The organism is Leptospira meyeri (genome assembly GCF_004368965.1).
Taxonomy (GTDB): domain Bacteria; phylum Spirochaetota; class Leptospiria; order Leptospirales; family Leptospiraceae; genus Leptospira_A; species Leptospira_A meyeri.
Genome location: NZ_SORO01000002.1, coordinates 57,672 through 173,014, shown reverse-complemented (window position 1 = coordinate 173,014; position 115,343 = coordinate 57,672). Strand labels below are relative to the sequence as shown.

Below are 115,343 nucleotides of genomic sequence, written 5' to 3'. Positions count from 1 at the left end.
ATTAAATCATCTGGGAAAAAGGCTTCCGATTTATAAACAATTGCAACATCAGATACTACGATCCCCTTCCCTTCCACATTAATTTCTGTCCATCCATGTGAGTGGAAAAACCGAGCTCGGCATTCATGGGTTAAGGTCAAAATGGCATCATGGGCAAGATGTCCTGCAAAGTTGATATCAGAAATCCGAACGCTGAGGTCTGTAGAATATATTTGTTTTTCCGGAATATCAATTGAGATTCGAGCCATTAGTCAACAAACCATTTGTATCTTTCATCAACTAACTTCTCTTCTTCTTTCAATCTCTCTGCATTCCAACCAAGAATTTTCGCAATCTTTTTGTTCAATCGAGTTTTATCTATTGGATCGAGAATTCCCACTGTACCGACTCCTGAACGCCGAAAATAAAAATCCGTTAGGTGGAAGATATCTTCATGGGTTATCATATATTCAACTTCTTCTTCATAATAGATCTCACCATTCGGAATCCGATAAGTTTCTTTTCCTTCTAAAGATAAAATCTTCCAAGTAACACTACCATAGCGTTTGGCCAAGGTTTCTAACTTAGCACCTTCTATTTTTGGAAATTTAAATTGTAATTCGTTTATTAGTTCCTTGAGGCTTTGGTATCTTCCCCCTAGTAGTGGTGTAAATTTTGTGGCACAGGGAAATTCTTTCCCTTTTGTATAAGTGTCAATGGCATTGACTAGGTTTTCAGCAACTGCCCGACTGGTCGTATATTTCCCACCTAATGCCGAAAAGAATCCTGGGAATCCTTCGTTTTCATAATGAAAGATTTCCGATTTCCTAGAAGCAGAATAAGTTCCCTCTGTACTTCCCGGATCTTCTACCAAAGGACGAAGGCCACCGTAATAATAGTCTACATCTTTTAAGGTTAACTTCGCAAATCCAAAACTATAATTCACTTCATCTAACAAATCGACAAGCTCAGATTGTTTGACTTTAAATGCATCAGGATCATCTTCATAAGCAGTATCAGTGGTTCCTATGATGGTTTTCCCACGCCAAGGTATGACAAAAAGATGAGAACCATCTCTTTTAGATAATACAGCACATTCATTTCCACAAATATTACGAACCACCGCATGAATTCCCTTCGAACGAACAAGTTTTTTCTCAGCGGTGACTCCTGTCATGGATTCAATTACATCTGCCCAAGGACCGGCTGAATTCACAACTACCTTACTGGAAACAAGGACCTTTTTGCCGGAAAGGGTATCAGTGAGACCTACCGTATAACCCCCGCTATTTTGTTTTCTTAAAGTGGTGACTGCAAGATAGTTGAAGGCATGAGCTCCTTTTTCTTTCGCAGATAAGATAAATTCGGTTGTATGTTTTTCAGGATTGGGGTTCGCATAATCATAATATTGAAAACTCCCTTTTAAAGACTTTCGATCCAGTCCTAATACCTTATAAATGGTTTCTCCTAACGAATTCCATCGATATCTAGGAAGTTGGACATCGGCATCAATCTCCTGGTTACGATCAAAAGAAAGAGCATTGTATAGCTCCATTCCAAAGAACAAAAGAACTCTTTGAAATATGGATCGAATGGGGATGATAAATCCCATTGGCCGAACGGCATGAGGAGAAATTTTGGCAAGATATCTTCTTTCCGAAAGTGACTCACGCACAAGTCCAAACTCAAGATTTTTTAAATACCTAAGTCCACCATGAATGAGTTTAGAAGTGGCTTGGCTTGTGCCGGAAGCATAATCATTTTTTTCTACTAAAAGGCAATTATATCCGCGAAGGGTTGCATCCCAGAGAACATTCGCACCGGTAATCCCCCCACCAATAATGATGATGTCGTATTCAGATTTTATGTGACCAAGTCTGGAATTTTCTTTTTTTGTATTTTGTTTCATGGGTTTAACATTTGATAGGAAGTACGTTTGGCAAAACTTTGAAATGAGCGGGAAGTTGCCCCATATTTTCGCCATCTACATCAATAAAAACATCTTCGTCCGATTCTGCAGTTAGTTCTGTGATCTGTTTTGAAATGACTTTCGAATCTTCAGATAATTTTCCACGGTATAAATAACCAAACTTTCGAAGAGTTTCCGTTACTGTTACGTCTTGGATGGCAAGTAAATCCATTTTACCATCATCCAATTTCGCTTTTGGAGCAAACCACATCCCACCACCCGCATACTCTCCATTAGCACAAACGATCAACCTACATTTGTTCGTAATTTTTTCAAATTTGGATAGTGTGAGAGTTATTTTTTTGTTGGTATAAGTGAATAAACCTAGTATCGAATATAATAAAAATACTCCCTTCCCTCCAATGATATGAGCCAATTTTGACCGATTGACTTTATAAACAACTTCACCGCCCATTCCAAAATCAGCCAAATTCAAACATAGGTAATTCCCTTTGGTTTTGTCTGCTTTTGTGTAAGTGACTGCAATCAAATCAATGATCCTTTCTTTTCCATTTAGGATTTGTTCCAAAGCCTTGATGGGATTTTTTGGGACTTTGACTGTCTTGATAAAATCGTTTCCACGACCAGCTGGGATAGGACTAAAAATAACATTTTTATGAATTAACTTTCCATTTTCAAATAGACCATTAATTACGTTCGAAAAAGTTCCATCCCCACCAATGCCTACAATCCAATGAAATCCTTGTTTGACTGCGTCTTTTGCAATATCACGTGCTGCACGTTCCTTGGTGGTTGCTTCAAACTCATAAGGGATCCCTTTTTTGATTAACTCTGGCTCAACTTTTTTCCAGACTTTTGCAGAAAGACCTCCACCCGATACCGGATTAATAATCACTTTCATCTTTCTCATCAAGTCTCTCCTTTATTCCCAGAAAATAGCCCATAGAATAATACATGTTCAATTGTTTCTAAATAAGTTTTTTCGCTTTTAATCTCATTTTGAAAATGACCATCCAAAATCACTTCTACTGCACCACGAATCATCCCCCATGCAACAGCCACATTGGGATAAGTTCCTCTTGTATTAATTAGGTTTTCTTGTTTTGCTTGTTTATAGATTTTTTCTAATAGTGTCAAACGATTGGTTCTTTCTTCAGTTAATAACTGGCTCATATCTCCGGAAACGTTGTTAATATTTAAATTAACACCACATTGTCTGGCAACAAGATACATATGCCGATCCCCCAAGCAGTGATCAATGTATGCCCTAATTGCCTTTCTAGACATTTCAATGGCAGAGTGTTCTTCTAAAGCCTTTTCTAAACGTTTGCGCAAACGAACATAATCTTCATATTGAATTCGTGCCATCAAATCATCTTTACTTTTAAAATGGAGATAAATGGTTCCACGGCCTATCTCCAATTGTTTCGCAATGTCATCCATTTTGACTAAAGATGGATGTTTGGTTCTAAAGAGCTCAATTGCACAGTTGAGAATGTCTGTTTCTCTTTGAGCGAATTCGCGTTTTTTCCTTTCAGAAACACCCATTATTTCAATCCTAACAATCCACCCGGGTTCATGATTCCTTTTGGATCAAAAGTTTTTTTAATAGAAGATAAAATACGAAGTCCCTCTTTACCAACTTCCCCTTCCATCCAAGGAGATAACATCCTTCCAATTCCATGATGATGGGAAAGCGATCCTCCATGTTTATGAATACTGTCGATGATTCCTTTATGAAATTTTACAAAATCTGTAATTTCGTTTTTCCCTTTTATAGGACTTAAAAATATAAAATACAGGTTAGCTCCATTTTCATAGGCATGAGAAATATGAACCATACAAGATGTGTTTTCGTGGCTTTTTATATATGCTCTCGTTTTCTCCCATAACTCATGTAAGTTTGACCAACTAACCGCAGTCTCTAAAGTATCAATTCGAATCCCTTCATCCATCAAATAATCTCTGAGATATGCACTAGAATATCTTTGGTGTAACCATTTGTTTACGGGAGATTCTCCGGTTGAAAATCCACCATTCCTTTTTGCTATTTTTTTGATCTTTTTTAATACTTCCTTTGCATACGATGGATCACCATCAACAATGATATGCATAAGAGACCGTTCCATCGGTTTGTATCCAATGAACCGCAAAAATAAATCCTCTTTTCCACCATGAAGTCCGCTCATATGAAATGAGATGTCCGTTTCTTCTGGATCTTGGATACGAAAGAAATGAGGTTTTCCAAATCCGGCTTGCATCACATCCCGCATTGTTTCTACGGCTTTTTCAAAGTTTTTAAAAATGAAGGAACCTTTTGCAGAATTTTCTGGATGGAATTTGCGAATTTTTAATGTTGCTTTTGTGATGACACCGAAACTTCCTTCCGTTCCAAGAAACAGTCGAAATAAATCTGGGCCGATAGATGCTGCGGGATATGCCTTTGATTCAAACTTACCAGAAGGAGTAATCGCCGTTAGACTAAGAAGTATATCTTCAATTTTCCCGTAACCAGTGGATGCTTGCCCTGCACCTTTGGCTGCGATCCAACCGCCGACTGTTGAGAATTCGAATGATTGTGGAAAATGGCCACAAGTATAACCGCGTTCATTTAAATGTTTTTCTAGAACAGGTCCATAAACTCCCGCTTCTACAGTTACTGTCGAATCAATTGCATTAAACTCGATGATACGATTCAAACGAGATAAATCTAAAGAAATTCCACCTTTAGGAGCCTGTAATGCTTTTGTAACTGTAGAGCCTGCCCCGTAAGGAATCACAGGAATTTTGCCTGCGTTGGCGAGAGCAATGACCTCAATAACTTCCGCTTCATTTTTAGGAGAAACTACCACATCGACTACATCCGAAACTTCACCGAATCTTGCTCTATAAATTTCTGTATAGAACTTTCCGATAGAATGTCTAGCACGAGATGAATTATCTAACAAAACATAGTCTTTCCCAACAATTTGTTTTAGTTTTGTGATAGTCGCTTGCGAAAGTTTAGATTTTTTTAAGGAGTTAAGTGGAAGTTCTCCTTTTGGCAGAGAAGCTTTGAACTCTTTATCAACAGGGAACTGCTCTTCCAAAAATTTCAAAGTATGTTCGGGCAGTTTTTCTTCTACTTCAGGAGAGCCCCATTTATAAATATTACGAGTTTGCATATTGGTAACCAAAGTCCTTATTTGTCCAAAATTTGAACTAAGTTCAATGTTTGACAACCAAAATAACCCTTCTTTAAAAAAACTTTAACCTCTAAGTTCTTTGATGTATTCCGCTCTTACTTGGTCAACAAATACATTGTTTAATTGTGTTCCGAATAATGCAGATAAGGTTTCCACCAATACATCATCCAAATCAAATCCTGTGAGAATCCATTCTATCAGCTCAAAGGTGATATCAAGTGCAGGTGAAGGATATACTTTGGATTTACCTTTCGCAATTGTTAACAACAGTTCTGTTATTTGAGAAGGATTTTTCTGATCAATAAAGTTACGAATCTCAGTTGGGAAAGAGACCATTAACTTTTGTTTAATGGCATTAGGAGTAAAAACAATCTGATCTTCTGTAAGATCCAGTGCTTTCAACAAATGTTCTTTTAAATTTTTTTCCGAATGATGACTTTCTTGCCAAACAAGAAGAATTTTCTCTCCTACGAGAGAATCTTCGAAAGGCAAAAAAGGATAAGGTTTTTTATCCATATAATACCCAGGAGGTTTTCCACCTGGGTTCACAAACTAATTTATTTTTTAGGAGGCACAACTGCGTCTTTACAAGTCTTAGATAATGTGAATTTAACAACAGTTTTAGCAGGGATCACAATTGCTTCACCAGTTGCAGGGTTTCTACCTTTACGTTTAGGACGATTGCGTTTAACAAGTTTTCCTAAACCAGGGATCACAAATGCGCCGTTTTTCTTAGTTTCTTTATAAGCAAGTTCAACAAAGGAGTCTAGGAACGCTGCTACGTTCTTTTTGGTCATACCAGTTGTTTCAGCGAGTTCGCTGAGCATTTCGGACTTCTTCATTGGGGTAGGAGTTGTTGCCATACTTTGATTTTCCTCTAAACCATTTAACGGTTACACATTATTTACAAAACTACATGATTTGGTACAAGACTAAATTGATTTTGGATACAATTTTTCTGCAAATTTCCTAAGAAAAACGAAGTTTTTTTAAAAAAACCTTTATTTCCCTAAGGAAAATGAGAATTTCTTCCAAAACTCATGACTTCCACCAAGTATAGAAAGGTCGTAGTGGTCTTCAAACGGACCAAATACGAATTAGATTTGGAAACTTATGGCTCCATTCAGGCCTATAAGGAAGTCGCACGTCAAAATCCAGAAGTCTTTCAAAGAACTTTTGAATCGCATGAAAGGCAATTAGAATCTCGTAACTTTCTTAAAACACATGTTTTTCCCGATGCAGACTTTGTGTTTCGAGAAAACTTTGATCCGGAAGATGGATCCAAGTTCGACCTGATCGTTGCCCATGGTGGCGATAATCATTTCACGTATGTTGCACATTTGGCTGGAAATACTCATTTAATCGGATGTAACTCCGATCCTCAATCTTCCGTGGGAGCACTACTTGGTTTTACTGCTGAAGAATTAAAGACTGCTGTCAAAAATAACTTCCAACACACGCAAGTTGAGTCATGGTCTCTTTTAGATACGGAAATATTGTATCCAAATGGAACCAAACTGAAAACTGTACCGGCTATCTGTGAACTTTCCATCCGAAACAATAGTCCAGATCTCACTTCCCGGTTTTGGATTTCCTACCAAGGACAAAAAGAGGAGCAAAAATGTTCGGGTTTACTTGTCTACACGGGAGCAGGATCCACAGGTTGGATTAGCTCTTGTTTTCCAAAGAAATTCTCTCCATTTTCAAAACATGAGACTTTTTTCCATGTTTATTCCCGAGAAATCCGAGTGAAGTCTCGAGAAACAGAGTTTTCCTTGGCAGATTTTAGGGCCTTGGATCAAGTGGAAGTTATTTCTGAAATGAATGGTGGTTTGGCAGTTGATTCTCTCACGGAGAGACACTATCCATTTCTACCTTATGCAAAGGCGACAATTCGATTATCGCCAGAGAAATTATCTGTAATTGTTCCGCTAAAGAGAGGGGAATCCATGCAAGACTTGCCATACGAAATAGAACAAAAACGAATCAATGGGACTGTCATCGTCCAGATCAAAGGTCGTATGGAGTCGGGACCACTTGACCGCATCACACAAACAATCCTGGATGAAATGGTTGGGAGCGACAGGAAGCATTTGATTTTGGATTTTTCAGAACTCCGATACATCTCTAGCTTAGGTATTCGAATGATTCTAGACGTAAAAATGAACTTACAAAAAAGAAATAAGGAAATGGCCTTGGTAGGTGTCACAAGTTCCATCTTACAAGTGTTTCATTTACTTGGTCTTTCAAATGCTTTCCAATTTTATGCTGACCGGGAAGAAGCGTTAAAGTCCTTTGAGGAGCCATCTAAGTCCTAGATGTCTCCTCGAATATCCGTTTGGATCTCCAACTCGGTTTTCGTATCTTTTGCAGTTATTTCCTTATTTTATTCTCTTGTTTATCTCGAAAACTCTCAGTTACAATCAGCAACAAAAACCTTAAACGAAGAAAGAAACAGAAGTTTTGCGATTGTCCAGGAACTTTCTCGAGTCAAAAACCAATTTCCGATTGCTTATCAGTGCCATTACAGTTTTGGACTTAGTAATGGATCTTTATATGAAATCACGGAACGGATCCCCTACTCCATTTACAAAAGACTGCGGTTAGGTGATACAATCGAGGTTTATAAGAAAGAAATCAGAATTTTTGGGAAACAAACGGCTATTTCGCGAATTAAGGGGAATGAAGAATCACTCCCCCTCTTGGAAAACTTAGAAAGATACTTTCAATATGGGTTTGTCTATTTACTTGTATTAGTTGGTGTTACTTCGCTGACTAGGGTTTTGGGATTACTATCTCAAACTTATCCTTCGCAGCAAAAACCAGATGCGACTGACGAGATTGTTGTAAATAAGTCTCAGGATTAACATCAAAACTAACAAAACACATATATTTATCATGTTTTACAATGTACATGAACTCTGAATAATTCAAATGAGTGTTTTGCGTCATAAAACCACGAAGCCACTTACTTTCTCTATATACTCTTTCATATTGAATATTGGTTGCATCGATTTTTTTAATCGCTTCAGCAGATTCTTTGGAATAATCTCGGCTCATTATTTCTTTTTTTAGGGTCTTGATTAAGTTATATTCCAATTTCGCTTTATTAGGTGGCAAATTTTCTGGGCGAGTTTTATAATAGTATTCGAACAACTCTTTATCTTGTCCCTCTTTTGCATCGTGATTTTCTTGGCTCACATCAGTGGGTGTAGATTGCGGTTTCGTGTCCTGAGCTGGGATAGACACAGTTGCTACAAATAACACAAGGACAATAGGAAGGGATTTTTTTAAGAGTTCCATAGTCTTCATTATCGGAATCCTAACTCAAATTTCAAAATAAAATTTTCGGTTTTCAAAAAGAGAAACAAGGTTCAAAACAGGTTTATCATGTCGATTCCCCCACTCATTACCTTTCAGGAGGACTTTCTTTCCGGAAAACTAATTTCCAAAGAATATGTCCACTTTTCGGAAATCGACTGCCCTGAGTTGGATGTTTGGATTGGCAGAGTTGTCCGTAGCATTTCCTTAGAATTCCTACATGAAATTCTTTTTACAATCCTAAGTGAACTACTAGTAAACGGATGTAAGGCTAATGGAAAACGTGTTTTTTTCCAAGAGCAGGGTTTGAATCTCTGGGATGAAAAAGATTATGCCAGAGGCATTCCTATGTACAAGGACGAATTTGGACATAATCGAAAAAGAGTATTTTTAGCATTAGATCACTCCCAATACAAAATTACTTTAAGTACTATTTTCAAAGAAGATTATATAGAATTCAAAGTTAAAAATAACGCCAAAATTCTTCCTGAAGAAAAAAACAGAATTTTAAAAAGAGTACAAGCATCAGCAAAATACAAAAACATAAATGACGCTTATCGCGAATCCGTTGACAACGAAGAAAGTTCAGGACTTGGTATTGTCCTAATTCATATCCTTCTTAGAAACTCGGGTATTTCTAGCCAGTTCTTTCAATTGGTAACCACTGATGATTCTACGGAAGTGATTATACGAATACCGAAACAACTCATACCAAAAGAGAACCAAACCAATATAAAAAATCTTTTGGTCCGCGAGGTCAATAGCCTTCCCCCGCTACCTCCACAAATTCAAAAATTGATTTTTATCGCAAAGAAAAAAGACGTCGATTGGCATGAAATCTCAGGACAAGTAGAAAAAGACCCTGCCATCACTGCAGAAATTTTGAAAATCGCCAACTCTCCGTTATTTGGGTCCCACACACCAATTATTTCAGTTCTGGAAGGAGTCAAAAGAATTGGCCTTCGAAACCTAGAATCAATTTTTTTAACATTAGGTGCCAAAAAAGTGCTTAACTCTCGTTATGCGAAACAAGTATTAGTGTGGACACATTCCTTTAAAACCTCCATGTATGCTCGTTTCCTAATTGAAGACCGGAAAAAACATTTAAAACTATTAGAACCAGCAGTCATATCCGCTCTCTTACATGACTTAGGAAGGATGGTTTTACTTTCTTTGGACCTTAGCCAAGTGAACCAAATTCGAGTATTAAGAAGTGATGACAACAATGAAATTTCTGAATGGGTAGAAGAATACACACTGGGGACAACGCATTCAGAAATTGGTTATTTGATGTCAGAAAAGTGGAACTTCCCTGAAGAAATTTTAGATGTCATTCGTTTTCATCACAAACCATGGCAATGCAAAAGTAGGAACAATATCCTATGCCAGATCATCTACTTGGCAGATATTTTGGCAAATATTGGTCGCGGTAAAGGGAATTATTTCACGGTAGAACCAGAAGTTTTGGAGTATTTTGAGATCACTTCAGAAAAAGAATTTCGCGATATGCAAGAAAGGTTTAAAATCCAATTCGAGGAGCATAGAGAAGAATATCAAAATCTCTTGATTTAATTATGAACTGGAAAGACTTACTAAACTTAGAAGACGAACAATTATTAGACCAGAAACTTGCATCAGAATTTAACTTGGTGGGACATCCTGAATATCCAAGCATTTCAACTCTTCCTCCGGAAGAAACCTTAGAAATTTTATCCGAGTTTCTTTTGGCAGAAGGCCAAATGGTTAACATTAAGAACTTGTTGAGTTATGCTCCCATTCTTGAAATTACATTAATCAAAAAGAATTTGCCGACTATCTACGGATAATCACTCCACATCCTGAACATCGCTAATTCCAATTTGGTGTTCTTTCCCAACGTCATTGCTAAATTCAATTTTCTTAGCCACAGATTTTTCCATACTACTGATCAGTAGTTCGTTGGTGCGAGCAAGCCTATCTGCCATAATCGAAACCATTTTTGCAGCAAACTTCGGATTTTTAACAAGAAAGTTTTCAAGTTGTTGTTTACTCTCAATCACTGCAACTTCACAATTCGTGATTGTTCTTGCAGTTGCACTTCTAGGATTAGAACTAAACAATGCCATTTCACCAAAAAAATCTCCTGGTTTCATGAGTGCTAATCGAGTTTGACTATTATTGACAGTAAAAAAAATCTCAACGTTTCCTTGAAGGATGATGTACATCGCATTATTCAGTTCCCCTTCTTTGAAGATTCTCTGATTTGGCGGAATGTTGAGTTTGCTCATTGATTCGTAGCTCCTGTATCTATTTTTGGCTATTTTGCCTAAAATCTGAATTCATTTTCCTTTCCCCCTGGAAATCTGAAAAGAAAATGCCGTAAGGGAGAAAAGATTTATGGAATGGGAATTACTAGGGATCATACTAACGGGACTTGCTGCTTTGTACCTCTGGGCATTCAAAATCCCCTATTCTCTTCCGCATCCTCGCGCTACTAAGGAAGGAAGAGAAAGTCGCTTTGATCTCCTCCGTGGCTTTGCCATGGTAGGAATTGTTTTAATTCATATACATTCCTACTTTCAGTTTTTTCATCCAAATGATGCAAATGTTATCAGGACCACTTTGTTTTTTTCCAATTTCTCTCGTTTTTCGGTACCATTGTTTATTTTAACATCTGCTATTTTTTTAAGAAAAAAGAGCGGTTACTGGAATTCAAAAGCAAAGAACCTCCTCCTTCCCTATACATTGGCATCGGTTGCAGGTTATTTAGTTAAATATCAAAATTACAATCTCATTGAATTTTTACAATTTTACTTTTTGGGGAAAGTATTTGCCCCTTACTACTTTGTCCCACTTTTACTTCAATTTTATCTTCTCTTCTATGTTTTCGAAAAAACTTTGACTAACCGATCCATCTCCAAATTTATATTGTTCATTTCTTTTTTATTGAATTTGTTATCTAACTTAGGTTTCTTTGATACCGTCTTACCAAAAGAATACCATTCGATATCCATATTGAACTACCTTTTCTTTTTTGTTTTAGGAATTCAAATTGGGTTCTCATATGAAGATAAAAATAATTCAAAGAAAGAATTAACGCTTCTTTTTGGAACACTCACTTTGATGTTTCTATTTTTTTTAATTCTATTTAGTTATGTTTATTTTTTAGATTTTAAAAATCACCACTTGGCTTACCCAATCATTTTCTTTCTCTTCATTTGGGAACTAATCCCTAAATTTAGTAAAACTTTGTTCAACTGGATTAGTTACATAGGCAATCAAAGTTTATTTATCTTTTTATTACACCCTTTCGTAATTCATACAATGCATAGTATAGACCCTTATTCACTGGGAGGGCCTTTTTTGGGATATGTGATAACTTTAATTTTAAATGTCGGAATTCCGATTTTAATCGCTATTATAATCCAAAAGGGTAAGTTTTTAAGTCGATCACACCACTCTGGCGTACCTGATTAAGAGCTTTTGCATATTCAACGAGTACACTTAACACATAACTCAATCTTGACCTGATATATTCATCATCCTTACCCTCTGGAGTTTCTGAATTTAATACAGACTCAACATGACGAACGATGACATGATCAGGAAGATAAACAATGCGAGTGTTTTTATAGCTAGACATTCTAAGTTCTGCATTTGGATAACTTCCGCCCATTCCGCTTGAAACAGTAATAATTAATCCAGGTTTGTGTGAGAGATCACCACTGGATAAGTAGAGGAAGAAGTTTTTTAATGCAGGACTGGCCATACCTGCATATTCAGGTGAAAGAAAAACATAGGCATCTGCGCTTCCAAATCCTTCACTATAATCTAACCAAAACTTTTTAATATCTGATTCTTTTTCCCACATAGCTGGTTCCCAAAGAGGAAGTGGGTTCACTCCTAAATCAAAAAGTAACGTATCAATCCCTTTTGTTTCCAATGACTTAGCTAAAAATTTTCCAACTTTTAGAGATTGGGAATTCTTACGATGACTCCCCACAACTAAACAAATTTTCATCGAGCGCCACCTTGATTTTTATTCCCTTTGTGATGAGACTTTTTTTTGTTTTTCCATTTTCGATTATTATGACCATTTGGTTTTGAATCACGGTCATCTTTTTTCTTCTGAGGTTGATGGTGTTTTTTCTCAGAGAATGCTTTTTCTTTTCTTTGTTCCCTGTCTTTTGCGAATCTTAATTTTTCGTCTCCGAATAACTGGATGTAACCAAACAAAAAAATAGCGAGGATTCCATGAACACGTTCCCACTGTTTTTTATCTAGCTCCCCGAAAACGGAATGTTCAGCAAATGGGCCCGAATGTAATTTAAAGGCAGTCAGGGATGTTTTTAATCTTAGTAAGGCTGAGTCTGCATCCCCTAAATCTTTTGGTGGGAAACCTGGAATTTGATTGGCTTTGGTGTAATTACCTTTTGAAATGAGTTTAGCAAACTTGTATTTACCCAATAATTTATTGATCGTATTTCTTTTGTTCGATGAGCCTATCCTTTGAATTGATAACTCTATCGATTCTGCTAAAAAATCATAGATTTGGCTTAAGCTGATGTCAGCCTTCTGTTTTTTTTCACAAGCAACTATAATTGATAACTCTCTTTCGATATCATCTATCGTTTTAAGCTTTAAAATTGATTTCATTTTTCCTCTATTCGTTAATTCCGTATTTTTTTTTGAGTAAACTCAATTCTTTTAAAAAGTTATCTCTTACCTTACCGGTAAGTTTACCCACATTAATACTAATACGACCCGAACTTGTTCCTGCCCGGGGTGAAATGATTTCACCCCCTCTGTTCTCTTTACGTTTTAGCAGTTCTTCCAAATTCTTTACTGAAAGTGGCTTACCACTAATCATAAGTTCCATCACAGATTTTTGATCCAATCGCGCAATACTGCTAAGTTGTTTTACATACCGTCCGCTGTAACCCAACAATTCAGATACTTCTTCTGCCGTTTTCCTTTTTTCTTTACGTAAGTACTGTATTGCTTTTCCCACTTCCCAAGGGTTTAAATTTTTTCTCTTTTCATTTTCAGCAAGTGACATCTCATAACATACATCTTCATTCGCATCGGTGATGATGGCTGGAATCTCCTTCCAGCCTAGTTTAATCGCTGCTCGGTATCTACGTTCACCTGCAACAATCAGGTATTTCCCTTTTTCTTTCCTTACAAGAATTGGTTCAATTAAGCCCAATCTTTCCATCGAAGGCAACAGATCCGTTGTATCTTCTCGTCCAATCAACCTAGGTTGGGTTGGATTCGGGAAAATTTGACTTAATTCCAAATGAGAAGGATTCTTCTTTTTTTCGGAATATGCAGAGATTAAATCTAAAGCTTGGAACTCAGTTTTTTTGGACATCGATTTTGTTTTTAACCTCTATTGCAAGTTCTCTAAAATTTTTCATTGTAGCTAAATCAATTTTAGCCAAAAGAGACATCTTTGCTTGAGCTTGTGGGATTGCCTCTCTCCTTTGAACAACTGTTTCAAAGACAGGGAAGTATTTTTTCACTCCTTCTGCCAATCCAGCAAGTGCTTTCTGTCCTTCGTATTGATTTAATACTGCTCCCAGTAACTTTAACCTCTGGTTTGCCTTTCTTTGAATCTTTTGAATTGTTTCATACAAATCTCTAATCCCTTGCAGACTAAATGCCCGCGTTTGTATAGGAACAAGAATATAGTCGGCACAGATCAGAGCATTTTCCAAAATCAGACCTAAAGATGGCGGACAATCAATAATGATATATTCATAGCGAGAACGCAGCGGCAGAATTGCCTCGTTCAATAACTCAAAATCATCCCTCTCATATGGCGTTGTTAAATTCGCAAGCTCCAATGTAGACGGGAGCAAATCAAAATTCTCACCAATCGTTCTTATTGCTGGCTCAATATTCTTAGCCTTTTTCCCGCGATAACCGAGATAATCCATAACGGACGGAACATCATCTTTTAAAAAAAGTTGCGTCGCATTTGCTTGGGGATCCCAATCGACCAAGAGCACTTTATGATTTTCGGCAAGGGCTTCAGCTAAATATAAACTGATCGTAGTTTTCCCCTCCCCGCCTTTCTGATTTGATATAGCGATCACGTGACTATCGAAACCATCAGAATGGGTGGGTTCAAAATATTTTAGCAGAACCGATTCTTTAAATTCTCCCGATTTCCACCCAGGAATTTTTAGTGCAGATGCCTTGGCAGAGAACTCTTCGGTGCTCAACCCAACAAACTTTGCTGCTCCTTCTTCAGTTAATATTGAATCTGATTTACCCATAACCTGCATAAATGATGTTAGGTCTACTTAGAGTGTCAATTTAATTATGTCTCTTAGGGGTGAAATCATTTCACCCCTAAGAAAGACGACATTTTCTGAGGACACATAAAAAGAGCTACCAAGCCATCCCCTTCCAAACTTATAAATTAGGAATTTACAACTTATAGGTGAAATAGAACTTACGTTGGTGCCTAAATTTTCCAATTTACCTTTATTATTTTGCCTTACATTCACTTCTATTTCCGCAGAAGTCATCTGGGGTCCATCGCTAGAAAAATCCGGTGGGGAATATATTTTCGAAACTGGAAATAAGTATCCCAATCTATCAGGAATCCGTGGTGGCTCCAGAATCACATTCCCAAGGACATTCCCCCTATTCGGCATCCAGGGAATCTTTACCCAAGATAGATGGGAAATCAACGGTTCACTTAAAACTTCTGGATGGTACCAAAAATCAGGACAAGCCAGGGATGAAGACTTTGTCCTTGGATCTGTATCAACGGAAAATGGAACTAAAATCGCAACCCGCGAATGGAGTTACAGAGATTCTGCGACAATTTATTCTGGCAGCCGAAACTTTGCAGACGGCAAAGGAAAATCTACCGTCTACGAAAATAGAGCAGAAGTTTACGGTAGGTATTATTTCCAAAATGCGAATCCAAATTATTGGGCAAATGGATCTGGTTTTTTCCTCTCGACTGGCGCAAGATACTCATACTTCAAATATCTATTTTATGACGTGAACCAGTTTATAGACTCAAACCCAGCTTTTTATGGCCCAATCGGGAATGGACTTAGTTTTTCAAATGATCTATGGGAGTTCTTTTTCGGGGGTGGTTATCGATATTCTTCAGGAGATTTTTATTTAGATCTCAGTTTTATGCCATCTTTTGGAAGGATCAAAACCAGAGATTTCCATGTCCAACGATCCATCAATTTCTTCTCAGAAAACTACGGCCTTGGTTGGGCATCCAAAGCAGAAGTTGGATATAAAATAAATTCTACCTGGCTGAGTTACCTCCGAATCAATCACCGTAGATTTTTTTCCGAAGGCCGATTTACTTCACAAGGAGGTCTAACGATGGAGGATATCGCATCCAATTTGGTTAGCGGATTTAAGTCGCACATCAATATCAAAGATTTTAGTATAGAGATTGGGGCCTTAAATAAGATTGATTGGCCTCAAACAAAAGATAAAATAGACTCCAAAATCGAATAATAAATTTAATCTAACAAAGAATGGAAGACTTCATAATAGAGCGAAAACCTAGCAAAGGCAGAAATATTTCGTTAATCGTTTATCAAAATGGCAAAGTTGTTTTAAAACACCCTGTAAGAGTCCCCAAACAACAGTTGGATGAATTCCTTTCGGAAAAAAGGGGATGGATACTATCAAAACTAAAGCAACTGCCCAAAGATATCCCCCAAAAACTGAAATTTGCGAATAAAGAGATAACTCATATTTTCGGAAATTTGACAACGATCCAAATTATACCAAAGGGAAAATTTAACTTTTCAGGTGAAACAATTCAAATACCGAAAACAAACAGCGAAAAGTCACAAATTCAAAAAGGAAAACTGATTTTTCGTGATTTGCTACTAAAAAAAATTGAACCTATGGTTCAATCCACCTCGTATGCCCTTAATACGAAAGTGTCAAAAATCTCAATCAAACCCATGAGATCACTTTGGGGAAGTTGCAATTCAAAAAATCAAATTTCGTTGAACCTAAGTTTGATACATTGCCCAGATCAAATCATTGAATATATAGTCTTACATGAAATTGCACATACTATCGAACACAATCATTCCTCAAAATTCTGGAAGATTGTTGAATCACAGAACCCAAATTACAAGATTGCAGAGAAGTGGTTAAAAGAAATAGGGAGAAAATATATCTATTATCTCAATTAAATGGAACAGAAAATCAAAGTCCTCTTTATTTGTTTAGGAAATATTTGTCGTTCTCCTGCAGCGGAAGGTGCATTTAATAATTTAATAAAAACAAAACACCTAAACGATCTTTTTGAAATAGATTCTTGCGGAACTTCCGGATACCATGATGGTGAATTAGCCGATCCACGCACACGAAAAGTAGCCGAGAAAAGAGGGATCCATTTAACCCATAGATCCAGAAAATTGACCCGGACAGACCTAACACATTTCGATTATTTACTGGTTATGGATGAGAACAATTTCCAAGATGTAATCAGTCTAACAAATGATGTTAAAATCCAAGAGAAAATATTTCTCTTTGGTCAATTCAGAAGTGATAAAGGAAAACCTATCGTTCCTGACCCGTATTATAAAAACGAAACCGCTTTTGAAATGGTACAGGATCTTGTAGAGGACTGTTCCGTAGGATTTTTAAATTTTTTAGGAATAGAAAAATGTCTCAAATAAAGAAAAAAATTCTTATCATTGGAGCAGGATTTGGTGGATTGCAAGTGATCAAATCTCTTGCGAACAATCGCTCCTTTGAAATCACGGTTGTTGATAAAAAAAATCATCATCTCTTTCAACCACTTTTATACCAAGTGGCAACGGCAGTTTTGTCTCCCGCCGATATCGCCATTCCTTCTAGATCCATTACAACTAAATTTAAGAATGTAAAAATACTACTAGGGGATGTAACTGAAGTCGATTTCAAAAATAGAACAGTCAAATTCCAGAACAATTCGGAAACTTATGATTACTTAGTATTAGCAACGGGAGCAAGGACCAGTTATTTCGGGAACAACAACTGGAAAGAAAAAACCTTAGGTCTAAAAAATCTCAAAGATGCTTTAGCAATTCGAAGAAGGATTCTACTCTCTTTCGAACAAGCAGAGCTAATCGGGAACTATGAAAAAGCAAAAAGTTTTATGCACTATGTAATTATCGGAGGTGGACCCACTGGAGTTGAACTAGCTGGCTCAATTGCCGAATTATCTCATAATATCATCCGTAAAGACTTTAGAAATATTGATTCTGGGATGACAAAAGTAACTTTAATTGAAGCTGGGCCTAGACTTCTTACTGCATTCAATGAAAAATCTAGCCAGTTTACTAAAGAGAAGTTAGAAAGTAGGGGAGTTGAAGTTCTAACGAATTCCCCGGTTTTGGAAATTACAGATACAGGAGTTGTTCTCAAAGACAGAACCATCGAATCAAAAACAGTCATTTGGGCAGCAGGTGTAGAAGGTTCAGAACTAGCAAAAAATCTGCCAATTAACAAAGATAAAGCGAATAGAATTATCGTAGACGAATACTGTAGAACATTCGAGTTTCCTGAAGTTTTCGTAATTGGAGACGCCGCAAACTATAGCTCCGGGCTCTCAAGGCCATTGCCAGGTGTTTCGCCAGTTGCCATGCAACAAGGGAGATACGTTGCAAAAGTCATCGACTCAGTTGAAAAAAAGAAATCAATTACTCCATTCCATTATTTTGACAAAGGGAACATGGCAACCATAGGAAGAACCGATGCAGTTGCAGAATTTGGTAAAATTCGCTTAAAAGGAATTCTTGGCTGGCTTGGTTGGCTTTTTGTCCATCTTGTTTATCAAGTTGGATTCAAAAATAAAGTAAGTACTTTACTCAGTTGGGTCTGGAGTTATTTGACATTTCGAGCAGGTTCGAGATTAATCCAAGAAGAAATGGATGAACTCTCAATTCGATCGTAGGTTAAATTTATTTTTTTCTGCTTTAGAAATACATTTTTTATAGGAGAGTTCTGTATTCCCAATCCAAACTAAACTGTTTTGCTCGGTATTCCCGCCTGTTGTATGTCTTTCTAAAATAGGCAGCATAAATACATAACTTCTTTTCCGTGTTTTTTTCACACTCAGCTTGAAATTGTTCTTCTCGAGAAAGTTGAGCACAGGAAAAAAATGAAAATAATAAAACAAATGTAATTCTGCGCATTTATTTTGAATCACCTAACAAAACTTTCAATTTTTCTAACTCGTCAAACTCTTCTTTAGATAAAGATTTTTGATTGGACTCAAGAAATAGAACATCATCCTCAGCTTTGTTTAATTGTGCTATTTTATATTCAGGTTTGTGGGTTACTTTTAAAACAATTTCCCCTTTATAACCAGTCTCTCCGTTCGCCTCTAAAATGGTAGACTTCAATCGTTTTAAATATAAAGGAACCAAGTCGCGAGAAGATGCAGTACTTGCATATTCAGAAATACCAAAAGTCAAAAATGTAATTTTTTTTCGATGGATCTCGGTGGAATCTGCCTGTTTTTCACAGTCCACTAAACTTAGGCAAATGGACTTTTGTTTGGTTTCTGCAAAGATCGACACCCAAAAAAATAAAATAAAGAGGATGAAAAGTAAACGGCTCATGATTAAATTCAATTAAAAAGTGAAAAAGAATCAAGCGCAAATCTGAAAGATAAATGTTTACAATCGAATGGAATCAAAAAGCCTTAGGTATATGTTGCCGATTTCAATTCGCACAAAATTTCATACCATTGAGGGAGTTGAGTGGGGAAACCCACAAGGGGTACCAATTCTTGCGTTCCATGGTTGGTTAGACAATGCAAATAGTTTTGCACCACTTGCAAAGTTTTTCCCCGACTATCGGTTTATCTCTTTAGATTTTCCAGGTCATGGCAAATCCAGTCACAAACCTGAAAACACAATATATTATTTTGCAGAATACACTCTAGAAGTTGTCTCTATTGCACAAACATTAGGATTAGAAAATTTTATTCTTATGGCACATTCGATGGGAGCCGCCGTTTCTACGTTAGTCGCCGGCACAAATCTTTTACAAATCAGCAAATTGGTATTAATCGAATCACTTGGACCATTGACAAATCTTTCTGAATCTGCGCCGGATATTCTCACAGAAGCAATTAAACAAATTCTCCATCCGAGAGGAAAAAAAGAAACTTATTTCCCTGACATGGAATCAGCAGTAGGAGTAAGATTAAAAGCAGGGGATATGAAAAAAGAATCAGCTGAAATTCTTATGGAAAGAGGAATCGAAAAAACACCAAAAGGTTTTAAACCAAGAAGAGATTTAAGACTCCATTATAATTCCTTTTTTCGTTATACCGAAGAACAAATTGAATCGTTCTGCAAAAGAATTGAATGCCCAACCTTACTCATACTAGGTGATCAATCCGGATTTCCAATCGCAGAAAAATACAAAAATAGAAAAAATGCTGTCAAAAATTTAAAAGAAGTAATTTTACCTGGTGGGCACCATTTACATATGGACTCTCCCGAAGAAGTTTCTTCCGCTATCATCGATTTTTTAAAATAAAAACCAAGGACAATGAATGAACCAACCGATAGAAAATCCTTCCAAACATGGTTATGAAATCCATCATGACACTTGTTTCGGATGCGGGAAAGAAAACCCACTAGGACTCGTCGCAGATTTCACGTTTCACGATGAAACAGGAGAAGTAAATTTTACTTATAGTTTTAAAAGAATGTATAATGGCGCCCCAGGCTTTGTTCATGGCGGGATCTTATCAACCGTTCTGGATGAGGCAATGGGAGGTCTCTGTTTTCATTTAGGTTACATCGTTATGACCGACACTATGAGTTTCAAATTTCATAAGGCAACACCAGTAGAAAAAGAATTGCTGGTTCGTGCGTGGCCGATTAAAAAAGCGAAACGCAAAGTTCTTCTGGAATGTGAGCTCACTTCACTTGACGGAGAAACGTTATATGTAAAAGGGGAGGGTGCCTTTCACATTCTCCCTCCACGTTTTTTTTCTGATAAGTTGACCGGAGGAAAAATTGCGATTGCGAATGAATTACTGTCGGTAAATAAATTGAAACGCGCACATCTCTTTGACAGGATAGAAACATGAAATTTAAACTTCTCTACTTAACCATCGCAGCACTCCTCATCCAATGTTCTGGTGCCTCCGTAAAAGACGGATCAGGCGACCAAGAATTTGAATTAAAACTAACAAAGGGTAAGTGGATACGAACAGAACGTTTCAAAAACTCTGGTGGAATTCGTGCCATCGGAGAAGTCAAAGCAGAATGCGGGGGAACAAAGTGTACGGACGACCAAGTCGCAAAGTTTGCTCCTGCTAAAATCAAATCCCTCCCAAAACATGGGCCCTGGGAAGAATACATTCAATTCGAACAGCCTGGCTCTACAGCAGAAAACCCAAAATACAAATCAACTCTTGATCAAGTAGGAGAATATATAGACGGCAAAAAAACAGGAATCTGGAAAAAGCCAGATCCAGATAGCCCGCAAAGATTTTTGGCTGAAACACCATGGGTAGATGGAAAAAAAGAAGGTATTGCAAAAACTTTCGACAAACAAGGAAATGTGACCTCCGAGACAACCTATATAGATGATAAAAAAAATGGATCCTACTATAGAAAAAACAATAAAGGCGAATGGGTCGAAAAGGGAACTTTCAAAGATAACGAAGAAGATGGTGAGTGGACTTACTATTTCGTAGGTTCCGATGGAAACGGAATCAAAACGAAGGTTTCTTTTATCAACGGCTTAAAAAATGGTTTAGAAATCAATTACTACAAAGATGGTGCTGTAGAATCACAAGGTTCTTATTCTGCAGATATCAGAAGTGGTTTATGGAAAATGTTTGGAACAAAAGGGAATATTCTTGCAGAAGGAAACTATTCTAAAAAAGAAAATTCAGAAAACCTAGATATCAAATATGAAAGAACTGGAATCTGGAAAGAATACTACGCAGACGGAAAAATATTTGGAACAGGCCCAAGAAAACATACTAGAACAGGTGAATGGAAGTTCTATTATAAAAATGGTCAAATCGGTTACCAAGGGACTATGGCAAACGAAAGTATGTTAGAGTCCGCTAAAGTATATGATAATACTGGCAAAATTCTCGGAGAAGGAAAATTATTCTTTTCCCTCGTTAAAATTGATGAAGAAACGCAAGATTTAAAATTAAACTATAAACCAAGCATTCCCTATACTTACTTTTATCCATCTGGGAAAAAACGTATGGTCATTCGTTCTACCGATGATGCAACAGAGTATTCAGAAGATGGAAAAGAATTGGGGAAGGGCCCTGTGGAACCTCAAGGTAGAAAAATGGGATGTTGGACCATTGGAGGCAAAACAGAATATTATATGATCGATAAACCAATGCCAAAAATGACTCCATCGCAATGCAAATAAACAAAGAACAAATTACAGAAATATCTGACCAGGTAAAATTACTTAGGTCGGAACTATCCGAATCTATCTCAGGGATGGACAATGTCATCCAATCCCTTTTTGTTGGACTTGTAGCAAATGGCCATGTACTTCTAGAGGGAATGCCAGGGCTTGCAAAAACACTTGTTGCCAAAAATTTAGCATCAATCATTGATGCTAAATTTTCTAGAGTCCAATTCACTCCGGATTTACTTCCAGCAGATCTTACTGGAACAAATATCTTTAACCCAAAAACTTCATCATTCGAAATTCGGAAAGGCCCTATATTCACCAACGTACTGTTAGCTGACGAAATCAATAGAGCACCTGCAAAAGTTCAATCCGCATTACTCCAATGTATGGAAGAAAGACAAGTATCGATTGCAGATGAAACTTTCGATCTTGAGCCCCCATTCTTTGTGATCGCTACACAAAACCCAATTGATCAGGAAGGAACTTATCCACTTCCAGAAGCACAATTAGATCGTTTTTTGTTCAAAGTAATCGTTACATATCCCTCTTTGGAAGACGAAGTAGCAATCTTAAACCAACATGGAAACTTGGATTTTTCTAAGAAAAAAGCAAAAAAAGTTATGAAACCAAAAGAAATCCAAAAGATTTCAGAAATTTCAAATCGAGTATACGTTGAACCAAAATTACAAACATATATTGTCAATTTAACACGTAATACACGACCACAAACGACAATCGATAGTGAATTAAAAAATTTTATCCAACATGGAGTCAGTCCCAGAGCAAGCCTTGCTATGTTAAAAGTAAGTCGTATCAACGCTCTTTTAGAAGGTAGGGATTTTGTGATTCCAGAGGATATCCAACGTTTTTTCTCAGAAATTGTAAAACATAGACTTCACTTAACCATTGATGCGATTAGCGAGGATATCAGCACAGATTCTATTATCAAACGAATCCTATCTGTCACGGAAGTTCCTTAGATGTTATCGCACGAACTGAAACGTCTCCTCCAAGTTTTGCAATGGGAAACGAAAAAAAAATTTTCTTCAACCCGGCAAGGTTTTCTACCAATGACAGAAAAGGGCCGTGGATTAGATTTCAAAGAAGTGCGTAACTACCATTTCGGAGATGACATTCGATATATTGACTGGAATGTCACCTCAAGAACCGGTGAATTGTATACAAAAGAATACTATGAAGAAAGAGACGCACCCATTATCATCTTCTATGATATGAGCGACTCTATGAGTGAATCAAAAAAAGACACTGCCTTTCAAATTGCTTTGTTTTTGTCTTTATTCCATATCAAACTGGGAAATCGAATTTTGCTCGTTACGTTTTCCAATCGCTCACATTCCCCAGGTAAGTGGTTAAGAACAGAAGCAGACGTATTTAAAACCTTTACAAATATCACAAAACAAAAAGAAGGTGGTATAACAAATTATCATTCTGCTTATCAATTTGCATTTAGACTCTATCCCAAATTTGCTATTTGTTACTGGATATCTGATTTTATCGAATTTGCAGACTACTTGACCTCAAATAGAAATACAAAAGTATGGGAGCCATTTGGAATCTGGATTCAGGATGAATTCGATACATTAGAGTTTCCACTTTGGTTCAAGTGGTTCCGCCAAATTTCACAAGAAAAACCAAGTCTCAGGAATAACAAAACAACATATGCAAATGATTTAAAAGCAGCAAAAAGTTTTTTCGGCGCAAATTTAGTTCAAATCAATCCGAATGCTAAACTCTCAAATCAGATTATACCGCTCTTCAAAATCAAACGAAATGGCTAAATACATTCTTCTGATTCTCATTTCCACTTTTCCTTTATTTTCCAATCCAAAGGAAACAATCTTAGAAGATGACATCTATGTAGGAGACACAGTACATTATCAGATTGAACTTACCCAAGGAATTGAAAGTGACTTACAAATGGAAGAAGGTGAGTTCTACGAAGATGCCACTCTACCTTCCTTTAAAATTTTTAACATCAAGAAAGATCACTTAAAACTTTCTGCATTAATCCTATTTTATAAACCAGGAGAATTTGTTCTTCCTTTGTCTTGGGAAGAAAATGGAGAACGAAAAAACTCAACCAAAAGAATAAAAGTCAAATCACAATTACTTGGCTCCGAAACTGACATTGAAGACAGTGATCCCCCGATTAGCTTTTCAGGCCCATACTTTTTCCGGTTATTCCTTGTATTACTCATCACTTCAATCAACATATATTTGCTATATGCACTATATTTATATTGGAAGTCAAAACCAAAAGTTGTGGATGCATTATGGGAAAAACAACCAGTTTTAGAAGAAACAACTAAACGACTTCATTTCTTAGAAACCTATCTAGAATCCGATGCAATTTATGAAAAGGAACTTGCCTTTAAGATAAGCGAATATACAAAAGAGGTGTATTCCAAAAGGTTAGAAAAAAACCTATTAGGAAAAACTGATTCCGAATTTTTAGCGGAACTTTTCGACAGAACACATATCGATGATTCTATCCTTAGGAACTTAAGAATTTATTTCAGGAATGCTAAATACGACAACAATCAAACCAAACTAGAGAAAACGGTGGCAGTATCCATTTGGGTAAAAATCAAAAAGGATATGGAATTGTAATGTTTGAACAATTTCAAAGACCGTATCTTTTATTTTTGATCATCCCTTTAATTTTAGTTGCGCTCTATCAATGGAAAACCGAAAAAATTGGAGCAGTTTTACTCATCCAATCGGACAGATTTCAAAAACAAAAATCATTTTTCTCTACGAAGTTCAGATTCATTCTTTTAAGTCTGTCCGAGGTTCTATTTTATATTGCTGGCATATTTTTGGTGATTGCCGCAGCAGGTCCGGGAGAAAGATACAAACTAACACCCGATAGCACAAACGGGATCGATATTATGATTGCCTTGGATATCTCAGGCTCTATGGTAAATTCCTATGATTTTTTACCAAAAAACAGGCTCACAGTTTCAAAAGAACTACTCCGTGAATTCATTCAAAAAAGATTGTATGATCGAATTGGAATTGTCGTATTTGCAGGAGCTGCCTACTTACAATCCCCATTATCAAGCGATCGATTTGCACTAGATGAATTGATCATCGAAACTTCAGACGAAGATATCAACGAACAAGGAACAGCCATTGGTGATGCTCTCGTTCTTTCCACATACCGGTTAAAAGACTCAAAAGCAAAATCAAAAATTATCATCCTACTCACTGACGGTGTTTCGAATACCGGAAAATTAGATCCAGAAACTGCATCCTATGCGGCTAAAACCTTTGGGATAAAAGTTTATTCTATTGGAATCGGGAAAGAACAAGGTCAATACGAAGTTAACTACGAATCCCTAGAATCAATATCAACAGGAACCAAAGGAAGGTTTTTCCGTGCAGAATCACCTGAAATTTTACAGGAAGTACTAAATGAAATCAATGGACTAGAAACAGTAGAACTTCCATCTAAACCAATGGAAATTCACGAAACCCACTTCCCTTCGGCATTATCCATTTTCTTTATTCTATTGGGAGTTGCGGGACTGCTAATATTATACCCACTAACAGAGAAGCTATGATTGACATCCAAACAATAACAAAGGTTGCAATTATATCTATTGTCACCTGGACACTACTACTTTCCGGAAAATTTTATATAAACATAAAAGCAAACTCATTCAAAGAAAAATATCCCAATATAAAAAAAAGAATTTTTACAGCGGACACAAAACTCTACTTTCTAAGAATTTTCTGCTTCCTTACATCCCTCACTCTTGCTTTTTTTTCATTGTATAAGGTAAAATCAATGGAAGTCGAATCTACAAAAGAATTCGATTCTGCTGATATTTTATTTGTTGTGGATGTAAGCTTATCAATGAATGCTATTGATGTAAGACCAAACCGACTAAAAAGGTTCCAAGACTTAGCATTGCGCATTCTACCCGACCTAAAAGGCAATAGAATTGGTATTATCGTTTTTGCCGGCCAATCTTTCTCTTTTTGCCCACTCACAACAGATATTGCCGCAGTCGCAGACTATATACAAGCATTAGGTGTAGAAATGGTAGGAGCTAAAGGTACAAATCTCTCGATCGCATTAGAGCGGGTTAACCAAATCAGAAAAAAAAATAATAATATCTCCTCTCAAATCACCATCATCGTATCCGATGGCGAAGACCACGAAAACCAAAATATACCGCCAATCAACGGCGAGGTGATTGTATGGGGAATCGGGACCGAAGAGGGAGGGAACATAGAATACCGCGATCCCGGGACTGGCAGAGGTGGGTATGTCACCACTGATGCAGGAATTTCCGAATCCCTTTCTACACCAAATTTAGTAATTTCTCAAATGAATGTTGCTAAATTAAAATCAATAGCAGACCAAAATCATGGAACTTACTACGACGTTTCTTTCCAAGCAGAAGGTGCATATGCCCTCCTAGAGACACTCCAAACTGCAAAAAAAAGAAAAATTCAAACCATCGAAAGATTCAAAAATGAAGATGGAGCCCATCCATATTTAATTGCTGCTTTTTTCTTTCTATTTTTTGAGCGCCTCCTAAACTTATTTTTACAAAATACTCCCAAGGGGATTTATACAATAGTATTCTTTCTTTGCATCTTATTTTGGCAAAAGGATTTATACGCATGGGAATTAGATCCAGGTGGCAATTCAATCGAGAGAGGAGTAAAATCCTATCATAACAAAAATTATAACGAAAGCCAAATGGAATTCCAAAAAGCAAAGGAATACATTCACGAAGATCCAAGACTTTTATACAATCAATCTGCTACCGCTTATCAAATGGGGCAATACAAAGAAGCAATTGAAATTGCTGAAAAAATCTTAACTCATCCCAAATCAGATGACGGCCTCAAAGCAAAAACTTATTTTAACCTTGGTAATATTTATTCAAGATTAGGTGACAAAAAGAATGCTTTAAAAGCATATACAAAAACACTTGAGATGGACCAGGATCATTTGGGAGCCAAAAAAAACATAGAGCACCTAACGAACGATAAAGAATTAGAACGCAAACAAAAAAATGAAGAAAATAACCAACAATCGCAACCAAAACAGGAAAAACGAAACAGAAAAGAAGACAAAACAGATGCAGAAAAAATATTGGACCCATTCTCACAAGATTCCATTTTGAAGAACAAAAGAGGGGGATCATTCGATAATGAAAAGTTTTGGTAATAAAAGACACACACTTCTTTTCCTTTTCCTCTTCCCTCTGGCAGCAATTGATTCTTCTGAAGTAGATTTTCTTTTATCACCTAACGAATTTTCTTTAGGAGAACATGCCAAATTAGAAGTAAGAGCCCACGGGGATAAAATTTTTCGAGCTGTCCAAACAAACATAAAACAAAATGGAGTTCGAATTCATTTTTCCGGCAGTGGAACGGAAACTCAAATCATCAACTTTAAAGTTTCAAAATCTCAAATACTCAATTTCTATGTAGATACAGAATCAGAAGGAACATTCCATCTCCCAGAGGTATCGGTAGAATATGATAACAAAATTTTCAAATCACCTCCCATTCAATTCAAAGTTAGCAAAAAAAGCAGGCATTCTCAAAATCAATTTTTTAATCCTTTCCCATTTGAAGATTTCGAGACACCGTCAGAGGGATCCCCCGAAGTTGCATTCCATACCAATAAAACTGTATTTTATAAAGGAGAACCTATTGTTGGATACTTTGTTCTTTACTACAATGGATATAGACAGCCCTTTCTAGAGAGAGACCCCAACCAATCCATTTCGTTTCCTTATTTTCTTTCAGAAACATTAAGACAGGTATCCGTACAAATTGAACCAGAAGTTAGAAGAAACAATAGCCTAAAGAAAACTCTAGTATATGATAAAGAAATTTACGGACTAACCCCAATTAAATCAGGCAGGTTCCAAATCGGAAAAACAAAATTTATCTCCGGGGATAGTTTACGCTTCAACTCATTACAAGAGACAGTAGACACAACCCCAGCGACTGTGACGGTGCTAAACCTGCCTACAAACCAACCTAAAACATTCACTGGTGCCATCGGAAACTTCCAACTCAAACTAACCAATTTTCCGAAAGAAATCCGTAAGGCCGAAACCGTTTATTTCGAGATCACAATAGAAGGGGAGGGGGGACATGAGGGAATCAAACCATGGCAAGAATCGAAAATGAAATACCAATTAGTCTCACAAACTAGAAATAAAACGTTTCGAAAGCTGGAATCAGGGGAATACGGATTCTACTCTATCGTTCGGTTTCTTTATGGATACCAAGTGAGAGAAGGAGAAAATCTCCAACTGGAGCCCTACCAATTCAGTTACTTTTCCTTAAAGGATTCACAATACAAAACACTCACACTACAATTTCCTACCCTACCTATCCTTTCGGAAAAGGAAAAGGAACCGCAACAGAAATCGAATCAATCGACAAACTCAAAAGCACCTTCTATTTTCCCTGTAGTTTTTCTTGCTGTTTTAGGCACTCTTTCATACCTAGGATATAGAAAGTATCGATTGAATCTCCAGGCAAACGAGTTTGTAGATATGGTTCAAAACTTTGGAAAAAAAAGAAATATATTCCTTGTAGATTATTTAGAAAAAAGAGGGATCACACCAGAAAACATTCAACTTCTTTCAAATTTAATAGAGAGAGTGGATAAAGAAACCCCCCAAAAAACCTTCTTATCTTTATCCAAATTCGACAAAACAAAAGTCTTAAAACTAACAAAACAATTAAAAACAAAGGAGTAACAAATGTCAGCTGAAGAGTCAGGAAAAATTAGTGTAGAAACAGAGAATATCTTTCCTATCATAAAAAAATGGTTATATTCCGAGAAAGATATCTTCTTAAGAGAATTAGTTTCCAACGCAAGTGACGCAATCACCAAACTAAAAAAGATTTCTTTATCGGAGGAGTTTGATGGTGGAAACGAGTACAAAATAGATTTAAATTTTGATGTGGATTCCAGAATACTTAGCATCGAAGACAACGGGGTTGGGATGACGACAGAAGAAGTCAAAAAATACATCAACCAAATTGCCTTTTCTGGAGCTACAGACTTCGCAAAACAATACCAAAATGCAGAAAACAAAGCCGAAATCATTGGCCACTTTGGACTTGGATTTTATTCCTCTTTTATGGTTTCCAAAAAGGTAACTATTGAAACAAAATCATACAAGAAGGGACAAACTGCTGTTTTATGGTCAAGCGAGTCTGGCACCGAATTTACGATATCACCTATTGAAAAAGAATCTAGAGGAACCAAAATTTCCCTTTATCTGGACAGTGAGTCTGGCGAATATCTAGATAAATGGAAACTAAAAGAACTAATCAAAAAATACTGTGATTTTTTGCCAGTAGGGATTTATGTCCAAGGTGAAAAAGCTAATCGAGAAAAACCTCTATGGTCTGAAGAGCCTGCAAAAATCTCACAAGATGAATATAAGGATTTTTTTTCTTATTTATTCCCTTTCTCAGGAGAATCTCTCTTTCATATTCATTTGAACGTTGATTATCCATTTCGTTTACAAGGCATTTTATATTTTCCTAAGTTAACCCACGAATTAGAAGCCTCAAAAAACGGAATCAAACTTTTTTGTAATCATGTTTTTGTAAGTGATAATGCAAGTGAGTTGATCCCACAATTCCTCACAATTCTTAAGGGGACCATAAACATTCCAGATTTACCTCTAAATGTTTCCAGATCTTACTTACAGAACGATCCATTAGTAAAAAAAATCTCAAACCATATTATTAAAAAAGTAGCTGATCGTTTGATCGAAGACTTCAAAAAAGACAGACCAAAATATGAATCAAACTGGCCCGATATCTCTTTATTTGTAAAATACGGAGTTCTTACCGATGAAAAATTTTACGAAGCTATGAAGGACCATTTGATCTTTAAGAATTCAGAAGGTGGTTACTCAACTACTTCCGAGTATTGGGAAAAAAATAAGGAAAAAAACCAAAATAAAATTTTCTACGCCAATGAAACAGAAATGGGATCCGTTTATATGGAACTTCTAAAATCACAAGGCCTAGAAGCATTACTTGTTGATTCCAAAATCGACTCCCATCTCATCCAACACTTAGAGATGAAAAACCCCGATTGGAAGTTCCAAAGAGTTGATTCTGAAATTGCAGATCAAGTTGTAGATAAAGACACCCCTAAAGATCTGGTGAACGAAGAAAACAAAACAGAATCTGATCGAATTCAAAATTTATTTCAATCTTCATTACCAGTAGAAGGTGTTGAAATAAAGGTAGAAGCTTTAAAATCACTAGAAGTTCCTGGTGTGATTCTTTTACCAGAGTTTATGAGAAGAATGTCCGAAATGAACTCCATGTTAAACCGAGATGACATGAAAAACATCCTCAAATCTCACACTCTCATGGTTAACTCAAAGTCTCCACTAGTAAAATCCGCCTTACAAGCGTTTGAAGGAATAAATCCAGAGAAAGGCAAAAAGTTGGCTAGAGTCATTTACGACCTTGCTTTACTCTCCGCAAAGGTTATGGACGAAAAGGAAGTTTCCGAATATACCAAAAGAACAACGGAATTCCTCCAAGAGATTTTTTCTTCCTAGCGACAAATCCCTACAGAAAGATTTGGCAACGATCCCTATTTTTGGGATTGTTGCCATGTGATCCAGATTTGTATAACAAGTCGCCTTAGCTCTCTACCCGTTGTCGTTGCCTATAAAAAGGGATACTTTGAAGAATTCGGCGTCAAAGTTACTCTTCACGTCAATACACATCACAAGGCCATTATGCCATTACTGGACGCCGGTCGAGTGGAAGCAGGCGAGGTCCCAACCATCGCTTACCTACAAGATAGTTTTCTCAAAAAGTCAAAACTCAAACGAATTTATAAAGGAATCTATCTTTATCATTCTCCTTTATCATTTTATTCTCGATTCCAATTTAAACCAGAAGACCTCACAAGAAATAAAGCATATATACTTCCCGTACCACACCAATACTCAGTGGAAAGATTGTATGCAGAAAAATTTCTGGAAGAATATGCCCCAAAAAATCCAGTCAAAGTTCGTTACATTGACACTCCTGGATTTTTAGAAGAAAAAGAATTTTTAAAACCTTCTTGTTTGGGTTTAGTTTCTGATCCATTTTCTAGTCCATTCCTTCGAAACTTTCAAGATTTTGCCAATACCTTGGAACTACCAATCCTAGAAACCAAATCTTTTTTTCCATCCACCTTACTCGCATTTAGTGGAGACGCAGTATTAAAAACTGGACGGGAAATTTCCGGTGTTCTTCTCGCTGTCAAAAAGGCAATCGATCTTTTACAAAACACAAACCAACTCAGTAATGGAAATCTGTGGGATGACCTTCAGCTTTCCCATTTTTATCCACACCTTAGAGTAGGAGAGACTAAAAATCTCCTAAACTCAAACCCTCTCATCCAAAAAGGTATTTTTTCTTACAAAGGCGATGCGAACACACTGTTCCCTCTCCTAAAAGATGTTTATTTTCGACTCATCAGAAGAGTCATCCAACCCGATGCAGTTCGATCCGCATTCGACTTTGATGAAATCCTATCTGCACTAGAACCAAAAAAAGTTTTTGATGTCCGTAAACTCAGCAGTTTTCAAGAACCAACGGAAACAAAACTTCATGCGCCTTCACAGATCAACTATAGAAAACTCAATGCTGTTCGACACCTCATCGTGGATGTTAACTCAGTCGTTTTAGATATCCTACAAGGAAATTATAATTCAAGGCTCAACTCCGACGAAACTTTACAACTAGACAACCGAGTAAAGGTTCTCGTCAACTCAATGTTAGATTCTTTTAACGCCAAGTTAGAACTACAAAGGGAAGAAATTACTGAGCTTGAAAACTTAATCTCAATTTTAGAAATCAAATTAGATAGATCTGCTGTCGATTTGCAATATTCGGAAGAAAAATATAGGTATCTATTCGAATTTTCAAGAGAAGCCATTGCTCTTGTTGATGCCGATACGGGTAGCATTCTTGAAGCAAACAACCAATTTCGATCTCTCACTGGATACACTCGCGGAGACATCACAAAATTAAGTATCGAAGATATTATCCTAGGAAACCAGGTTTCAAACCAATTGCGATTTGGTTCGGACCTTTCTTCTGATACAATGTTATCCTTACCCGATGCTGAAATAATGCTAAAAGATGGAAGTAAATTAGAAGTGGATATCAGCTTCACATCCATCCTTCTGTCCCCAAAAAAACGCTACCAAGTACAATTCCGACCAAATTCAGAAAAAAAAGAACAAGAACGATTACAACACGAATTTATCTCCAACGTAAGCCACGAACTCAGAAGCCCAATGACAAACATTAGAGGATATTTGGAATTTTTTAAATCCGATCCTTCATTGCCATTTAACACCGAACATAAAAACATGTTAGAAGTGATTGATAAAAATGCGAAAAGGCTTAGCTTTTTAATCGAAAATTTACTCAAACTCACCACTTCGAGAGAAAAAGACAAGGAAGACGAAGTCGTCGAAATTTTTGATCCAGTCCCTGTGATCGAAGACGTCATTCATATGAATTCCCACCTTGCGAAAGGGAAACCAATTGAATGGAACTTATCACTCAAAAAAGGATTTTTCCTGCGAGGAATAAAATTTGAATTTTCTCAGATCATTACAAATCTATATGTAAACGCCTTAAAATATACCTCCAAGGGGAAAATCGGAATTTCAATCCGTGAAACCAATGGCAAAATTGAAATCATAGTGGAAGATACAGGAATTGGAATCGACCCAAATTACAAAAATCAAATCTTCGATCGATTTTTTCGAATTCCTTCTTCCGATAACAAAAAAATCGGGGGAACTGGGCTTGGGTTATCCATTGTCAAGTCACTCGTGGACAAAATGTCCGGTGAAATTTTTGTAGAAAGCACAATGGGAGAAGGAAGCAAATTTACAATTTACTTCCCTAAAGTAAACGTCAGCGTTTAGATGCTTTTTTCTTTTTTGGAATTTGTTTTTTATTTGGAGCCGATTTTGTTTTGTTTTTAGATGACAAATCGTTCGGTTTTAAGATTGCAATTGCTGGCATATTTTTTTCTTCCAACTGCATCCCCGATAGGAGAAATGATAACTCCAACATTTCTCTGGTTCCTAACAGATGCATCATCTCCAATGCTTTATTCATACCCAATTTCTTAAAAATCTGAATCGCATTGTGGACACCAAAAAACTTAATCAACACAGGTAGTTCTTCCAAACCACGCTGTTTGATCCATTTTTTACAATCTGCGACAGAGAGTTCGTTCACAAGTTGGATGACTGGACCAACATGAACCTCACCAACTAACCAAAGAAAATCTCTCATTGGAATTTCTTTGAGTAACGCAATCGATTTTTCAATCCCTAATGTTTTAAGAATCTCCACACTTGTTTCACGGCCTAATGTTTTTGCAAGCAAACCCACATCGTGCGGAGGAATGCTACGAGAGACAAGAGCCAAATCCACCATGGGTAGGGAGTGAATGAAATAAACCAAATCTTCATCCTCATTTTCGCGGATCATCTCCACAAGGATCTTCTCGGGAATTTGTTTGACCAGTTCTACAACGGTATCTTCACTTAATTTCTGCGTGAGAACGATCAACCTCTCCTTGGGAACCTTCCCTGTAAGAGAAAGTAACTTTTCATAACCAAGATTTTTCAAAATCTGGAAGGATTTTTTGGGGCCAAGTTTTTCTAAATATTGATAAACACTTTGAATCGTAACGAGAACTTCTTTCATTTGCCCCAACTTTGGATACAAACTGTCAGAATCTTTATAAAATTCCAGAGAAATTCCTTTTCGAATCTGTTAAAATTTGCAAAATGGAAGTGTGAAACTCTACCAACTTTGTTTTCTTTTGGTTTTCTACATTTTGGGAGTAGGGGGGCTCATCCTTTTCAAAACAGCTCCCTATGACCACTCCCTGTCTGCTTTGATCGGAATTTGGGAAGGGTTTTACGAAATCAACCCAAACCTGGTCGATTCACATTTTGTAATATACAAATCAGGCGGATATGATGGACAATTTTTCTACCTTCTCGCAAAAGATCTGTTTGTTTCCTCAGATTGGGATCTCATTGTAGACTCTTACTTTTTCCGCTTTCACCGTCTTGGACTTTCTCTTTTAACAGGCGCCATTTCAAATCTAGTCGGGTTTTCTTATTACCCGATCATTACACTTTTCATCCTGTTTTCTACATTCTTAATTTCCGTCTTTTGTTTGTATTCCTTACTGCCAAAATCCAAAAAATGGTATGTAACCTTTTATTTGTTCTCTCCTTTTTCATTAAATGCAAATTTACTTTTAGTTGCAGATTCCCTTTTTGTAAGCTTCGGAATCATTGCATTTTATTTTTTTAAAAACAAAAAAGATTTTTTGGCTTTATTCTTTTTTTTCATGATGGTGATCACCCGAGAATTAGGTGTATTGTTTTTAATACCCATCGTTTACAAAGCTTTGGTAGAAAAAAGATGGAAACAGATGTGTATATATTCCATTCCTGGGTTCGCATTTCTTTGTTTGGTTATGATCGACCTCATCCATCCACCAAATCACTTAGGAACAAACCCACTTGGATTCAGGGATATGACAGACTTTCCTTTGTTCGGATTTTTTAAAAGTTTTCAAGAGAGTGGTTCTTTTCAGTTCAAACTAAAAGAATTTCCAAAAATTCTATTTTTTATCTCACTCATTTCCATCACCATCGCATCTGCCCAAACGCTAAAAAACAATTTTCCGGAGGATATCAATATACTTGTTCCTATTTTCGGAAGTTTGTTTGTTATCCTCATTGCGGAACAAGGTTATTGGAGATCCTTTGATAACTTAAGCCGCATGTTTACACTTATCTTACCTTTTTCATTATTACTTGAAGATAGCTTAAAAAATCTTTTTTTACGTTTTTTCCTAGGTATTTCTTTCAGTTTATTTGTATTTTTAATTATCCGGATCCTCTGGATCACACCCACAAAGGAGTTCTTTTTTAGCTTATGATCTCTCTAGCGTATTCACCTTGTCCAAACGATACATTCCTTTTTTACCATTTGATCCGAAACACAAATTATCCAGTAAAAGAAGAGTTATATGATGTGGAAAACTTAAACGAGTTTGCCTTCCAAGGAAAGTTTCCCGTCACAAAACTTTCGTTTGCTGCTTATTTCCATATTATCGAAAAATACATTTTACTAGAAACTGGATCTGCCTTAGGTAGGGGCTGCGGCCCTATCCTTGTGAGAAAAAAAAATTCAAAAACAGACTTAAACGACTATAAACAACTGTATATCCCAGGAATGCTCACTACAGCCAATCTCTTACTATCCCTATATACCAATGGAACACAAAAGCCAACTGCTCTTCGTTACGACGAAATTATTCCGAAGGTATTAAGTGAAGAAGGAAGTCTCGGTGTCATTATCCATGAAGAACGTTTTACCTACGAAGAACGAGGATTGGAAAAAGTAGTCGATCTTGGGGAATGGTGGGAAGAATCAACAGGTTATCCAATTCCTTTAGGTGCAATCGCAATCCGAAGAGACATACCACGTGATATATCCCTTCAATTCCAATCTAATCTTAGAGAGAGTTTAAAAGCGGCCTACTTAGAACCAAAAGAAATGATGGATTACATTCGCTCTAATTCACAAAACAAAGATGATGCGGTGATCAAATCACATATCAATCTATACGTGAATGATTTTACAAAAAATTTAGGAAATGAAGGGCACGGGGCAGTAGAATACCTACTCAAACGAGCCATTGAGGCAGGTTTTATAAAAAAACCCACCTCACAAGCTTTGTTTTTAGGAGAAAGTTAACATACAAAGGATACTTCCTTTGTCTCTTTTACAGGCTTCAATGGCTTTTGCCACCAACATGCCCGGCTTTAATTTTGCCGGGTCTGCTTTGACAGCATGACCAGAAGATAGTCCTGAAACCAAAAGATCCCCTGGATAAATTGGCACTTGTGTTGCATCCACATGGATCTTAGTCATTCCAAGCAAAGCGACAAGTACATACTCCACCGCTTTTTCTTGTTTTCCAAAAATGACATGGGCATTGGCCACAGAAACACCAATGACATTGGTGGAGTAGGGGTGTTTAGATCTTCCTAAAACACCAGGTTCTTCGGTTGCAACCAAGAGATCTCCTGCTGTCACCACATCTTTACCGTCCAAACGGAAATATCTGGCAATACATTCCTCACCACCTTCTTTTGTGATGCGAAGATTCCCTTCAAACAATGACTCTCCATTCGCATAAATTGCCTTTCCTGAACCAGAAAGTTCAATTTCAGGAATTCCTTTTCCATCAACAATCAATGCAAAATCGGATTGTGATACAAATCGTCCACCTGGTGCCGTAGTACCGGCACCTAAAATCCCTGCAGATTGTTTAGGTATTTGTCCTTTGGAAATCCCAAATATGCCAACAGAATCCCCAAACCCAGATACACCTGTTCCAACGGAAACACCAACAACACCTGTTCCCAGTTTGGTATTTTTTCCATAGATGATCGCATCGTTTGCCTGAGGAGGGACAAAACCCTTTGAAGTAGCTACTGCTTCCCCTGTAATTTTCAATAAACCAGTATGAGAATTAAAATCATGTTCTTTTTCTGCGTAAGGATGTGTATGTGGTTTCGGATCCCTTTTATCTGACAAACGAGGATCATCCGAAAGCACCACCTTACCAGGAACTGCCTCGCCATGGTTAGCAAGAAGGACAATTCCTGCATCTTGGAACCCTGCCTTCGCCAAACGTTTGTCATTCCCTTGCACTACGGCACCCGGTTTGGTTTCACCAGAATGAGCAAGTTGCACAATTCCATGAAGTTCGGTACTGGCATGTTTCAAACGTTTGTCATTCCCTTGCACTACGGTATTGGGTTCTTCCCCACCGTTTGATGCGAGTTGCACAATCCCCTTTGCAGTTGTAGTGGCATCTCTCAATCGAGGGTCATCACCAGTAACCACTTTATCGACAGCAACTTCACCCGCATCGGCTAGCTGGACTAACCCTACCGATTTTTTCGTAGCTACTCGCAATCGAGAATCATTTCCTTGGACAACAACTCCTGGCCGAGTTTCTCCATCTAATGCGAGTTCCACGATACCTGGATGATCTGTAGAGGCACTCCGCAATCGTTCATCATCTGACTGAACCACAAGCCCGGGCCTTGCTTCTCCACTTCTAGACAATCGCACCAATCCATGAGTGAGTTCAGTGGCAATTTTTAGGCGTTTATCATTCCCTTGAACAGCTACGCCAGGTTTTTCTTCTCCATCAGAAGCTAATTCCACAATCCCACGATATTCGGTAGTTGCATCACGTAGTCGTCTATCGTTCGCTTGGACTACAACACCTTCTTTTACTTCTCCATCAACCGCCAATCGGATGATACCCGAACGAAGAACGGATGCATAAGGTAGGGGCTCTCTGGCAGGTCCACCGTAATCTTTTTTATCTGGACTAGAATACAATTCGAGTTCAATGACTTCCGTTACATAATCTTTTTTATTTGGCTGTTTTTCTTGGAAAAAAACTAATTTCAAATATCTTAAGTTAACAGGAGAAAATCTCCATTTATACCATGTCCCCGGTTCCGACAAAAAGAAATTTTCTTCGTGTAGCTGGTGCCAAGTGATATCATCTTCACTATAATAAGTAACAAAACGTTCCGGAAAGTTTGTGGATGGATCATTTTTTGTGAGCATCCGCATCTCTTCAATACGATTCACAGAACCCATATCCAAAATTAGATACTCTTCTTCTGGTTCTTCCTTTTTTTTAGAAGACCAACCATAATCAGGTCTTGTATCAAAAAGATTTTCTTTTACAAACAAACGATCCAATTCCGAACTCGCTTGGATAGACTGAATTCCAGTGATGAGAATTTTCAATTGCCCAAAACTGATCCGATTTTTCCCGTTACTTGCCTTTCTTGATATTTTTGATACAAACTTCACATAACGAGCGCTAGTGAGAGAAAACAACCATTTGGCAGAAGTTTTGAAGGATTTACGAAAAGAAGATTCTTGTAGAATAGGCTCCCAATACTTTCCATCGTGTGATAATTCAAACCGGAAAGAGTCGGGGAAAAAATCCAACCCATCTTTGCCTGGCAGAAGTTCGATCCCGTTAAAATACACAACATCATCAAATTGGAAGATAATGGAGGAAAGAGAAGACTGTTCTTTTTCTTCGAAAAAGGATAAAAATTCTTCGTTTTTAATTTCAAAGGTTCCAGAAGTGGACACTGATTTGATGGGCAAAGAGTAGGGGTGGCTTGTGCGAATTAAATGATCTTTCATGCGCTTATTGATGCTGATTCCTTCCAAAAAATACCGTTTTTCTATCCAGTCTATCGAATTTCACTGAGGCGAGATCCTTCTTCTTTTTCAGAAAACACAACAAGGACGCTTGGTTTCACACGCTCAGTAAAATACATTTGAATAATTTGGCGCAAATGGCCTTGGAGGGGTGAACCAACCACTATTACGTTTCCATCCATTTGCACTTGGATCCGCTCCAACTGGTTCCAGGAAGATTGAGTCAGCTCTTTGCTCGCCCAAGAAAGAAACCCTGTCCAAGAAGCGGGGTGAGAAAGGATATCCTCGTTCATAGATTTCTGCCCAGTTTTAATCACTTCTTGTCGTTGCAAGGAAACCAATTCGCGACAGAGAGATTGGAGATACGAACTGTCAGATTCCATATGCAAAGAAACAGCTTTCTTATATGCTTCAAGGGCAATGTCAGGACCAAACAAAGCAACCAGATTTTCAAATCCTATTTTCTCTTCCTTTCCCTTGGGAATCTCCGAAGTAGCCGGCACCGCCGGAACATTGTTTGTATTAGATATAGTTATATTAATATGGTTTGGGGTTCCATCTGCACCCCCCTTAAGCGACGGTTTTGCCCCCTCTGAGGAGCCCATTTCGAAATCCCTGGGGGAGATATTTGTATCCCCCAGGGGGGTAATTCTGGAACCCTCGTAATGGAATGAGAAATGATACCGGGTTGAGGTCCTCCCGCTTCCTGGGACTTGGTAGAGTAGGCCTGCCTGGGTGAGTTCTTTTTTGGCAGAGACAATGGATTTTTTGGTTTTGAAACCCGTGAGTCTCATTAAAGTTTCGGTATTGGGCCAAACAGGTTTAAAATTATAGTCACTGAATTTCAATAGAACCGGATAAAGGGTTTTGGCGGCATGGGATAGGCCTGCCCAAACACCAGAATCTATGATGTCGGTCATCAGTCGGATATAGGGATGCCGCTGGTCGCTCACAAAAGCTCCTCCGCTTTTCTGCAAAAATTAAACTAAATTTAAGCAAATTTTACGAAGGAGTTGACATTATCTGACATAATGTTAATTATGTCTCATCCAACAACATTCCTTCGGGAAACCCCGACCCCCTGGAACACCAGGGGAATTTTTTATATTTCGGGTTGGGATACTACAGATCCCACGTCTCTTGTTTCCACAAGAAACGTTTGCTCAAACTCAAATCACTTTTATTATGTCACATTATTGTCGGATTCCGGCAGATGTCAAGTTCGTACAGCCTTTTTCCTCTCCCGGCTTAAAATTTTTTTCCTAAGTACTTGACTGCTAAGTACTTGTTTGGGTTATGCCGAGTCACCGTATTTTTTGGCCAACTCTTTTCGGATGAATTTGTAAATGTCTCCGAGTAAGATTTCGTCATCTGATAAAATTTGGATCCCATTCCCAGATCTACGAATTTTGTATCCAGACAGCAAAGAAGTTCTAGGAGTAGATTCATTTGTTTTTGTCTGTTTATTAAAATCTTTTGCATCCCGGACAGTTTTTAGGGCTCCTTTATGGAAGAGAGTTAAAAATTCGTCTAGGCTCCCTTTTTTGGCTGCTTGGGCAGCTTGGACCAAAAGGTTTTTGTTGTAGATTTCGTTCTTTTTGCATTTCTCTAGATCGTCTTTTGACATGGATGTGATCGAGAGTACTTCCGTCATGTAACTGCGACTTTTCCCAAAAAGATCTCCTAATTCTTGGTCCGTGTAATTGTGAGAATTTTTTAGGAATAGTAGGGCATCCACTTCTTCATAGGGAGAAAGATTCTCTCTTTGTAAATTTTCGATGACGGCTAATTTATAAATTTCTTTGTCTGGGCGGTTCAAGATTTTGCATTCGATTTCGGACCAACCCAGGGATTTTGCGGCGTGGTATCTACGTTCTCCGGCAATGATTTTGTAGTTACCTTCCCTCTCTCCTCTGGATACGATGATTGGTTGCAATAGTCCGTCGGCCTTTAAGGTCTGTGCAAGTTCTTCAATCCCCTTTTTTCGTTCCTGTCTTGGTTGGTTTTCTGAGGGTACGATTCGATCCATTCGAATGGTTCGGATGGTCCCGTCTAAATTTTCTGCCTGGTAGATATCAGCAAGAGTTCCTAGGCGTTTACTTTTTGAGCTCATTCAAGACCTCCTCGATAAAACCTTCATACTCCTGGGACTGCCTAGAAGTTTTGTTATAATCGAAAACTGATTTTTTTGCCAGATGGCTTTCTCCGATTGCCACTCCATCTGAGATAGTGTGTTCGAAAATTCGAAAGTATTTTGTCAAAACGGGAAGGATGGTTTTTGTGAGTAGAGTTTGGGGTTTGAGTTGGGTAATGAGGGCTCCCAAAATTTCCAAGTCAGGGTTGATTCTTTTTTTGATCGAAGATATTGTTTGTTGTAATCCCATAATCCCATCCATCGAGAATTTTTCTGCTTGGAGGGGGATGAGAACATAGTTGGCGGCAACCAGACTGTTCACCGTAAAAATAGAAAGAGAAGGGGGGCAGTCAATGATGACAAATTCAAAATCCTTAATTCCGGAAAGGGAATCTCTAAGTATGTAGGGTGCCTCAACGGAGTTGACAGAGACTGTTTCCATTTCCGCCAAACGCATGCTAGATGGCGCTATCCACAAATGCTCGTTATATGCAGGGGCGATGATTTCTTTCAGGTTGGCTGAGTTCTGGAAGAGGTGGGCCAAATCTTTTTCGACCGTTTCTGGGTTTAGAAAAATTCCTGTGGAATTCGCCTGCGGGTCCATATCAATGAGTAAGGTTTTAAGATTTCGACGTGCCAATCCCATGGCAAGATTCAAAGAAGTCGTTGTTTTTCCTTCTCCGCCTTTTTGGTTTGCAACTGCAATGGTGATCATCTATCTCTTTTCCCTTCCCAAATGGTATGCTTTCCTGCTGAAAATTTGGGATCAATTGTATTTTTAGAAACCGCTAAAAAAAGGATTTTTTGGTAATTTCTTCCTTCATTGTCGGACATCCGACATACCGAAAATTAGCAAAAACTCTCTCCTCTCTTTTGGTCGGACGTCCGACATTCAAATAGGTACGTACTTGACAAAGTGATTAAATTTAAACAGTTTCATAACATGCCTTCCCAAGCCATTTCCCTACTTGCCTCCGAAAAAACAGGCAAGGATTGGATGGAATCTGTCCTTCCCAATCTCTGGGGAGGGTTATGTACAGAGCTTGGATTTTTTGCAGGTGTTGTTGTTTTGAAAGCAGAGAATGAGGATTCATTTTTTGAATCTTCTAGTTTTGGGTATGGTGAAGATGGATTTTATTATTCTTTTTTGAATCGGAATTCTTTGCATTGGGACGAGTTGATGAACTCCCAGGAACCAGTATTTTTTTCAGGAACCGAGTTTGAATTGTTTGGGAAAAAAACAAATGCCATGGCCGTTTCTATCCACTTTGGGGAAATGAAGATCGGGTTTCTTCTGGTTGAATTAGAAGAATCCTCGGTGGTGCCAGCAGGTATCTTCATGGCTCTTTTCGCAGAAAAAATTGGAATGGAATGGGGGAGAACAAAGCCTCAAGGCAAACTTTCTCTTGCCAATCTAGGAGAAAATTCGCAAGCCTTATACCGCCAGGAAATCCCAAATTTGGACCTAGCAATTTCAGAATTTTCGAAACAAAAAATCCTCACCATCCTTGGCCCTTCCGGATCGGGGAAGAAAAGTTTAGCTAAATGGATCCACCAAAGCCAATTGCCAGGGGCACCTTTTTTGGTAGTCGAATCTCTACCTGAACATTTTGGGAAATTAGAGAAGGCTCTTTCTGTTTGGGGGAATGAGTCTCGGAATGGGAGTTTGGTCTTAGTGGGAGTTCATACTTGGAATTTGGGCCAACAACAAATTCTCTCCGATTGGTGGTCCAAGTCAGGCCATTCGGGGTCCTTATTTTTGCTCGGACCGGAAGAAATGGGCCAAGAATTATTACCTGAATTTGAAAGATTTTTGAGAAAAAATTCGTTGGTACTACCATCCCTTAGGTTTCTTCCAAAAGCGAAATTGCAGATTTTGGTTCAGTCCATTTTTGAAGAACTCAGTAATTCTCAAAACCGATCGGGGTTACAGTTAGGGGTGATGAGTTTGCAAGAATTGGTATCTAGATCTTATTCAGAAAACTTCACCGATTTGAGAAATGCCATTTTGACTGGGATTTTGACTTGCAGGTCGAACCAGGTCGAACTTTCCGATTTGGAACCTGGAAGATCAAAGATGGATTTGGAGATTCCTGATGCTGAAGATTTAGACTTGCGGCGTGGAACTGAGGCCTTAGAAAGGCAGAAGATTCTTCTAGCGATGCGGATATTTTCGGGCAACCAAATTCGGATGGCAAAGGCTTTGGGTATTTCGAGGGGTTCCCTCCAGTATAAAATGAAACAGCTTGGATTAATGTAAAAATGGATGATACTGTATACGAAGAGCGGAAAACCCCTGCCGGTTTTCTTGTCAAAGTACGACTTTCCAAGCTGACTTACGTTGTCTTTACTGATTCTGGGCCAGAAGTTCCAAAGGGTGCCAGAAACAATTCCATCGTTGTCAACGTCCCTCGGGTTGGTTTTTTTGGGGACGATTTCGACGTTTCCCACTTCCATTTGGGTGAACTCTCATTTGTCAATGTCAAGGCGGGGAAACTGGTCATTCCTTACCAACATGGATTTTCCAACGAAATCAAAACAATTTATCTGGGAACCGGAAGTCTAAGTGACGTTCTCCCTGTTGTCATTTACCATTATAAAAATAAAGAAGATTTGATGGCTGCCTGGGAGCGGGGAGAACAGGCCCAATTCCTTGTGGTCGATGAAGAAATCCCCCGTTCGGATATGGTATCTTTTAAGATTCGTTACCCTAGCATGAATATCCTTGTGATCAAAAAAAGGATCAATACTTCTGCGGAGTCACAGTCTCCCAAAAAGGACGAATCCAAAGACAAGGGTGTGGTCGATTACGACAAGGTGAGGGCAACGGATGTCGCCAAAAACCAGAACCTAAATACCTATAGCGAAAACCCAGTGTTTTTAGCGAGAATCCATCTCCGGGCCATGGAGTTGGACAAAGTAAAACAACTTCTTTTGGACTTCCATTTATCTTCCGACGATGTTATGTTCATCCGAACTTTTTTGGACGTGATGATCAAAAACGAATTAAAAAAACCAGAATTGGACATTGTGAAACCACAGCTCATTGCCATGAACGAAGCCTTCCGTTTGGCGGTTTTGATTTTAGAATTCCGAGTGGAAGATTTTGAAAAGGAATTGGATTCGGGGTTCTCAAAAGAGATCTCCCATATGATCTATGCTCTGCTTGCGAAGGAACAAGAGACGGCCCAAGACCTAGAACATGAAATTGTACTCTGGGAATGGAAGCTCCGAGTTCGGTCGCAGATCATCAAAAAATAGCCAAAATCCCTTAAAAAATGCTTTATTTTTCTCTGATTTCGATAGAAACTGAGGGAAATACTATGGTTTTCTTGGGTAAAATAAAAAAACTGGCACAAAAGTTGCAAAGTGGAACCTTCTTGGTGCTGCTAGCTGTTTTTTTTATTTTTCCGATTTCGGGCCTTATGGCAGATGCCATGGACCTTCCTGTCATCATTCCAAACGATGAACTCCTCACTCCAGTAGAACTTCGGGATGGATTGGTCTACGAAGTAGTCGTAACACCACAAGCCGAAATGGCCACAAACGATTCTTCGCTTTTAGAAAACGGACCGATGGTTTTATCTCATTCGTCTCTCTCTTCGGACTACAGTGCGAAGCAGAATGTTCCACTGAAAAATGCGAGAGTTGTTCTTGCCACAAAAGAGGATGTTTTATCAAAAGATGCGGAAGGGGAGCTCCCTCATAGCAGTTCGGTTTTTGAAAAAGGCTCAGAGCATTTCTCCGTAAAATCGATTGCCAGCCCAGGACTTTTTGGTTTTCTGGGGATATGTCTCAGCCGAAGCGAGTTGCCTTCCAAAAATTTCTCAACGCCATGCGAAAACTCTCTACCGAAGTCAATGACTCGGAGATCTGCAAACGATTGGAAATTCTCATGGCAACCAGTAAGGACGACCTCCCTCTGGCGCATGTCAACCAGCTCCTTCAGGATGCAAAAAACTTCGATCCTAAGACCATCCCAGAGCCGTATACCCAATACGTTCGACACTTCATCTACATGGTCAAACGCAATGGCAGAGTCCCCAACGATCTTTTGGCTGGAGAAGAAGACAGAACATCCGATCGCTCTAGTGCAAAATCCACTAAAAAATCTGCGGTGGCAACTGGTCCCAAAAGCAAACGAACCTCAACAAAATCCGCAACTTCTGTAAAAAAGGGGAAGTCTTCCTCTAAGCCCACTTCCAAAAAAGCCTAAATCTTCGAAAATTCCCAGTGGAAGGGGCAGTCCTGTGCTGCGCACAGGACGAAAATGCAGAAACCAAATCCCCAATCAAAATGTAGGTAAACAGGCTGAAAGTGACCAAATTTAATCACTTTCCCCGAATTCATCCTATCTGTCCAAAAACCGGCTACACAAATCCATTTAGCAAGTAAAAACTGTCTAAAATTAGGCATTTACTTGGATTCCGTATCGCTTCCATAAATGCCTCACCAAGGCCACCTGACGGTCGTTCGGTTTTCGCTCTGTGACCAAATTGGGGCAGTGACTGTTTTCTTTTCGGCGCCAAATTGGGAACATGCTTTCCGGCCGGCGGACCGAAAATCGGCAATTCCTAGGCTTACCGTTCCTTAGGCAAATTCCAAACGGACTAGAATCGGAACTAGCGAAAAGTTCCCGCTCCCTTCTCCAAAGGGAAACGTTTCGGGGGAAGATATGGAATCGGTGAAGCTGACCAGGTGCGGTCACATCGATAGCCTGCAAATTTAGAGAATTCTCTTGGAAATTGTCGTTTCTCCATGATTTTCTCTTAAGGAGGCATAGGGGGCCCTTCATGCCGCTCTGATACCTGCCAGGGACTAGGTTCGGTTGAGAAATTGGCAAAACCAGAGCGTATCTGCCCAAAATTCGGCTTTTATGGGGAAAATGGAGGAGAAAACTCAATGGGCGCGGGGCAAAATCTTTAACGGCTAAAAAGTAAATCCAAAAGACGAAGAGGGTGGAAATCCACCAAAAGCATGACAATTTGACATGTGTATCAAAAATGCATGCGTATGTAAATTTGGCAGATTCTGGAATAGTGGTTGCCACCCTTGCTCGAGGCACCCACTGTTCTTTTTTATATGGCGGAAACGATTCGGTTAAGAGTAAAATGTCACGCTTGTTCCAATTTGATTGAAGGAACGGCGAAATACGGGTCTGGGCACTTTGTTCCCGAGGGAGTCGTGTTTGATTTTGTGGCAGTTGGAAAGGTGGAGGGAGCACAAGGAAGGCGTGTAAAGGCAGAAGTGACCTGCACCTGTCCAAATTGTGGAGTCAAGTGCAAGTATAATGTATAAATGATTAAATACAGGCATATTCATGCTTTTTAATTCTTCCTTATTTTGCTTATTTTTAGTCTGTTCTCTGCTTGTTTGGTGGGTTCTCCGGTTTATTTTGGTTAGATTGGGCCGAAGAAATGCGTGTTTTTATGTAATTAGTCGATTAATATTAATCATTTATTTGGTTTTTATTAGCTCTTTATTCTACTGCTTTTGGAATCCATTTTATTTTCTTTTGCTGGTTTGGGTTGCCGTATTTGATTTTTGGGTTGCACGAGGCCTTGATCGATTCAAATCAGGCCATGTTCGCACTGTTCTGCTTTTACTTTCTCTAGGCAATAGTTTGGGGATTCTTTTCTTTTTTAAATATGGTCAGTTTATTGCTGAAAATTGGGCATATTTATTTGCAAATCCGTTTAGCTCGGGAGACTTTTGGGGACAGTGGCTGCTCCCTGTGGGCATTTCGTTTTATACCTTCCAATCCGTTTCCTACGTGATTGATGTATACAACCGCGAGTTGAAAGCCGAACGAAAAATTTTCTCCTATTTGCTCTTTCTTTCTTTTTTCCCGCAGTTAGTGGCAGGGCCCATCGTGACCGCAAAATCTTTTTTGCCGCAAATTCGTAGGCCACTATCCTTTTTTCGAATCCCCCTCTTTTTTTCCTTATTTTTGATCCTGCTGGGACTATTCAAAAAGATGGTATTGGCTGACCATCTCGGAGAGACTTCTGACTTTGTTTTTTTGCGGCCACAAGAAGTTTCTACTAAGTCCTTGTGGGTGGGAATGTTTGCTTATTCAATGCAGATCTATTGCGATTTTTCTGGTTATACCGACATTGCCCAGGGCACGGCACTTTTCTTTGGGTTTCGACTGCCTGAAAATTTCCGGATGCCCTATCTTGCATCTGGGTTTTCTGAATTCTGGACCCGTTGGCATATTTCTCTTTCCCAGTGGCTTAAAAAATATATCTACTTTTCCTTAGGTGGAAATCGTATCGGGGCTCTCTTCACATATAGAAATCTTTTTTTGGTGATGGCCATTGGTGGTCTTTGGCATGGAGCATCTTGGAACTTTGTGATTTGGGGGTCCTGTCACGGAATTTTACTGATCATTGAAAGGTGGTGCTCTCAGTACTTCGTAGGCAGAACCTTCCCATGGCTCCGACCCATTCGAATTTTCGGAACTTTTATATTTGTTAGTTTACTTTGGGTTTTTTTCCGGAGTGCCGATTTCACTTCGGCTCTGTGCTACCTACAGGGCCTTTTTTCAGAAAAAGGGGGTTTTTCGCTGCCTTATACTTATGAAATGAATTTTCTTTATTGTTTTTTAGTCATAGTCATTGGTCATATTTGGGGAAGTATATACTTTAGGGACAATAAGCAATTGTTAGGTGGATTTAAAAAATGGGAAAATTCCTTAGGAAAAACGGTATTTTTTGGGGTTTTGGCTTCGATTTCTCTCATTTTGATAGTTTTGTTTTCTGCAGATAGCAAACCATTTGTGTATTTTGTTTTTTAGGAAGTGATATGAAACAGCGGATACTTCTAATATGCCTCTTTTTTGTTTCACTTTTTGGGTGTGATTTTTTGTTTTTTAAAAAAATTCAGTTTTTGTTACCCAATGAATCTCCATGGAACACGAACCATTTTTTCAATTTTTTATATGAATATGAGAGAATCAGAAATCTCCCAAAAACAAAAAAAAGAATCATTGTTGTCGGTAGCTCCGTTGCCTATTATTCAATTGATTCTCAAAAGTTAAAGGATTCGCTTTTACGTGACTTTGCGTTGGATGTGGATGTTTTTTATTTAGCCTATGCTGGGAATAGTCCCTTATACGTATATTTACTCCTCAGTTGGCTTGATCCATTGGAGCCGGATCTTGTTGTTTACCCAGTCAATTTTATCGATTACCGACTTCACCGAACCTACGTTATATTCCCTGAGGGTAGAAATGATTCAGTAGACGAGTCGGCTGTTATTAGAGATGCCCTCACCTTTGGAGAGGCACCCCAGTCCTTGTGGGTTTTTCCTTTGGAGACGATAAAAGAAGTTGGGGCTTCGATGGATTGGGATACCTGGTCAAGATATGTTGTTTCCTCTGGGTTTTCTTTCTATCGTTACAAAGATATTTACCTACAAAATTTGCAGAATTTAATCCAACATCGTTTTGGACGCAACACGAGTTATCATGCCTACGCCGGTGCCAGGATCCCGGAAGGAATCAACGGACTGGGTTGGACAGGACAGAAATTTAGTTTTTTCCCAACCGAAAAAATCAAACAGAAAGGATTTTGGGTAGAGGTGACACAATTTCTTTTGAAAGGAAAACCTTGCCTGATGGAAATATCAAACGGAACCACTCACCAAGAAATTACCCTCACCCGAGAAGGTTGGGTCAGGCTTTATTTAGATCCTCAATTTTTCCAAGAGAAAAAGTTAGTCACTGTAAAGTTAGAGCGAGTGTGGTTTGCCAGCCAAGCGACGGGTGCTTATTTGGATTACCATTTTGATCCTATGGGGGTTCGGTTGGAACAGACCTTTGGACTTGAGGAAGCAAAGTCGGGGATCCAATACGAAAGGGAGCCAAGAACAGAAGACTTTCGCTATTTGGGGATGAAAGATGAAGAATACCGCAAATATTTTCAATACCGGTTGCTTGAAGGTTTGGAAAAAAGACCAGGGATCGGATACCTTGTTGCCTTAAAATTGGCAAAAGAAAGGATTCGTGAGGAATCTTTTCGACCGTATTTCCACTTTCGGTATCTCAAAAAAATTACAGACCATTTTCGAGATCGAAATGTCCCTTTTCTCCTCATCAACAATCCTGAAAATCCTATATCCCTTGAGTGGTATGAGGATTCGGAATGGTACAGGGATCACCTCCGTTATTTACAATCTTTAGAAGGTGGTTCTGTTTATTATTGGGACATCCACCGAAGTTTGCCCATGCAAGGGTTCTCCGACTTCCATCACTTTACTTATGTCGGAATGGAACAAATGAATCCGATTTATGCTAAAAGAATTGGAAATCTCTTTCCGAAATAGGATGTTTTTCAATCCTTACAATTAGTTAAGGAATTTTATGGAAAAAATCAAAGTTGGAGTCCTGGGAGCAACAGGTTCCGTCGGTCAAAGATTCATTCAACTTTTGGAGAATCACCCTTATTTTACGGTGACTCATTTGGCAGCTTCTGAGAAAAGTGCCGGCCAAACTTATGGTGAGGTAATGAAATCTCGTTGGAAGATTTCATCCGATATCCCTGCTTATGCAAAAGACATTATCATTACGTTACCAAATCCTGAAGTGACCAAGGGCGTGCAACTTGTGTTCAGTGGTCTGGATGCATCCATTGCGGGAGAAGTAGAAACTGCTTATGCAGAAGCAGGAGTTATGGTTCTTTCCAATTCGAAGAACCATAGAATGGATCCGAATGTCCCGATTCTTTCTGCGGAAGTGAATGCACATCATCTGGATGTTCTACAGTTCCAAAAGACCAAAGGAAAAATCATTACTAATTCCAATTGTACCATTATGGGAGTCACTATCTCATTAAAACCGCTTATGGATACTTTTGGTTTAAAGTCTGTTATGTTATTCTCAATGCAGGCCATTTCGGGTGCGGGATATCCTGGGGTTCCAACCATGGACATTCTTGGGAATGTGGTTCCTTATATTGGTGGAGAAGAAGATAAAGCAGAAGTGGAACCGCAAAAATGTTTGGGAACTGTTGAGGCGGGAATCATCAAACCAGCAGATTTCAAAATTTCTGCCCATTGTAACCGTGTTCCGGTTTTTGATGGCCATACCGTTTGTGTTTCTGTTTCTTTTGATAAAAAACCAAAAAAAGAAGAGATTCTTAAGGTTTGGGCCGATTTTCAAGGGGAACCGCAGAAATTGGGATTGCCGTTTGCACCAAACCCGGCTATTCTCTATCGCGAAGAAAATGATCGGCCACAACCTCGTCTGGATTTAGAGACTGGCAAAGGGATGACAACTGTTGTCGGAAGGCTAAGGGAAGATCCAATTTTGGATTGGAAATGGGTAGTACTTTCGCATAACACGATTCGAGGTGCTGCTGGAGCTGCCATTTTGAATGCAGAGTTATTGTACAAAAAAGGATTTTTTAACTAAGGAATTTACTACGTAAATGTTAGATCCCAACCTCCCGGAATTAAAAGTAATGGATTACACTGCCTGTCTGCAAAAAGTACAGGCTATGGATTCACGGGGGGACTTTTCCTACAAAGGAATTTATAAAGTTCTATTGGTGATCTTTGAGTGGACTGACAAGTTTTTACAAAACAAAGTTCTGCCTAATGTAGAGCAAATCGAACGAGATAGTTCTATTGATCGTGATCGAACAGAAAACTATGTGATCGATCTCAGCTACAAACAGAATCCTGCAATCATTAGAAAATTAAATGTTTTGGAATTTCACCCAAATGAGCCAGGGGACCCTGAAAATCCGAAGACCTTTCTCAAACACAACACCGTATTTGCAAGGCCTACTACTTCGGATGGAGGAACTGCTTTTCGTTATGCATTGGGACTTAATGAACTTTCTACTGCGGCCATTAAAGGATGGTTCAATGAAAAAAGAAAGTACGTAGGGAAAGAAAAAATGCGGAAAGTAATTAAGGCGGCTGTTGATTCCAACCGTTTGTTTGATACCTATGCATCTACTGAAATTGGAAACTTATTTCAGTGCCCCTATGATAAAACAAAAGTGCAAAAGGATACTACGATCATCATCCATTTGAAACCAATTTTGAAACAATTGGTGGATGATAAGATTTTGTTTTTTTTCCGAAATGATGCCGCTTCGAGACCTGCAAACAAAAGTGTTTTTCTGTATAACAAACCATCCGAGATTGCGGATCGTTATGAGGGTTATATTGATTATACGAAAAATACCATTTATCCTGCTTTAAAGAATTTAGGAGTTATGGGAGAGGTAACCGAAGATTCATGGAGTTCTCCTCGTAACCTTTTAACAGAAATTAAAGGATACATGAATGATTCTTATGGAGACCAAAAAACTCTGATTGAAGAGTGTTTGGTGTTAAATGAGATTATTGAAAAAGATAAAGAAAGAGAAGAAAAACAAAAACGCAAACAACAAGTCGATGATTTGATGGCTTTTCTTGCTGAGGCTGGGCGAATTGTTGAGGTTAATTTGCTTCGCGTTAGCGGTGAACCATTAACAGATGAATTTCGAGCAGCACTTCTCTCACAGCCAGAACTTTTATATACTGAGTATGCGGATAATAAGATTTATAACGAATTTATCTTGCACAAATCCTGTATCCCCCAGGCCATTGAGTCGGCAAAAAGAACTTTTCAAATCAAACATTCTGATTTAGAAATCCGAGTTTTAAATCAAATGAATGTGACTCTTCATTTGAATGATGAAAGCCCAAAACGATTGTTGGAAGAAATTGAGGCACAAAGCCTATTTCAATTCCTCCCATTTTTTACAAGGATTTGGCGAATGATCATGGGTAGCATGACGGTTCATAAATTTGAAATTCCACCCATCAAAGCACGTTTGCAACAACAATTAAACAAGGATTTGGCGAGTCAAAAAGCCAAAAAGATATCTCAAGAGAAAGAACGTTTAGTAAAGGCTCGTTTGAGAGAGCGAGAAGAAGCTGAGAAAGATGCTGAAAAAAAATCCAAACAGTCACAGCAGGTTGCAGCTTCGACTTCTGCCTTTAACGGCGGAGAAGAAGATTCTGGTGAATCGGTAAAACAAGGAAGTCCGGAAGAAGAAAAAAAATGGAAAGAGTCCATTGAATCCATCATTCGTATTCTAGATGAGGCTTGGGAGTTTGGAGTGTATCCAGATCGCGAGTATGTACTTTCTAAATTAAATGGAAAGTTTACAGAAGAAAATTTGATCTTTTTCTTAAAGAAATTTGGCGGAAAAGAAATCTATAGTTTCCCGATTCGAAACCAAAGGGAAAAATTCCCTTGGCCGATTCTTGTATCGACTGGGTATCTAAAAAGACATGGCAAAAAACTTTTGGACAAAGTGACTGCCGAAAGTGACCGCCAACGAAGCGAAAAATTTCCAAACCAAGAGAAATTTGACATTGCGGAATCGCAATTAGACTTTCTGAATAGAATCTTACCCCGGTTGAAACCTTAAAATTATGCCTGCTATTGAACAACTAAGAGCTCGAAAAACAAAAATCGTTTGCACCATTGGTCCTGCGACTGCCTCCAAAGAAATGATCCGAAGTTTAGCTTTGGCTGGGATGAACATTGCACGAATTAATATGAGTCATGGAGATCATGAGTTTCATAGAAAGATCATTCGTATTATTAAGTCTTTAAATAAAGATGAATTACATAAACAACCAATTTCTATCCTCCTTGATACACAAGGGCCGGAAATTCGAACTGGCGATGTCCAGAACGATCTCCACTTAAAAGTTGGGGAAACCTTTACATTTCATATCATTCCGGGAATGGAAGCAGAAGCACAAAGTGTTTTTGTGAATTATCGTGATATTGTAAAAGATTTGAAAGTTGGTGATAAAGTAACTGTTGACAACGGGCTCATTAACTTAGCTGTGCAAGAGATTCGCGAGAACGAGCTCGTTTGTACAGTGTTAGATGGCGGGAAACTCGGATCTAGAAAACATATCAATTTGCCAGGGATCCGAGTCAATTTACCTTCTATCACTCCCAAAGACTTAAAAGATATTCTTTTCGGTTTGGAAGAGGATATTGATTTTGTGGCCTTGTCTTTTGTCCGTACTCCAGAAGACGTGATCCAACTGCGAGGGATCATTGATGAAAAAAATCACCATGCACAAATCATTGCAAAAATTGAAGACCAAGAAGGTTTAAAAAATCTAGATGCCATCATTCGTGAGTCTGATGGGATTATGGTAGCTCGAGGAGATTTGGGTGTTGAGATCGAAATCGAAGAACTTCCGATTGTCCAAAGGAGGATCATCAAACGTTGTCAAGAAGAAGGCAAACGAGTGATCGTTGCGACTCACTTATTGGAATCTATGATTCAAAATGCATCTCCTACTAGAGCGGAAGTGACCGATGTTGCCAATGCTGTGTATGAAGAAGCCGATGCGATTATGTTATCCGGTGAAACCGCTATGGGGAAATTTCCTGTTAGATGTGTTGAAATGTTGGATAAAATTGCCCGTCGTATGGAGATGTCGATCAACTTAGGTCTCGCTGCCCAAAGAAAACCGAAAGACCAAAAAGAGGAGATGGCGCGTTCGGCCGCAAATTTGGCTGATTCCATGCAGGCACATGCCATCATTGCCATCACTCGTCGGGGTATCACGGCCAATAATTTGGCATCTTTTCACCCAAAATATCCAATTGTCCATGCATTTACAAATATGACGTCAGTTAGACGAAAACTTTGGTTAACAAGAGGGGTCATTCCATATCGTGTGGATTTTTCTTCTGATCCAGAAAAAACAATCAAACTTGCCATCCAAACTCTTGTGAACAATGGATACCTCCAAATGGGAGAAAAAGTAGTCATACTTTCCGATATTATTGCTGGTGAAGAGCGAGTCGAAACCATCCAAGTCCGCGAAGTAAAATAATTTCTCATGCACTACCGGAATCTGATTTCCTTGTTGGTATCTTTATCAATAGGGATCTCCATTCCTTGGGGAATCGATGCAGAAGAAAGAAAGTCAGATGTACCGGAATGGCTTGGTGAATTTAAGAAGTTAGACGAGAAGGAACTGGCCAACAAAAAAGAGGGCTGGTATGCTACTGGTCTTCCTTTGTTTGGGAATGATGCAGTCAATGGCTCAGGTCTTGGGATCTTAGCCAATATTTTTTATAACGGAACCAAAGCTGATTCTTCTTTTAAATACACCCCCTACGAACATATGTTCAACGTGGGAATTTACAGAACCAATCGTGGAACTCAAAATAATTATCTAGCATGGGATGCTCCTTATTTTGCAGATACTGCATTTCGTTTGAGAGCTTATGTAGGGCATGATGCAAGTTTCTATAATCAATATTTTGGTGTGGGAACTGAAAGTTTAGAGCCACTTTATTTTAAAGATAGAAATGTGGATGGAAGTCGAATCACTCGCAATGCTACATACTCCGACTTTGAAAATGCTAATTCATATACCCGCAATCGTGGTCCAGGGAAGGAATTTACTTCCAATCAGCATTATCATGATTATCAATTTGATACGACATATGGACAATTTGCCGCAGACAAAACAATTTTCCAAGTTTTCAGAGTTTGGGGGGAGTTGAGTTTTCAAAAAATACTGTTAGGCGGTATGATGGAACATCCACTGAAGGTAGAGAGCCCCTTACGAATCTGCGAGTACCTGCCATTGAAGATAGTTCAAAACTCACTGAGGATGCAAGTTCAGGAAAAATCATCGGTGTGAATGGTGGGAACTTAAACTATGTACGTGCGGGCATCGCTTACGATACCAGAGATTATGAGCCAGATCCCGATAGGGGTTGGCTCATTGAATACAATATTAATAAAGCAGAAAGAACGATTGGATCAGATTTTAATTATATAAGACACTTTGCACAGGCTAAGAACTTTTACCAACCCTTCCCGAAACTCTTTGAAGAGTTTGTGATCGCACAACGTGTAGCACTCACCAAAATTGAGGGAGAAGTCCCGTTTTTTGAATATCGTTATCTTTTTTCTATTGATGGTCCGTTTGGTGCTCTAGGTGGACAGAATACGCTTCGTGGGTATAGACAAGAACGGTTTTTTGGACCTGTCATAGGGTTTTATAATTTGGAACTTAGATATAGAGTGGGAAGTTTTTCGCTTTGGGATCAGTTTTTCCAATTGAGCATTGTTCCATTTTACGATGTGGGCCGAGTTTGGGATAAACTCAGGGACGTAAACACACTTGATTATAAACATGCGCGTGGGGTGGGACTACGACTGATTTGGAACCAAGCAACCGTAATCCTATTTGACTATGCTTATTCTAGAGAAGACCAATTGTTTTATGTGGACATTGGTCATACATTTTAGATATTTCTATAGAATTTAGCTGAAGTTATTTTCTAAAAATCAGTGGTGCGTATTCATTTTTCTTGAGTGGCTAGATAACCTGAAAAAAAATCGAGAGCGCGATACAATTGAAAATCTGGAAGGTGATTTTTATCTTTCTCGGATTTGATTTTTTGACTGGCTGTGCCATTTTGTTCCATCCATTTGTTGATAGATGAGATATCCAATTTCGGATTTTTTTCTTTAGATTCTGCCGCTGAATCGGCCTGTATATTATTCTTAACATCTAAAAAGTTAGGATCCACTTCTTTTTGATCTGAAACCCACAAGTCAGGTGTAATCCCTGATTCGTGGAACTTTTTGCCATTAGGGAGGTACAAAAAGCTAGATGTTATTTTGATGAGTAAACTGTCTTCGCCAGAAACTTTGTTCAAAGTGTGTACAAGCCCCTGGCCTATAGATCTAGAACCAAGTATAAGTCCTCGACGATAGTGTTGGATTACACCTGCAATCAATTCAGAACCTGACCCGGTATTCCCATTAATCAGAACGACCAATGGTAAATCCGTAATCGTTGATTGAGTAGCATAAACCATATTTGTTGGTGCTTTAGAGGTTTGTGTAGTGAGCAATAGTCCATTTGGAACAAACATCCTCATACATTCAATGATTTGGTCTAAATAACCTCCTGAATTATTGCGAAGGTCTAAAATGAAACCATGGATCATGATATTTTTATTTTTTGCATCTTCCGTTAAGGTCGAATAATATTCCTTAATCAAATTAGTGGCATTGGATTGATTATCCCTAAGAAATCCAAATACTTTAATGTAAACGAAGTTATATTTCCCCGTCCAGATTTGACCTTCTACCATTTTTTGTTCTGTCGGTTTGTTTTCCTTTAAAAGAATTTCGAAACTATACTTTTGATTTCGCTCAACATCTACTCTGATTGTAGAACCAATCTTACCATTAAGCAAATGGTTGATTGTTTGAATGGATAAATAACGAACAGGTTTTCCATTGATCGCTAGTAATTCATCATCATTTTGTAGGCCGATTTTTTTCAAAAAAGAAGATTCTTGCAAAGGTGTTATGATTTTTCTTTTTGAATTTGTCTCTCTTAATGGGATATCAATCGATATATTTGTTTTTGGTTGTAAAATGTCTTCGTATTTCTCAAGTTTTATTATACTAGAACCTAAAAATGAAGAAACGTAGCCTTCCGATGCCGCATATAAAATATTCTGCCAATTAGTATCATTTGTATTTTCTGAGTATAAAACCTGCAATACTGATTCCAAGAGATCTTGTGTAAAAGTTATCTTTGTGAATTCTTCCTCAAGTTGTGATGCAACCGAATCAGATAACATTACTTTATTTTCTAAGTTTGGGTTTTGAATGATTACCAGGCTGGATAATTTTCCATTCTGAACGATTTTTCCTTGAATTGAGTCTTTGTACTTGAGATAAAAAGATTCCGGTAATAGAATATGGTTCTCGAAGGATTCTGTCGCGAATACAGCAGCTCTTTGAAATGCTTTGGGATTATTTAAATCTTTTGGGTAGATATAACTTAATGCCATCTGTTTTTTAATCGCAGAGATTCGTTTCGAATGTTGATATGTTTTTTCCACTTCAACTGGGAGTTTTTCAGATAATGGGATTGGCTTTGGGCTTTGGCAGAATAATATGAATGATAAAAGTGAAATTTGATTTAAAATTCTAATTCGGGAGTTATTGAAATCTAGTTTCATTCAGGTTAAATCCTTGTTTTGTAAAAGTGTTCCGTTCGTAGGAACCTTACGATTACAACAAAGTTAGATCGGGCTGTCAATGGAAGAAGCAGGCCCGAATCGATTTAAAGCAATCGATTCGGTAAAAAATTTTTCATTTCATCGGAACTTCAATTACAAGTATTTCCGATTTCACTTCCGCCTGAAATTTGTAATTTTCTTTCCCCCAATACCCAACGGCGTCTCTGCGTTCGAGTATTGTATCCTCTACTTTTAATTTGCCATTGATGAGAAACGTGAAGATCCCTTGATCTGGTGCATGTACGGAATAAGAGAGTTCTTTTCCTGGATCAAGTGTTGCCAAAGAAAAATAAGCATCTTGGTTGATCCAAACAGCTTCTTCATCAATGGGAGAAACAACCGTTTGGAATCGATTCACTCGGCCAGCCTCCGAAAACGTTTTTTGTGCATACCTTGGTTCGATCCCTCCCACTTTTGGAAGGATCCAAATTTGCAAAAAATTTACCTTCTTTTCGCTACTATGATTGAATTCCGAATGTTGGATTCCTGAACCTGCAGACATGATTTGGACGTCTCCCGTACGGATGATACCATTCGTACCTGTACTATCCTTATGTGCCAACTCTCCAAAGAGAGGGATCGAAACGATTTCCATATTTTGATGAGGGTGTGTGCCAAACCCCATGCTTGGTTCTACTATGTCATCATTGAGTACACGGAGAGCTCCAAAGTTAGTTTTTTCGGGATTGTACCAATGGCCAAAGCTAAAGGAGTGATGGCTATCCAACCAACCGAAATTAACATGCCCACGTTCTTTTGCGGGATGGATTTTTTTTCCTAAGGAGTTGTTGTTTGGTTTTATTGTTTCCATATTGAATAGTTTGATATTAAACTATATTTTGTCAACAGACTTTTGTTTTCAGACAGTAAAAAAAGAAAATCACTTCCCATTCGCTTTCGTTTCCCGATCATCATCCTATGTCGAGAACTAGTTTAGAATCTATAAAAACAAAAAAGAACTGGGTGGAATTGGGTCCTGTGTATGTGAATCGAGTCAGGTTTCTTTTGGCTGGATTCTATATCATCGCCACTCTTGGCTCTTATAAAACCTCCACTACATTACAAACAACAAGTTACTTAGTGGGGATCTCTTGTATGTTTTTGTATGGGGGCCTCCAGGCTTATTTATTTAAGAAGGAAAAGTTAAATGCATTCTTTCCTAAGGTTTTGATCCTTATGGACATTACGGTTCTGTTTGCTGTAACAGCTTCAGGGTTACTTGGCGGGAGTGGAGTCGCTGCCGATTTAATTAAGTCTCCAACACTTTATGTGTTATATTATTTTTATGTAGTGTATTCGGCGTTTTTGTTTTCGAAACGAACTCTCCTCATGAGTACTTTCTATTCAGCTTTTTGTTTGATCTTAATTCTTGTAATTGGTTATGGACAAGGGGTTCAATTCAAAGAAACTGAAGGATTTCAAAGTCAAAAAGATACAATTGGTATTTCAAATGAAGTTTTTAAGATTTTATTTTTGATTTGTTTCGGATATTTAACTTCTGCGGTCCTTAATCTGTTAAACGAAATCAAAAATGAATCGGAAGAAAGACAAAAAATTGCGGAGTTGGAAAGAGCCACAGCTGATGACCTGAATCGTGATTTGGTCAAAATTGGTTCCGAACTATTTAAAACTCTAAAATCAATTCGTGAAATCACTACGGATTTTAATTTTCAAATTGAATCACAAGATAAATCGATTCATGAGTTAACAGATTTTGTTTCTTCCTTTTCGGAAAGTATTCAGTCTTCTGTAGACAACATTGGAAAACAACATAACCAAATTACCTTGTTAAACCATAAATCGGATACGTTAAAACTGAGCATTTCAGAAATTGGAACAGTTGTTGAAGAGTTGAACTCTAATATGAGCGACTTTCAGGACAGGAGTAATGTGCTTTCCGAGACCGTTCAGAACTTAGAAGAAAGACTTCGATCGGTAAATGAATCCCAAAAAGAAGTGAGCGAAGTAAACGATATTATGGCAGAAATTGCCGATCGTACAAACTTACTTGCTTTGAACGCATCGATTGAAGCTGCAAGAGCAGGAGAACATGGGAGGGGATTTGCCGTTGTTGCGCAAGAAGTCGCAAAATTAGCGGAAAATTCGAATGAAAACGCCACTAAAATTAAAAAAATCATTACCAATTCCAATCGGTTTATTCAAGAAGGGACTGAACTTGCTTCTGTATCCCTGAAACAAACAGAAACACTCCAATCCAAATATGAGCTTTTGAGCGGAGTGATCCGAACGGCAACAAATAAAATCAATTCTCAAAAGGACATCAATAACGAGGTTTTGAAGTCATTAGATTTAATCGAATCAATTTCACGAGAGTTGGATTCAGAATCAAAAGTATTAAATCGAGATAAAGACCAGATGATCGCTGTTGTTCAAAAAATGGAAGAAATCAATAGGGAAGTTGTGATAAATGCTAGAAAAGTTGGCGAAAACACTTTAAGTTTGGAAAAACAAGCCGCAGATTTAGCTGTCGAACAGTAATATTGATGAAATCAAAAATTCTAATATTCTTATTTTTGACTACTCCTACTATAACCGTTGCCGAGGTCTTACCAAAACGATTTGGGTTTGTAGTGGGAGTCAGTGAATATCGGAATTTGACTTTAGGTGACCTTAAAACTGCAAAAAACGATGCCTTGGGAATAACTAAAATTTTATTTAGTTATGGATCTTATAACCGCATCCAAACTTTAGTTCAGGAAGGTTCCGTTAATTCTACCCCGACAAAATACAATATTCTAACAAACTTTGAAACTCTATTGAGTGAAACAAATCCGGATGATTTGTTTATCTTTTATTTTTCGGGCCATGGAGTTGTAGACTACAACGATAAAGTGTATTTACTTCCGGAAGATGCAAATCCGACAAATCCGTTTGAGTCAGGCATTGCCGTTGAACAACTTCTCGAAATGACTCGCAAGTATAAGCTGAAAAGAGTTGTTTTTTTTATTGATGCCTGTCGTAATCCGGAAGATGGGAAAGGGGAAGAAGGAAAAAAATATTTAGAGGCTGTTAGTTTCCGCGATTCAGAAATTGTTTCTGTTTTTTATTCCACAAAAGTCGGTTATTCTAGTTTCGAAGATCCAAAATCAGGGTATGGAATTTTTACAAAGTATCTCATTTATGGATTGGAAGGAAGAGCGGATTCCAATTACAACGGAGAGGTATCTTATTCTGAATTGGCAAACTATGTAATTTCATCACTGAAAGAATGGTCCAAAACCAATCAGAAATTACAAAAACCTTATACTAAGGAATATGCTGAAAAATCGGAAGATACCATTCTAACATATGCCGTCAATCCTGAGACATCTTTAACTGATGCCCCTCTATTCAACCCGTACAATCCTACTTATGCATTTCGTTCCTTTCTGGTCCCTGGTTGGGGACAGTATGTTCGAGGTCAGGAAGAGAAGGGAAGAATTTACATGTCCATCTTTGCTTTAGGGGTTTTGTATGCAGGATATCAGTACAATACCTATAGGCAGGACAAAGCAAACTACGAATCCGCAGTTGGAATTCCACCGAACCCTCGCATAGCAGAAACAGTGGCTCTCAATTATTACTTAATTGACCCTTACAGGCAAAGGATGGAATCGTCGAGGGCTAATTTATCCCAGGCATTAACAGTACTTCTATTCCTCTGGTCGGCAAATGTGTTTGATTTTTATCTCTTAGGGCCCAATCCTAAGGAAAAGTCAGGTGTATGGCTTGATTTCAATTGGGAAAACCAAGGTTACATGGGAATTGATCGGGTTGGGAAGTTAGGATATGCGATGCATTTTTAAATTAGTTTTCATCTTATCAATATTTCAATGTAAGATTCAAAACAAATCCCAAAATCTTTTTGATCCGACGACACTTTCCGGTGGCTCTGTTGCTGTTTTATCTTCTTTGGTATTTCAAGATGGGATACAAATCACCACCAGATACCAACCAAATGACTATCCATCGTTTATAAAAACGGAAATTTTGGATTTAGATTTAGATAAGCCAGTTTCATCTCATTTTAATAAAAAACACTTTTATGTATCTGAAAATTATAAAGATGACTTAGTACTAAGAGATGTTTTCCCTTTATCTGATTCAAAGGTGCGAGTGTTGTTTTCAGTTTCCTCTCGGTCTGAATGGAGAGAACCTATCAGTTTATCCATTCAAAAACCTGAATCACTTACAGAATATGCATTTAACGGTAGAACGTTGGAATTCAAATTTCCTTATCCACGTTATATCGGAAATATTTCAGAAGCAAAAGGTCAAATTACAACAAATCGTTTGTTAAATGGCAAAATTTTATTGGTTGGAGGAGTTTCTGTTTCTGGGAATACTTTGGCAACTGTTGAAATTTTGAATCCTGAAACAGGGACAACCACTTTGTTACCTTCTCTAAATCAAAGTTTGATGGGGATGGCTATTTGTTCCAATCCTGATGGAACTGTTTATGTTTCCGGTGGGAAAACAATTGCAGGTCCGGCAACGAATAATTCTCAATTCAGCAATAAAATTTATAAAATCAACGAAACAAATCAAACAGTGGAAGAACTTCCTTTTTCGATGCAGAAGCGGAGGTATGGCCATTCGATGGTATGTTTGAATAACGGTGATTTGTTGGTCTCTGGTGGTCAGTTCCAAGTAGGGACGGATCAAAATGCGATCACTAATGATCATGAGTATGTTTCCATTCAAAATGGGAATACAACCTTATTGAATTCTTCGGCTAACTTCCCAATGAATACAATATTTCATTTCGCTGAATATGATTCATTCAAAAATCGGGTTCTATTTTTTGGAGGCAAAGATCGTATCGATCCATACGCAATTTATTTGAATTCTATTTACACGTTAGATTTGAATTCCCAAGTTCTAAGCACTTTGCCTGCTGTTTTTTCGACGGCTAGATCTAACGTGACGAGTCTGATTCTGCCAGGAAACGACCGATTGGTTTTGGGTGGTATAATGGGCGGTGGAGTTGGCTCACGGAGTATTGAGTCTTGGAGTGAGACTAGTTCTGTTAGCCAAACCAACGGATTTACAAGCAGAATGAAAAACGGTAGTTCCATCACAACGTTTTCAAATTCACAAGTTATTTATACGGGTGGTGTTGATACATATTATAAATCTGGTATATTGGAACTTTATGATCATATAGAAAAGAAAAACTTTGTTATAGATACGATGATGTATGCTCGTTCAGAACATTCGGCAATCCAAACAAGTAGAGGCATCATCATATTTGGAGATTCTGCTTTGTCAGATACAAGGGTTGAGTTGTATGGGAAAGATTAAGTTTATACTACTTTTCCCATTTTTGGTTTCTTGCCAACTGAGTTCGGGCAAAAATGCTTTTGATCCAAATTCACCAACAAACTTAGGTTTGTTTTTGTTAGGTGCAGAATCTGTAGTCAACATGGAATTTTCAACCAATCGTGTACAGCCTGGTGGGATTATTTATATTTCTACAAACCATGATTTTACTGCGAAGGTAGATGGTTTGCGTTTGCCAATTTCCGGTGTCGGAATCAATCCCATTTCACAAGTGATTCCCCGCAGCAGATACTTATATGAAGTTCGAATGAAGCCAGGAATCACATCTGGTAAGTTCAGTATTAATTTAAAAGACTATTATTTAAACGAATCACTGTTGGTGAATCCAGAAAACTTTGAATTCGAAATAGATTCTCAACCACCGGTTCTTGAACTCCGCACTGGAAATGGAATCGATATCTCCGAATTACAGTCTGGTTTTTTGGATATCGTTTCTAATGAAGAGATTGTTTGGGAAGGAAAACTTTCTCAAGTTAATTTATCAGGAACTGCAAAAAACACTCTCGTTGTATCGGATGTCATTGTATCGGAACGTAATATTCGTTTGTTGTTTGCCGGTGACCCAAATTCGAATGGAGGAATCCTTACAATTTCCTTTAGCGGCGTTAACGATAAGGCTGCCAATTCGCAAGGTACCGTCATGGTTCCTGTCAATGTCTTTGCGTTTAAAAGTGGGCCCAATTTAGGAGTGGCGAGAAGGTCTTGTGTTGGAATTGAGTTGGATGATGGACGAAGGCTTGTTTTGGGCGGAAGGGCGAAAAAAGATGTTTTGATCAACGGAAATGGGACACTCAGTCATTCTGAGTTTTATAATTCGGTTTCTAAACAATTTTTACCAGCGTCTGACATGGTCTATCGTCGACAAGAATTCGATGTTGTCAAATTACAGGATGGTAGATTGTTCGTATCAGGTGGGTTTGGTGGTAAGGTTGGTGACCCATCGAATGGAAGTTTATCTTCGACAGAAATTTATGACCCAGTAACCAATGTTTGGACAGAAGGGCCATCATTAACAACTCCTCGCCAGTTACATAAGATGACAGTGCTCCCCAATGGAGATGTTTTAGTTGTTGGTGGACTCAGTCCATTTAAACCATTTCAATCTGTCGCGATGGTTGAATTAGTTCACATCACGAATCATCCGGCCACCATGACTGTTGAAACCATTGGAAATTTAGCGGATTCTCGCGGGAAACATGCACAAATATTGTCGCATGCCTCCGGTAAGGTGGTGATTTTTGGTGGTGAACGTTCCGATGTAACGGGGCCAATGCCAAATGATTTTAACGCATATGCTTTGGATTCTATCGCCTTATACGATATCAATTCAAAAACATTAACGAATTCGTCTGCAAAACTATATAAAAGATTTAATCATTTTGTACATGGGTTGGTAAATGGTGAAATTTTAATTCTAGGTGGAATCAATTCAAGATTTGATACAAGCCAACCTGTCCTTCGGGCGCAAATTTATAACCCTGCGAATGATACAATTCGAGACCATAAAAATCTTCTATTTGGAAGGGAGTGGGGGTCTTCCTTTGTTTTCCCATACGGCAAGGACCAACTCATCGTAGCAGGTGGTTTGGAATATCGTACTGTAAATGGTTCTACATTTGACTCCATCCATGATACAGAGTCTTGGTCCGAATCAATCAATCGTTTTTATATGACGAGTCGATCTCTGAATGCTCGTTGGGAAGGATGTGAAATCCGTTATTCGTCAACAGGCGGAGGAATGATTCTCGGTGGTCGGATCGGTGATATTCTTGGGAATACGGAGGAATACAGCTTTGAATAAGTTGTTTGTCTTTTCGTTTCTTTTTTCTGTTGGTTGTATGTTTCCGGCAGAGTATCAAAATATATATGATCCAAAATCCACGAGTGGTCTCTTTTTAAGTGCTTTTTTATATGCAACACCTTTTAGTTGTTCAGATAGTTCTTATGCTAAGTCTCTCGGTAGTGTCGATCAGGTTTTGTTGCAATGTAATCGAGAACTTGCAAATCTAGATACGGTTTATCTTGCAGAAGCAAACCAAAGTGTTTTTTCGAATATCAGTTTTACTAAGATAGATAGGGATCGGCTTTTTGTGAAGTTTGATCCACTAACAAATGACGGTCAGTATGAGCTAGTTTTGTCAGGTGTTGTTTCTAACTCAGGTGAAACCTTAGAGGATGATAAACTTTCAATAATCATTGATACCAAAGTTCCCACTGTTTCTTTGGTTGGATACATTCCAATCACTGATTATACATTTTTTTCACCTAGGTATTGGGATTTTGTTAGTTCAGAACCTTTGGAACATTTCGGTCCGCCCATACTGAGTGGCCCTCTTGCTTCGTCGGTTGTCCTTAGGTCTGTACAAAAAATTAATGAAACTACGTATCGAGTGTACTTTGAAACTAATTTTTCTTCCAATGACCCCGGATCTTTGACTTTGCAATTTTTGAATTCAAAAGACAATGCCTCCAATGTAGTTTCAAATAGTTTGACAGTCCAATTCATTGGTCTTGTCTCAGGCCCTAAATTACACTTTGGCAGATTTGAGTTTGATGCTTTTCAGAACGCAAACGAAGATGTGATTGCTATTTATGGAGGATCGTCTACGGCAGAAATTCTTCGAAAAGGATCTTCTAGTTTTACACTAACGAATCCTAGTTTGCCAGCGATTGCCCGTGGTGAACGTGGTGTTATGTTGGATGGAAAGAACCTTCTGATTACTGGAGGCATTCAACTAGCAAATGCCTATGCCCTCACTTCAAGTTATATATTTGATACTGAAGCTACAACAATCACGCCTACAGGTAATATGAATGGGCCTAGGCATTTACATAACATAGTCAAACTCCAAGATGGAAAAGTAATCATTCTAGGAGGGATTCGAGACTTTGTTCCGGTTACGCCGGCTTACTATACATCTTTGAATACAGCAGAAATTTATGATCCAGCTACTGGAATCTTCACAGAGGTAACCAACAGAATGATGACAGCAAGATCATTTTCTTGTTCTGTTTTACTTGATGATGGTCGTGTATTTGTGATTGGTGGAACCGATGGGATATTTGCTCCAAAAGACACAACTGAATTCTTTGACCCAAACACACAAACATTTTCCTGGGGGCCAACGTTACCTGTTCCGGTCGGTGCTTTGAAGTGTATGAAACTAATAGATGGGAATGTGCTGATATATGGAGCACAGTTATCAAATTTAAACAACTCAACTATGTTATACGATTATTCTCGAAATCAAATATTTACAGTTGCAAATTCGAAATTTCGTAGAGAGTGGAGCATTGCATCAGAATTACCAGATGGTGGGATTCTATTTTATGGTGGTGCCTATCGTTACCTCACAAGTGAACCAAGTCGAGTTATAGAAAAACTTGATTATGCAAAGAGTAATAACTTTTTCGATATGGGTATGGCCAAGCATAGTGTTTCAAAACATGCCGGTGTCAAATTTTCTGATGGTACTTTGTTCTTTCTTGGTGGAGAAACTGGAGGTATCGCAAATTTAGAAACAGATTATTACGGTCTATCTAACTGAAGTTTATATGCCACATGATAACGGCCGCATTTACGGATCTTTTAAAAAAATTTGTATTCCTGAACTAGAATTAAAAAAAGAAGCAGAGCTTATTAGTTCTAACTTACTTTCGTTAAAGAGGGATTGGGAATCAGGTCATATCTCCGGTAGTTTACTTGCATTTCAACTAGTGTTATTGTATTTAGAGCGAAGGGTCAGACGACATCCCTTTTTAAGGATGGGTAAACCATTGCCGAATCGCAACGAATCCAAAGAATTTTTGGAGGTGGTTCGGTTTTATGGAATGCCTGATACCGTACGATTTGCACTTTGGAAGTGGCATATTGGTGAATGGGATATTCGTCTAATCAATTACAATCCAAGTTCACTTGAAATGTTAGAATCGCAAAGTTTAGGTTACCGTTATTCAACAATTAGTTGGGAAGATGCGGTTAACGGAAGTTTGGTTGAAGGTAAACGGGATGCATTTGAGCACCTTTTGCATGATTTGGCACATGCTTATATGTTTTTTCGTAAAGATTACGATTTTGAAGGACAAAAACAATTTTTTCGGAAAATGTATTTCGAATATCCACAATATGAATCAGTTTTAGAAAGAAATCCAATTTTTAGAACTAAGTTTGACTATTGTATTTCTGATATGAATTCGCATCCTGCTCATCTCTCTGCTTACTGGAATGCAATTCGAAGGGAGGCTGGAATTCCAATTGAAGCCAATGGTTAAAGTTTTGGATTATTTTTGTGGCGATTCAAGTCGCGTTTTGTGTTTTTCTTTATGGTGGTTTGGATCGCATCTTGGAGTGAGATCCCCATTTGGTTTGCCAAACAAGTTAAGACAAATAAGATATCGCCTATTTCATTTGGTATGGTATCTGTTGATTCACCAGATTTGAAGGACTGGTCTCCAAACTTTCTTGCCATAAGCCTGGACAATTCCCCAACTTCTTCCATTAGAATTGCTAAGTTCGTAAGTTCAGAAAAATATCTTACACCAATTGTTTGAATCCATTCGTTTACTTCCGATTGTAATTGGTTTAAAGTTAGTTCATCGTTTCCCAATTTTTTTCTCCAATTCTTTAGCAAGAATTTTGGTGAACTCTTTCATGCCAGCTTCGTTTAAGTGGATCAAGTCAAAACAGTATTTCCCATTTGTTTCACCTAGAGAATCTTGGAGATCCATTTCATCCAAAGATTGATGAGGTGCCAATGCTTCTGAAAGGCCGTTTTGCCAAACTTTCATTCGACCTTCATTGTTTACTTTTCTGATTACGTCGGAGTATGGAGCAAAGACATTGATGATATGTATGTCCCGATTTGAGATATAGTCATACATTTTCTTTAATCGTCTAAAATATCTTTTTGTATCTTCCGTTGCATTTGAATCTTGGGGGACTACACTTGCAATCCCACAAGTTTCAAACAACATTCGTCTGTGGTCAGGGTTTGAAGCCTTAGGAATTTCAAGAGGAAGATGGAGTGCCAATCGATTCAAACAGTCGTCCACACTTTTTAATTGGTATTCGTCAATGGATTCAGGATGGTCGTTTTCATAATCCCAAGCATTCAAGTTAGGATTTTTATTTCTTCTCGAGATCGCTTTTAGTCTTTCGTTAAAGTTAATTACAAAATCAGATAGATCTTTGCGATAAGCGACAGATTTGAAAATGAGAAATAAATAATTTGAAAAGGTGAGATCGTATTCAAAATTTAGAACCGTTGGGAGTGCTTTGAAATTTCCAAGTTCAGATAACATTGCCATTGTGGGATCTACAATGTATTTTCTATCAACCCAAGGCATCCCTGGTTCCATCACGTGAAGGATGATTTTTACATTTGGGAATTTATCTAAGTATTCTTCCAAAATTCGGTGTTGGACAACCAACTCTGATCCACGAACAGCAATGGATTGCGTTTTCCATCCAGACTTTTGAAGTTCTTCATTAAGAAGTCGAATGCTAATCCCTTCAAATGCAACTGAAGTCCCCACGATAAGAATGTCAGGATCTAACACTTCTCTTTTCGATACTACGTGCTCTGTTACGCGGTTGATATTGGAGGCATAGGAATTTTTCTTTAAAAATGGTTTATAAAAGCCTGCTTGAAGAATACATTCCAATGCTAATAAAATAAATAAGGATAAAAGAATCTTTTTATCGGTAAAAAAGGAAATGGTTTCTTTTAGTAAGCTCATAATTAAAATTGAAAGTAGAGAAAGTTCTGACTTTCAGTAACTCCAAAAAGTAATAGTAGTAACACGTTGACAATAACAAAGATTGTGTATTTTAACCAACTTCCAGTGAGAAGGGTAGGGATTTGTCTTTTTGAGAAAACATAACTAGCAGTAAAACAAATAACCAATAAAATTCCGAATCGGTAATTTGACCAACGAGCGAGAGGGGCAACAGATTCATTCAAAAAAACTAGTGCTTTCATCATTGGAATGGCCTTTTCCATTGTCTCTGCTCGAAACATGATAAAACCAAATGCCAAGCAGAACATAGTGAAGATACGAGCAAAAAGGTCATAAACCATTCCTCCTCTGTTGTTCAAAAATTTTGCAACTTTCGTATCTCCGTAGAATTTATGTGAAAGTAACATTGTTCCTTGCCATATTCCCCACCCGACGTAGTGGTAAGCCGCACCATGCCATAATCCGGCAAACAACCAGGTAATCATGATGTTCCGAATATACATAATGACGCTCACTCTCGATCCGCCTAACGGAATGTAGATATAGTCTCTAATCCAAGTTGAAAAAGAGATATGCCATCTGGACCAATGGTCTGCAATGTTTCGACAAGACATTGGGAAGTTGAAGTTCGGATTAAATTGGAATCCGAATAATCTTGCCACTCCTATTGCGATATCAGTATAACCGGCAAAGTCAAAATAGATTTGCCAACCAAAAGCCAAAGCTCCAGTCCATATTTCAATAGAGTTTAAGTTTTGGTAATTTGCAAAAGTTGAATCGACAACTCGTGCTAGATTGTCAGCAAAAACAATTTTTCTTGTGAAACCAATTAAGATTAGAGCAAAAGCAGCATCAATGTTTTCTTTGTAAACCGCTAGCCGAAAGTCTAAGTCGCGAAAGAAAGTTTCCGCACGGACAATGGGACCTGCAACGAGTTGCGGAAAAAATGCAACATAAAGTGCAAAGTCTAAAAACGACTTTCTTGCTTCGATTTTACGATTGTAAACATCAATGGTATAACTCATTGATTGGAAGGTATAAAAAGAAATTCCTACAGGAAGGATGATGTTTTGTTTAGGAAATTGATAAGAACCCAATAGATGGATGTCATTGATCACTCCGAGTAAAAAATCGGTGTATTTGAAAAAACCAAGTGTCCCAATGTTCACCACAAGGGATAATACAAGCAACCATCCTCTTGCGCTATCACCATCTTGTTTTTTTTCAATCAGTCTTGCTGCAAAGTAGTCGATGATAGTTGAAAAAATTAAAATAAATACATAAGGGTTGATTTTAAAATCACAATAGAGCCTATCAGTGTAAAACTTAAATCCTTCTGTTGCCATTCCTGAGCAGGAAATGGAAGAAGGTTGCCAGGCCATATAGAAGTAATAACTGGTAAGTAAAAAAAAGAGTTTTTGCCAGCGGTTTTTTAAAATGTTTCCTACAATGATCGTTACAAAAAAGAAAACTAAAAATTCAAAAGAGTTAAATAACATTTGTTTGGTTCCTAGCGATAAATTGATTCTTCGGCTAACTTCTCAACGGGTCCTTGGATTCCTTCAGTATATCCAAATTTTGGACCAATGGATCTAGGAAGAGTCGAAAATGTAAAATTTGTACTGAAGTAAAATAGAAATAAAACAAGATAGACGGTATGAAGTAGGGCCTTAGAAAATCTTGGCAAGCTAGGTATGGAAAGGGATTGTAAGGTATAGGAGTTAAGGATCCAAAGTGCGATTGTAGTTCCTACCCAAAATTCAAAAAAATAACCTTCCCACCATGTGTAAAATCCGATGGATGGAATGATCCAAAACAACATCACCAATAGTTCTTGTTTGTATCGGGCCCACATAGTACGGAAATTCAAAATTCCCAGACACAAACTAAAAATCCAGAATAAAAGATTTAAATTGTAGGGGAGATGTTTGGGATTTTGGAAGTCAAATAGGTTCACGCGAAATTTGGGAATGACGTTCTGGAATACGAGGAAGGCATCTCCTATCCCTCGATAGAAGTAGAGAACATAATTTTTTTCTTCTCCAAGACTTGTCCCCCAGCGATTGATGGCTGCATAGAGGAACATCCAAAAGGAAAAATGTTTTTCATCGATAGGCCCAAGTCCACGTTTTAAAATGATGAAACCAACAAACAAATAGGATAGAATCGTTGCCAACCCTAGACAAGTCAGATAAAGAAAGATAATTCTAAGTTTTTTACCAAAACTTCGGTTTGGTGAAAGAAATACTGCCATAGGTACCATTCCAAAGTGAATGACATTCGATTGGTGGAAGTAAATGCTAAATAGTTGGATGAGCCATAGAATAATGAGATGTTTTGTTTTTAATCCTTCTCTGAGATAATAAACTGAATATAAAAATAAAAGCGCCATTAAGCAGGAATGAATGAGTGGCGTGTCGTTATGCAAACTATAGAACCAAAATGCTTGGCTAACTTGGATGACAAGGGCAAGGATGATTCCAAGTAATAAATCTTTGTATAGTTTGTAATAAACCCAAATAAAGAGTCCTAAAAAAAATAAAGAAAAACTAAGAATACGCAACCTTAAAAAGAACATGATGTCCGTGGTTGGGTATATGGAACGAAGCATTTTCCAGTAGAGTAAACCTGATGATTCAAAACCCAAATGGTGTGGGTTAAAAAATGAAGATTCCACTCGGTCCTTCTGGATATTGAGTGCGTAAACACAAGAATCCCAGTCGAAGGCCCGAGACAGGTATCTAAGATGAAATAAAAAAAGGAAAAGTAATAAGAGTAGAATGAATAACTTTTTCAAGAATTAAATTCCAGTTTAACGATTTAAAACTCGGTTCACGATGATTTTATTTTTTTTGTAAGGGAAAAAGAATGGTGTAGTGAGTAGGATGTTTCCGTCCTTTTCCCAAACCATACGATTGCAGCCAAGGAAATCGCTTAGCCCACCATGTTCATATCCCAATTGTATTTGATTGGGTTCAAAGTTGATTTTGATAAGTTTTTTCCCGAATCTATATCTTTGGATTTGCCAAATTTCATTTTTTACAAAAACAGTTCTTTTGTTCCATTTGTTTAAAAGACGACTAACGTCTATTAGGAGAGAAGTGGCTATGTAAAAATATACAAAAGCGGATAAATAATGATAATATCGTAGTTCGTCCAGAAATGGAATTTTTAAAACTTTTGTGATTTCTAACACTCCAACGAACCAGAAAAAAAACTTACCTAAATAAAATGCGTAAGGGAGGCTATAAACAAAAAACAAAACGACCGCAGTGATCAACAAAAGGGAAGGGAGAGGGTTTATCGTTAGTTCATCATATAAGGAAGTTCCAAAGTAAGCCGTTTCTTTTTTGCTTTGGATTTCTCTCCATTTGGATAGCCACTTGTGTACAAATTTCATAAAAAAATTACCTCTTCTATTTTTTTCGCTGTTTCTTCCCATGTCCATTGTTTGACAGGAAATTTTGGAGACCGCACTTTTTTAGGCCCTGACATTAGTTCAAAGGCATGGGCCCAAATCTCTGTTTGTTTTGGTGGAACAAACAGATCACATTTTTCAGATAATATCTCTTTAAAAACGGGAATATCAGAAGCAACACATCGTTTGTCCTCTAACATAGCTTCCAAAAGAGGCAATCCAAAACCTTCGTGTAAAGAAGGAAAGAAAAACGCCTTACATTGTTTAAATGCTATAGCCAAAGTGGAGTCATCAGGTTTTTCCAAAAACTGAATTCCTCGTTTTTGAATTTCTGGTTCACTTAGTTTTTGGTATAATAACTCACCCTCTTCACCCCATCCCTTTCTGCCGAGAATGAGTAAAAAATTTTTATCTTTTGGATGTTTCTTTTTGAATTCTAAAAATGCATCTACCAGTCGGTTGATATTTTTTCTTGGTTCTAAGGTTCCTACCGTTAGAAAAAAATCTTTAGGAAAATTTGTTTTTATTTTTCCAATTTTCTGCTTGGATACACCCGGATAAACAACTAAACATTTTTTTTCGTAGGTTGGATTGAAAGCGGTAATTTCTTCTTTTGTGTTTTTAGACAAACAAAAGATTTTGTCCGCATTTCTCATGGTGATGGGAGAAAGAAGTTTATGTTGTATATAATTCCATTTGGCCATTGTCTCTGGAGCTGAAACAAAGTTTAGATCATGGTAATTCACATAACTTGGGATAGGTAGTTTCCGAAACGGTAACATTTGAATGGTACCCCAAAAGACTTCAATTCCATCCTTTTTTAAACGTTTCGGAAGGATAAAATTCAAATAAATCGGCCCTGGGATTTTTTTAGGTTCCAATACTTCTTTTGTATTGGGGCCTAATAAATCTCGAAAAACAGGATGAATGGGTTTGTTCGTATATAAAAAGAATTCTTTTTCTTTATGTTTTGGAAGAATGATTTTTAATACTTCTGCCAAGTATCTTGAATTCCCCGTCATTCCATACGCAAGAGGCCTCGCATCAATGCCGATTTTCTGTTTCATGAAATGCAAACCTTACAATGTAGAAGTATAAGAAACTAGTTGTATAGAATAAAATAGAGAACATTGACAATGTTGCTTCTAATTTTGTTCCAACAAAGGTTCGATGGGCAACCAGTGGTAAACTTAGGATAAAAAGTAGAATGTATAATTCTTTTTTATGATCTATTTTGTGAGTCACTTGGTTCAAAATAAAATAAACAGGAATTATACAAATCACAAAGCTATGCACCCAACTAATTCCACTAAAGAGAGCAGAAACTAAAAACAAAAGAGAAACAATTTCCCATTTTTTATTTTTCTTTCTCCAGAGTAACAATAGAGGAACTCCAAATAGAATCATAAATACGAGTTGAATCAATTTTAAAGTGGGTAAGGAAAGATTTACAAATGGCATCGAGTAAGTTGGTTGGTTGATCATATCTGCACCAGAAACAAAATATTTAGCCAATGTGGAACTTAAGGATTGGTTGTTTTTCCAGGAACGAAGTAGGGGATTGCTGAATGCATTTCCTAAAATTTCTCGGAGCCATTCTGTTGTCATTTGAATGGTATAATCCCAATGATACAAAAGAGGAATTGCATTCCAAAGAATAATACCAACTAAAAACCAAAGAATACGTCGGTACTGTTTTTCATAGACGAACACAAATAAAAAAACAAGAGGAGTGATTTTGATACTAACAGCAAGGGCCAATAAAAAACCACTCAGCCAATGTGATCGTATCGTAAGTGAAACGAAGATGAGTAGGATGAGAAGAAGACCCACCTGGTTATTTTGGATATGGCTTTCTAAAAATCTAAAATTGAAAACTAGAGAGGCAATCAGAATCAAAAATGGATATTGGGAGTGGCTTAGGTTTAGTTCTTTATTTTGAAACACTAAGTAAAGGATCCCAAGTAAGGAGATCCAACTCAGAAATTCAAAAACAATGGCTGCTCCTGGTTCACTCAGATAAGTAAATGGAATGAGTAAAAAAGAAAACAAAGGAGGGTAGATATAGGTTGCTGTTTCATTCTGGAGAGCCGAAAGTAAATGGAGGTTTTCAGGTCGAAAAAGATCTTCCATTGTTTTGATTTTGGTTTGGAGTTCAAATGCTACATCAAATCTGTAGAGATTTTCACCTGTCTCCCAGCGTTCCGCAGCATGGTAATAATCTAAAAAATCCGACTTTTGTTTGGACCTGGAAACGGAAAGGACAAGGAGAACCAAAAGTAAGAGGCTCAAAATCCATTTTCCTTGTTTCTCAACGGTTTCGAAAAATTTCCACATAGTTCTCCTACCATTCCCAATATTTCTGGTTAATTGACAAGGTTTTCCCAAGGCTATCCATAGATGGATTTTTTGAATGAATACGATTTCGACCTTCCCGAAGAGCAGATTGCTAAATTCCCCTTAAAAAATAGGGACGAGTCGCGTCTCCTTGTTGTGGATCGTATCCAATCAAAATTTTGGGAAGCTCCTTTGTTTCGAGATATCACCTCCTTGGTACGACCTGGTGATATTTTTGTATACAATGAGACAAAAGTATCCTATCGGCGTGTGTTTCTACAAGTGGAATCAGGTAGAATTCATGAATCGATTTTTTTAGAACCAGAAGACATTCAAAACCAAACTTGGTTATGTATCTTGAAAAATAGGGCAAAACTAAGATTAGGTGATAGGTTATCTCCTGTGGGGTTTCCAAATTATCAGTTTGTTTACCAAGGCCCTAACGAAGAACTTTCCATTCTCAAATCTGAGATATCAATTTCTGATTCCGATTTTGAAATTTTTGGAAATATTCCAATCCCACCGTATCTCAAACGAAAAGTAACGGAAGAAGATAAGGTAAGATACCAAACGATTTTTGCCAATCGATCTGGATCGGTTGCGGCACCTACCGCCGGCCTTCATTTCACCGAAGATTTAAAGGATACATTTAGAACACTTGGGGCAGAGTTTTTGCCAGTGGAATTACAAATTGGTTATGGGACATTTCGTCCTTTAACCACCGAACAATGGCAGACTAAAACTTTACACAGGGAGAAATACTTAGTTCCTGAGTCCACAGCAACGAAGTTAAACGATGCAAGAAAAGAAGGAAGGCGTATCATCGCTGTGGGAACTACAACACTCCGGGTTTTAGAAACTGTTTTTGATTCTCAACTACAGAAATATAAGGTAGGATCAAGTCAAACTGACATCTTTTTGTCGCCAGGTGACAAGATTGATTCCGTGCAAGGTTTGATCACGAATTTTCATTTGCCCAAGTCGAGTCTTCTCCTTCTTGTCAGTGCCTTTGCTACGACTCAACTTGTGTTGGATTCTTATCGTTATGCATTGAAGAACGGGTTTCGTTTTTATTCCTATGGGGATTCGATGTTCTTATTTTAAAAATAGATTTACATTCCTTGGAAATTAGGAAATATGTTTCTACAGTTTCTTTATGTACTCCCCGAAATCTTCGGTATACGTTTCCCTTTTCTCTGGTTTAGGTCTGCTTGGTGTTGTTTTTATCACTCCAATCAAAGAGTCTGCTGTCAGAGAATTAGAACCCTCCGACTCATTGGAGTTAGATGAGGAATATTTGCGTACAACTCCTGTTCATACTAATTCAAAAAAGCGGACTTCCGGTAATTTAGAATATTCGAATCATCTAAAGTCTCTTTCTTTGGGGTTTTTAACAGAAACAAAAAAAAATGGGAACAATTCTCTCGAAGGAAATCCAAACTCCAGTTTTGGGAATAAGTTGGATTTTGATCTTTCTTCTCCCACTATGAATACCTGGGATGCAAAACAAAGCGGTGAACCATCTTTGGCGCAACCAAATCCTGTGACACCAATTCATCCTTCCGCAATTATGATCTTTCGTCAGATGGATTCCAATCGGAGATTGTTGATCGATCCAAAACAACTGTATGAATACCAGGGAAGTTTTTCACCGGCACAATTTCTCAAAGTACAAACGTCTGTCTACCAAGTGAAAACGGAAAATCCTGTAACGGCCTATGGTACGGAAGGTGGAAAATTTTCTTTTTTTTTTGGCAGTGATAAAGTCCAACTAAACGTTAAGTACAATTATGTAAATGCAAAGCCTGGGTCATATGCTAATGGGCAAATGGGCTTTTCTCCAGCACAAGACATTGCATCTCTCGGTTTTATCTTTTTTCTGGGTTCTTCAAAGAACTATTCCCTTTATGTTGGAAATCAAATTTTTAATGTTTTTAACGACCCTTTGTTGCAAGTAAAAGACCAAAATGGGCGTTCTCCAGAGACATTTGCGGCCAGTTTCCGTGGCAAACATCCCGGGAAATTAAAAACTACTTTTTTTCTTAATTTTCAGAACCAGTTTTATAAAGACGGTATGCTAATTGGGGTTCCCGGTGGTTTTATGTACGGGAATGGGTTTAATGGAAAATCGTTTTATGAATATGTTACCTCACTTGGGATGGAACTTGCGTTTTAAAAAATTTGTTTTTGTATTGGTTTTATTTGGTGTTAGCGCTTGTTATCTGGGAGATGAAAGAGAGACTAAACCTCAGAAAAAAACCGTTCCCCCTCTCGAACAACTTGCGATTTCCCTTTCGGAAAAAGGATTTTATTTCCAGCCACAAAGACTAGTTGTTTTAACTTTTTTAGACCACGAGGGTAAAAAAAGTCCATATGGCGAAATCCTTGCAGAAAAACTAACCACAGAACTTGTAAAAAAAGATCGGTTCCAAATTTTAGACCGCTTGGCCAATGAGAAAGTTTTAAAAGAATCTGGACTGGGTTTGGATGTTCCCACTGACACTGCCACCTTGCGGAAAATAGGCGATGTTTTGAAACTCGATGTCATCATCACGGGAATTGTGACACCATACCAAGACGGAGTTTTTGTCAATACCAGACTTATCGAAATCAAATCAGGCCTTATCCTCAAAGCAGATGAAGTTTATGTCCGTATTGACGGCTAAAAAAGATACTGGTTCTCACTAGTGAGTCAAATTTACTGATTTTAGTACTTGTAGTTTAATTTTCGATTGATTCCCTTTTTTCCTGCGGTCTGATAGGTATAAGAGGTTCAGATGGCATTTGATATAGAAATGATTGCGGCGCGTTATTCCAAAATGGAAGCGGCCATCGCACAAGCCAGGAAGGTAGTGGGTCGACCCCTCACACTTACAGAAAAGATTTTATACAACCACCTTTGGGATGGAAATCCAACAAAGAGTTTTGGGCGCGGTGTTGATTACGTCGACTTCGCACCAGACCGTGTGGCAATGCAAGACGCAACAGCGCAGATGGCGCTTCTCCAATTTATGCAAGCTGGTCGGAAAAAGGTAGCGGTTCCCTCCACCGTTCACTGTGACCACTTAATCACGGCAAAAGACGAATCCGGTGTGGATCTCGGGATTGCTGTCAAAGAAAACAAAGAAGTTTATGATTTTTTATCCTCCGTTTCTAATAAGTATGGAATTGGTTTCTGGAAACCAGGTGCTGGTATCATTCACCAAGTCGTTTTAGAAAACTATGCTTTCCCTGGCGGGATGATGATCGGAACCGATTCCCATACTGTGAATGCCGGTGGACTTGGAATGGTCGCCATCGGTGTTGGTGGAGCTGACGCTTGTGATGTGATGGCTGGTCTTGCTTGGGAACTCAAGTGGCCAAAAGCAATCGGTGTCAAACTCACTGGAAAACTAAATGGATGGACATCGGCAAAAGATGTAATCTTAAAAGTGGCAGGGATACTTACCGTAAAAGGTGGGACAGGTGCGATTGTAGAATATTTTGGTCCTGGTGCAGAAGCCCTCTCTTGTACTGGTAAAGGAACCATTTGTAACATGGGAGCAGAAATCGGCGCAACCACTTCTACTTTCGGTTACGACGAATCTATGGAGCGTTACTTAAGATCCACTAACAGAAGTGATGTGGCTGATCTTGCCAACAAATACAAAACTCACCTTACCGCTGACCCAGAAGTGTATGCAGATCCTTCCAAATACTTTGACCAAGTCATTGAAATTGATCTCAATACTTTAGAGCCATATGTGAATGGACCTTTCACACCTGACCTTGCCACTCCTATCTCTAAGCTGAAAGAAGAAGCCATTAAAAATGGTTGGCCCCTCAAAGTAGAAGTAGGTCTTATTGGTTCTTGCACCAACTCTTCTTATGAAGATATCTCAAGAGCTGCCTCCCTTGCCAAACAAGTCGCAGCGAAAGGTTTAAAAACCAAAGCTGAGTTTACCATCACACCTGGATCGGAACTGGTTCGTTACACCATCCAAAGAGATGGATTCATAGATTCCTTCCATAAAATTGGCGCCAAAGTATTTTCCAATGCTTGTGGTCCTTGTATTGGAATGTGGTCTCGCGTGGGAGCAGAAAAAAAGGAAAAGAACACAATTGTCCATTCCTTCAATCGTAACTTCCAAGCCCGACAAGATGGAAATCCAAACACTTATGCATTTGTGGCGTCTCCTGAGATCACAACAGCACTTGCCATTGCTGGAGACTTAGGATTTAATCCACTCACAGACACTTTAACCAACGAAAAGGGTGAACAGGTAAAGTTAGATCCACCAACTGGCGAGGAACTCCCTAACAAAGGTTTTGCGGTTGAAGATGCAGGTTTTGTCGCTCCTGCCGCAGACGGGTCCGGAGTCCAAGTCATTGTAGATCCAGCATCTACTCGATTACAACTTCTTGCTCCATTCAAAGCGTGGGAAGGGACAGATCTCAAAGGACTAAAACTACTCATCAAAGCCAAAGGCAAATGTACAACAGACCATATTTCAATGGCAGGTCCATGGCTTAAATTCCGTGGTCACTTGGACAATATCTCCAATAACTTACTCATCGGTGCGACAAACATCTTCAATAGTAAAACCAATGAGGTGAAAAACCAACTCACTGGAAACTATGAACCTGTTCCACAAACCCAAAGAGCTTACAAAGCCCAAGGGATTGGATCCATTGTCGTTGGGGATGAGAACTATGGAGAAGGTTCTTCAAGGGAACATGCAGCGATGGAGCCAAGACACTTAGGTGTGAGAGCGGTTTTAGTAAAATCCTTTGCTCGGATTCACGAAACCAACTTGAAAAAACAAGGGATGCTTGCTTTAACTTTTGCAAACAAAGAAGACTACGATAAAATCCAAGAAGATGATGTGATTGATATTGTAGGACTCACGAGTTTTACAGAAGGAAAACCACTTACTCTTGTTCTCAATCATAAGGATGGTAAAAAGGATGAAATTTCTGTGAACCATACTTATAATGCGCAACAAATCGAATGGTTCAAAGCAGGTGCTGCTTTGAATTTGATGAAAGCGTAAGTAACGATTCTTTTGAACAGTCGCCAGGTGGGACCCATCTGGCGATTTTCCTTCCATAAATGCCTAAACAAAAATCCAAACTAAATGTAACAACAGAGGAAACTCTCATTTGGACTGGGGTTGCATCCAATCAAACCAAAGCGCAAAAAGAGTTCAACGATGCTCTAAAAAAACATAAAGAAACTTTGGACCGTTCCAAAGAAATTGAACCATTGTTTCAACTTGTAAATGAAACATATCTGCAAGATGTTTTACCCCAATTGGAAAGACAAAAAAAGTTAGAAAAGGAACGTTTTAGTCTCATGTGTGCCATCCTACTTGAGGAAAAACTTTCTTTTGGAAAGATGCAAAGGGAATTTCTTCGGCGTTATCTTTTAGATATTTGTAACGATTCTATTATGGAAGATTCTTCTTTTTACGGGAATTATCGCGATCAGTTAGAAACTAAATTCGAACGATTGGAAAGACTTAGGTATAAAAATCAAATGGAATCAAAAATTAAACAAAAGTTTGGTGTTGAAATTGATTTAGATGATTTGAACCGCACTCAATTTGATTCTGAAGAGGAACGAGAATCACACGAAGAAAAGTATAGAGAATTCCGAGAAAAATACGAAGAGTACCGCGCCGAGTACTTCCGAGGTTCCCGTCCCCATTCAGGGGAACGCAAAAAATCAAAAGCACAGACCGAAAAAGAAAAAAAACAATTAGAGGCAGAACGTTTACTTAGCACAGACATTAACACCTTATTTAAAAATTTGGCAAAACTCATTCACCCTGATAAAGAACAAGATCCAATTTTACGGGAACGTAAATCCAAACTCATGACGAAACTCTCTGGTGCAAGAGACAATATGAATATAGCAGAAATTTTAGAAATTAAATTGCAAGTTGATGACCTTTTGCCAAACCAACAAACAGACATTTCTTTTCATGATTCATCCATCAAACGGTTTGTTGGAATTATAAAAACTAAAATTAGGGAATTGGAAGATTCCATCCGACAAAGATTTTTTTCTCATCCCCTAATGTCAGATTTTCCTGAGAAAAAAATCACAAAAGAAACTCTTGAGATATATTTAAGCAGGGTGAAAAAAGATAACATTATGGTAACGAAAGCCTTTGAAAAGGAAGTGGACCAACTCACAAGAGAACCAAAATACATCAAAGAAATGATTCGAGAACTCCAAAGTTTAGGGGTTCAGTTTTAATGAAGAGTTTTTTAAAAAAACAAAACTTCGGCTTTGGGAAAAATGGGAAAGAATTTGATGGTTCCTATTGGTCAGATATTTATGGGAATGGGCTTGATGTAGATGGGTCATACAATGCCAAACAACATGCGGAATACTTAAAAGCACTCTTTCAGTTAATGGAAATTTCTGTTTACAAGATGGCTGATTTCGGATTCGGAAAAGCAATTTTACTTCGGGAGATGGTAAAAACTTTTTCTCCCGTAAAAGTGTATGCAGTGGATGCTTCCAAAGAGGCCTATGAAGACTTAAAGAAAAAAGACTGGGTCAAACGTTCTGATAAGTTTCATATATACCACGAATCCTTAGAAACTTTCAAACTCCCCAAGTTAGAAAAGGAACCAGTGGAGTTAGGGATTTGTAATTCCGTGATCCAATACCTTCCCGATTCCATGATCCCAGATGTTCTGGAAAAAATGGCTAAGTATTGTAATTATCTGTATTTTACAGTTCCAACTAATGAAGACTATGCGGTTATGAAAGAAGAAATGAAATTTATTGATCCATATGCTTTTTCAAGGTCCAAAAAAAAATACAGAAAATGGATTTCTCGTGATTTTGAAATTGTAGGATATAATCTTTTACAAAGTAAATGGTTAGGCGAGAAGGGATTTAAGGAAGATTTTTTTAGGATTTAGACAAAACGATTTTTGTTTTTCAAAGTTTGATTTGGTAGTATCTCTGCCGTTGTTTTTTTAGTGATTTAATATGTTTGATTTATCCTTATTCTTTTCAAAAGAATTTCAGATTTTCTCGTTTTTCGGCAACCCTATCAGTCTTATCGAACTCATTGGGACTACCACTGGCCTCGGTTGTGTTTACTTAGCATCTAAAAATCATATCCTTACTTGGCCTTTTGGAATTTTAACTTCTATTTGTTTTTTCTTTTTGTTTTTCCAAATTCAACTTTATTCGGATATGTTATTACAAATTTATTTTTTTGGGTCCAGTGTCTATGGTTGGTTGGTCTGGCGAAAAAAAACCGGAGCTTATGTAAAAATCCAATCGTTAGGCAAAACAAAAACCTTGTTTCTTGTTTTAGTGATTCTTTTAGGAACTTTTTTTCTTGGGGAGATCACAAGCCGGCTGCCATTATTGTTACCTAGTATTTTTGTAAAGCCACCTGAATTCTTGTATTGGGATGCATTTACAACGGTAGGAAGTATCATCGCCAATTTTTTACTTGCGGAGAGAAAGTTGGAGTCCTGGTTTTTATGGGTATTTGTCGATGTGGTTTGTATTACCATTTATTCCTTAAAGGAAATTCCATTTGTGACTCTGGAATATATTGTGTTTTTACTCATTGCTTTTTATGGATGCCACAATTGGTACAAGGAATATAAATAAAGTAAAAATGTTATTTAGTGATAATGGATTGAAATACAAATTGGAAAGAACTTCTCCCTTTGGCCCAATTCCGTAATGAGCGGAGAGGGACCAAAGAAAAGGTATTTAAAGAAGTTCTTTAATATAAATTTGATTTTATGTTTTGCGATTGATCGGTCGCAAATACCAAGAAATAACCGTTAGCCCCAAGAGAAGGATAGAAGGAAAAATTTCACCAAATGGATGGCCACAGGCAATATGTGAAATGGCTGCTCCGGACATGGCAAAGAAAAATCCCGCATAAGCCCATTCTTTGAGTAAAACAAATTTAGGTGCGAGAACTGCAATCACTCCGAACAATTTCCAAACCCCAAGCAAAGTGAGGAAATAAGTAGGGTAACCCAATTGGTTGATTTTTTCTACTTCTTCGGGAAGTTTTATGAGTTGTACAATCGCCGTTGATACCATGCCGAGTGACAGCCAAAGGGTAAAAAACCAATAAGCTATTTTTTTTGTTTTTTCTGACATTTGATTTCTCCTAAAATAAAATATATTCCTTGTTAGTCGGTTTCTCTTAGTTTGTCCTTGGAAAGACAAAGAATTTTTGCAAATTAAGTTTAACTTTAGTCGTTCAAACCTTTGCCTTTCAGAATGTTTGCGATTTGTTTTTCGATTCTCTCTACTCTTGTTTCAGTTTTTTTAGCTCCTGAAAAGTGGAGTAGGTAACCTCTTTGCCTGCCGGGGGTTAAGGATTCAAAAGCTGTTTGTAACTTTGGTTCTTCTTCCAATCGTTTTAAAAATTCTTCTGGAAATTCATATTCCGAGGTTTTTTTCAATACGATTTTTTTCCCGGATTGTGCTAGTTGTATGGCTTCTTTGATATATGATTTTATGGTTGTTTTTAGTTTTGTAATTTCAGAAACATTTTTGAATCGGATTTGTCTTGCCGATTGAACATTTTTAGTTTGTTGGATGAGTATTTTTTTCGGATCTTTGAGTAAAGCACCTTTAAAAAATAGAATTGCACAGTATTCTTTGAATCCATGGACCAGGAATATATTTTGTCCATTCAGAGTATAACAAGGTTGTCCCCATTTGATTTCTTCTTGTAATTCAATTTCTAATGCAATGGATCTTAAGATTTGAAACTCTTGTTTCCAGTTTTTGATTTTTTGAAAATATAAATCGATTTGATTCCTTTTGGAATTTGATTGTTTCATTTCAAATGGCTCCATTTACGTCTTATCTATTTTATAAAAGTCTCAGATTAACCTTTCTTACTAAGCACTTGTTCTAAGTGATTGTGCGCCATATTAATTCCTTGAGCGAACGGCATTTTTAAAATTTGATCCCTTTGTTCTACCGATTTGTAGATGATATGCATTTTGAGTTTTGATTGGTTCTCCGAAATTTTTTGAAATTCAAAAAACTCAAGCTGAATGGGAAAACCTGTGTTTTCCATTTCAAAGGTTCGGACAAAACTTTCATTTTCGATCATATTGAGGAAAACTCCATTGGCCCGAAACAAAACGATCCCTTCTGGGTTTTTGGTTTCGTAAATCCAACTGCCATGGTTTTTTGCTTCAAACTTAAGAACTTTGTTCCCCATCCATTCTTCAATGAGTTTTGGTTCCGTGTGAGCTTTATACACCAAGGAAGCAGGTAAATCAAAGTTTCGTTCAATGGTTAATTCTTGTTTTCCATCTTCCGCATAGATTTTTGTTTTGAGTTCCATATTTTTATCCTTTGGTCTTATAGTTTTTCATTACCGATTCCAATTTGTTAAAACGGTCATCCCAAAGTTTTTGGAAAGGCTCAATGAAGTTTGCTATTTCTTTCATTTTGTTTGGGTTTAAGTGATAATACATCTCACGACCGTTAGGTTCTTTTTTTAACAATTCACATTCTGTTAAAATTTGTAAGTGTTTGGAAACGGTGGGTCTTTTAGTATCAAACTGGGAGGCAATGGCTCCCGCCGTCATAGACTGGGTAGCCACAAGGAGGAGGATGGCCCGCCTTGTGGGATCTGCAATTGCCTGGAAAACATCTCTTCTTAAATCCATTGTGTAGCCATTTGACTAATCAATGATATGTAGTCATTTGGCAACACTTTTTTTGTCCGGATTTAGCCCAACCCTATTGACCTTATGATGGCAAATTAGCTTAAACAAGTCTTTTGATTGAACTCCATTTGGATATTGTGAAAATTATCGCCTTCATGTTCTTTTTAATTCCAGCAAGTTAAACTATCAAATAGTGAAACCAATTTCATTCGCATTCCTTCTCAAATATAGATATAAACTTTATTCATAACATGTACTCTTTTTGGAATCCTATATTCCAAGCAGAGATATTGAGTTTTTAGGAAACTAATTGACGAAAAGAGACCACTGATCAACAAAGTCATGTTTAGGCAAATGCCTTAATTTTATAGGAGTTCTTCCATTCATGTTTCGATTCAAATTAGCTTATTACCCCTTCTTTATCGTTTTCATCAGCAGTATTTTATTGTTTTCTTCCTGTAATTCTGAAAATGAAAATAGTGATGCATTGGTTGGACTCGTAGCGATCAATTCTATAAATTCAAGTACAAATACTTCTGGAAATACTGAGAATTGTGGAACTACAGGTTTTTGCATGATATTTGCCACGGCCGCCAATGCCACTGTGAATGCTGGGATAGCCGGTCTTGATGCAAACTGTGCCGCCGATAGCCGGAAACCTTCAAACGGCCGCACATTTAAAGCACTCGTTTCTGATGGTACCAATAGGAAAGCCTGTACAAATGCAAACTGCAGTACGGGAACGGGTGAACACATCGATTGGGTATTAAAACCTAGTAAAGAATACAGACGGATTGACGGGACAACTGTTATAGGAACAACAACTGCGAATGGAGTCTTTTCATTCCCTCTTACAAATGTTTTTCAAACCACCGTTACTGGTACAAATAGCATCGTAACTGGACTGAACACCGATTGGACAAGTAGTGCATTTGATTGTTCTAATTGGACGACAAATGCAGGAGGAACAAATACATCCTTCGCTGTTCATGATGATTTGACGAGTGCAACACTTTCCGTTGGGAACCAAGCATGTAACAACGTATCAAAAGTTGTTTGTGTAGAACAGTAGGATTACTTTTCTATTTGTCCTATTCGCATTGCTGAGCGAATGGTCATTTAACGGATTTCAACCGATTCCTTTACCATATAACATGAGATAGGAATCAGTAAAATTTCATTCCATCGTTCGTTTATTGCGAATTTTTTTTGATTTTGTCGGCCACAAACGCTTTGTAGGAGGGACTTCCAAAACTTACATCCAAACGAATGATTTCGGGTGCAATGTAAGGATGACGTTTCATAATGTATTCTTCGATCGCATTGTATTTGTCAGCTTTTGCTTTGAGTAGGATTTTATTTTCCGTATCGACAGTGATTTTCCCTTCCCATAAGTAAACAAGTTCCACTTCCGGGAAAATCGTTCCAGAAACGATGATTCCTTGTTCTAACATTTCTGAGATATGTTCTTCGGCCATATCACGATCGCCAATTGTGGTAAATACTAAAATTTCATCTGAAGCCATGTGAAATCCTTGTTTGTTTTTACAATGATCGGCTGCGAATGTGGAATCCCTTATTCTTTAGAAGTTTTATTTTGTAAGTAGGATTGGATTCCTTCTTTTACTTGGTCGAGCATTCCCGATTCACGAACGGAACGAACCACTCGTTGCCAGAATTTGATTTTTCCTTCAAATTCATTCCAACCAAGTTGTAAATCCATTCGTTTGATTTTAAGTAACATACGAAGTTCCGTCAGTGACATGTCCTTTGGATCTTTGTCTAAATAACGTTCATGGTCTGTTAGGGGATTAAAGCGCATGGATTTATTTTTTCTTTAGGACGAGTGATAAAAACAAAATAGCAAAAATTAAAAATCCAAACCCTGTTCCAAAACTAGCAAGGATGGGGTCCCCACTGGAAAGAAACTTTTGGATACTTAAAAATAATCCGTACGAAATGTACAAAAGTCCTAAAAAAATAAGGAAGATGGACGTGAAAATCCAAACGGAAGAAAACACCAAATTTTTGATATAAATTTGGAGATTCTTCTGAATGTAGATAAGCATCACATCACCATAGGCAACAACCTTAGCGACTAAATCCTCGAAGGCAGCTTTGATTCCGCCTTTTTTACGATGTTTTGTGTGTTTCTCTTCCAATTATTTCTTCTTAAAAATCAGGCCGAGAGCAAGTCCAAGTCCAAGGCCCACACCAAAACCAATGACTGCGGCTTTTTGTGGATGTTCTTTTACATAAGATCCTACGTTGTCGATGACTTCTTTCGCTTTGATAGAAGCCTCTTCACTTGCTTTACCTAACTTTTGTTTGATGTCGCTTACTTGTTCCATATACTTCTCCTTGGCTCTTTGTTCAATTTCTTTGGCTTTTTTCTCATACAACTTAATTTCGTCGATGAGGGATTTATCTTTTTTTACTTCTTCCATAATCTATAGTTCATTCTGGAACGACTATGTTTTCAAAGTTGTCAGTAAAACGATAACCAATTCCCCAAATGGTTTCGATCCATTCTGGTTGTGCAGAGTTTTTTTCTAGTTTAGATCTGATACGTTTGATATGACTGTCGATCATCCTTTCAAATCCATCCCATTCCACACCCCAAACGGATTCCAAAATCATTTCGCGAGAAAAAACTTTTCCTGGTGATCCAGCTAATAGTTGCAAGATGTCAAATTCCTTTCTGGAAATATTGATGATGTTTTCGTTTAGAGTGACTCGTCTACGGATGGAATCAATTTTAAGAGCACCACGAATGATTTCTCCTGCTTGGCCCACATTGGGTTTGATCCCTATTTTTTTATCCCATCTACGGAAGAATACATCCACTCGAGTTTTGAGTTCACGAACCGAAAATGGTTTTGTGATGTAGTCATCAGCCCCTAACTCAAGTCCCATGATTCGATCAATTTCTTCTGTCCTTGCGGATAGAATAAAAATTGGAGTGCTTTCGTCAGATTTACGAATGCTACGGCAAATTTCCATACCATCAATATCCGGTAGCGAGAGATCCAGAATCACTAAATCAGGATGATTGGATTTGTAAAATTTCAAACCGTCTTCGCCATTTTCAAAAACGGAGGTTGTGTAGTGAGCAGAATCGAGAGATTTCCGGATTAGGTTCCCGATGTCCGGATCGTCCTCAATTACCAAAATATTTTTCATGTTTTTCCCTTGAGTTCTTTCTCAATTTGGTTCTTGTAGTAGAAAAAAAAAGTAAAAAATGGAATCAGGAACGCAAAGAGAAGCAAAATCGTGGGCAATGTTCGCCCTCTCTGGGCCAAAGTTACGTCCATTGGAAGTCACTGAGAAATTGGGCATCCAACCGGACTATTACCACGGAGCCGATGTAAAAGACATAGAAAATATGACAATTTCAAGTCATTGGCAGCTCAATTCTAAGTTAGGGCCTGAATTTCCTGTCCTCGATCACATTTGGAATTTGCTTAAAACCTTAGCACCTGTTCGTAAGAGCCTGAAAGAATTCACTGAAAGTTACGAGTCGACCATCTACGTGTCCGTTGAGTTTGCTTCTGAATTTACAAAAGGTGTGGTACTCGACAAAAGGACTATGCTTTTGTTAGGTGAATTGGGTGTGAATTTAGAAATTATCCCCTGGGACCTCGATGGGACTCCCTAAGAGTGGCTTCACTCGGAAAAATTAGTCGGATTAGGCCAAATCGTTTTAAATAGATGTAACTGGACAAAGGTAATCCAAGTAGGACAAGGACTCGTTTTTTCAAACGAAGGTCACGGGCAATATTTATGAGTTTAGTAAGGAGTGTTAGGGGAAGGTAGGGCAAGTTCGAAAGATCCATTTGGATATGCGATCTTGTCTGGAAGAACAACATGTGCATTACCGAATCCAATTCTTCTTCCAATTCAGGGTGTACGTTCTTAGACAAAATGAGAATTTCATACGCATTCTGAACTTCACGTACAGTAAGGTATTTTGTTTTTTTTGCCATTGGAGGTAATGGTATGGTTTCACTCTCAAAAGATACACTCATTTTTCGATCCCAAATATTGAGAAAGGTCCGTGAGATATTATGGAGAGATGGTTTTTTGGAAGTGGATACTCCTACCTTAAAACCTATTGTGGGGATGGAACCTTATTTGGATCCATTTGAAGTGCGTTCTCCCAGTGGACGAGAGAAAGGATATCTGATTACCTCACCTGAATACAGTTTGAAACAAATGATGGCCAAGGGTATGAATCGTATCTTTGAATTGGCTCACACATACCGATCGGGAGAGATAGGCAGTGGGTTTCATTCTAAAGAATTTTTGATGTTAGAACTTTATGCCAAAGGTATGGATGATTCTTCTTTGAGACGATTTATCGAAACGTTTTTAAGAGAGTTGATTTTTGTTTTTGGAAAAGAAGATGACCAAAAAAAATTGTCAAGTTCTGAATGGATTCGCCATTTATCAGTGGAAGAGGCTTTTTTACAAAATGTCGGACATGGTTTTTTAAGAGAAGATTTGTTAAAAACGATAGAAGTAAAAAAACTCTCTTCCTCACCTATATCGGAAAGAATCCAGTGGCCATACGAAGACCTCTTTTTTTTGGTTTTTCTCAATTTGGTTGAACCAATGTTAGGAGAAGGAATTGTTTTTTTGTATGACTATCCTCCTGAATGTGCCGCACTTGCAAAGGTTGTGGATGGGGTGGCAAAACGATTTGAGATTTATTGGGACGGATTAGAACTTGCAAACGCTTTTTATGAACTCAGCGATGCAAAGGAACAAAGGAAAAGATTTTACGAAGAACAAGGGTTACGTTCTAAATTGGGGAAAGAAGTATTTCCAATGGATGAGGAGTTTCTTGGTTCCTTGGAAAATGGATTTCCAGATTGTTCCGGGATTTCTATAGGAATGGATCGTTTGATTTTGAGGTTATCCGGTAAACACGGGCTAGGTGAAATTAGCCCGTATTGGATAGAAGTTTAAGTTTAGTCCTCTTCTTGGAATTTTTCGCAAGATTCTGGAACTTTCCCATCTTCTAGGTCAGCACAAGAAAACGCTGCCATATCTTTGGCACATTTTTTCATGTCTTCCAAATCTTGTTTGGTGAGTTTTTTTGTGGGTTGGTTGTTTGCTGGTTTTTGACCTTCTACCACATAATTTTTATATCTAGATTCGCAGACGTTTCCATTCACAAATTGTGACTCGATCATTTTTCTTTGATCGGCAGGAAGATCTTTTAACTTTTCCTTCATACACTCAGAAGTTTTGGCACACATTTTTTTAGAGAGTGCTTGGAATTCTTTCGCATCTTTTAATGTTTGTGCGGTAATTAGGAGAGGAGCAAGTATTAGTAAAAAAATGGAAATTTTTTTCATACGAAAACCTTTCTTTGTCAAAAGGCTTTCGTAAAGTTTTTTTTAATTATTTTTTAGAATTGGATACCAGCATAACTGGGACATTCAGAGGCAACATCTGTAAGAGTACTTGTATCATAAAAATGGCGAGTCACCATTCCATTCCCGTAATAGGGTGCTTGTCCAACCCCATTTGTACATCTGCCAATGAGAGTTTTAGAAGCATTCTGAATAGCACAAGAGTTTGCACTATAAGTACCTGCAAGAAAAGAGGAACAATATGTACTTAAAAACAAACTGTTGATTGCAAAATCTTCACATCGATTTTTACCGAAGGCAATAAAAGTGCAACTCCCACCACCAGAACTGACAGCACCATTGGCAGCAAAGAACCTTACTCCCCCGCCAAAACTACCTGAAAAATAGAAAGTAGACACTCGCACCCGATAAGTTCCCGGATCCGAAAATATATAAGAAGTTAATTGGTAATTGCTCCCAGGATTTCTTGTTGCTTGTTTGATTGCTGATCTTCCTGAAGTAGGGTAGATACTAATTTCTGGTCTTACAACCGAAGAATTAATGATTGTTGAAGATGCTGAAAAAACATATTTGCCTGGTGTGTTGATTGTAAGCGAAAAATCAGCGACTGGAGTCAAGGTTGCGAGTGTTGCTGATAACCCTGTTCCATTGCCAGTGATCGTTCCTGAAATTGGTGGAATTGGAGTACACAAATTATAAGTGTAAGGGGTATCTAAATTATAAGCATCTCCGCAGAACAAACCTGATGCACAATCTGAATCTATATCACATACTTGGCCTTCTAGATTTCCGTCTGCTAGGAGGCCTAGAGCCAATAAAGGTAACAATTGAGAGGATTTTTTTTCATCGGCACCGCAATTGTATACCGAAAACAAAGTAAGAAATAAACCTACCATTGGGATGATAATAAGTTGCATATTTTTCATTTAACTATCTGTTAGCTTATAACCTGCTAACGGATATTCAGTGGTATATCTTTTATGTCTTCTTTTTTTTGAAAAGCCAATGGAAAATAAATTGATTAATATCGGAAATTTCCCTACATTCTCAGATTATGAAAAAACTTCCCATTTTGGTATTTCTCCTTTTCTTTCTAACAGGTCAGGCCTTTGCCCAAAACTTAACTTCTCGCAATCCTGTCGTTTTCTCATTCGAACCGGCATCCATTGAAGAATTTAAATCCCTCCAATCTTCGATTGCCACCACACCGGAAGGAGGAGTTGCCATCCTTGTCCTTGCGATTTCTCTTTATGGTAAAAACCAAGAACTCGGAACGAAAGCTGTGACTATTTCTGTTCTTTCTAAAAATAGACAGAAGTCTACGAAACCATCTGCAGTGGATGGAATGGTCTTGGGGAATGGTGATCAATATCTCCTTGGCCAACTGGATAAATACAAAATGTTATCAAATGGTTATTGGAAAGGGGCAGAGCCTTCCAATGGATACACAGCAAGTTTGCCTTTCACAGTCGAAACATATACGAATCCATATTCCGGTGAGGAATCTACTGGCAAAATTAAACTTTTTGTGGCAACTCGTGGTGCTTCAAGTTTTCGGCCAGTGACTGTTGAAAAAGATTCCGATGGGCTTTGGCGTGCGAAAGAAATGAGTTCTTTATTTGTCGGAATGATGCCAGCCAAATAAATGTTAGATTCTCTATTATCATTTCACCCAGTGGTTTTGGCACTACTTGCCACTGGATTTACTTGGTTTTGTACAGCATTTGGTGCTGGGTTTGTTTTTTTCTTTCGAACAGTTCCAAGGCCTGTGTTCAATGCAATGCTCGGTTTCGCTTCTGGGATTATGATTGCGGCAAGTTTTTGGTCTCTTTTATTGCCATCCATTGAACTTTCGAATAACGCTGGGAAACCTGCTTGGCTCCACGTAAGTCTTGGATTTTTGTCTGGTGGTTTGTCTTTATATCTTTTACATAAACTTCTTCCTCATCTTCATGTTGGTTTAGAAGAAAATCGTTTGGAAGGGGGGAAATCATCTTTCCAAAGGAGTATGCTCCTAATACTTGCAATTACACTTCATAATATCCCTGAAGGTTTGGCAGTGGGTGTCGCCTTTGGTGCGCTTGGTGATGGATTCACTTATGAGGCATTCATGGCAGCGGTGGTGGTTGCTTTTGGAATTGGGATTCAAAATATTCCAGAAGGCGCTGCTGTTTCTATTCCATTGTTACGTGAAGGTTTTTCGGCACGTAAAAGTTTCACGTATGGACAACTTTCTGGATTTGTAGAACCAATTGGTGGACTATTGGGTGCAGCCCTTGTTTTTTATGTAGAAAGTATTTTGCCATTTGCTTTATCGTTTGCTGCGGGGGCAATGATTTTTGTAGTGATAGAGGAGCTCATCCCAGAATCTCATACCGGAAAAGAAACAGAGATGTCGACACTTGGCGCTATGTTTGGATTTGTTCTAATGATGGCTCTTGATGTCGGTCTTGGTTAAATCATCGTTTAGCAAAAGTTTGCTTGCAATTGGTGTTTAAATCCTAAATTTAGGAGCCAGTTATGAAAAATATCTTTTTATACATTTTGATTACATTATTGCTAAATTGTGCTAATACTTCTTACTACCAGACATGGGGTAAAAGTAAAATTCGTCTCAACGGTTTCTCTTCTAATGAGGGATATTCTGTTACGGATTCGTTTCGCTTTTCTTATACGCGTGTTTATATGTTCTGGGGACTTTCAAATGTTAGGGATAAATCTTTGGATGAACTTTTAACTGAAATATATTTAAAGTATCCCAATTCTCATATTGGGGATCTTAAGATTTCGGAAGAATATGAATTTTCAGATGGAGTCTATGATTTACTGACGATTGGCATAGTTCGACCATATACTCTTCACATCAAAGGTAATGTCTATTCGCAAACGAGCGGGAGTGATCTCAAATGAAAAAGTTGTGTTTTGTTACCATCATTTTTACTTTTCACTTGTTGATTGGCTGTGCTTCCTACCAATATGAAATTACTGACACAAAAATTCCTGTTAGTTTCTCTTATGAGCTAGGGAACAACGAAAAATTCAGGCATTTTTCCATCGAAACTAAACTTTCATGGTTTCTTTTTGACACACAACCGATTGATACATTAGACCTTGATGAAATTTTTAGAAACCAACTTCCCAATGCGAAGAAAATTTTTAATCTTAGAATTTATTCAAAAGAAAACGTGATAGATTCAGTAATTCGAACTTTTACTACTGGTGCTCAATTTCTTTTGGCATCCAATCGCGCTTTATACTCTCAGAGGACCATTATCATAGAAGGATTGGTCGTGGAATGAATTGACTCATGAATAAAAAACTTATTAAAAGAAACTCTGATCCCTTCGATTTTGAATTTCGGAAATTTTTAAGTGAACAATGAACTCAAACTCTTTTCTTACTAGTAGTATTCTCTATGATTGGATTCCAGAATTTGAATTCAATTCGTATGATCTTTCTGATTTAGTTGTCCCAAGTCAAGACTTAGAAAAAGAATGTATATTCATTGAAGAACAATTGAATGTTTGTTTGGCAATTTACAAAAAAGGAACATCAGCAAAACCAAAAGGTTTATGTACTACTTTTAAATTCGCTATTTTAGAATCGACAGCCCTTACACTTTGTCAAAGGCTTGAAAACAAACTAAACGGAAATATTTTAGTGGTTTATGCAAAACCATTACAACGTTGGTAATCACTCAAATTATGATTTTAACTAAACTTTCTCCTTTTGTGGGAGTTCACTGCGAAACAACAACTACCGGTACTCTTTTAAAACATATTGGGATTGAACTTTCTGAACCTATGTTATTTGGCATTGGAGAAGGGCTTAGTTTTATCTTTTGGAACATGAAGTCGATGGACTTCCCTTTTATTGGGGGACGGACGAGACCAGACCAACTCACTGAAAATATAACTAAAAATCTAAATCTAAAATTAGACGTTCAAGAAACAACTTCGAAACAAAAGGCATGGTCATCAGTTCGGGATCTGATTGATTCAGGAAAACCTGTTGGTTTAAAATTGGATTGTTTTCATTTGGAGTATTTTTCGAAACCTATTCATTTTGCCGGTCATTATGCTACTCTTTATGGATATGACGCGACAAATGCTTATTTGGTGGATACAAAACAACAGGGAACTAAGGCAAAGACTTCCTTAAAAAGTTTAGAATTGGCAAGAAATGAAAAAGGGCCAATGGCTTCCAAAAATCTTTTTTATACCATTGCGGCAGGGAAAAAACAGACAAACTTGGGGAAGGTGGTGGTTCTTGCGACAAAAAATAACGCTCGTGAGTACCTCAATCCTCCCATTACTAATGTTTCTTATAAAGGAATTGGAAAACTGGCATCCAATTTGGAGAAGTGGTTTCATTCTTCAAAAGACATCCAAAGAGATTTTGGCACCACTGCCATGATGATGGAAAAGGCTGGCACGGGTGGTGCTTTGTTTCGCAATTTGTATAGGGACTTTCTTTTGGATTCTTATGAATTAACAAAAGACCCTATTTTTAAAAATTCCCATCTTCAATTCAAAGAGATTGCAAAACATTGGACAGAGATTGCTAATTTGTTCGATTCCTTAGGAAAAAATAGAGATGAGCGATTGTTAGGTGAAATAAAAGGCCTTCTTGAGGCGACTGCTACTTTAGAATACAATACCATGAAAGATTTATTGGAACTAAAAGAGAAATGATCGTTTATCAATTGATTCCTTTTTCAAAATCATGACCATCTTCCTAAATTCTTAAAAACTAGAATTCTGGAAGATACTCTTTTTACAAAGATCCCTATGTTGAGTTCGAAATTTCCTCCCAATTTTCCCATGTTTTGATACGATTCTCGTATCAAACGTTGATCTGAATCCTCCTCTGTTTTAAAACTGGGCTGTTACCATAAGATATGCAAACTGCGCAGTTTTGGTAAATTGATTTGTATACACCTGGGCTTGAATCGTGCGATCATTCACTTTGTTTTGGATGGCGTCCCCTGCATAAATCATACTATATCCGCATTCTAAAATTAGATTTTGATATGGGACATTGTATTTAATATCTAGTTCACGAAACAAACTTTTCCCGAGCATTGAAACGGGGCGGTTGTTCCCGGTTCCATTTTCAGTAAAGACTTGGCTTGTATCGTATTGATTGTTTGTTATTGATTCGGTGCTTGCACCTGATTTGGCAACACCAGCGATGTCATACCAACTATCTTGGAGTTTGTGTTTTTCAATTGCAAAATAATCGATACGAAAAGACCCGTAAGTCCCTAGATTATAACTAGCATTTACCGATTTTGATTTCATATTGACCCAGCTAACTTGGTCAGCCATACCATAAAATAAGTGATTGGTGTGATATAGGTTTTGAAAACTGGCGACGGATCCATCTGTTCGGTTGGTATCTCCACTTCCGACATCATAGGCAACACCAATTCTCAGTTTGTTGATTGTATAACCAAAATCGGCCCCAAAAGCATAAGTTTTGTATCTTTCTTTTTCTGAGTAGATGTTCCGGTTGTAGTTTGTATTTGTCAATGGATCATTTAATGTAACTTCTGTTTTATTGTCATCCCATCTCGGACCGATGGATTTTCCTGTTGTCCCAGTTTGTACCGCATATTCAAAAGAATAATCGAAAGTTTGTAAGGATTTTTTGCCAGTTTGGGTTTTATTGGTCAACCTGATTCCATATGTGTGTAGGATGTCCCATCTACCGGCTCGAGATTCTGGAGTTCCCGTTTCTCCTGTGGTGAGGATGAGAGACTGGTTGGTTCGTAAGTATTCTTTTTGTAATCCTAAATAATACAAATCAATGTGAAGATAATCAGAAGCTTTTAATGTATTGTAAAAACCTGTAAAATAAGAATCACCTAACTCCTGTCTTTGGGCATCTAGTTTGGCAGTGCATGGTTTTCTACCATTGTAGGGGCAATCCATATAAGTATTGTATTGGTTTTTGACACCGAAGGAAGTTGTGTTGCCTGTGATATCGGAGTGGCGTTCACTGACTGAAGTGACAAATATATGGGAAGATATATACTTATCCTCCCATTTGATTCGGAGGCCATCAAAACTTCTACCTACATTTGTCCAGTCCAATGATCCTACCAAACGTTCATCACCGTACCGCAAAATTTGACGGCCTGCTTGGATATGGAGAGGGAGGCCTAAATTTTTTTTTACTTCTATATAGGCTTCGCGCACATCTGTACTTTGTCTTGTTCCATCGTTGGCAGTCGAAAGACCTGAGAGGGAACCTTTTTCGGCACCCCATAACCTTGCATCTTGAAAAGTGATTTTTGCAATTACATCTTTTGTGAATTCTTTTTGAATCCAAAATTGTATCTTCTGCCCCGTAAAATCGACATTGTCATTGGTGGTTCGATTGAAATCAAAGTTATACTTCATTTCAGGACGAACGCGAACCATAGCCCCGGCGCTAAATCCATCAGACCAGGACGGTGGTGGAGGCGGTTTTATTTCTGTGACCGTTGATACCGTAGAACTCGGATTTGGCGCAGTTGTTGGAGTTTCGGGCGTAGTTACTTGGGCTTCCAAACTCGCAGTCATTAGTGATAAAAAGAATAAAAAAGATAATCTTCGCTTCTGCATTTTCTTAAAGACCAGATTTGCGGTCTTCTCCTATGAAAGGCGGAAATGCAAGAATCGTACGTTTTAAATCAAAAGTAGCAAAAAATATGAAGAGTGCCTAAAATATTGTACAAATTGTATCTTTTGGTAGGGTATACGAAAACAACAAGATAGTTTGGTCTTAAACAATTAGTTCAATAGATGGTGAAAATGTTTTTTTATTAATTAATTTGCGCAAGGAATGTACGAAATGTATTGCTTATTCGGAGAATGGGTTTAGTTGCAATTCACGTACAAGGTAGGAAGCTGGTATTCATAGCAATCCATAAAGCATGAGGAGCAAGCTAGGGGAGGCGACGTTTGCCCGCTGTTATACGATTCGTTTGCTATAATTTGTAAATATGCTGTGCCTGAAGGACTTTTAAAATTTTCTTATCTAAAGTCCAGAGTTTTAAATTTTTTTGTTTTGTTTCAGAGATCAAAATAGAATCGATAATCCCGATTCCATTCTCTAAATGTTTGTTTTCGAAAGATAATTTTCCAGCTTGTATGAACGTTCCATTTGACAAAATGTTATTTAAACTTTCCCAATAATCTAAAACGAAAGCCATTCCGCTTTTATTCTTACATCCTTGTAAAAGTTCGCCAAAAACTACTTCGTGAGCAATTATTTCGGAGGATTCTATCAACCCAGCTAACTTTGAAAAATAGGGTTCTTTTCCTCGAAAGAATTCAACCCAAACTGAAGTATCAACTAAAATCATTATGATCTATTGATTCTTCTAATTTTTTCAGCATTAAATTCGCTGGAAAAGTGCAAAGGTTGCTTTCTTAATTTTTCATTTAGTTTTTTTACTTTTGCAAGTTTAACCCATTCTGAAAGTGCCTTTTGTAAAGAATCAGTAATATTTTTTCCTTCAGTATATTTTTGAACTTCGGTTATTAAATCATCAGGCAGTATTGCGGTTACTTTCATACGATATAAAATACGATACTCTTTCGTATTTGTCAATTTTATTTTCTAGTCTGAGACTGATTTCGCAAACATGTCGTAGACCGAACGAGGCCTTGTGCCGAAGCGAAGCGTTAAGTCGCTGTTATGCGACGCCAGGTCTTAGTCCGAATTTTGCTGCAACTTCGTTTACTCTATTGTCGAAGCTGTAAAATGCAAAGTTAGATGAATGCATTACATCTTTTAGGAATATTGCAGTTGCAACATGAATGCCATCCAATGATCTACAGTCTGCAATATCCTTCTTTAATTCAATGATAGATTGGATATTCTCGTCAATTTTCATTAAAGAACATTCAGAAAGGAGTTCTTTAAGTTGTTTTTCCTGTTTTGAGAGCCAATGGGATGAAAGATTCTTTTTATTGGCTTTAAAGAATCTCCTAAGAACTATTGTCGCTTCTATTAAAGTTAGGATCGAGCTTACTTTTTCGCTCTGAGCATTCCAAATGCTTACAGCTTTATCGTTGAAATGATCTCCTAAAATGATCGAAAGTAAAATGCTCGTTTCGATATAGTAAATCATTTATATTATAAATTATCTTCTTTTGAGTCTTGATATATGGCCCACCAGTCAGCCTGTTTTTTGGGACTTAGATTTTGATTTTTACTAATCTGGGTAGCTTTGCGTTTAGCAGGAATTAATTTACCCTCATTAGCCAGTTTATTCAAAATTTTTTGTATATTATTGGTAGATTCTTCTTTACCGGGATATTTTAACTCAGCTACAACTCTGTTGTGTTCTGTTATTAAAACATTTTCTCCATTCTTAACTAATTCGATATATTGGCTAAGATGGGATTTTAATTCTCGAATTCCAACTGAAATCATAATTTAAATTGTGACCATTGTGACTACTTTTGTCAAGAGGTAATTTTGTTCTTTTCTTTTTCTTTCTCGGTTCAACTGGAAATTTTGCATATTTACCATTTATTTTGACCGGATGTTCGCAAAACAGGGTGATAAAGTAAAGGCGGATGACCACAAAATTTTCTCCGTTTATTTGTTATTCGATTAAATCAAATCCTTTTCTGTGTTAGTTAGTTGTAATGTAAATATTCCCTACCTTTTCTCCAGAAACCTTTAATTTTCACCTCCCATATGCTGCATCATCTAACATAAATTAAATTTTCATCCAGTGGTCTTCCCAAATTCAGTGTGGGGGCGTGGTCAGGGAAAGTATACGCTCACCAGTCGAAACAGGAACTTATTCCCAACTCACTACCACTTTTCCAAAATGTTTTCCTGTTTGTAAATACGCCAATGCTTCGGGGACTTCATCCCAACCGAACACTTTGTCTACAACCGGTTTCATTTTATTTTGTTCGATGGCTCGATTCATTTTTTCAAAATCGGCACGACTTCCCACAATCACACCTTGGACTTTGACACCTTGCATGAGGATTGGATATAGAGAAAGACTCGATTCCCCACCTGCAAGAACACCAATCAGGGCAATGGTTCCATAAGGTTTGACACTCATCATAGATTTTTGCATGGTACCGGCGCCTCCCACTTCGATGATGAGATCGGCTCCTGCCATTTTTGTATGTTTGCGGACATCTCTTTCCCAATTGGATTTGGTTGCATAGTTAATGGTTTCATCAGCACCGAGAGATTTGGCACGAGCAAGTTTTTCGTCGCTTGAGGAAGTGACGATGACTCTTGCTCCCATCATTTTTGCAAATTGAAGAGCAAATAAAGAAACTCCACCGGTTCCCAAGCAAAGTACATCAGAGCCTGGTTCAATTCCTCCAAAATTTACAACAGCATTGTATGCAGTAAGACCAGCACATCCTAAGGTAGCAGCTTCTTTGTCTGTTAAGTGACTTGGAGTTGCAACAAGTCCTTCTTCTTGGAATTTCCCATAATTCGCTAAACAGCCGTCATGTGGTCCACCGAGTGTGGAGCGAAGGTTGTCCATATTCGGAGCTCCATCCATCCACCTCTGCGCAAAGATCGGTAGTACTCGGTCTCCTTTTTTCCAAAGACTGACCTCAGATCCCACAGCCTCCACCACACCTGCTCCATCCGAACAGGGAATTAGTGGGAGTTTTTGTCTTGGATTGTAAGTTCCAATGACCATTAAATAATCACGATAGTTGAGAGAAGTTGCTGTTAGGCGAACAAGAACTTCTTTGGGAGCAAGTGATTCTGAAAGATCTCTTGTGGATTTTTTTAGATTTTCTAACCCGAACGATCCTTGGATTTCCCAAACTTGATTTAACATAGTCCCTCTTGCCATTTAGAATCAAAATTCACTCGTCAGATCCTCGTGTGTCCGTATCCTTTGTCGAGTGGGAATCAGAAGAAAGGGGCGTTATGAAAAAAGATTTTTGGAACGATAGGGTGGTAGTGATCACTGGAGCAACGAGTGGAATTGGGAAAGCATTGTATGAAGAATTGGCTAAATTCCCATGTGAGCTCGTTCTTGTGGCAAGACGTGCTGCGGAAATCTCAGAACCCAAAAACAAACACAAGGACGTTCTCATTCACCGAGTCGCTTGCGATCTGGCGGATCCCACTTCTGTGTTGGATGCAATTGAGTGGATCCAAAAAAAAGTTTCTAAAGTTGATGTATTATTCAATAATGCGGGGATTACGGCTCATGGTCGTTTTGATTCCCTTTCGATGGACGTGTATCGGAAAACCTTTGCCACCAATTTTTTTGGTCCCATCCAATTCATCCGTGGTCTCCTTTCCCTTCTTCTTTCTGCCAAAGGAAATATTGTCACCACATCTACTGTCTCTGCCCTTTATGGAGTGCCGGGTCGTGCGGCTTATTCAGCATCCAAGTCGGCCTTACATGCAGCCCTCGAATCCCTTCGGATCGAAAACTTACAATCGGGACTTGGCGTTTCTCTTGTTTGCGTTCCTTATACCGACACAGCTTTACGAACTTCAGGTCTTGATGCGAGTGGAGGGGCTCTATCGGAACCTCCTGCCAAAGGAAAACGGAAAAGTGCAAAAGAAGTGGCCCATGTTTTGATGTCTGTGGCCAAAGACAAAGAAGCAAGGCTAGTCACATTCAATCTGTCCGGAAAATTTTTAGAATGGATGCGATTTTTCTCTCCAAAATTTTTAGAAAAAATTCTTTATAAAAAACTTTATGAGGACTTCAAACCACACTGAACTCTGTCTAAACCAAGGTTAGGGAGAGGATCTATCCTTTGGAAAATTTGTTATACTCATATTTAGCGGCTGTTATATTTACCTTTTTCTTTATGAGTCTCATGTGGCTTTGGGGGAAGTCGAGAGACAACTATGCCGTGATTGATGTAGGTTGGGGACTTGTCATCGCAGGGATTGCCAGTGTAATCGTTTTTTTCGGATCTGGAAATGTTTATGCAAAGTTTGCTGTGCTTGTCCCCGTTTGGATTTGGGCTCTCCGGTTATCCGGTTTTCTTTATTTCACTCGCATCCGCACAAACCATCCAGAAGACAAACGATACGCCGGATTTCGAAAGGACTACAGTGACAAAGTTCACCAAAAAATGTTCACCAACGTATTTATGTTACAAGGATTTCTTGCACTTCTTCTTTCGTTCCCTTTTTACTTTGCAGCACAGTGGAACTTATTCCCCAATTCAGGGATTACGGGGCCTAACGGATATTTGATGGTAATTCTTGGCTGGATTTTCTTTGTGATCGGAGTGATTGGGGAAGGAATTGCCGATAGAGATCTTCACAAGTTTGTGGCCGATTCAAATAATAAGGGTAAAGTTTGTAATCTTGGTCTTTGGAAGTATACAAGACATCCCAATTATTTTTTTGAATGGGTGATTTGGGTGGGGATTGGGATCATCCCGATTCTTTCTGCACCTTGGGCACTCCTTTCCCTCCTTACGCCAGTATTTATGTTTATATTGTTACGATTTGTATCCGGCGTCCCTTTTGCAGAAAAATATTCTCTTCAATCCAAAGGTGAAGTTTTTCGCGAATACATGAGCACCACAAACGCATTTTTCCCTTGGTTTCCAAAACAAAAATAAAAAAGGATAAAACATGAATTTTACGGATTCTAGAGAGAAAGAAGAGGGTTCTTCTTTTAGCATCAACTCACTGTTGGAAAAAGATATTTTTCCCGATTGGCTCATTCGATTTCGCATCCGACAACTTTTGGCACTGCGAATCAAACAAGAGAGAAAAGACAATGCTACGGCACAGCTCCAACATAAAATAAATTATGTAAACGAGTTAAAAAAATCTCCTATTGCCGTACATACAGACGTAGCTAACGAACAGCACTACGAAGTCCCCAGTGATTTTTTTACCTATGTAATGGGTCCAAGGATGAAATATTCTTCCGGGTATTGGCCAACACTGGATACAAGTTTTGCGGAATCGGAAGAAGAAATGTTACGGATCACTGTGGAACGGGCAGAGATTAAAAATGGAATGCGTGTTCTGGATTTAGGCTGTGGTTGGGGGAGTATCTCTCTTTACATCGCTGAGAAATTTCCAAAATGTAAAGTTACTGGTGTTTCAAATTCTCGAACTCAAAAGGAATTCATCGACAAACGTGCCAAAGAGCGTGGTTTAAAAAACCTAACCATCATCACAAAAGATATGAATGATTTTACGACCAAAGACAAATTTGATCGAATTGTTTCTGTCGAGATGTTAGAACACATGAAAAACTACGAAAAACTTTTTGAGAAGTTATCAAAGTTTCTTGTGGCCGATGGAAAGTTTTTTGTCCATATCTTCACCCATAAAGAATTTGCTTATCCTTTTGAAGTCATTGATGAAACCGACTGGATGGCGAAATACTTTTTTACGGGTGGGCAGATGCCTTCTGATGATTTGTTTTTGTATTTCCAAAAGGATTTTCTCATCGAAAACCATTGGGTAGTCAATGGAACTCATTATGCGAGAACGAGTGAAGCTTGGTATGAGAATATGATCCAAAACAAGGATAAACTTTTGCCTATCCTTGCCAGTACTTACGGCGAAAAAGAAAAAACCAAATGGTTTGTCTATTGGAAAGTTTTCTTTCTCGCCTGTGCAGAGTTATGGGGTTATCGAAACGGTGAAGAGTGGTTTGTGAGCCACTACTTGTTTCGAAAACGCTGAGTTTTTTTCCCAGCCGCTTTCACATACACTCCACCTTCTTTTTTAGATGATGGGGTGCTAGTAGAACGGCGGCTACTTTCGCCACCACGTTCTTTTCGTTCTCCGCGTTCGCCTCTTTCGCTGCGTTCACTATTTGACCTTCCGCCACGGTAACCACCGCGACCGCCACCGCCTGAACCACCATCATCACGACGTCTTCTTCCGGATCCACCACTCGGAGGAGTTTCACTCCATTCCCCAGGTGTTTTGCCGATTTTTTCAGGGCCACTAATTTTGGTTTTATCCAGCATATTGGAAAGAAGTTTGAGTGCTACAGAACGTTTGTCGTCTAACTTCAAAAGTTTTTCTAATACTTCTTCTGCATCAACATGGATTTCGGTTTCCACAACGTTATTTAAAAAGTCTTCTTCTCGGCGTGCCAGCACTTCTTTTTTCGTCGGAAGTGCCGCTATCGTTAGATTGGTTCCAGAAGTTCCCTTTAGTCTTAGAAGAGCACGAGATTCTCTTGTTGTTACAAGAGTTACAGCTTTCCCCGATTTCCCAGCACGACCTGTACGACCAATTCTATGAGTATAACTTTCGCTATCAAAGGGTAGGTGGTAGTTGATCACAAGAGATAAGTCTTTTACATCAAGACCTCGTGCCGCAACATCTGTTGCCACAAGAATTTTAACTCGGCCATCATGGAGGCTTTTTAAAACTTGTTCTCTTTGTTTTTGGTTTAGATCTCCGTGGAGCGCTTCTACCGGATATCCTTTAAATCCAAGGGTCGCTTTTAAATCATCCGCTTCTTTTTTCGTTTTGGTAAAGATGATTGCCTTGTATGGGTTTTCATAATCCAAAATTCGAACAACAGCAATTTCACGTTCTGCTTCATCGATCACGTAGTACACTTGTTCGATGTTCTTAGAAGATTTTTCTGTTGCTGCAATTTTTACATGTGCAGGGTGGGTTTGGTACTTACTCGCCAATTTTTTAATTGGTTCGGGCATTGTTGCAGAAAATAATAATGTTTGGCGTTTGGTGGGAAGTAAGTTAAAGATGGATTCGATATCATCCATAAATCCCATATCAAGCATTTCATCTGCTTCGTCTAAAATCACCATGGATGGTTTGAAGTTTTTAAGTTCTTTCCCTTTGAGAAGGTCAAGAAGTCTTCCAGGAGTTGCTACGGCAACTTGGGCACCTTTGGCCACTTGAGTGATTTGTTTAGAATAGGAACTTCCACCGTAAATCGTGGTGGTTTTGATTCCTAAATGTTTTCCCAGTTTGTACAATTCATCTGATACTTGCAATGCAAGTTCACGAGTGGGTGTGAGGACAAGCACTTGCATGCCTTCTTCCACATTGATTCGGTTCAAACAGGGGAGTCCGTAAGCTGCAGTTTTTCCGGTTCCGGTCTGCGCTTGTGCGATTAAATCTTTTCCTTCCAATACGAGCGGAATCGCTTGTTTTTGGATAGGGCTTGGTGATTCGAAGCCTGCTTCAGTGATTCCTTGTAGTATTTCAGGACGTAATCCGAAGGATTGGAAGTCATTTCCAACTTCGGTGTCATTCTTAGTCATGGAAATAGGATACAATAAAAAAACGGCCTAAAAAAGAAAGGTAAAAATACCTAAATGGCTCCGGGTATCTTTGCAGCGATTTCTTTGAGATGGAGGTATAGTTCTTCCTTTAAGTAGGGTTTGGGCATAAAGTAATCAAATCCAGAAGCCAAAATCAGGTTTTTTTCTTCCGGCATACAAAGCCCAGTGCAGGCAAAAAGAACGGGGCGGTTGTGTTTTCCTGAGAGGGATTTTGCAATTTCGGTCCCATGTTTTCCTGGCATTTCAATGTCCAAAAAAGCAATGTCAAATTGGGATTGGTCCAGTTCTCTTTGTGTATCAATTCCGTTATTTGTTTCGGTGATTTCTGTAGGAAGGGACTTGAGGTAACTTCGAAGGACTTTTCGATTCAGTTCGTTGTCATCAGCAATCAAAACTTTTAGAGTTTTATGAAATTCGAGGGAAGTGATTTCCTTTTTTGTTTTATTTTCGGAAGTAAGATTTGGATTTTCTTCTTTTTTCCAAACAACGGGTATTTGAACTTTGAAACTGGAACCTTTACCTAGTTCGGATTCTACCTCTATACTCCCACCTAACTCTTCTAAGGAGAGTTTTACGATCGATAATCCAAGACCCGATCCAGAAATTTCGCAACCTTCTGGTACAAACTCGTTGTACTTTTGGAAAAGTTTGTTTTTCACTTCGGGAGAAATTCCCGGACCAGTGTCTTTGATATGGATATGCAATATAGCATTTGCTTCTAGTTTGTTTTCTAAATCAACAAAACATTCTACAATTCCCTTTGATGTAAATTTAACCGCATTGGCAGTTAAATTCCAAATGATCTTTTCTAATTTTCGTTTGTCAGATAAAAGAAAGGTTTGATCTAAAACATTATTATTCAATTTAAATTCAATTTTCTTCCGTTTTGTTTCTTGGATAAAAAACAAATTAAAAATCGATAAACATTGTCCCAAATGGAACCACTCTTTGTTCAAAGAACTTTCACTTTCCTCTAATCTTGATAGTTCAATGGTATCGTTAACTAAATGTAAAATTACTTCTCCAGCATTTTTGATATGATCCACATAACTAAGAACTGTTGGGTTTATTTCAGTGTCTCGAATCATTTCTGACATGCCAAGAAGAGAGTTTAGAGGGTTTCGGATGTCATGGCTAATGGCTGCGATAAAATCTCGTTTTGCAGCTGTTGCTCTTTCTGCAGAACGTTTTTCAATTTCTAATCTGTCCCTGTCTTTTCGCATTTGTAACAAACGAACCGTTTGTTTTCCAAGTAACTTCAACATTTGGATTTGTTCTGGATTCAGTTCTCTTGGTTTGTTATCAATGACACAAAGTGTCCCCAGTTTGATTTGGTCATCTAAGGCCAAGGGAATCCCTGCATAAAAAATGACATTCGGAGCTTCATCAACCAAAGGGTTGTTTTGAAAACGTAAGTCTTCTTTTGCGTTAGGAATTAAAAAAAGATCATCCCCTAAAATGGCATGGGAACAAAAGGCAAGGGACCTCGAAGTTTCTCTTGAGTTCAGTCCATGGTGGGATTTGAACCATTGTCTTGTTTCATCAATCAGGCTGACAAGAGAAATGGGTGCATTACAGATCAGGGAAGCAAGTCGTGTGATTTCATCAAACATCTCCTCTTCCGGTGTGTCGAGGATTTCGAGCCCTTTTAAAGCCAAAAGGCGAGTTGCCTCATTTTTTGGTAAAGGAGCAATCAGCATACGAGGTTTAGACGAAATGATTTTCGTTTAAAGAAAAGTAAAATTTTGTTTTTCCTTTAGTCTAATTTTTATGAATCGTTCCATCTTGCGAGTTTTCCTTTTTTTTCCTGTGGTTTTCGGTTTGTTGTTTTTTACCTTTTGTATGGAGACAACCTCTTATACTTCCCCAAAACCTGATAACCCTGTCCTTCGAAAAAAATTGACCGATCTGCAATACCGAGTTACCCAAGAGGACGAAACAGAACCGCCTTTTCAGAATGAATATTGGGACAACCATAAACAGGGTATCTACGTAGACATTGTTTCCAAAGAACCACTTTTTAGTTCGAAGGATAAATTTGAGTCAGGGACTGGGTGGCCTAGTTTTACAAAACCACTCGTAAAAGAAAACGTAGTCGAAGTAAAAGACAATTCTTTTGGGATGATTCGTACCGAAGTGCGATCCAAAAAAGCAAATTCTCATCTAGGTCATGTTTTTGATGATGGGCCAGCGCCAACAAACAAACGCTATTGTATGAATTCTGCCTCAATGGAGTTTATTCCCAAAGACAAACTGAAAGATAGAGGATATGAGTCTTTTCTTTCCGAGTTTTCGGAACAAGAAAAAAGCAAATAGAGGAGTGTGGAATCACTTAGTTGCGGTTCTGTTAAAAACAAATCGCACCTTAGGCGTTGGAAAACTTTTGGTTTTTATGCCCAAAGGTTCATCATAAATTCTTCGTCTTTACGTAAGGATATGAGTTTGTATTTGGTTTCGTGGATGTCTTCTCTGGATACGTCTCGTTTCCAACGTACATCTACTTTTAATTTACGCACTCTAGTTTGTAATTCCAAAAGTTCCCAAATCGAATCCTCCATTTCCTTTCTGTAAAGATTGGTGAATAAGGGAGCCACTTGGTCGGGAGTGTCCATTTTTAAAAGTTCAATATGAGTTAGGTCCTGGATATTCTGTAGCGCCCAGATGTGTAAGGTAAGAGTGGTAATTCGCTCTAATTGGGAGATTTCATCTTTGATATTTCTTGTGACCTGTTGTTTGAAAAATCGAATTCTTTTTTCTAAATAAGCAATTAGATCCGATTTGGGGATCTCTCTTTGTTTCCATTTCTCCCAATCAGATTTTAAATCTTCAAATAAACCTTCTCCATAAAATACAGAAGAGGCTTCCATCAGTTGTAAACTTCCCGGTTCCGAAATTTTAATCCTGTGACGAAGAGAGTCCGCATCTCCTGCAATCATGTTCACCGGGGCAACATCTTCTAATTTCTGTAAAGCGCGTGAAATGGAATCTATAAATTGTGATTTCATTTGGTCGGTGGAATGGGCCACCAAATAAAAATTGAGATCAGAATCTGGATGGAAATCCCCCCGTTCTCTGGATCCATAAAAAAGAATTTGATAGGGTTTCGTCGACGGGATGAGTTCTAATTCATCCAAAACTTGTGCATAAAGGTTGGGGTTTAGTGCTTCAAATTCCATAGTTTATTCAAAGTATAATTTCATTCGGGAAAGGTTTTCTAAAATGGCTTTGAAGGCTCGATCGCGTTCTTCTTTGCCTGGAAAAGGTAAGGATTTTACATTATTGAGATCTTGGTAAATGATTTCAATGGAAGGTTGGTTGGGATTTTTTTTGATGGAGGCAACGTAATCCAAATTGATAACTTCCGATTCACCTAATTTTAACCACATAAAACTTCTCCCCAAAGCCTAACGGCCACTGCCTATTTGCCTAATCTTTTTTTTGAAAAAAACAGGGCTTTGGCAAAAATTAAAGGCCTAATACAATTCCAGAGATTGTTGCACCACCAGGTGGAGTTCTTTTGCCAGTTCTTTTGCACTGATTTCATTGAGAGCGGTGGTCTCAAAAACGAGTAAAAACCCGTTATGGATTCCTTCCCAGCGAGCGTATCGCATTCCGTCGGGGAGAGAAAACACGAGGACACTACATTTTTTATTCCCCCAAACAAAATAGGAAACATCTGGATTCTGGACTTCGTCTTTGTAGAAGTAAGGAAACTGAGACTGGTTTTCTCTGTCAGTGGAGGACAATCGTATCCATTGGATTTTTCCTTCGGTCTCCAAACGAATTTCATAACTATTTCCGGTTCCAAAAATAGATCCAGACTTTAGGAGTTCAAAATTTTCTTTTGCCACCCAAACAGCATGGTAGGTGAGGCGTAGTTCTTTTGTTAGGTTGTGTTTTTTCGAGTCCGATTTTGGATTTACTTTTAAAGTTTCCTCTTTATTTTCCAAAAGGATTTGTTTCTCTGATTGGCAGTCCACCATAACCATTAAAGAAAAAATAAAAATGATTTTAATGGCCGACTTCATATTCATCTCCTAAGTAATTTTGGAAAAGGTACCCATCTTTAGTTTTCCTTTGTAGATAATCTGGTGAAAGAAGGACTTTTCCACCACCGCCAGTGAGGTCTTTTACATAACTAGGGATTGTGATTCCCGAATGATAACCACGAAGTTTCCGGTAAATCTCAATCCCTCTTTCGATTGGCACAACAAAATCGGAACTCCCAAAAACCTCATCACATTGGTGGAGGTAATAAGGTTTGATCCCGATGGAGATCAGTTTATAGTTAAGTTCTGATAAAACCTTTTCATCATCGTTGATTCCAGAAAGTAAAACCGATTGGTTAAAAATGGAAATATGCCCCGTTTTTATCATTCGCATAACATACATTTTTGTTTCTTCGGTGATTTCATTCGGATGGTTGAAATGAGTGACCATATACAAAGGAAAATATTTGGCAAACACCAAAGCTAGTTCCTCAGTCAATCGCATGGGCATGGTCACTGGATGGCGGGTATGGATGCGTACTTGGTTGATATGAGGGATGGATTTTAATTCCCCTAAAAGATAATCAAGGGAGGAATCAGAAAGAGTCAGTGGATCTCCCCCGGACAAAATGACCTCACGAAGTTCCGTATGTTTGCGAAAGTAGGCAAGGGCCTTCTCCCATTCATTCCGATTGGGAGTTTCTTCTGGGTCAGACACTTTTCTTTTTCTTGTACAAAATCGGCAATAAACGGCACATACATGCGAAATGTACCAAATGGCGCGGTCAGGATAACGGTGGGTTACCCCTTTGACAGGCATGTACCTTTCTTCTGCCAGCGGGTCTTCCACTTCATTAGGATTTTTTTTCAATTCTCCCGCACGGGGTAGAACCTGTTTGCGGATAGGACAATTGGGATTTGTTTGATCGATCTGCTTTAAATAATAAGGAGTGACGGCAAAACTAAAATCTGTAAGTGCCGGTACAAAACTCTCCCTCTCTTCTTCGGTAAGAGTCAGTTTTTCTTCCAAATCAGCCAAAGTAGTGATTCGGTTTTGTAATTGCCATTTCCAATCCGACCAAGTCATCGCTTATGACCATACTTCGGTTGACACATGGCCAAGTCCCTCGGATTTTGTTTACGAGTAACGAAATTATGAACTTAGGCATTACAGAAGTAAAAAAAGGAATGATCCTCAAGATCGAGAACGAGCTTTATTCCGTCGTCAAAACCGAGTTTGTGAACCCAGGAAAGGGTTCAGCATTCATCCGTACCAAACTAAAAAACATCGTCCGTGATTCTTCCATTGAAAGAACCTTCAAAGCTGCAGAAAAATTAGAAAGTGTGGATTTAGAGCGCCGTAAAATGCAATACTGTTATGCAGACGGTGACCAAATCATTTTTATGGATGTCAACGACTACGAACAAATCCCTGTTTCAAAAGATTATGTGGAAGATATCCTTCCTTTTATGAAAGAAGAAACTCCAGTGGAAGTTGCGTTTTATAATGACAAACCAATTGGAGTCACACCGCCTAACTTTGCAATTTTGGAAGTGACTTATGCAGAGGACGGTCTCAAAGGAGACACAACTGGTCTTGCTCTCAAACGAGTGACTGTAGAAACTGGTGGGGAAGTCCAAGTTCCTATCTTTATCAAACAAGGGGACATTGTCAAAATTGACCTCCGAGACTTAACTTACGTGGAGCGCGTGAACAAATAGATTTGGATCCTCACCCTTCCTTAACGGAACTGACCAAACTTTCCCATACTTATTATGAAAGGCAGTGGATGTATGCCACTGCTGGAAATCTCTCCGCTCGCACTGGAGATACATTTTGGATCACGGCTTCTGGAAAACATAAGGGAGAACTCACAGACAAGGACTTTGTTTGTGTTTCGGTAAACGATGGGTCTTTGGTTTCCGCAAGCGAGGGATTGAAACCCTCAGCAGAAACTAGCATCCATCAGGTGGTGTATTCTCAAATTCCAGATGCAGGTGCGGCCCTCCATGTCCATACATTGGATTCTAATCTTTTAGAATTTGGAATTGGAAAGGAAGAAGGTTTTCGAGACATTCCTCTCCCACCGATTGAAATCATCAAGGCTTTTGGAATTTGGGATGAAAAACCAAACCTCAAGTTTCCTGTTTTTTATAACCACACTCATGTTCCGACCATTGCTTCGGAAATCAAACGTTACATGGAAACGAAAGGGATCCCTCAAGTTCCTTTTTTACTCATTGAAGGCCATGGCCCCACGGTTTGGGGAAAGTCTGTGGCGGAAGCCAATAAACATTTGGAAGCAGTTCATTTTCTTTTGCAAGTGATGGCAAGACGGATATGACAGAAGGTGCCCATGCGTATATTTTTGGAATTGGTTCCGGAATTGGACAAGGGCTTCATAAAAGATTTTTAGAAGACAAATCTATATCCGTTTTTGGTTTCTCTAGAAAAGGAAAACTTCCTCTGGGTTCCTTCTCTAAAGAAGAAAATGGAACTTTTGTTTTTGATGCCACAAATCCAAAAGACTTAAAAACGTTTGAGACATCGCTTGTATCCAAATATGGATCGCAAATAAATCCTGACTCTTTAAAGAAAAAAGATCTTATTGTCTATTTTGCTCTTGGGGATGGGGTGTTCGGACCAATTGCTGATTTACAAGCCGAGGAACTTTCCTCACATTTCCAACTCAATGTCCATTCACTCATTTTGCTGGCGAAGGCTTTTGCTCCTCATTTGCCTTTGTTTCAAACTACGACCTTTGTATTTTTAGGATCCACTGCGGGAAAACAAGGATTCCCTGAATCGGTAGCCTATTGTGCATCCAAACATGCGGTTCTTGGTACCGCACGGGCCCTCCGGGAAGAATGGAAACCATTTGGAACGAAGGTGGTTCATGTGAGCCTTGGGGCTGTGGCCACAGAGATTTGGGACACAAGACCTCAGTTTGACAAGAATGATATGGTTTCGATTTCGGACATTTCCGAGTATTTGTGGAGTATTTCCCACTTGCCTAAATCTGTCTTTGTAGATGACTTATCCATTACCCCAAGAAAAGGAATCTTATAGTTCCCATGGAATTTAAGGAATCGATTGTACTCGTGACCGGTGGCAGTGGAGGGATTGGAAGAGAAATCGTTCGTACCCTTGTCCTTGCGGGGTTTTCTGTCTGGAATCTGGACAAGGTCAGACCAAAATCGCCCATCCTCCAAGAAACTTACCGTGAAGTGGACTTAGCAGAAACTCCTTTTGTGGTGGAAAGAAGTCTTAAAAAAATCATAGAAGAGAGTTCTTTTGCGGGGGATCTTTATGGGCTCGTGCACAATGCAGGATTTGGTGGACCGTACCACCCGATCACCGATGTCTCCATTGAGGAATGGGAGGCTATTTTCCGAATTAATTTGAGCAGTTTATTTCTTTTATCCAAGTTTCTCTTGCCAATCTTTCAAAAACAAAACTTCGGAAGGATTGTTGCGATTGCCTCTTCCTTATCGATTGTGGGTTCGGCCAATTCTGTTGCTTACTCTTCCTCCAAACATGGGTTAGTTGGATTTATCCGTTCGATTGCAGACGAATGGGGGAAGTTTGGAATCACTGCCAACGCACTGAGTCCAGGTTTTGTAGATACAAATATGGGGATCCAAGAAGACCAAGTTAGCGATCATCGAACTAAAATTATTGATAAAACACCTGTTAGGAGAATTGCAGAACCTTCAGAAATTGCTCGTATAGTGAATTTCCTTCTTCAAAAAGAATCCGGTTATATTTCTGGATCCAACTGGACTGTCGACGGCGGACTCACAGCCATTTAGAAAAAATATGAGAATATCACCTCCGCACGATCATTTTTTACAACTGACTACGAAAGAAACCTTAGGAAGGTCTTCCGGGATCATCTTACAAAAAGAAGCTCTGTCTATTATGAAGACAGTAGAAATCCAGAGTTCCAGAGAAAATATTGAAGCTGGTCATTTATTTCGACCCACAGATTCCAATTTTGAAAAACTAAAAATGGATCGTGAGACGGCACTCGACGCCATGTGGCAACTCATTGACTATGGGCTTACCACACAACTTTTTGAAATCAAATTTGATGCCGATTTAGGTGAATTGCGGTTTGTAAATTTTCTTGTGGGCCTTCCCGGAGGGATGCCTTTAGAAGAACCATACAAATTACTCATTGCAAGGTCTACGGAACATTTATACCAATACATCCAAGCCAAACGTATCCTAACAGAAGATACTTGGCGTAATGTCTTAAACAAATTAGCAGACATTGACTATAAAGAAGAAGATGGGTCTGGTGATGAATTGGATCGGATTTTAGAACCCAAGCAGTTCCCCTTACAACCGTCAGCTGAAATGTTGAAACGTTCTCGCGGGCTGATCATTGACGAATTAGAAGCTGATCCAAAAACCATCGTTTTACCTCATGTGGGTTTTTATTCAGTTCCCGAAATCGAAGCAGCCAATTTTCTACATATTGCAAATGAGTATTTAATGACCAAAGTGGAACCTTTGGCAAAAGCATTCGATACAGAGATCAGATTGGCTTTTGATCGAATCCATATTGCAACGCCCGTGAGTGGAAATGTAGAACCCAACGAAATTGATTTAATCCGATCAAAAATTGAAATGTTGTATGGTTTTAAGGAAATTCTAAAAGAAAACGGATTTTATCCTTTAGTTCACAACTTACGAAAAGTTGCTGAGATGGCAGCTAAATACGCTGAAATAGAAAAAAAGCGGGAAGTAGACAGACTCCTCAAAGTGTATATGAAAATGTTGGATAGCCAATTCGATTTTGATTCTAGATTACTTCGCATTAATTTAGAAAAAGATAACGAACATGATACCATTATCGTAGATCTACTCAGAAAAAATCCCAAAGTCCTCTCAGCGGAATGGCATGACCAAGATGCAAAAATCGCCATTTTTGTGAATAATAATCAAAATAATATCAAAGACATCAATCAGCTGATTTTCCAAAACTATCGGTTTACGACCGAACATATTTTATATCTAAAGGCGATCATTGAGTTAAACGAAAAAGAATTAAAACCGCTATTTAAAGATGATGATTTTGTAAAAACATACGGGAAAAATTTACAATCTGTTTATTTCAAATACATTCCTTGGTTCTACAAACTTTTTTACTTTTTGGGAGTGTCTCCAATCGTTAATTCTGGTTATGCGAAAGCAAAATCAATTCTTACTTATTCTCAGATGGATCGTCAGTTTTTGTATCAAAAACGCAGAGAAAATTTCTATAAAAAGAAACTTCGGGAAAGAGAAGAACGAATTGAAAAAGAACGAAAACAACAACTCAAACGGGCTTTAGTTTCTGCACTGAGTGATGCATATTTTGAAAAAAATTGTTTGCCTTCAGTGGATTGGTTGGGTTCGAATTATCCTGCGTTTTCCGCAGAAGTTTTGGAGAAGATGATTCCTGACTTTGCTTTTGTTTCTACTACGGGTAAATCGGTAAAATCAAACTCGATCATTCTTTTTCCCAACTCACCAGAATTCGATTCGCTTAACAAACGTTTAAAAGATTTATTCAATCAATGGACAAGAGGTGAATTGGAACCTCCGGCAGAAGATCCAGAAGTCCTTGTCCAAATTCGTGGACTCATTTGAAAATTAATACCAACGTTTGATTCGAAAATAAAGTAACATTAAGATTCCTAAAAACCCCATTGCACCCAATGCTGCAAGAAACCCATATTCCCATTCGAGAGTGGGTATATGTCGGAAATTCATTCCATAGATACCTGCCACTAAAGACATCGGTAACATAATGGCAGTCATGATCGTAAGTATCTTCATGATTTCATTGGTTTTGCGAGTGGAAATGGCAATATGTGCTTCGAGTGCAGAGGAAATCGATTCAATATTACTATCTACAAGTTCCAAAATACGCAAGGAGTGATCTCTCACATCTCGGAAAAAAGCATCGGCTTCATCGCTAAAAAAACTATTTTTGATTTTTTCTAGGTCTTCTAGTACTTCTTTGTTTTGTAACATTCCTTTTTTGATCGAAAGAAGACTTGCTCTCAGACTATACACATTGCTGATATCTAGTGATTTTGCATTACCAAAAATTTGATCTTCAAAATGTTCGATTCGTTCTTCGATTTTTTGAGTGATGGCCAAAGTGTGGTCAGTTTCGATATCTAAAATTTTGTGTACGACAAATTCATACCCACGTGCTAAAATTTTATTATTCACCTTCCATTGGTCAATGATATCGCCGATGCTATCTCGATAATCAAGGGTCAACGAAATGATTTGGTTTGGGGTTAAAATAAAGTTAAAATTCTTTTGGGTGAGTTGGTTCCTTTCAAAATGGAATCCACGAAATACAAAAAATATATAATTGGGAAATATCTCCAGTTTGATTCGGCTTGTTGGATTTAGAATATCTTCAATGGTCAGTTGGTGGATATCATGTTTTTGAAAGAGAAACATAAGTTTTTCTTCATTTTCAGCCGTAATATGAATCCAATGTTTTGGATGTCTATGTGATAAAGGAAGAGGTCTATCGAGAAGCACTTCTTCTTTACTGGAAGGAGTTAAAATATAATTAAAAAGAGCGGGCATTTAAACAATATTCCTTAAGAAAAATTCTCTTAGTTCTTTTTTGTCATCAGTACAATCTTCTGCGATCACAAATTTTCTGGTTTTGTAATATCCCGATGCTGTGATCATAGTTTCTTTGATTTTTCCTGACCGGGAAAGGATGATATGGAATTTTTCCCCAGGTCTTAGATTTTTTTCCAAGGTTTGCAGAGTGGTTGGCGTGGCTCGTTTCCCGTTGATGGCAAGGATTTCATCATCTAACATAAGATCGAATGAATCCATATCCGATTTATGGAGGAGTTTCTGAATGTATAAATTGCCATTTTTTTCTTTGATTTTGAATCCTGTTTCTCCAGTAAGATCCGTCTGAATTCTTCTAATTCCAATGATTTCCAAATACAGATCGACTGGAATCGGTTTTGGGAACTCCAAATATTCATTAAATTCTGTTTTTAAATCCACCCCTGTCACATCTTTTACAGTGTCAAAAAATTCTTGTTTGGTGAAACCCCTCTGTTTTGTTTTGACAAATACTTCATTTAGTTTATGGAAAACATGGCGGATAGTTTTCTTTTCTTTGGATTCTTGTAATAAAAAAAGATTCATACATAAGGCAAGGACACCACCTTTTGTGTAATAAGAGACAGTGATGTTATGACTATTTCCATTTCTTTTGTAATACTTTGTCCAAGCTGTGAAAGATGATTCCTCTAAACTCATCCAAGAATCGGCTTCATTGTCTTCCAAAGCGAAAATATCCGATTGGAGTTTGGATATATATTCTTCCTTAGATAGAAATCCTGAATGGAAAAGAAAATAAACATCATAAAAACTGGTGAATCCTTCGGCTATCCACAATTCACGAGTGAGGTTGGGTTTTTGGTAATCAAAAGGGCCAAGGGCAATTGGCCGAATTCGTTTGATATTCCAAAGATGAAAGTATTCGTGCGACAAAAGTTCAAGCAGTCGTTTATACTCCTCTTCATCGGAGATAAGATCAGGATTGAAGTAGTTTATGCTGGAAGCTCTATGTTCTAAACCTCCATAAGCAGGTAAACTCAAGTTTAATACAAAAAGATAATAGGGATTTGGACTTTCCATCATCCATTCAATTTGTGTTTCTGTAATTCGTTTTAGGTCATTTGCTAATTTGGCTTTGAAATCGAAACTGACGTCCCCCTCTACCAATAATTCGTGTTTGGTGGTACCTGCTGTAAAAAATACGGAATTTTTTTTACTCAAGTGAAAAGGCGAATCAAACAATTCATCAAAATTTTCTGCGTGAAATCGAAAAGGGTCTTCTAGATCACGAGTCAAACTAGAATAAACATAAGGGAAAAATTCTGAAACTTGAAACTGGACGGAACTAGATTTTTCTAAATTCCCTTCTGGGTATAAAAACAAAGCAGGTGGGTTGATGAAACCAAATTCGGTTTCTAAATAGTTTGTCCTTACCGTAAAGTCTTCAAATGCATAGATGATGTATGTGATTTCGAATTCTTCTGGGAGGTTTTTTAATTTCCATCTATGGAGATCCACCATCTCCCAAAGGATAGGTTCATTTGTTCTTGAATTCTTGGCTTCAAACTTATGGAGATGAGTCCCGTAGTCGCGAATCATATAAGACCCTGGGGTCCAACTAGGCAAACAAAAGATTACTTCTGATTGGTCTGTATTCACTCGGAGCCGAACTTGAAAGTAGTGTTTGAAGAGGTCAAAAATGGAAACTTCAAAGTCCAACTGAAAGGGGTTAGACTGGTTGGTAGTGTCCAAAGTTTTTTCAGGTTCTTCTTTTGCCATAGTTACACTATCTTCTTTTATTTTTAGTTTTGATCAAATGTTTTCTTGACGTTATTTCTTTATAGTACTAGAAAAGGCATAGCTAAGGTATAAGCAAAGGAGGTGGTCTTTTTGGAAAGTAGTTGTTACAACAAAAGATTTTTGACTCGCGAGGTGGCTGGGCAATAACGCCTCTAGCTTTGTTGCAAAACCGACCAGACACAGTCTTTCCAAGTTCCGAACGGGTGGTCTCCTTCGGGCAAAACGCAGTCGCTTGGAAAGATTCCTTTGAACCCTTATAGATTTTACCTGTTTCTTTTTCTTTAAAGGTTAAATTTTAATAAAATTTCTGACAATTTAGAACTAATCCCTGTCATGCGAATTGAGTTGTTTGACATGGTTTCCGATTGTTCCGATAGAATTTGGGAACCAT

General features: G+C 38.1%; 119 protein-coding genes and 1 pseudogene (2 of these 120 cut by a window edge). 64 read left to right on the top strand and 56 right to left on the bottom strand.

Going from position 1 to position 115,343, the window contains the following annotated elements; genetic code table 11:
- The 7 genes from CLV96_RS14950 to CLV96_RS14920 all read right to left on the bottom strand — a co-directional run.
- On the bottom strand, nt 1-248 hold the 5' portion of the coding sequence (locus tag CLV96_RS14950; RefSeq protein WP_004788084.1) for an acyl-CoA thioesterase. It extends 175 nt beyond the left edge of the window; the window shows 248 of its 423 coding nt (coding positions 1-248); the start codon lies at nt 246-248; its stop codon lies off the left edge, out of view.
- Nucleotides 248-1,888 carry a glycerol-3-phosphate dehydrogenase/oxidase gene (locus CLV96_RS14945; protein WP_004788028.1) on the bottom strand — a complete coding sequence of 547 codons (1,641 nt, stop codon included), beginning with the start codon at nt 1,886-1,888 and terminating at the stop codon, nt 248-250. The genes CLV96_RS14950 and CLV96_RS14945 overlap by 1 nt, the downstream gene beginning before the upstream one ends.
- Nucleotides 1,889-1,892: 4 nt before the next feature.
- On the bottom strand, nt 1,893-2,819 hold the full coding sequence (locus CLV96_RS14940; RefSeq protein WP_004787955.1) for a diacylglycerol/lipid kinase family protein: 927 nt from the start codon (nt 2,817-2,819) through the stop codon (nt 1,893-1,895).
- Nucleotides 2,819-3,457, bottom strand: a complete 639-nt coding sequence (locus CLV96_RS14935; RefSeq protein ID WP_004788153.1) for a TetR/AcrR family transcriptional regulator — start codon at nt 3,455-3,457, stop codon at nt 2,819-2,821. Before CLV96_RS14935 ends, CLV96_RS14940 begins: the two co-directional genes overlap by 1 nt.
- Complete coding sequence (locus CLV96_RS14930; protein WP_134152031.1) at nt 3,457-5,073, bottom strand: FAD-binding oxidoreductase; 1,617 nt, start codon at nt 5,071-5,073, stop codon at nt 3,457-3,459. The genes CLV96_RS14935 and CLV96_RS14930 overlap by 1 nt, the downstream gene beginning before the upstream one ends.
- Before the next feature lie 84 nt (nt 5,074-5,157).
- The gene (locus CLV96_RS14925; RefSeq protein ID WP_035983540.1) at nt 5,158-5,610 is read right to left on the bottom strand and encodes a hypothetical protein; all 453 of its coding nucleotides are present in this window, start codon (nt 5,608-5,610) and stop codon (nt 5,158-5,160) included.
- Nucleotides 5,611-5,651: 41 nt separating this feature from the next.
- Complete coding sequence (locus tag CLV96_RS14920; RefSeq protein ID WP_004788037.1) at nt 5,652-5,957, bottom strand: HU family DNA-binding protein; 306 nt, start codon at nt 5,955-5,957, stop codon at nt 5,652-5,654.
- A 177-nt stretch (nt 5,958-6,134) separates the two neighbouring features.
- On the opposite strand from CLV96_RS14920, the gene CLV96_RS14915 reads away from it, so the two are divergent.
- Both CLV96_RS14915 and CLV96_RS14910 read left to right on the top strand, forming a co-directional pair.
- The gene (locus CLV96_RS14915; RefSeq protein ID WP_134152029.1) at nt 6,135-7,412 is read left to right on the top strand and encodes an STAS domain-containing protein; all 1,278 of its coding nucleotides are present in this window, start codon (nt 6,135-6,137) and stop codon (nt 7,410-7,412) included.
- The gene (locus CLV96_RS14910; RefSeq protein ID WP_004788091.1) at nt 7,413-7,961 is read left to right on the top strand and encodes a hypothetical protein; all 549 of its coding nucleotides are present in this window, start codon (nt 7,413-7,415) and stop codon (nt 7,959-7,961) included.
- On the opposite strand, the gene CLV96_RS14905 is transcribed toward CLV96_RS14910, so the two are convergent.
- Nucleotides 7,870-8,397: a hypothetical protein gene (locus CLV96_RS14905; RefSeq protein WP_035983509.1), complete on the bottom strand. Its 528-nt coding sequence runs from the start codon at nt 8,395-8,397 to the stop codon at nt 7,870-7,872. The genes CLV96_RS14910 and CLV96_RS14905 overlap by 92 nt on opposite strands.
- Nucleotides 8,398-8,484: 87 nt before the next feature.
- Here CLV96_RS14905 and CLV96_RS14900 point away from each other — a divergent pair, with 87 nt between their 5' ends.
- Nucleotides 8,485-9,987: an HDOD domain-containing protein gene (locus CLV96_RS14900; RefSeq protein WP_004788145.1), complete on the top strand. Its 1,503-nt coding sequence runs from the start codon at nt 8,485-8,487 to the stop codon at nt 9,985-9,987.
- 2 nt (nt 9,988-9,989) lie between these two features.
- The gene (locus CLV96_RS14895) at nt 9,990-10,241 is read left to right on the top strand and encodes a hypothetical protein (protein WP_004788175.1); all 252 of its coding nucleotides are present in this window, start codon (nt 9,990-9,992) and stop codon (nt 10,239-10,241) included.
- On the opposite strand, the gene CLV96_RS14890 is transcribed toward CLV96_RS14895, so the two are convergent.
- Nucleotides 10,242-10,682, bottom strand: a complete 441-nt coding sequence (locus CLV96_RS14890) for a Crp/Fnr family transcriptional regulator (protein ID WP_004787909.1) — start codon at nt 10,680-10,682, stop codon at nt 10,242-10,244. It abuts the gene before it with no gap.
- Nucleotides 10,683-10,791: 109 nt separating this feature from the next.
- On the opposite strand from CLV96_RS14890, the gene CLV96_RS14885 reads away from it, so the two are divergent.
- Nucleotides 10,792-11,871: an acyltransferase family protein gene (locus tag CLV96_RS14885; protein WP_004788108.1), complete on the top strand. Its 1,080-nt coding sequence runs from the start codon at nt 10,792-10,794 to the stop codon at nt 11,869-11,871.
- Here CLV96_RS14885 and CLV96_RS14880 read toward each other — a convergent pair.
- From CLV96_RS14880 to CLV96_RS14865, 4 genes are read right to left on the bottom strand one after another with little or no spacing between them, the layout of a single operon-like run.
- The gene (locus CLV96_RS14880) at nt 11,813-12,415 is read right to left on the bottom strand and encodes an NADPH-dependent FMN reductase (RefSeq protein WP_040917485.1); all 603 of its coding nucleotides are present in this window, start codon (nt 12,413-12,415) and stop codon (nt 11,813-11,815) included. The genes CLV96_RS14885 and CLV96_RS14880 overlap by 59 nt on opposite strands.
- Nucleotides 12,412-13,050 carry a DUF1569 domain-containing protein gene (locus CLV96_RS14875; protein WP_004788161.1) on the bottom strand — a complete coding sequence of 213 codons (639 nt, stop codon included), beginning with the start codon at nt 13,048-13,050 and terminating at the stop codon, nt 12,412-12,414. Before CLV96_RS14875 ends, CLV96_RS14880 begins: the two co-directional genes overlap by 4 nt.
- 7 nt (nt 13,051-13,057) lie before the next feature.
- The gene (locus CLV96_RS14870; protein WP_004788192.1) at nt 13,058-13,768 is read right to left on the bottom strand and encodes a ParB/RepB/Spo0J family partition protein; all 711 of its coding nucleotides are present in this window, start codon (nt 13,766-13,768) and stop codon (nt 13,058-13,060) included.
- On the bottom strand, nt 13,752-14,678 hold the full coding sequence (locus CLV96_RS14865; RefSeq protein ID WP_004788215.1) for a ParA family protein: 927 nt from the start codon (nt 14,676-14,678) through the stop codon (nt 13,752-13,754). Before CLV96_RS14865 ends, CLV96_RS14870 begins: the two co-directional genes overlap by 17 nt.
- 187 nt (nt 14,679-14,865) lie before the next feature.
- Here CLV96_RS14865 and CLV96_RS14860 point away from each other — a divergent pair, with 187 nt between their 5' ends.
- The 4 genes from CLV96_RS14860 to CLV96_RS14845 are packed head-to-tail and all read left to right on the top strand — an operon-like array spanning nt 14,866 to nt 18,340.
- Complete coding sequence (locus CLV96_RS14860) at nt 14,866-15,897, top strand: putative porin (protein ID WP_004788143.1); 1,032 nt, start codon at nt 14,866-14,868, stop codon at nt 15,895-15,897.
- A 20-nt stretch (nt 15,898-15,917) separates the two neighbouring features.
- Nucleotides 15,918-16,592 carry a M48 family metallopeptidase gene (locus tag CLV96_RS14855; RefSeq protein ID WP_004788001.1) on the top strand — a complete coding sequence of 225 codons (675 nt, stop codon included), beginning with the start codon at nt 15,918-15,920 and terminating at the stop codon, nt 16,590-16,592.
- A complete protein-coding gene (locus CLV96_RS14850) occupies nt 16,593-17,081 on the top strand; it encodes a low molecular weight protein-tyrosine-phosphatase (protein WP_004788276.1) in 489 nt (162 codons plus the stop codon).
- Nucleotides 17,069-18,340, top strand: a complete 1,272-nt coding sequence (locus CLV96_RS14845) for an NAD(P)/FAD-dependent oxidoreductase (protein ID WP_004788123.1) — start codon at nt 17,069-17,071, stop codon at nt 18,338-18,340. Before CLV96_RS14850 ends, CLV96_RS14845 begins: the two co-directional genes overlap by 13 nt.
- Before the next feature lie 37 nt (nt 18,341-18,377).
- Here the strand turns inward: CLV96_RS14845 and CLV96_RS19840 are convergent, their stop codons facing one another.
- Both CLV96_RS19840 and CLV96_RS14840 read right to left on the bottom strand, forming a co-directional pair.
- A complete protein-coding gene (locus tag CLV96_RS19840) occupies nt 18,378-18,581 on the bottom strand; it encodes a hypothetical protein (RefSeq protein ID WP_166669664.1) in 204 nt (67 codons plus the stop codon).
- Nucleotides 18,582-19,010 (bottom strand): hypothetical protein, encoded by a 429-nt coding sequence (locus CLV96_RS14840; RefSeq protein WP_004788027.1) that lies wholly within the window; start codon nt 19,008-19,010, stop codon nt 18,582-18,584.
- Nucleotides 19,011-19,077: 67 nt separating this feature from the next.
- Here CLV96_RS14840 and CLV96_RS14835 point away from each other — a divergent pair, with 67 nt between their 5' ends.
- Genes CLV96_RS14835 through CLV96_RS14785 form a run of 11 tightly spaced genes read left to right on the top strand, consistent with a single transcriptional unit; the run spans nt 19,078 to nt 32,789 of the window.
- The gene (locus tag CLV96_RS14835) at nt 19,078-19,938 is read left to right on the top strand and encodes an alpha/beta fold hydrolase (protein ID WP_004787977.1); all 861 of its coding nucleotides are present in this window, start codon (nt 19,078-19,080) and stop codon (nt 19,936-19,938) included.
- A gap of 16 nt (nt 19,939-19,954) precedes the next feature.
- On the top strand, nt 19,955-20,497 hold the full coding sequence (locus tag CLV96_RS14830; protein WP_004788077.1) for a PaaI family thioesterase: 543 nt from the start codon (nt 19,955-19,957) through the stop codon (nt 20,495-20,497).
- On the top strand, nt 20,494-21,813 hold the full coding sequence (locus tag CLV96_RS14825) for an LIC20035 family adhesin (protein ID WP_004788284.1): 1,320 nt from the start codon (nt 20,494-20,496) through the stop codon (nt 21,811-21,813). The genes CLV96_RS14830 and CLV96_RS14825 overlap by 4 nt, the downstream gene beginning before the upstream one ends.
- Complete coding sequence (locus CLV96_RS14820; RefSeq protein WP_020777279.1) at nt 21,804-22,784, top strand: AAA family ATPase; 981 nt, start codon at nt 21,804-21,806, stop codon at nt 22,782-22,784. Before CLV96_RS14825 ends, CLV96_RS14820 begins: the two co-directional genes overlap by 10 nt.
- Nucleotides 22,785-23,603, top strand: coding sequence for a DUF58 domain-containing protein (locus tag CLV96_RS14815; protein ID WP_004788044.1), 819 nt, complete (start codon nt 22,785-22,787; stop codon nt 23,601-23,603).
- Complete coding sequence (locus CLV96_RS14810; RefSeq protein WP_004787998.1) at nt 23,596-24,435, top strand: LB_053 family protein; 840 nt, start codon at nt 23,596-23,598, stop codon at nt 24,433-24,435. Before CLV96_RS14815 ends, CLV96_RS14810 begins: the two co-directional genes overlap by 8 nt.
- The gene (gene batA, locus CLV96_RS14805) at nt 24,435-25,391 is read left to right on the top strand and encodes a VWA domain-containing protein BatA (RefSeq protein WP_004788083.1); all 957 of its coding nucleotides are present in this window, start codon (nt 24,435-24,437) and stop codon (nt 25,389-25,391) included. Before CLV96_RS14810 ends, batA begins: the two co-directional genes overlap by 1 nt.
- Nucleotides 25,388-27,016: a VWA domain-containing protein BatB gene (gene batB / locus CLV96_RS14800; RefSeq protein ID WP_004787910.1), complete on the top strand. Its 1,629-nt coding sequence runs from the start codon at nt 25,388-25,390 to the stop codon at nt 27,014-27,016. Before batA ends, batB begins: the two co-directional genes overlap by 4 nt.
- Nucleotides 27,000-28,571, top strand: coding sequence for a BatD family protein (locus tag CLV96_RS14795; RefSeq protein WP_004788198.1), 1,572 nt, complete (start codon nt 27,000-27,002; stop codon nt 28,569-28,571). The genes batB and CLV96_RS14795 overlap by 17 nt, the downstream gene beginning before the upstream one ends.
- Nucleotides 28,572-28,574: 3 nt before the next feature.
- On the top strand, nt 28,575-30,407 hold the full coding sequence (gene htpG, locus CLV96_RS14790) for a molecular chaperone HtpG (protein WP_004788019.1): 1,833 nt from the start codon (nt 28,575-28,577) through the stop codon (nt 30,405-30,407).
- Between the two features lie 57 nt (nt 30,408-30,464).
- Nucleotides 30,465-32,789: a sensor histidine kinase gene (locus CLV96_RS14785; protein ID WP_040917480.1), complete on the top strand. Its 2,325-nt coding sequence runs from the start codon at nt 30,465-30,467 to the stop codon at nt 32,787-32,789.
- Here the strand turns inward: CLV96_RS14785 and CLV96_RS14780 are convergent.
- Complete coding sequence (locus CLV96_RS14780; protein ID WP_208325411.1) at nt 32,779-33,582, bottom strand: hypothetical protein; 804 nt, start codon at nt 33,580-33,582, stop codon at nt 32,779-32,781. The two genes, CLV96_RS14785 and CLV96_RS14780, sit on opposite strands and share 11 nt — an antisense overlap.
- Nucleotides 33,583-33,658: 76 nt before the next feature.
- Here CLV96_RS14780 and CLV96_RS14775 point away from each other — a divergent pair, with 76 nt between their 5' ends.
- Entirely contained in the window at nt 33,659-34,837 is a 1,179-nt protein-coding gene (locus CLV96_RS14775) for an AZOBR_p60025 family cell surface glycopolymer formation protein (protein WP_004787896.1), read from the top strand.
- The gene (locus tag CLV96_RS14770) at nt 34,834-35,658 is read left to right on the top strand and encodes a 1,4-dihydroxy-6-naphtoate synthase (RefSeq protein WP_004788005.1); all 825 of its coding nucleotides are present in this window, start codon (nt 34,834-34,836) and stop codon (nt 35,656-35,658) included. Before CLV96_RS14775 ends, CLV96_RS14770 begins: the two co-directional genes overlap by 4 nt.
- Here the strand turns inward: CLV96_RS14770 and CLV96_RS14765 are convergent.
- The 4 genes from CLV96_RS14765 to CLV96_RS14750 form a co-directional block, all read right to left on the bottom strand.
- On the bottom strand, nt 35,644-38,154 hold the full coding sequence (locus tag CLV96_RS14765) for a discoidin domain-containing protein (protein ID WP_004788279.1): 2,511 nt from the start codon (nt 38,152-38,154) through the stop codon (nt 35,644-35,646). The two genes, CLV96_RS14770 and CLV96_RS14765, sit on opposite strands and share 15 nt — an antisense overlap.
- A gap of 50 nt (nt 38,155-38,204) precedes the next feature.
- On the bottom strand, nt 38,205-39,092 hold the full coding sequence (locus CLV96_RS14760; RefSeq protein WP_040917479.1) for a helix-turn-helix domain-containing protein: 888 nt from the start codon (nt 39,090-39,092) through the stop codon (nt 38,205-38,207).
- Nucleotides 39,093-39,466: 374 nt separating this feature from the next.
- Nucleotides 39,467-40,285, bottom strand: coding sequence for a ParB/RepB/Spo0J family partition protein (locus CLV96_RS14755; RefSeq protein ID WP_004787959.1), 819 nt, complete (start codon nt 40,283-40,285; stop codon nt 39,467-39,469).
- Nucleotides 40,269-41,021, bottom strand: coding sequence for a ParA family protein (locus CLV96_RS14750; protein WP_004788002.1), 753 nt, complete (start codon nt 41,019-41,021; stop codon nt 40,269-40,271). Before CLV96_RS14750 ends, CLV96_RS14755 begins: the two co-directional genes overlap by 17 nt.
- Before the next feature lie 228 nt (nt 41,022-41,249).
- On the opposite strand from CLV96_RS14750, the gene CLV96_RS14745 reads away from it, so the two are divergent.
- The 11 genes and pseudogenes from CLV96_RS14745 to omp85 all read left to right on the top strand — a co-directional run bounded on the left by CLV96_RS14745 (nt 41,250) and on the right by omp85 (nt 54,612).
- Entirely contained in the window at nt 41,250-42,566 is a 1,317-nt protein-coding gene (locus CLV96_RS14745; protein WP_004788103.1) for a helix-turn-helix domain-containing protein, read from the top strand.
- Nucleotides 42,567-42,568: 2 nt separating this feature from the next.
- Nucleotides 42,569-43,567 carry a hypothetical protein gene (locus CLV96_RS14740; protein ID WP_004788018.1) on the top strand — a complete coding sequence of 333 codons (999 nt, stop codon included), beginning with the start codon at nt 42,569-42,571 and terminating at the stop codon, nt 43,565-43,567.
- Nucleotides 43,568-44,096: 529 nt separating this feature from the next.
- Entirely contained in the window at nt 44,097-44,522 is a 426-nt protein-coding gene (locus tag CLV96_RS20030; RefSeq protein ID WP_166669665.1) for a phosphatidylinositol phospholipase, read from the top strand.
- Nucleotides 44,523-45,388: 866 nt separating this feature from the next.
- On the top strand, nt 45,389-45,604 hold the full coding sequence (locus tag CLV96_RS14730; protein ID WP_040917529.1) for a hypothetical protein: 216 nt from the start codon (nt 45,389-45,391) through the stop codon (nt 45,602-45,604).
- A 217-nt stretch (nt 45,605-45,821) separates the two neighbouring features.
- On the top strand, nt 45,822-47,105 hold the full coding sequence (locus CLV96_RS14725) for an MBOAT family O-acyltransferase (protein WP_276325653.1): 1,284 nt from the start codon (nt 45,822-45,824) through the stop codon (nt 47,103-47,105).
- 8 nt (nt 47,106-47,113) lie between these two features.
- The gene (locus CLV96_RS14720; protein WP_004787958.1) at nt 47,114-48,634 is read left to right on the top strand and encodes a hypothetical protein; all 1,521 of its coding nucleotides are present in this window, start codon (nt 47,114-47,116) and stop codon (nt 48,632-48,634) included.
- A 37-nt stretch (nt 48,635-48,671) separates the two neighbouring features.
- Entirely contained in the window at nt 48,672-49,721 is a 1,050-nt protein-coding gene (gene asd / locus CLV96_RS14715; protein WP_004787849.1) for an aspartate-semialdehyde dehydrogenase, read from the top strand.
- A gap of 16 nt (nt 49,722-49,737) precedes the next feature.
- Nucleotides 49,738-51,741, top strand: coding sequence for a hypothetical protein (locus CLV96_RS14710; protein ID WP_004788230.1), 2,004 nt, complete (start codon nt 49,738-49,740; stop codon nt 51,739-51,741).
- A 4-nt stretch (nt 51,742-51,745) separates the two neighbouring features.
- Nucleotides 51,746-53,179, top strand: coding sequence for a pyruvate kinase (pyk, locus tag CLV96_RS14705; protein ID WP_004787965.1), 1,434 nt, complete (start codon nt 51,746-51,748; stop codon nt 53,177-53,179).
- 6 nt (nt 53,180-53,185) lie between these two features.
- Nucleotides 53,186-53,410, top strand: a pseudogene (locus CLV96_RS20155) (DUF5982 domain-containing protein); the annotation flags it as partial.
- A gap of 434 nt (nt 53,411-53,844) precedes the next feature.
- Nucleotides 53,845-54,612: an Omp85 family outer membrane protein gene (omp85, locus tag CLV96_RS20020; protein ID WP_420813704.1), complete on the top strand. Its 768-nt coding sequence runs from the start codon at nt 53,845-53,847 to the stop codon at nt 54,610-54,612.
- Between the two features lie 53 nt (nt 54,613-54,665).
- Here omp85 and CLV96_RS14695 read toward each other — a convergent pair whose 3' ends face one another.
- Both CLV96_RS14695 and CLV96_RS14690 read right to left on the bottom strand, forming a co-directional pair.
- The gene (locus CLV96_RS14695) at nt 54,666-56,348 is read right to left on the bottom strand and encodes a S41 family peptidase (protein ID WP_004788029.1); all 1,683 of its coding nucleotides are present in this window, start codon (nt 56,346-56,348) and stop codon (nt 54,666-54,668) included.
- Between the two features lie 133 nt (nt 56,349-56,481).
- Complete coding sequence (locus tag CLV96_RS14690; protein WP_004788088.1) at nt 56,482-57,219, bottom strand: pirin family protein; 738 nt, start codon at nt 57,217-57,219, stop codon at nt 56,482-56,484.
- A 107-nt stretch (nt 57,220-57,326) separates the two neighbouring features.
- Here CLV96_RS14690 and CLV96_RS14685 point away from each other — a divergent pair, with 107 nt between their 5' ends.
- The 6 genes from CLV96_RS14685 to CLV96_RS14660 are packed head-to-tail and all read left to right on the top strand — an operon-like array spanning nt 57,327 to nt 66,023.
- On the top strand, nt 57,327-58,907 hold the full coding sequence (locus CLV96_RS14685; protein ID WP_004788006.1) for a methyl-accepting chemotaxis protein: 1,581 nt from the start codon (nt 57,327-57,329) through the stop codon (nt 58,905-58,907).
- A 5-nt stretch (nt 58,908-58,912) separates the two neighbouring features.
- On the top strand, nt 58,913-60,214 hold the full coding sequence (locus tag CLV96_RS14680; RefSeq protein ID WP_004788231.1) for a caspase family protein: 1,302 nt from the start codon (nt 58,913-58,915) through the stop codon (nt 60,212-60,214).
- Nucleotides 60,198-61,712, top strand: coding sequence for a Kelch repeat-containing protein (locus tag CLV96_RS14675; protein WP_004788268.1), 1,515 nt, complete (start codon nt 60,198-60,200; stop codon nt 61,710-61,712). The genes CLV96_RS14680 and CLV96_RS14675 overlap by 17 nt, the downstream gene beginning before the upstream one ends.
- On the top strand, nt 61,699-63,552 hold the full coding sequence (locus CLV96_RS14670) for a Kelch repeat-containing protein (RefSeq protein WP_004787840.1): 1,854 nt from the start codon (nt 61,699-61,701) through the stop codon (nt 63,550-63,552). Before CLV96_RS14675 ends, CLV96_RS14670 begins: the two co-directional genes overlap by 14 nt.
- On the top strand, nt 63,545-65,299 hold the full coding sequence (locus tag CLV96_RS14665) for a Kelch repeat-containing protein (RefSeq protein WP_004788246.1): 1,755 nt from the start codon (nt 63,545-63,547) through the stop codon (nt 65,297-65,299). The genes CLV96_RS14670 and CLV96_RS14665 overlap by 8 nt, the downstream gene beginning before the upstream one ends.
- A gap of 7 nt (nt 65,300-65,306) precedes the next feature.
- Complete coding sequence (locus CLV96_RS14660) at nt 65,307-66,023, top strand: hypothetical protein (protein ID WP_004788053.1); 717 nt, start codon at nt 65,307-65,309, stop codon at nt 66,021-66,023.
- On the opposite strand, the gene CLV96_RS14655 is transcribed toward CLV96_RS14660, so the two are convergent.
- From CLV96_RS14655 to CLV96_RS14625, 7 genes are read right to left on the bottom strand one after another with little or no spacing between them, the layout of a single operon-like run.
- The gene (locus CLV96_RS14655) at nt 66,020-66,358 is read right to left on the bottom strand and encodes a nucleotide pyrophosphohydrolase (protein WP_004788152.1); all 339 of its coding nucleotides are present in this window, start codon (nt 66,356-66,358) and stop codon (nt 66,020-66,022) included. The two genes, CLV96_RS14660 and CLV96_RS14655, sit on opposite strands and share 4 nt — an antisense overlap.
- Complete coding sequence (locus tag CLV96_RS14650) at nt 66,345-67,490, bottom strand: hypothetical protein (protein WP_004787853.1); 1,146 nt, start codon at nt 67,488-67,490, stop codon at nt 66,345-66,347. Before CLV96_RS14650 ends, CLV96_RS14655 begins: the two co-directional genes overlap by 14 nt.
- A gap of 2 nt (nt 67,491-67,492) precedes the next feature.
- The gene (locus tag CLV96_RS14645) at nt 67,493-68,989 is read right to left on the bottom strand and encodes an MBOAT family O-acyltransferase (protein WP_004787895.1); all 1,497 of its coding nucleotides are present in this window, start codon (nt 68,987-68,989) and stop codon (nt 67,493-67,495) included.
- Between the two features lie 11 nt (nt 68,990-69,000).
- Nucleotides 69,001-70,287 (bottom strand): hypothetical protein, encoded by a 1,287-nt coding sequence (locus CLV96_RS14640; RefSeq protein WP_004788265.1) that lies wholly within the window; start codon nt 70,285-70,287, stop codon nt 69,001-69,003.
- Between the two features lie 15 nt (nt 70,288-70,302).
- On the bottom strand, nt 70,303-70,890 hold the full coding sequence (locus tag CLV96_RS14635) for an LIMLP_18675 family protein (protein ID WP_004788134.1): 588 nt from the start codon (nt 70,888-70,890) through the stop codon (nt 70,303-70,305).
- Complete coding sequence (locus CLV96_RS14630) at nt 70,887-71,930, bottom strand: glycosyltransferase family 4 protein (protein ID WP_040917527.1); 1,044 nt, start codon at nt 71,928-71,930, stop codon at nt 70,887-70,889. Before CLV96_RS14630 ends, CLV96_RS14635 begins: the two co-directional genes overlap by 4 nt.
- Nucleotides 71,931-71,952: 22 nt before the next feature.
- Entirely contained in the window at nt 71,953-73,245 is a 1,293-nt protein-coding gene (locus CLV96_RS14625; protein WP_004788054.1) for a glycosyltransferase family 87 protein, read from the bottom strand.
- Nucleotides 73,246-73,308: 63 nt separating this feature from the next.
- On the opposite strand from CLV96_RS14625, the gene queA reads away from it, so the two are divergent.
- From queA to pnuC, 7 genes are all read left to right on the top strand, one after another.
- Nucleotides 73,309-74,349: a tRNA preQ1(34) S-adenosylmethionine ribosyltransferase-isomerase QueA gene (queA, locus tag CLV96_RS14620; RefSeq protein WP_004788096.1), complete on the top strand. Its 1,041-nt coding sequence runs from the start codon at nt 73,309-73,311 to the stop codon at nt 74,347-74,349.
- A gap of 52 nt (nt 74,350-74,401) precedes the next feature.
- Nucleotides 74,402-75,421, top strand: coding sequence for a hypothetical protein (locus CLV96_RS14615; RefSeq protein ID WP_004788181.1), 1,020 nt, complete (start codon nt 74,402-74,404; stop codon nt 75,419-75,421).
- Nucleotides 75,381-75,911, top strand: coding sequence for a FlgO family outer membrane protein (locus CLV96_RS14610; protein ID WP_040917473.1), 531 nt, complete (start codon nt 75,381-75,383; stop codon nt 75,909-75,911). Before CLV96_RS14615 ends, CLV96_RS14610 begins: the two co-directional genes overlap by 41 nt.
- A 111-nt stretch (nt 75,912-76,022) precedes the next feature.
- Complete coding sequence (locus CLV96_RS14605; protein WP_004787842.1) at nt 76,023-78,278, top strand: aconitate hydratase; 2,256 nt, start codon at nt 76,023-76,025, stop codon at nt 78,276-78,278.
- Nucleotides 78,279-78,337: 59 nt separating this feature from the next.
- Entirely contained in the window at nt 78,338-79,489 is a 1,152-nt protein-coding gene (locus tag CLV96_RS14600) for a hypothetical protein (protein ID WP_004787988.1), read from the top strand.
- Nucleotides 79,489-80,166 (top strand): class I SAM-dependent methyltransferase, encoded by a 678-nt coding sequence (locus CLV96_RS14595; protein ID WP_004788079.1) that lies wholly within the window; start codon nt 79,489-79,491, stop codon nt 80,164-80,166. The genes CLV96_RS14600 and CLV96_RS14595 overlap by 1 nt, the downstream gene beginning before the upstream one ends.
- A 70-nt stretch (nt 80,167-80,236) precedes the next feature.
- Nucleotides 80,237-80,875 (top strand): nicotinamide riboside transporter PnuC, encoded by a 639-nt coding sequence (gene pnuC / locus CLV96_RS14590; protein ID WP_004788187.1) that lies wholly within the window; start codon nt 80,237-80,239, stop codon nt 80,873-80,875.
- Nucleotides 80,876-81,010: 135 nt separating this feature from the next.
- Here pnuC and CLV96_RS14585 read toward each other — a convergent pair whose 3' ends face one another.
- From CLV96_RS14585 to CLV96_RS14570, 4 genes are all read right to left on the bottom strand, one after another.
- Nucleotides 81,011-81,382: a DoxX family protein gene (locus CLV96_RS14585; protein ID WP_004788003.1), complete on the bottom strand. Its 372-nt coding sequence runs from the start codon at nt 81,380-81,382 to the stop codon at nt 81,011-81,013.
- Nucleotides 81,383-81,477: 95 nt separating this feature from the next.
- Nucleotides 81,478-82,074 (bottom strand): YdeI/OmpD-associated family protein, encoded by a 597-nt coding sequence (locus CLV96_RS14580; protein WP_004787949.1) that lies wholly within the window; start codon nt 82,072-82,074, stop codon nt 81,478-81,480.
- A 47-nt stretch (nt 82,075-82,121) separates the two neighbouring features.
- Complete coding sequence (locus CLV96_RS14575) at nt 82,122-82,589, bottom strand: SRPBCC family protein (RefSeq protein ID WP_004788269.1); 468 nt, start codon at nt 82,587-82,589, stop codon at nt 82,122-82,124.
- Nucleotides 82,590-82,593: 4 nt separating this feature from the next.
- Entirely contained in the window at nt 82,594-82,917 is a 324-nt protein-coding gene (locus tag CLV96_RS14570; RefSeq protein WP_004788034.1) for an ArsR/SmtB family transcription factor, read from the bottom strand.
- Between the two features lie 385 nt (nt 82,918-83,302).
- Here CLV96_RS14570 and CLV96_RS14565 point away from each other — a divergent pair, with 385 nt between their 5' ends.
- Nucleotides 83,303-83,989, top strand: a complete 687-nt coding sequence (locus CLV96_RS14565) for a DUF1554 domain-containing protein (RefSeq protein ID WP_004787950.1) — start codon at nt 83,303-83,305, stop codon at nt 83,987-83,989.
- Between the two features lie 121 nt (nt 83,990-84,110).
- Here CLV96_RS14565 and cutA read toward each other — a convergent pair whose 3' ends face one another.
- From cutA to CLV96_RS14540, 5 genes are read right to left on the bottom strand one after another with little or no spacing between them, the layout of a single operon-like run.
- Complete coding sequence (gene cutA / locus CLV96_RS14560) at nt 84,111-84,443, bottom strand: divalent-cation tolerance protein CutA (protein ID WP_004788031.1); 333 nt, start codon at nt 84,441-84,443, stop codon at nt 84,111-84,113.
- Nucleotides 84,444-84,493: 50 nt separating this feature from the next.
- Nucleotides 84,494-84,739 (bottom strand): hypothetical protein, encoded by a 246-nt coding sequence (locus CLV96_RS14555; protein WP_004788222.1) that lies wholly within the window; start codon nt 84,737-84,739, stop codon nt 84,494-84,496.
- Nucleotides 84,740-84,743: 4 nt separating this feature from the next.
- A complete protein-coding gene (locus CLV96_RS14550; protein WP_004787859.1) occupies nt 84,744-85,079 on the bottom strand; it encodes an LBF_4227 family protein in 336 nt (111 codons plus the stop codon).
- A complete protein-coding gene (locus tag CLV96_RS14545; RefSeq protein WP_004787984.1) occupies nt 85,080-85,364 on the bottom strand; it encodes a DUF883 family protein in 285 nt (94 codons plus the stop codon).
- A gap of 10 nt (nt 85,365-85,374) precedes the next feature.
- Nucleotides 85,375-86,100, bottom strand: a complete 726-nt coding sequence (locus CLV96_RS14540) for a response regulator transcription factor (protein ID WP_004788085.1) — start codon at nt 86,098-86,100, stop codon at nt 85,375-85,377.
- A 58-nt stretch (nt 86,101-86,158) separates the two neighbouring features.
- On the opposite strand from CLV96_RS14540, the gene CLV96_RS14535 reads away from it, so the two are divergent.
- The gene (locus tag CLV96_RS14535; RefSeq protein WP_020777144.1) at nt 86,159-86,575 is read left to right on the top strand and encodes a DUF4279 domain-containing protein; all 417 of its coding nucleotides are present in this window, start codon (nt 86,159-86,161) and stop codon (nt 86,573-86,575) included.
- Here CLV96_RS14535 and CLV96_RS14530 read toward each other — a convergent pair.
- The gene (locus tag CLV96_RS14530) at nt 86,544-86,903 is read right to left on the bottom strand and encodes a hypothetical protein (protein WP_004787922.1); all 360 of its coding nucleotides are present in this window, start codon (nt 86,901-86,903) and stop codon (nt 86,544-86,546) included. The two genes, CLV96_RS14535 and CLV96_RS14530, sit on opposite strands and share 32 nt — an antisense overlap.
- Nucleotides 86,904-86,916: 13 nt before the next feature.
- Between CLV96_RS14530 and CLV96_RS14525 the strand changes: the two genes are divergently transcribed.
- Complete coding sequence (locus tag CLV96_RS14525) at nt 86,917-87,888, top strand: amino acid--tRNA ligase-related protein (RefSeq protein ID WP_004788133.1); 972 nt, start codon at nt 86,917-86,919, stop codon at nt 87,886-87,888.
- A gap of 2 nt (nt 87,889-87,890) precedes the next feature.
- Here CLV96_RS14525 and CLV96_RS14520 read toward each other — a convergent pair whose 3' ends face one another.
- A complete protein-coding gene (locus CLV96_RS14520; RefSeq protein WP_004787961.1) occupies nt 87,891-88,280 on the bottom strand; it encodes an LA_2478/LA_2722/LA_4182 family protein in 390 nt (129 codons plus the stop codon).
- A gap of 53 nt (nt 88,281-88,333) precedes the next feature.
- Nucleotides 88,334-89,215: a hypothetical protein gene (locus CLV96_RS14515; protein WP_134152027.1), complete on the bottom strand. Its 882-nt coding sequence runs from the start codon at nt 89,213-89,215 to the stop codon at nt 88,334-88,336.
- 137 nt (nt 89,216-89,352) lie between these two features.
- Between CLV96_RS14515 and CLV96_RS14510 the strand changes: the two genes are divergently transcribed.
- From CLV96_RS14510 to CLV96_RS14485, 6 genes are all read left to right on the top strand, one after another.
- On the top strand, nt 89,353-89,943 hold the full coding sequence (locus CLV96_RS14510; RefSeq protein ID WP_004788130.1) for a DUF6935 domain-containing protein: 591 nt from the start codon (nt 89,353-89,355) through the stop codon (nt 89,941-89,943).
- Nucleotides 89,944-90,756 carry a ZIP family metal transporter gene (locus CLV96_RS14505; protein ID WP_004788141.1) on the top strand — a complete coding sequence of 271 codons (813 nt, stop codon included), beginning with the start codon at nt 89,944-89,946 and terminating at the stop codon, nt 90,754-90,756.
- Nucleotides 90,757-90,818: 62 nt separating this feature from the next.
- Entirely contained in the window at nt 90,819-91,208 is a 390-nt protein-coding gene (locus tag CLV96_RS14500; RefSeq protein WP_040917470.1) for a hypothetical protein, read from the top strand.
- Nucleotides 91,205-91,597 (top strand): hypothetical protein, encoded by a 393-nt coding sequence (locus CLV96_RS14495; protein ID WP_004787913.1) that lies wholly within the window; start codon nt 91,205-91,207, stop codon nt 91,595-91,597. The genes CLV96_RS14500 and CLV96_RS14495 overlap by 4 nt, the downstream gene beginning before the upstream one ends.
- A 79-nt stretch (nt 91,598-91,676) precedes the next feature.
- On the top strand, nt 91,677-91,991 hold the full coding sequence (locus CLV96_RS14490) for a hypothetical protein (protein ID WP_004788262.1): 315 nt from the start codon (nt 91,677-91,679) through the stop codon (nt 91,989-91,991).
- 11 nt (nt 91,992-92,002) lie between these two features.
- Nucleotides 92,003-92,992: a BtrH N-terminal domain-containing protein gene (locus CLV96_RS14485; protein ID WP_004788206.1), complete on the top strand. Its 990-nt coding sequence runs from the start codon at nt 92,003-92,005 to the stop codon at nt 92,990-92,992.
- Between the two features lie 180 nt (nt 92,993-93,172).
- Here CLV96_RS14485 and CLV96_RS14480 read toward each other — a convergent pair whose 3' ends face one another.
- From CLV96_RS14480 to CLV96_RS14455, 6 genes are all read right to left on the bottom strand, one after another.
- Nucleotides 93,173-94,909: an alginate export family protein gene (locus CLV96_RS14480; RefSeq protein WP_004788067.1), complete on the bottom strand. Its 1,737-nt coding sequence runs from the start codon at nt 94,907-94,909 to the stop codon at nt 93,173-93,175.
- Nucleotides 94,910-95,274: 365 nt separating this feature from the next.
- The gene (locus CLV96_RS14475; protein WP_004788012.1) at nt 95,275-95,652 is read right to left on the bottom strand and encodes a PIN domain-containing protein; all 378 of its coding nucleotides are present in this window, start codon (nt 95,650-95,652) and stop codon (nt 95,275-95,277) included.
- Nucleotides 95,652-95,864, bottom strand: coding sequence for a hypothetical protein (locus CLV96_RS14470; protein ID WP_035983531.1), 213 nt, complete (start codon nt 95,862-95,864; stop codon nt 95,652-95,654). The genes CLV96_RS14475 and CLV96_RS14470 overlap by 1 nt, the downstream gene beginning before the upstream one ends.
- A 121-nt stretch (nt 95,865-95,985) precedes the next feature.
- Complete coding sequence (locus CLV96_RS14465; RefSeq protein ID WP_004787923.1) at nt 95,986-96,423, bottom strand: PIN domain-containing protein; 438 nt, start codon at nt 96,421-96,423, stop codon at nt 95,986-95,988.
- A gap of 5 nt (nt 96,424-96,428) precedes the next feature.
- Nucleotides 96,429-96,728: a type II toxin-antitoxin system Phd/YefM family antitoxin gene (locus tag CLV96_RS14460; RefSeq protein ID WP_004787979.1), complete on the bottom strand. Its 300-nt coding sequence runs from the start codon at nt 96,726-96,728 to the stop codon at nt 96,429-96,431.
- Between the two features lie 376 nt (nt 96,729-97,104).
- Nucleotides 97,105-98,127 (bottom strand): zinc-dependent alcohol dehydrogenase family protein, encoded by a 1,023-nt coding sequence (locus CLV96_RS14455; RefSeq protein ID WP_208325410.1) that lies wholly within the window; start codon nt 98,125-98,127, stop codon nt 97,105-97,107.
- Nucleotides 98,128-98,219: 92 nt separating this feature from the next.
- Between CLV96_RS14455 and CLV96_RS14450 the strand changes: the two genes are divergently transcribed.
- Genes CLV96_RS14450 through CLV96_RS14440 form a run of 3 tightly spaced genes read left to right on the top strand, consistent with a single transcriptional unit; the run spans nt 98,220 to nt 100,973 of the window.
- Nucleotides 98,220-99,029 carry an SDR family NAD(P)-dependent oxidoreductase gene (locus CLV96_RS14450; RefSeq protein WP_004788224.1) on the top strand — a complete coding sequence of 270 codons (810 nt, stop codon included), beginning with the start codon at nt 98,220-98,222 and terminating at the stop codon, nt 99,027-99,029.
- 38 nt (nt 99,030-99,067) lie between these two features.
- Nucleotides 99,068-99,889: a DUF1295 domain-containing protein gene (locus CLV96_RS14445; protein WP_004788047.1), complete on the top strand. Its 822-nt coding sequence runs from the start codon at nt 99,068-99,070 to the stop codon at nt 99,887-99,889.
- Between the two features lie 13 nt (nt 99,890-99,902).
- A complete protein-coding gene (locus tag CLV96_RS14440; RefSeq protein ID WP_004788225.1) occupies nt 99,903-100,973 on the top strand; it encodes an SAM-dependent methyltransferase in 1,071 nt (356 codons plus the stop codon).
- Here the strand turns inward: CLV96_RS14440 and CLV96_RS14435 are convergent.
- Both CLV96_RS14435 and CLV96_RS14430 read right to left on the bottom strand, forming a co-directional pair.
- Complete coding sequence (locus tag CLV96_RS14435; RefSeq protein ID WP_004788055.1) at nt 100,952-102,538, bottom strand: DEAD/DEAH box helicase; 1,587 nt, start codon at nt 102,536-102,538, stop codon at nt 100,952-100,954. The genes CLV96_RS14440 and CLV96_RS14435 overlap by 22 nt on opposite strands.
- Nucleotides 102,539-102,588: 50 nt before the next feature.
- Nucleotides 102,589-104,259, bottom strand: a complete 1,671-nt coding sequence (locus CLV96_RS14430; RefSeq protein ID WP_004787855.1) for a hybrid sensor histidine kinase/response regulator — start codon at nt 104,257-104,259, stop codon at nt 102,589-102,591.
- A gap of 70 nt (nt 104,260-104,329) precedes the next feature.
- On the opposite strand from CLV96_RS14430, the gene msrB reads away from it, so the two are divergent.
- Nucleotides 104,330-104,875, top strand: coding sequence for a peptide-methionine (R)-S-oxide reductase MsrB (gene msrB / locus CLV96_RS14425; RefSeq protein WP_004787928.1), 546 nt, complete (start codon nt 104,330-104,332; stop codon nt 104,873-104,875).
- A 74-nt stretch (nt 104,876-104,949) separates the two neighbouring features.
- Here msrB and CLV96_RS14420 read toward each other — a convergent pair whose 3' ends face one another.
- From CLV96_RS14420 to CLV96_RS14405, 4 genes are all read right to left on the bottom strand, one after another.
- Nucleotides 104,950-105,735: a hypothetical protein gene (locus tag CLV96_RS14420; RefSeq protein ID WP_004787962.1), complete on the bottom strand. Its 786-nt coding sequence runs from the start codon at nt 105,733-105,735 to the stop codon at nt 104,950-104,952.
- Between the two features lie 3 nt (nt 105,736-105,738).
- Nucleotides 105,739-105,945 (bottom strand): hypothetical protein, encoded by a 207-nt coding sequence (locus CLV96_RS14415; RefSeq protein ID WP_004787999.1) that lies wholly within the window; start codon nt 105,943-105,945, stop codon nt 105,739-105,741.
- 87 nt (nt 105,946-106,032) lie between these two features.
- Nucleotides 106,033-106,587, bottom strand: a complete 555-nt coding sequence (locus tag CLV96_RS14410) for a hypothetical protein (protein WP_004788148.1) — start codon at nt 106,585-106,587, stop codon at nt 106,033-106,035.
- The gene (locus CLV96_RS14405) at nt 106,571-107,635 is read right to left on the bottom strand and encodes a KamA family radical SAM protein (RefSeq protein WP_004788195.1); all 1,065 of its coding nucleotides are present in this window, start codon (nt 107,633-107,635) and stop codon (nt 106,571-106,573) included. Before CLV96_RS14405 ends, CLV96_RS14410 begins: the two co-directional genes overlap by 17 nt.
- 68 nt (nt 107,636-107,703) lie before the next feature.
- On the opposite strand from CLV96_RS14405, the gene efp reads away from it, so the two are divergent.
- Genes efp through CLV96_RS14380 form a run of 5 tightly spaced genes read left to right on the top strand, consistent with a single transcriptional unit; the run spans nt 107,704 to nt 112,189 of the window.
- Nucleotides 107,704-108,270 (top strand): elongation factor P, encoded by a 567-nt coding sequence (gene efp / locus CLV96_RS14400; protein ID WP_004787851.1) that lies wholly within the window; start codon nt 107,704-107,706, stop codon nt 108,268-108,270.
- A 2-nt stretch (nt 108,271-108,272) separates the two neighbouring features.
- Nucleotides 108,273-108,893, top strand: a complete 621-nt coding sequence (gene mtnB / locus CLV96_RS14395) for a methylthioribulose 1-phosphate dehydratase (RefSeq protein WP_004788011.1) — start codon at nt 108,273-108,275, stop codon at nt 108,891-108,893.
- A complete protein-coding gene (locus tag CLV96_RS14390) occupies nt 108,890-109,618 on the top strand; it encodes an SDR family oxidoreductase (RefSeq protein ID WP_004788075.1) in 729 nt (242 codons plus the stop codon). Before mtnB ends, CLV96_RS14390 begins: the two co-directional genes overlap by 4 nt.
- 5 nt (nt 109,619-109,623) lie before the next feature.
- A complete protein-coding gene (locus CLV96_RS14385) occupies nt 109,624-110,361 on the top strand; it encodes an SDR family NAD(P)-dependent oxidoreductase (protein WP_004788221.1) in 738 nt (245 codons plus the stop codon).
- A gap of 7 nt (nt 110,362-110,368) precedes the next feature.
- Nucleotides 110,369-112,189, top strand: a complete 1,821-nt coding sequence (locus CLV96_RS14380) for a hypothetical protein (RefSeq protein ID WP_004788038.1) — start codon at nt 110,369-110,371, stop codon at nt 112,187-112,189.
- A gap of 3 nt (nt 112,190-112,192) precedes the next feature.
- On the opposite strand, the gene CLV96_RS14375 is transcribed toward CLV96_RS14380, so the two are convergent.
- From CLV96_RS14375 to CLV96_RS14365, 3 genes are all read right to left on the bottom strand, one after another.
- Nucleotides 112,193-113,152, bottom strand: coding sequence for a magnesium transporter CorA family protein (locus tag CLV96_RS14375; protein WP_004788026.1), 960 nt, complete (start codon nt 113,150-113,152; stop codon nt 112,193-112,195).
- Nucleotides 113,153-114,931 (bottom strand): M61 family metallopeptidase, encoded by a 1,779-nt coding sequence (locus tag CLV96_RS14370; protein ID WP_004788272.1) that lies wholly within the window; start codon nt 114,929-114,931, stop codon nt 113,153-113,155.
- Between the two features lie 302 nt (nt 114,932-115,233).
- Nucleotides 115,234-115,343, bottom strand: the 3' end of a protein-coding gene (locus CLV96_RS14365; protein WP_004787878.1) for a methyl-accepting chemotaxis protein. Its footprint extends 1,951 nt past the window's final position; 110 of the gene's 2,061 nt are visible here — the last part of the coding sequence; the start codon falls outside the window, past its right edge — the gene reads right to left on this strand; its stop codon occupies nt 115,234-115,236.

Coding starts and splice junctions, on each gene's coding strand:
- CLV96_RS14945 (WP_004788028.1), bottom strand. CDS start 1,888: ATGAAACAAAATACAAAAAAAGAAAATTCCAGACTTGGTCACATAAAA.
- CLV96_RS14940 (WP_004787955.1), bottom strand. CDS start 2,819: ATGAGAAAGATGAAAGTGATTATTAATCCGGTATCGGGTGGAGGTCTT.
- CLV96_RS14935 (WP_004788153.1), bottom strand. CDS start 3,457: ATGGGTGTTTCTGAAAGGAAAAAACGCGAATTCGCTCAAAGAGAAACA.
- CLV96_RS14930 (WP_134152031.1), bottom strand. CDS start 5,073: ATGCAAACTCGTAATATTTATAAATGGGGCTCTCCTGAAGTAGAAGAA.
- CLV96_RS14925 (WP_035983540.1), bottom strand. CDS start 5,610: ATGGATAAAAAACCTTATCCTTTTTTGCCTTTCGAAGATTCTCTCGTA.
- CLV96_RS14920 (WP_004788037.1), bottom strand. CDS start 5,957: ATGGCAACAACTCCTACCCCAATGAAGAAGTCCGAAATGCTCAGCGAA.
- CLV96_RS14915 (WP_134152029.1), top strand. CDS start 6,135: ATGACTTCCACCAAGTATAGAAAGGTCGTAGTGGTCTTCAAACGGACC.
- CLV96_RS14910 (WP_004788091.1), top strand. CDS start 7,413: ATGTCTCCTCGAATATCCGTTTGGATCTCCAACTCGGTTTTCGTATCT.
- CLV96_RS14905 (WP_035983509.1), bottom strand. CDS start 8,397: ATGGAACTCTTAAAAAAATCCCTTCCTATTGTCCTTGTGTTATTTGTA.
- CLV96_RS14900 (WP_004788145.1), top strand. CDS start 8,485: ATGTCGATTCCCCCACTCATTACCTTTCAGGAGGACTTTCTTTCCGGA.
- CLV96_RS14895 (WP_004788175.1), top strand. CDS start 9,990: ATGAACTGGAAAGACTTACTAAACTTAGAAGACGAACAATTATTAGAC.
- CLV96_RS14890 (WP_004787909.1), bottom strand. CDS start 10,682: ATGAGCAAACTCAACATTCCGCCAAATCAGAGAATCTTCAAAGAAGGG.
- CLV96_RS14885 (WP_004788108.1), top strand. CDS start 10,792: ATGGAATGGGAATTACTAGGGATCATACTAACGGGACTTGCTGCTTTG.
- CLV96_RS14880 (WP_040917485.1), bottom strand. CDS start 12,415: ATGAAAATTTGTTTAGTTGTGGGGAGTCATCGTAAGAATTCCCAATCT.
- CLV96_RS14875 (WP_004788161.1), bottom strand. CDS start 13,050: ATGAAATCAATTTTAAAGCTTAAAACGATAGATGATATCGAAAGAGAG.
- CLV96_RS14870 (WP_004788192.1), bottom strand. CDS start 13,768: ATGTCCAAAAAAACTGAGTTCCAAGCTTTAGATTTAATCTCTGCATAT.
- CLV96_RS14865 (WP_004788215.1), bottom strand. CDS start 14,678: ATGGGTAAATCAGATTCAATATTAACTGAAGAAGGAGCAGCAAAGTTT.
- CLV96_RS14855 (WP_004788001.1), top strand. CDS start 15,918: ATGGAAGACTTCATAATAGAGCGAAAACCTAGCAAAGGCAGAAATATT.
- CLV96_RS14850 (WP_004788276.1), top strand. CDS start 16,593: ATGGAACAGAAAATCAAAGTCCTCTTTATTTGTTTAGGAAATATTTGT.
- CLV96_RS14845 (WP_004788123.1), top strand. CDS start 17,069: ATGTCTCAAATAAAGAAAAAAATTCTTATCATTGGAGCAGGATTTGGT.
- CLV96_RS19840 (WP_166669664.1), bottom strand. CDS start 18,581: ATGCGCAGAATTACATTTGTTTTATTATTTTCATTTTTTTCCTGTGCT.
- CLV96_RS14840 (WP_004788027.1), bottom strand. CDS start 19,010: ATGAGCCGTTTACTTTTCATCCTCTTTATTTTATTTTTTTGGGTGTCG.
- CLV96_RS14835 (WP_004787977.1), top strand. CDS start 19,078: ATGGAATCAAAAAGCCTTAGGTATATGTTGCCGATTTCAATTCGCACA.
- CLV96_RS14830 (WP_004788077.1), top strand. CDS start 19,955: ATGAACCAACCGATAGAAAATCCTTCCAAACATGGTTATGAAATCCAT.
- CLV96_RS14825 (WP_004788284.1), top strand. CDS start 20,494: ATGAAATTTAAACTTCTCTACTTAACCATCGCAGCACTCCTCATCCAA.
- CLV96_RS14820 (WP_020777279.1), top strand. CDS start 21,804: ATGCAAATAAACAAAGAACAAATTACAGAAATATCTGACCAGGTAAAA.
- CLV96_RS14815 (WP_004788044.1), top strand. CDS start 22,785: ATGTTATCGCACGAACTGAAACGTCTCCTCCAAGTTTTGCAATGGGAA.
- CLV96_RS14810 (WP_004787998.1), top strand. CDS start 23,596: ATGGCTAAATACATTCTTCTGATTCTCATTTCCACTTTTCCTTTATTT.
- batA (WP_004788083.1), top strand. CDS start 24,435: ATGTTTGAACAATTTCAAAGACCGTATCTTTTATTTTTGATCATCCCT.
- batB (WP_004787910.1), top strand. CDS start 25,388: ATGATTGACATCCAAACAATAACAAAGGTTGCAATTATATCTATTGTC.
- CLV96_RS14795 (WP_004788198.1), top strand. CDS start 27,000: ATGAAAAGTTTTGGTAATAAAAGACACACACTTCTTTTCCTTTTCCTC.
- htpG (WP_004788019.1), top strand. CDS start 28,575: ATGTCAGCTGAAGAGTCAGGAAAAATTAGTGTAGAAACAGAGAATATC.
- CLV96_RS14780 (WP_208325411.1), bottom strand. CDS start 33,582: ATGAAAGAAGTTCTCGTTACGATTCAAAGTGTTTATCAATATTTAGAA.
- CLV96_RS14770 (WP_004788005.1), top strand. CDS start 34,834: ATGATCTCTCTAGCGTATTCACCTTGTCCAAACGATACATTCCTTTTT.
- CLV96_RS14765 (WP_004788279.1), bottom strand. CDS start 38,154: ATGAAAGATCATTTAATTCGCACAAGCCACCCCTACTCTTTGCCCATC.
- CLV96_RS14760 (WP_040917479.1), bottom strand. CDS start 39,092: ATGACCGACATCATAGATTCTGGTGTTTGGGCAGGCCTATCCCATGCC.
- CLV96_RS14755 (WP_004787959.1), bottom strand. CDS start 40,285: ATGAGCTCAAAAAGTAAACGCCTAGGAACTCTTGCTGATATCTACCAG.
- CLV96_RS14750 (WP_004788002.1), bottom strand. CDS start 41,021: ATGATCACCATTGCAGTTGCAAACCAAAAAGGCGGAGAAGGAAAAACA.
- CLV96_RS14745 (WP_004788103.1), top strand. CDS start 41,250: ATGCCTTCCCAAGCCATTTCCCTACTTGCCTCCGAAAAAACAGGCAAG.
- CLV96_RS14740 (WP_004788018.1), top strand. CDS start 42,569: ATGGATGATACTGTATACGAAGAGCGGAAAACCCCTGCCGGTTTTCTT.
- CLV96_RS20030 (WP_166669665.1), top strand. CDS start 44,097: ATGTCTCAGCCGAAGCGAGTTGCCTTCCAAAAATTTCTCAACGCCATG.
- CLV96_RS14730 (WP_040917529.1), top strand. CDS start 45,389: ATGGCGGAAACGATTCGGTTAAGAGTAAAATGTCACGCTTGTTCCAAT.
- CLV96_RS14720 (WP_004787958.1), top strand. CDS start 47,114: ATGAAACAGCGGATACTTCTAATATGCCTCTTTTTTGTTTCACTTTTT.
- asd (WP_004787849.1), top strand. CDS start 48,672: ATGGAAAAAATCAAAGTTGGAGTCCTGGGAGCAACAGGTTCCGTCGGT.
- CLV96_RS14710 (WP_004788230.1), top strand. CDS start 49,738: ATGTTAGATCCCAACCTCCCGGAATTAAAAGTAATGGATTACACTGCC.
- pyk (WP_004787965.1), top strand. CDS start 51,746: ATGCCTGCTATTGAACAACTAAGAGCTCGAAAAACAAAAATCGTTTGC.
- CLV96_RS14695 (WP_004788029.1), bottom strand. CDS start 56,348: ATGAAACTAGATTTCAATAACTCCCGAATTAGAATTTTAAATCAAATT.
- CLV96_RS14690 (WP_004788088.1), bottom strand. CDS start 57,219: ATGGAAACAATAAAACCAAACAACAACTCCTTAGGAAAAAAAATCCAT.
- CLV96_RS14685 (WP_004788006.1), top strand. CDS start 57,327: ATGTCGAGAACTAGTTTAGAATCTATAAAAACAAAAAAGAACTGGGTG.
- CLV96_RS14680 (WP_004788231.1), top strand. CDS start 58,913: ATGAAATCAAAAATTCTAATATTCTTATTTTTGACTACTCCTACTATA.
- CLV96_RS14675 (WP_004788268.1), top strand. CDS start 60,198: ATGCGATGCATTTTTAAATTAGTTTTCATCTTATCAATATTTCAATGT.
- CLV96_RS14670 (WP_004787840.1), top strand. CDS start 61,699: ATGGGAAAGATTAAGTTTATACTACTTTTCCCATTTTTGGTTTCTTGC.
- CLV96_RS14660 (WP_004788053.1), top strand. CDS start 65,307: ATGCCACATGATAACGGCCGCATTTACGGATCTTTTAAAAAAATTTGT.
- CLV96_RS14650 (WP_004787853.1), bottom strand. CDS start 67,490: ATGAGCTTACTAAAAGAAACCATTTCCTTTTTTACCGATAAAAAGATT.
- CLV96_RS14645 (WP_004787895.1), bottom strand. CDS start 68,989: ATGTTATTTAACTCTTTTGAATTTTTAGTTTTCTTTTTTGTAACGATC.
- CLV96_RS14635 (WP_004788134.1), bottom strand. CDS start 70,890: ATGAAATTTGTACACAAGTGGCTATCCAAATGGAGAGAAATCCAAAGC.
- CLV96_RS14630 (WP_040917527.1), bottom strand. CDS start 71,930: ATGACGGGGAATTCAAGATACTTGGCAGAAGTATTAAAAATCATTCTT.
- CLV96_RS14625 (WP_004788054.1), bottom strand. CDS start 73,245: ATGTGGAAATTTTTCGAAACCGTTGAGAAACAAGGAAAATGGATTTTG.
- queA (WP_004788096.1), top strand. CDS start 73,309: ATGGATTTTTTGAATGAATACGATTTCGACCTTCCCGAAGAGCAGATT.
- CLV96_RS14615 (WP_004788181.1), top strand. CDS start 74,402: ATGTACTCCCCGAAATCTTCGGTATACGTTTCCCTTTTCTCTGGTTTA.
- CLV96_RS14610 (WP_040917473.1), top strand. CDS start 75,381: ATGAATATGTTACCTCACTTGGGATGGAACTTGCGTTTTAAAAAATTT.
- CLV96_RS14605 (WP_004787842.1), top strand. CDS start 76,023: ATGGCATTTGATATAGAAATGATTGCGGCGCGTTATTCCAAAATGGAA.
- CLV96_RS14600 (WP_004787988.1), top strand. CDS start 78,338: ATGCCTAAACAAAAATCCAAACTAAATGTAACAACAGAGGAAACTCTC.
- CLV96_RS14595 (WP_004788079.1), top strand. CDS start 79,489: ATGAAGAGTTTTTTAAAAAAACAAAACTTCGGCTTTGGGAAAAATGGG.
- pnuC (WP_004788187.1), top strand. CDS start 80,237: ATGTTTGATTTATCCTTATTCTTTTCAAAAGAATTTCAGATTTTCTCG.
- CLV96_RS14585 (WP_004788003.1), bottom strand. CDS start 81,382: ATGTCAGAAAAAACAAAAAAAATAGCTTATTGGTTTTTTACCCTTTGG.
- CLV96_RS14580 (WP_004787949.1), bottom strand. CDS start 82,074: ATGAAACAATCAAATTCCAAAAGGAATCAAATCGATTTATATTTTCAA.
- CLV96_RS14575 (WP_004788269.1), bottom strand. CDS start 82,589: ATGGAACTCAAAACAAAAATCTATGCGGAAGATGGAAAACAAGAATTA.
- CLV96_RS14570 (WP_004788034.1), bottom strand. CDS start 82,917: ATGGATTTAAGAAGAGATGTTTTCCAGGCAATTGCAGATCCCACAAGG.
- CLV96_RS14565 (WP_004787950.1), top strand. CDS start 83,303: ATGTTTCGATTCAAATTAGCTTATTACCCCTTCTTTATCGTTTTCATC.
- cutA (WP_004788031.1), bottom strand. CDS start 84,443: ATGGCTTCAGATGAAATTTTAGTATTTACCACAATTGGCGATCGTGAT.
- CLV96_RS14555 (WP_004788222.1), bottom strand. CDS start 84,739: ATGCGCTTTAATCCCCTAACAGACCATGAACGTTATTTAGACAAAGAT.
- CLV96_RS14545 (WP_004787984.1), bottom strand. CDS start 85,364: ATGGAAGAAGTAAAAAAAGATAAATCCCTCATCGACGAAATTAAGTTG.
- CLV96_RS14540 (WP_004788085.1), bottom strand. CDS start 86,100: ATGAAAAATATTTTGGTAATTGAGGACGATCCGGACATCGGGAACCTA.
- CLV96_RS14535 (WP_020777144.1), top strand. CDS start 86,159: ATGGAATCAGGAACGCAAAGAGAAGCAAAATCGTGGGCAATGTTCGCC.
- CLV96_RS14530 (WP_004787922.1), bottom strand. CDS start 86,903: ATGGCAAAAAAAACAAAATACCTTACTGTACGTGAAGTTCAGAATGCG.
- CLV96_RS14525 (WP_004788133.1), top strand. CDS start 86,917: ATGGTTTCACTCTCAAAAGATACACTCATTTTTCGATCCCAAATATTG.
- CLV96_RS14520 (WP_004787961.1), bottom strand. CDS start 88,280: ATGAAAAAAATTTCCATTTTTTTACTAATACTTGCTCCTCTCCTAATT.
- CLV96_RS14515 (WP_134152027.1), bottom strand. CDS start 89,215: ATGCAACTTATTATCATCCCAATGGTAGGTTTATTTCTTACTTTGTTT.
- CLV96_RS14510 (WP_004788130.1), top strand. CDS start 89,353: ATGAAAAAACTTCCCATTTTGGTATTTCTCCTTTTCTTTCTAACAGGT.
- CLV96_RS14505 (WP_004788141.1), top strand. CDS start 89,944: ATGTTAGATTCTCTATTATCATTTCACCCAGTGGTTTTGGCACTACTT.
- CLV96_RS14500 (WP_040917470.1), top strand. CDS start 90,819: ATGAAAAATATCTTTTTATACATTTTGATTACATTATTGCTAAATTGT.
- CLV96_RS14495 (WP_004787913.1), top strand. CDS start 91,205: ATGAAAAAGTTGTGTTTTGTTACCATCATTTTTACTTTTCACTTGTTG.
- CLV96_RS14490 (WP_004788262.1), top strand. CDS start 91,677: ATGAACTCAAACTCTTTTCTTACTAGTAGTATTCTCTATGATTGGATT.
- CLV96_RS14485 (WP_004788206.1), top strand. CDS start 92,003: ATGATTTTAACTAAACTTTCTCCTTTTGTGGGAGTTCACTGCGAAACA.
- CLV96_RS14480 (WP_004788067.1), bottom strand. CDS start 94,909: ATGCAGAAGCGAAGATTATCTTTTTTATTCTTTTTATCACTAATGACT.
- CLV96_RS14475 (WP_004788012.1), bottom strand. CDS start 95,652: ATGATTTTAGTTGATACTTCAGTTTGGGTTGAATTCTTTCGAGGAAAA.
- CLV96_RS14470 (WP_035983531.1), bottom strand. CDS start 95,864: ATGAAAGTAACCGCAATACTGCCTGATGATTTAATAACCGAAGTTCAA.
- CLV96_RS14465 (WP_004787923.1), bottom strand. CDS start 96,423: ATGATTTACTATATCGAAACGAGCATTTTACTTTCGATCATTTTAGGA.
- CLV96_RS14460 (WP_004787979.1), bottom strand. CDS start 96,728: ATGATTTCAGTTGGAATTCGAGAATTAAAATCCCATCTTAGCCAATAT.
- CLV96_RS14455 (WP_208325410.1), bottom strand. CDS start 98,127: ATGTTAAATCAAGTTTGGGAAATCCAAGGATCGTTCGGGTTAGAAAAT.
- CLV96_RS14450 (WP_004788224.1), top strand. CDS start 98,220: ATGAAAAAAGATTTTTGGAACGATAGGGTGGTAGTGATCACTGGAGCA.
- CLV96_RS14440 (WP_004788225.1), top strand. CDS start 99,903: ATGAATTTTACGGATTCTAGAGAGAAAGAAGAGGGTTCTTCTTTTAGC.
- CLV96_RS14435 (WP_004788055.1), bottom strand. CDS start 102,538: ATGACTAAGAATGACACCGAAGTTGGAAATGACTTCCAATCCTTCGGA.
- CLV96_RS14430 (WP_004787855.1), bottom strand. CDS start 104,259: ATGCTGATTGCTCCTTTACCAAAAAATGAGGCAACTCGCCTTTTGGCT.
- msrB (WP_004787928.1), top strand. CDS start 104,330: ATGAATCGTTCCATCTTGCGAGTTTTCCTTTTTTTTCCTGTGGTTTTC.
- CLV96_RS14420 (WP_004787962.1), bottom strand. CDS start 105,735: ATGGAATTTGAAGCACTAAACCCCAACCTTTATGCACAAGTTTTGGAT.
- CLV96_RS14415 (WP_004787999.1), bottom strand. CDS start 105,945: ATGTGGTTAAAATTAGGTGAATCGGAAGTTATCAATTTGGATTACGTT.
- CLV96_RS14410 (WP_004788148.1), bottom strand. CDS start 106,587: ATGAAGTCGGCCATTAAAATCATTTTTATTTTTTCTTTAATGGTTATG.
- CLV96_RS14405 (WP_004788195.1), bottom strand. CDS start 107,635: ATGACTTGGTCGGATTGGAAATGGCAATTACAAAACCGAATCACTACT.
- efp (WP_004787851.1), top strand. CDS start 107,704: ATGAACTTAGGCATTACAGAAGTAAAAAAAGGAATGATCCTCAAGATC.
- CLV96_RS14390 (WP_004788075.1), top strand. CDS start 108,890: ATGACAGAAGGTGCCCATGCGTATATTTTTGGAATTGGTTCCGGAATT.
- CLV96_RS14385 (WP_004788221.1), top strand. CDS start 109,624: ATGGAATTTAAGGAATCGATTGTACTCGTGACCGGTGGCAGTGGAGGG.
- CLV96_RS14380 (WP_004788038.1), top strand. CDS start 110,369: ATGAGAATATCACCTCCGCACGATCATTTTTTACAACTGACTACGAAA.
- CLV96_RS14375 (WP_004788026.1), bottom strand. CDS start 113,152: ATGCCCGCTCTTTTTAATTATATTTTAACTCCTTCCAGTAAAGAAGAA.
- CLV96_RS14370 (WP_004788272.1), bottom strand. CDS start 114,931: ATGGCAAAAGAAGAACCTGAAAAAACTTTGGACACTACCAACCAGTCT.